This window comes from Paludibaculum fermentans, assembly GCF_051172195.1.
Taxonomy (GTDB): Bacteria; Acidobacteriota; Terriglobia; order Bryobacterales; family Bryobacteraceae; genus Paludibaculum; species Paludibaculum fermentans_A.
The window spans coordinates 3,160,172-3,275,514 of record NZ_JBPJAQ010000001.1; the positions used below are offsets into that span (position 1 = coordinate 3,160,172).

82 protein-coding genes and 1 pseudogene (2 of these 83 running past the window's edge) are annotated in these 115,343 nt (G+C 62.8%); 48 read left to right on the forward strand and 35 right to left on the reverse strand.

Features of this window, described 5'->3' with window-relative positions; translation table 11 throughout:
* On the forward strand, positions 1 to 799 hold the 3' end of the coding sequence (locus tag ACR9Y2_RS12870; RefSeq protein ID WP_435041711.1) for an efflux RND transporter permease subunit. It extends 2,273 nt beyond the left edge of the window; 799 of the gene's 3,072 nt are visible here — the last part of the coding sequence; the start codon falls outside the window, past its left edge; its stop codon occupies positions 797 to 799.
* A 3-nt stretch (positions 800 to 802) separates the two neighbouring features.
* On the opposite strand, the gene ACR9Y2_RS12875 is transcribed toward ACR9Y2_RS12870, so the two are convergent.
* The 3 genes from ACR9Y2_RS12875 to ACR9Y2_RS12885 form a co-directional block, all read right to left on the reverse strand.
* Positions 803 to 3,337 carry an ADOP family duplicated permease gene (locus ACR9Y2_RS12875; RefSeq protein WP_435041712.1) on the reverse strand — a complete coding sequence of 845 codons (2,535 nt, stop codon included), beginning with the start codon at positions 3,335 to 3,337 and terminating at the stop codon, positions 803 to 805.
* A gap of 6 nt (positions 3,338 to 3,343) precedes the next feature.
* Positions 3,344 to 3,676, reverse strand: coding sequence for a PadR family transcriptional regulator (locus ACR9Y2_RS12880; protein ID WP_435041713.1), 333 nt, complete (start codon positions 3,674 to 3,676; stop codon positions 3,344 to 3,346).
* Positions 3,677 to 3,781: 105 nt separating this feature from the next.
* Entirely contained in the window at positions 3,782 to 4,762 is a 981-nt protein-coding gene (locus ACR9Y2_RS12885; RefSeq protein ID WP_435041714.1) for an aldo/keto reductase, read from the reverse strand.
* Between the two features lie 112 nt (positions 4,763 to 4,874).
* Between ACR9Y2_RS12885 and ACR9Y2_RS12890 the strand changes: the two genes are divergently transcribed.
* Genes ACR9Y2_RS12890 through ACR9Y2_RS12900 form a run of 3 tightly spaced genes read left to right on the forward strand, consistent with a single transcriptional unit; the run spans position 4,875 to position 10,598 of the window.
* The gene (locus ACR9Y2_RS12890; RefSeq protein WP_435041715.1) at positions 4,875 to 7,208 is read left to right on the forward strand and encodes an LptF/LptG family permease; all 2,334 of its coding nucleotides are present in this window, start codon (positions 4,875 to 4,877) and stop codon (positions 7,206 to 7,208) included.
* 54 nt (positions 7,209 to 7,262) lie between these two features.
* Positions 7,263 to 7,919: a class I SAM-dependent methyltransferase gene (locus ACR9Y2_RS12895; protein ID WP_435041716.1), complete on the forward strand. Its 657-nt coding sequence runs from the start codon at positions 7,263 to 7,265 to the stop codon at positions 7,917 to 7,919.
* A 36-nt stretch (positions 7,920 to 7,955) separates the two neighbouring features.
* Entirely contained in the window at positions 7,956 to 10,598 is a 2,643-nt protein-coding gene (locus tag ACR9Y2_RS12900; RefSeq protein WP_435041718.1) for a PD-(D/E)XK nuclease family protein, read from the forward strand.
* Between the two features lie 100 nt (positions 10,599 to 10,698).
* Here ACR9Y2_RS12900 and ACR9Y2_RS12905 read toward each other — a convergent pair whose 3' ends face one another.
* On the reverse strand, positions 10,699 to 12,909 hold the full coding sequence (locus ACR9Y2_RS12905; RefSeq protein ID WP_435041719.1) for a nitric-oxide reductase large subunit: 2,211 nt from the start codon (positions 12,907 to 12,909) through the stop codon (positions 10,699 to 10,701).
* 181 nt (positions 12,910 to 13,090) lie between these two features.
* Here ACR9Y2_RS12905 and ACR9Y2_RS12910 point away from each other — a divergent pair.
* Positions 13,091 to 13,974 (forward strand): annotated as a pseudogene (locus ACR9Y2_RS12910) (SPFH domain-containing protein).
* A gap of 7 nt (positions 13,975 to 13,981) precedes the next feature.
* Entirely contained in the window at positions 13,982 to 14,176 is a 195-nt protein-coding gene (locus tag ACR9Y2_RS12915; protein ID WP_435041720.1) for a hypothetical protein, read from the forward strand.
* Here ACR9Y2_RS12915 and ACR9Y2_RS12920 read toward each other — a convergent pair.
* Positions 14,163 to 14,420, reverse strand: coding sequence for a hypothetical protein (locus tag ACR9Y2_RS12920; protein ID WP_435041722.1), 258 nt, complete (start codon positions 14,418 to 14,420; stop codon positions 14,163 to 14,165). The two genes, ACR9Y2_RS12915 and ACR9Y2_RS12920, sit on opposite strands and share 14 nt — an antisense overlap.
* Positions 14,421 to 14,526: 106 nt before the next feature.
* Here ACR9Y2_RS12920 and ACR9Y2_RS12925 point away from each other — a divergent pair, with 106 nt between their 5' ends.
* Positions 14,527 to 15,357, forward strand: coding sequence for a tetratricopeptide repeat protein (locus ACR9Y2_RS12925; RefSeq protein WP_435041723.1), 831 nt, complete (start codon positions 14,527 to 14,529; stop codon positions 15,355 to 15,357).
* 61 nt (positions 15,358 to 15,418) lie between these two features.
* Here the strand turns inward: ACR9Y2_RS12925 and ACR9Y2_RS12930 are convergent, their stop codons facing one another.
* The 4 genes from ACR9Y2_RS12930 to thrS form a co-directional block, all read right to left on the reverse strand.
* Positions 15,419 to 16,051 (reverse strand): response regulator transcription factor, encoded by a 633-nt coding sequence (locus ACR9Y2_RS12930; RefSeq protein ID WP_435041724.1) that lies wholly within the window; start codon positions 16,049 to 16,051, stop codon positions 15,419 to 15,421.
* Complete coding sequence (locus tag ACR9Y2_RS12935; protein WP_435041725.1) at positions 16,048 to 17,535, reverse strand: ATP-binding protein; 1,488 nt, start codon at positions 17,533 to 17,535, stop codon at positions 16,048 to 16,050. Before ACR9Y2_RS12935 ends, ACR9Y2_RS12930 begins: the two co-directional genes overlap by 4 nt.
* A 78-nt stretch (positions 17,536 to 17,613) precedes the next feature.
* Positions 17,614 to 18,777 carry a bacteriohopanetetrol glucosamine biosynthesis glycosyltransferase HpnI gene (gene hpnI, locus ACR9Y2_RS12940; RefSeq protein ID WP_435041726.1) on the reverse strand — a complete coding sequence of 388 codons (1,164 nt, stop codon included), beginning with the start codon at positions 18,775 to 18,777 and terminating at the stop codon, positions 17,614 to 17,616.
* Between the two features lie 22 nt (positions 18,778 to 18,799).
* Entirely contained in the window at positions 18,800 to 20,743 is a 1,944-nt protein-coding gene (gene thrS, locus ACR9Y2_RS12945; protein WP_435041727.1) for a threonine--tRNA ligase, read from the reverse strand.
* 85 nt (positions 20,744 to 20,828) lie between these two features.
* Here thrS and ACR9Y2_RS12950 point away from each other — a divergent pair, with 85 nt between their 5' ends.
* Positions 20,829 to 21,473 carry an RNA polymerase sigma factor gene (locus ACR9Y2_RS12950; RefSeq protein WP_194446686.1) on the forward strand — a complete coding sequence of 215 codons (645 nt, stop codon included), beginning with the start codon at positions 20,829 to 20,831 and terminating at the stop codon, positions 21,471 to 21,473.
* Positions 21,463 to 21,795, forward strand: a complete 333-nt coding sequence (locus ACR9Y2_RS12955; protein WP_435041728.1) for an anti-sigma factor family protein — start codon at positions 21,463 to 21,465, stop codon at positions 21,793 to 21,795. The genes ACR9Y2_RS12950 and ACR9Y2_RS12955 overlap by 11 nt, the downstream gene beginning before the upstream one ends.
* Here the strand turns inward: ACR9Y2_RS12955 and ACR9Y2_RS12960 are convergent.
* On the reverse strand, positions 21,747 to 24,833 hold the full coding sequence (locus tag ACR9Y2_RS12960; RefSeq protein WP_435041730.1) for a UvrD-helicase domain-containing protein: 3,087 nt from the start codon (positions 24,831 to 24,833) through the stop codon (positions 21,747 to 21,749). The two genes, ACR9Y2_RS12955 and ACR9Y2_RS12960, sit on opposite strands and share 49 nt — an antisense overlap.
* A 159-nt stretch (positions 24,834 to 24,992) precedes the next feature.
* Here ACR9Y2_RS12960 and ACR9Y2_RS12965 point away from each other — a divergent pair, with 159 nt between their 5' ends.
* Complete coding sequence (locus tag ACR9Y2_RS12965; protein WP_435041731.1) at positions 24,993 to 26,414, forward strand: hypothetical protein; 1,422 nt, start codon at positions 24,993 to 24,995, stop codon at positions 26,412 to 26,414.
* A 6-nt stretch (positions 26,415 to 26,420) separates the two neighbouring features.
* On the opposite strand, the gene ACR9Y2_RS12970 is transcribed toward ACR9Y2_RS12965, so the two are convergent.
* Entirely contained in the window at positions 26,421 to 27,323 is a 903-nt protein-coding gene (locus ACR9Y2_RS12970) for a hypothetical protein (RefSeq protein WP_435041732.1), read from the reverse strand.
* A gap of 99 nt (positions 27,324 to 27,422) precedes the next feature.
* Here ACR9Y2_RS12970 and ACR9Y2_RS12975 point away from each other — a divergent pair, with 99 nt between their 5' ends.
* From ACR9Y2_RS12975 to ACR9Y2_RS12985, 3 genes are all read left to right on the forward strand, one after another.
* Positions 27,423 to 27,785, forward strand: coding sequence for a hypothetical protein (locus tag ACR9Y2_RS12975; RefSeq protein WP_435041733.1), 363 nt, complete (start codon positions 27,423 to 27,425; stop codon positions 27,783 to 27,785).
* A gap of 93 nt (positions 27,786 to 27,878) precedes the next feature.
* Positions 27,879 to 28,232, forward strand: coding sequence for a PadR family transcriptional regulator (locus ACR9Y2_RS12980; RefSeq protein WP_435041734.1), 354 nt, complete (start codon positions 27,879 to 27,881; stop codon positions 28,230 to 28,232).
* A gap of 24 nt (positions 28,233 to 28,256) precedes the next feature.
* Positions 28,257 to 30,896, forward strand: a complete 2,640-nt coding sequence (locus ACR9Y2_RS12985; protein ID WP_435041735.1) for an ADOP family duplicated permease — start codon at positions 28,257 to 28,259, stop codon at positions 30,894 to 30,896.
* 29 nt (positions 30,897 to 30,925) lie between these two features.
* Here ACR9Y2_RS12985 and uvrA read toward each other — a convergent pair whose 3' ends face one another.
* A complete protein-coding gene (uvrA, locus tag ACR9Y2_RS12990) occupies positions 30,926 to 33,736 on the reverse strand; it encodes an excinuclease ABC subunit UvrA (RefSeq protein WP_435041736.1) in 2,811 nt (936 codons plus the stop codon).
* Between the two features lie 23 nt (positions 33,737 to 33,759).
* On the opposite strand from uvrA, the gene mutY reads away from it, so the two are divergent.
* The 4 genes from mutY to ACR9Y2_RS13010 all read left to right on the forward strand — a co-directional run bounded on the left by mutY (position 33,760) and on the right by ACR9Y2_RS13010 (position 40,066).
* A complete protein-coding gene (mutY, locus tag ACR9Y2_RS12995; protein ID WP_435041737.1) occupies positions 33,760 to 34,749 on the forward strand; it encodes an A/G-specific adenine glycosylase in 990 nt (329 codons plus the stop codon).
* A 74-nt stretch (positions 34,750 to 34,823) separates the two neighbouring features.
* A complete protein-coding gene (locus ACR9Y2_RS13000) occupies positions 34,824 to 35,663 on the forward strand; it encodes a hypothetical protein (RefSeq protein WP_435041738.1) in 840 nt (279 codons plus the stop codon).
* Positions 35,664 to 35,788: 125 nt separating this feature from the next.
* Complete coding sequence (locus ACR9Y2_RS13005) at positions 35,789 to 36,583, forward strand: hypothetical protein (RefSeq protein WP_435041739.1); 795 nt, start codon at positions 35,789 to 35,791, stop codon at positions 36,581 to 36,583.
* Between the two features lie 210 nt (positions 36,584 to 36,793).
* Positions 36,794 to 40,066 (forward strand): diguanylate cyclase domain-containing protein, encoded by a 3,273-nt coding sequence (locus ACR9Y2_RS13010; protein ID WP_435041740.1) that lies wholly within the window; start codon positions 36,794 to 36,796, stop codon positions 40,064 to 40,066.
* 82 nt (positions 40,067 to 40,148) lie between these two features.
* On the opposite strand, the gene ACR9Y2_RS13015 is transcribed toward ACR9Y2_RS13010, so the two are convergent.
* A complete protein-coding gene (locus ACR9Y2_RS13015) occupies positions 40,149 to 40,529 on the reverse strand; it encodes a response regulator (RefSeq protein WP_435044860.1) in 381 nt (126 codons plus the stop codon).
* Positions 40,530 to 40,601: 72 nt separating this feature from the next.
* Positions 40,602 to 43,310, reverse strand: coding sequence for a UPF0182 family protein (locus tag ACR9Y2_RS13020; protein WP_435041741.1), 2,709 nt, complete (start codon positions 43,308 to 43,310; stop codon positions 40,602 to 40,604).
* Between the two features lie 106 nt (positions 43,311 to 43,416).
* Between ACR9Y2_RS13020 and ACR9Y2_RS13025 the strand changes: the two genes are divergently transcribed.
* The 3 genes from ACR9Y2_RS13025 (at position 43,417) to ACR9Y2_RS13035 (ending at position 47,993) form a co-directional block, all read left to right on the forward strand.
* Positions 43,417 to 43,863, forward strand: a complete 447-nt coding sequence (locus ACR9Y2_RS13025; RefSeq protein WP_435041742.1) for a DinB family protein — start codon at positions 43,417 to 43,419, stop codon at positions 43,861 to 43,863.
* A 145-nt stretch (positions 43,864 to 44,008) separates the two neighbouring features.
* Positions 44,009 to 45,337: a sugar porter family MFS transporter gene (locus tag ACR9Y2_RS13030; RefSeq protein ID WP_435041744.1), complete on the forward strand. Its 1,329-nt coding sequence runs from the start codon at positions 44,009 to 44,011 to the stop codon at positions 45,335 to 45,337.
* A 46-nt stretch (positions 45,338 to 45,383) separates the two neighbouring features.
* Positions 45,384 to 47,993: a glycoside hydrolase family 2 gene (locus tag ACR9Y2_RS13035; protein ID WP_435041745.1), complete on the forward strand. Its 2,610-nt coding sequence runs from the start codon at positions 45,384 to 45,386 to the stop codon at positions 47,991 to 47,993.
* A gap of 26 nt (positions 47,994 to 48,019) precedes the next feature.
* On the opposite strand, the gene ACR9Y2_RS13040 is transcribed toward ACR9Y2_RS13035, so the two are convergent.
* Entirely contained in the window at positions 48,020 to 49,921 is a 1,902-nt protein-coding gene (locus ACR9Y2_RS13040) for a glycoside hydrolase family 127 protein (protein ID WP_435041746.1), read from the reverse strand.
* Between the two features lie 204 nt (positions 49,922 to 50,125).
* On the opposite strand from ACR9Y2_RS13040, the gene ACR9Y2_RS13045 reads away from it, so the two are divergent.
* The 6 genes from ACR9Y2_RS13045 (at position 50,126) to ACR9Y2_RS13070 (ending at position 59,482) form a co-directional block, all read left to right on the forward strand.
* Entirely contained in the window at positions 50,126 to 53,416 is a 3,291-nt protein-coding gene (locus tag ACR9Y2_RS13045; protein WP_435041747.1) for a carboxypeptidase regulatory-like domain-containing protein, read from the forward strand.
* Positions 53,417 to 53,625: 209 nt separating this feature from the next.
* Positions 53,626 to 55,989 (forward strand): glycoside hydrolase family 95 protein, encoded by a 2,364-nt coding sequence (locus ACR9Y2_RS13050; RefSeq protein WP_435041749.1) that lies wholly within the window; start codon positions 53,626 to 53,628, stop codon positions 55,987 to 55,989.
* A 120-nt stretch (positions 55,990 to 56,109) separates the two neighbouring features.
* Positions 56,110 to 56,388 (forward strand): type II toxin-antitoxin system RelE/ParE family toxin, encoded by a 279-nt coding sequence (locus ACR9Y2_RS13055; RefSeq protein ID WP_435041750.1) that lies wholly within the window; start codon positions 56,110 to 56,112, stop codon positions 56,386 to 56,388.
* 10 nt (positions 56,389 to 56,398) lie between these two features.
* A complete protein-coding gene (locus tag ACR9Y2_RS13060; RefSeq protein WP_435041751.1) occupies positions 56,399 to 56,701 on the forward strand; it encodes a HigA family addiction module antitoxin in 303 nt (100 codons plus the stop codon).
* Between the two features lie 180 nt (positions 56,702 to 56,881).
* Positions 56,882 to 58,903 (forward strand): glycoside hydrolase family 3 N-terminal domain-containing protein, encoded by a 2,022-nt coding sequence (locus ACR9Y2_RS13065; RefSeq protein WP_435041752.1) that lies wholly within the window; start codon positions 56,882 to 56,884, stop codon positions 58,901 to 58,903.
* Positions 58,904 to 59,152: 249 nt separating this feature from the next.
* Positions 59,153 to 59,482: a hypothetical protein gene (locus ACR9Y2_RS13070; RefSeq protein WP_435041753.1), complete on the forward strand. Its 330-nt coding sequence runs from the start codon at positions 59,153 to 59,155 to the stop codon at positions 59,480 to 59,482.
* Here the strand turns inward: ACR9Y2_RS13070 and ACR9Y2_RS13075 are convergent.
* From ACR9Y2_RS13075 to ACR9Y2_RS13085, 3 genes are all read right to left on the reverse strand, one after another.
* Entirely contained in the window at positions 59,470 to 59,616 is a 147-nt protein-coding gene (locus ACR9Y2_RS13075) for a hypothetical protein (RefSeq protein WP_435041754.1), read from the reverse strand. The two genes, ACR9Y2_RS13070 and ACR9Y2_RS13075, sit on opposite strands and share 13 nt — an antisense overlap.
* An 81-nt stretch (positions 59,617 to 59,697) precedes the next feature.
* Entirely contained in the window at positions 59,698 to 60,525 is an 828-nt protein-coding gene (locus tag ACR9Y2_RS13080) for a hypothetical protein (protein WP_435041756.1), read from the reverse strand.
* A 599-nt stretch (positions 60,526 to 61,124) separates the two neighbouring features.
* The gene (locus tag ACR9Y2_RS13085) at positions 61,125 to 64,706 is read right to left on the reverse strand and encodes an InlB B-repeat-containing protein (protein WP_435041757.1); all 3,582 of its coding nucleotides are present in this window, start codon (positions 64,704 to 64,706) and stop codon (positions 61,125 to 61,127) included.
* Positions 64,707 to 64,891: 185 nt separating this feature from the next.
* Here ACR9Y2_RS13085 and ACR9Y2_RS13090 point away from each other — a divergent pair, with 185 nt between their 5' ends.
* The gene (locus ACR9Y2_RS13090; protein WP_435041759.1) at positions 64,892 to 67,039 is read left to right on the forward strand and encodes a hypothetical protein; all 2,148 of its coding nucleotides are present in this window, start codon (positions 64,892 to 64,894) and stop codon (positions 67,037 to 67,039) included.
* A gap of 324 nt (positions 67,040 to 67,363) precedes the next feature.
* On the opposite strand, the gene ACR9Y2_RS13095 is transcribed toward ACR9Y2_RS13090, so the two are convergent.
* Complete coding sequence (locus ACR9Y2_RS13095; RefSeq protein ID WP_435041760.1) at positions 67,364 to 68,947, reverse strand: Gfo/Idh/MocA family oxidoreductase; 1,584 nt, start codon at positions 68,945 to 68,947, stop codon at positions 67,364 to 67,366.
* Between the two features lie 221 nt (positions 68,948 to 69,168).
* The gene (locus tag ACR9Y2_RS13100) at positions 69,169 to 71,436 is read right to left on the reverse strand and encodes a GH92 family glycosyl hydrolase (protein WP_435041761.1); all 2,268 of its coding nucleotides are present in this window, start codon (positions 71,434 to 71,436) and stop codon (positions 69,169 to 69,171) included.
* Between the two features lie 125 nt (positions 71,437 to 71,561).
* Here ACR9Y2_RS13100 and ACR9Y2_RS13105 point away from each other — a divergent pair, with 125 nt between their 5' ends.
* Complete coding sequence (locus ACR9Y2_RS13105) at positions 71,562 to 73,181, forward strand: DUF5597 domain-containing protein (RefSeq protein ID WP_435041762.1); 1,620 nt, start codon at positions 71,562 to 71,564, stop codon at positions 73,179 to 73,181.
* A gap of 3 nt (positions 73,182 to 73,184) precedes the next feature.
* Here ACR9Y2_RS13105 and ACR9Y2_RS13110 read toward each other — a convergent pair whose 3' ends face one another.
* Complete coding sequence (locus ACR9Y2_RS13110; protein ID WP_435041764.1) at positions 73,185 to 74,117, reverse strand: ankyrin repeat domain-containing protein; 933 nt, start codon at positions 74,115 to 74,117, stop codon at positions 73,185 to 73,187.
* A 7-nt stretch (positions 74,118 to 74,124) separates the two neighbouring features.
* Entirely contained in the window at positions 74,125 to 74,439 is a 315-nt protein-coding gene (locus ACR9Y2_RS13115) for a hypothetical protein (protein ID WP_435041765.1), read from the reverse strand.
* A gap of 26 nt (positions 74,440 to 74,465) precedes the next feature.
* On the opposite strand from ACR9Y2_RS13115, the gene ACR9Y2_RS13120 reads away from it, so the two are divergent.
* Genes ACR9Y2_RS13120 through ACR9Y2_RS13130 form a run of 3 tightly spaced genes read left to right on the forward strand, consistent with a single transcriptional unit; the run spans position 74,466 to position 76,920 of the window.
* On the forward strand, positions 74,466 to 75,089 hold the full coding sequence (locus ACR9Y2_RS13120) for a class I SAM-dependent methyltransferase (RefSeq protein WP_435041766.1): 624 nt from the start codon (positions 74,466 to 74,468) through the stop codon (positions 75,087 to 75,089).
* Positions 75,086 to 75,781, forward strand: coding sequence for an RNA ligase family protein (locus tag ACR9Y2_RS13125; protein WP_435041767.1), 696 nt, complete (start codon positions 75,086 to 75,088; stop codon positions 75,779 to 75,781). Before ACR9Y2_RS13120 ends, ACR9Y2_RS13125 begins: the two co-directional genes overlap by 4 nt.
* Positions 75,778 to 76,920 (forward strand): AAA family ATPase, encoded by a 1,143-nt coding sequence (locus ACR9Y2_RS13130; protein ID WP_435041768.1) that lies wholly within the window; start codon positions 75,778 to 75,780, stop codon positions 76,918 to 76,920. The genes ACR9Y2_RS13125 and ACR9Y2_RS13130 overlap by 4 nt, the downstream gene beginning before the upstream one ends.
* Here ACR9Y2_RS13130 and ACR9Y2_RS13135 read toward each other — a convergent pair.
* From ACR9Y2_RS13135 to ACR9Y2_RS13145, 3 genes are read right to left on the reverse strand one after another with little or no spacing between them, the layout of a single operon-like run.
* Complete coding sequence (locus ACR9Y2_RS13135) at positions 76,917 to 77,858, reverse strand: dihydrodipicolinate synthase family protein (protein ID WP_435041769.1); 942 nt, start codon at positions 77,856 to 77,858, stop codon at positions 76,917 to 76,919. The two genes, ACR9Y2_RS13130 and ACR9Y2_RS13135, sit on opposite strands and share 4 nt — an antisense overlap.
* A 4-nt stretch (positions 77,859 to 77,862) precedes the next feature.
* Positions 77,863 to 79,086, reverse strand: a complete 1,224-nt coding sequence (locus ACR9Y2_RS13140) for a mandelate racemase/muconate lactonizing enzyme family protein (protein ID WP_435041770.1) — start codon at positions 79,084 to 79,086, stop codon at positions 77,863 to 77,865.
* An 8-nt stretch (positions 79,087 to 79,094) separates the two neighbouring features.
* Positions 79,095 to 80,192 carry a PKD domain-containing protein gene (locus ACR9Y2_RS13145; protein WP_435041771.1) on the reverse strand — a complete coding sequence of 366 codons (1,098 nt, stop codon included), beginning with the start codon at positions 80,190 to 80,192 and terminating at the stop codon, positions 79,095 to 79,097.
* 76 nt (positions 80,193 to 80,268) lie between these two features.
* Here ACR9Y2_RS13145 and ACR9Y2_RS13150 point away from each other — a divergent pair, with 76 nt between their 5' ends.
* Positions 80,269 to 81,207: an ornithine cyclodeaminase family protein gene (locus ACR9Y2_RS13150; protein WP_435041773.1), complete on the forward strand. Its 939-nt coding sequence runs from the start codon at positions 80,269 to 80,271 to the stop codon at positions 81,205 to 81,207.
* 7 nt (positions 81,208 to 81,214) lie between these two features.
* Here the strand turns inward: ACR9Y2_RS13150 and ACR9Y2_RS13155 are convergent, their stop codons facing one another.
* The 4 genes from ACR9Y2_RS13155 to ACR9Y2_RS13170 form a co-directional block, all read right to left on the reverse strand.
* Positions 81,215 to 83,518, reverse strand: a complete 2,304-nt coding sequence (locus tag ACR9Y2_RS13155) for a molybdopterin cofactor-binding domain-containing protein (protein ID WP_435041774.1) — start codon at positions 83,516 to 83,518, stop codon at positions 81,215 to 81,217.
* Position 83,519: 1 nt separating this feature from the next.
* Positions 83,520 to 84,029: a (2Fe-2S)-binding protein gene (locus ACR9Y2_RS13160; RefSeq protein WP_435041775.1), complete on the reverse strand. Its 510-nt coding sequence runs from the start codon at positions 84,027 to 84,029 to the stop codon at positions 83,520 to 83,522.
* Positions 84,030 to 84,100: 71 nt separating this feature from the next.
* Complete coding sequence (locus ACR9Y2_RS13165; protein WP_435041776.1) at positions 84,101 to 84,802, reverse strand: hypothetical protein; 702 nt, start codon at positions 84,800 to 84,802, stop codon at positions 84,101 to 84,103.
* 30 nt (positions 84,803 to 84,832) lie between these two features.
* Positions 84,833 to 85,174: a PadR family transcriptional regulator gene (locus ACR9Y2_RS13170; RefSeq protein WP_435041777.1), complete on the reverse strand. Its 342-nt coding sequence runs from the start codon at positions 85,172 to 85,174 to the stop codon at positions 84,833 to 84,835.
* Positions 85,175 to 86,514: 1,340 nt separating this feature from the next.
* Here ACR9Y2_RS13170 and ACR9Y2_RS13175 point away from each other — a divergent pair.
* The 15 genes from ACR9Y2_RS13175 (at position 86,515) to ACR9Y2_RS13245 (ending at position 107,301) form a co-directional block, all read left to right on the forward strand.
* Positions 86,515 to 87,924, forward strand: coding sequence for an McrB family protein (locus ACR9Y2_RS13175; protein ID WP_435041779.1), 1,410 nt, complete (start codon positions 86,515 to 86,517; stop codon positions 87,922 to 87,924).
* Positions 87,925 to 88,016: 92 nt separating this feature from the next.
* On the forward strand, positions 88,017 to 89,417 hold the full coding sequence (locus ACR9Y2_RS13180; protein ID WP_435041780.1) for a 5-methylcytosine restriction system specificity protein McrC: 1,401 nt from the start codon (positions 88,017 to 88,019) through the stop codon (positions 89,415 to 89,417).
* A 336-nt stretch (positions 89,418 to 89,753) separates the two neighbouring features.
* Positions 89,754 to 90,395: a type II toxin-antitoxin system toxin DNA ADP-ribosyl transferase DarT gene (gene darT, locus ACR9Y2_RS13185; RefSeq protein WP_435041781.1), complete on the forward strand. Its 642-nt coding sequence runs from the start codon at positions 89,754 to 89,756 to the stop codon at positions 90,393 to 90,395.
* Between the two features lie 9 nt (positions 90,396 to 90,404).
* Positions 90,405 to 91,454 carry a type II toxin-antitoxin system antitoxin DNA ADP-ribosyl glycohydrolase DarG gene (gene darG / locus ACR9Y2_RS13190; RefSeq protein ID WP_435041782.1) on the forward strand — a complete coding sequence of 350 codons (1,050 nt, stop codon included), beginning with the start codon at positions 90,405 to 90,407 and terminating at the stop codon, positions 91,452 to 91,454.
* 288 nt (positions 91,455 to 91,742) lie between these two features.
* A complete protein-coding gene (locus ACR9Y2_RS13195) occupies positions 91,743 to 92,462 on the forward strand; it encodes an SIR2 family NAD-dependent protein deacylase (protein WP_435044861.1) in 720 nt (239 codons plus the stop codon).
* A 2-nt stretch (positions 92,463 to 92,464) separates the two neighbouring features.
* Positions 92,465 to 93,613: a nickel pincer cofactor biosynthesis protein LarC gene (gene larC, locus ACR9Y2_RS13200; RefSeq protein WP_435041783.1), complete on the forward strand. Its 1,149-nt coding sequence runs from the start codon at positions 92,465 to 92,467 to the stop codon at positions 93,611 to 93,613.
* Positions 93,614 to 93,616: 3 nt separating this feature from the next.
* The gene (gene metG / locus ACR9Y2_RS13205) at positions 93,617 to 95,653 is read left to right on the forward strand and encodes a methionine--tRNA ligase (protein ID WP_435041784.1); all 2,037 of its coding nucleotides are present in this window, start codon (positions 93,617 to 93,619) and stop codon (positions 95,651 to 95,653) included.
* Positions 95,653 to 96,447 carry a TatD family hydrolase gene (locus tag ACR9Y2_RS13210; protein WP_435041786.1) on the forward strand — a complete coding sequence of 265 codons (795 nt, stop codon included), beginning with the start codon at positions 95,653 to 95,655 and terminating at the stop codon, positions 96,445 to 96,447. The genes metG and ACR9Y2_RS13210 overlap by 1 nt, the downstream gene beginning before the upstream one ends.
* A 14-nt stretch (positions 96,448 to 96,461) precedes the next feature.
* Positions 96,462 to 97,463 (forward strand): polyprenyl synthetase family protein, encoded by a 1,002-nt coding sequence (locus tag ACR9Y2_RS13215; protein WP_435041787.1) that lies wholly within the window; start codon positions 96,462 to 96,464, stop codon positions 97,461 to 97,463.
* A 164-nt stretch (positions 97,464 to 97,627) separates the two neighbouring features.
* Positions 97,628 to 99,457, forward strand: a complete 1,830-nt coding sequence (locus ACR9Y2_RS13220) for a hypothetical protein (RefSeq protein WP_435041788.1) — start codon at positions 97,628 to 97,630, stop codon at positions 99,455 to 99,457.
* Positions 99,458 to 99,497: 40 nt separating this feature from the next.
* Positions 99,498 to 100,331, forward strand: a complete 834-nt coding sequence (locus ACR9Y2_RS13225; RefSeq protein ID WP_435041789.1) for a sugar phosphate isomerase/epimerase family protein — start codon at positions 99,498 to 99,500, stop codon at positions 100,329 to 100,331.
* Positions 100,332 to 100,596: 265 nt separating this feature from the next.
* On the forward strand, positions 100,597 to 101,106 hold the full coding sequence (locus ACR9Y2_RS13230; protein ID WP_194453349.1) for a CarD family transcriptional regulator: 510 nt from the start codon (positions 100,597 to 100,599) through the stop codon (positions 101,104 to 101,106).
* Between the two features lie 49 nt (positions 101,107 to 101,155).
* Positions 101,156 to 102,298: a mandelate racemase/muconate lactonizing enzyme family protein gene (locus ACR9Y2_RS13235; RefSeq protein WP_435041790.1), complete on the forward strand. Its 1,143-nt coding sequence runs from the start codon at positions 101,156 to 101,158 to the stop codon at positions 102,296 to 102,298.
* Between the two features lie 168 nt (positions 102,299 to 102,466).
* Entirely contained in the window at positions 102,467 to 105,676 is a 3,210-nt protein-coding gene (locus ACR9Y2_RS13240; RefSeq protein ID WP_435041792.1) for a hypothetical protein, read from the forward strand.
* The gene (locus ACR9Y2_RS13245) at positions 105,673 to 107,301 is read left to right on the forward strand and encodes a tetratricopeptide repeat protein (protein ID WP_435041793.1); all 1,629 of its coding nucleotides are present in this window, start codon (positions 105,673 to 105,675) and stop codon (positions 107,299 to 107,301) included. The genes ACR9Y2_RS13240 and ACR9Y2_RS13245 overlap by 4 nt, the downstream gene beginning before the upstream one ends.
* A gap of 107 nt (positions 107,302 to 107,408) precedes the next feature.
* On the opposite strand, the gene ACR9Y2_RS13250 is transcribed toward ACR9Y2_RS13245, so the two are convergent.
* From ACR9Y2_RS13250 to ACR9Y2_RS13275, 6 genes are all read right to left on the reverse strand, one after another.
* Positions 107,409 to 109,412 (reverse strand): glycoside hydrolase family 97 protein, encoded by a 2,004-nt coding sequence (locus ACR9Y2_RS13250; protein WP_435041794.1) that lies wholly within the window; start codon positions 109,410 to 109,412, stop codon positions 107,409 to 107,411.
* A 69-nt stretch (positions 109,413 to 109,481) separates the two neighbouring features.
* Positions 109,482 to 109,964, reverse strand: a complete 483-nt coding sequence (locus ACR9Y2_RS13255; RefSeq protein ID WP_435041796.1) for a Rid family hydrolase — start codon at positions 109,962 to 109,964, stop codon at positions 109,482 to 109,484.
* A gap of 109 nt (positions 109,965 to 110,073) precedes the next feature.
* A complete protein-coding gene (locus tag ACR9Y2_RS13260) occupies positions 110,074 to 111,708 on the reverse strand; it encodes a CRTAC1 family protein (RefSeq protein WP_435041797.1) in 1,635 nt (544 codons plus the stop codon).
* A complete protein-coding gene (locus tag ACR9Y2_RS13265) occupies positions 111,705 to 112,724 on the reverse strand; it encodes a tetratricopeptide repeat protein (RefSeq protein WP_435041798.1) in 1,020 nt (339 codons plus the stop codon). Before ACR9Y2_RS13265 ends, ACR9Y2_RS13260 begins: the two co-directional genes overlap by 4 nt.
* Positions 112,725 to 112,740: 16 nt before the next feature.
* Positions 112,741 to 112,998: a hypothetical protein gene (locus ACR9Y2_RS13270; RefSeq protein WP_435041799.1), complete on the reverse strand. Its 258-nt coding sequence runs from the start codon at positions 112,996 to 112,998 to the stop codon at positions 112,741 to 112,743.
* A 76-nt stretch (positions 112,999 to 113,074) separates the two neighbouring features.
* Positions 113,075 to 114,211 (reverse strand): tetratricopeptide repeat protein, encoded by a 1,137-nt coding sequence (locus ACR9Y2_RS13275; protein ID WP_435041800.1) that lies wholly within the window; start codon positions 114,209 to 114,211, stop codon positions 113,075 to 113,077.
* A 333-nt stretch (positions 114,212 to 114,544) separates the two neighbouring features.
* Between ACR9Y2_RS13275 and ACR9Y2_RS13280 the strand changes: the two genes are divergently transcribed.
* Positions 114,545 to 115,343, forward strand: partial view of a carboxypeptidase regulatory-like domain-containing protein gene (locus ACR9Y2_RS13280; protein WP_435041801.1) — the 5' portion only. The gene runs 2,651 nt beyond the window's last position; 799 of the gene's 3,450 nt are visible here — the first part of the coding sequence; it begins with the start codon at positions 114,545 to 114,547; the stop codon falls past the right edge of the window.

Sequence of the window (115,343 nt, forward strand, 5' to 3'; positions counted from 1 at the left end):
GATCCGTGTGCGGTATCCCCTGAAAGACCGGTCGTCGACAGAGAAACTGGAGGCGCTGCTGCTGACCTCGCCGACCGGGCAGACGGTGCCGTTGTCCTCCATCGCGCACATTGAAACCGAAGAGGCGACGTACGAGATCCTTCGAGAGAATCTGCGCAATCTGTCGGCGGTGACGGCGCGGCTGGAGGGCCGGGACCTGGGCTCGGCGATGGACGAGATTCAGCGGCGTTTGCCGAAGGAGATTGCGTTGCCGGCCGGGACCGATATCGAGTATGGCGGTCTATACAAGATCCAGCAGGAATCGTTCCTGGGGCTGAGCCAGGTGCTGCTGGCGTCGATCCTGCTGATCTTCATCATCCTGGTGTTCGAGTTCCGGTCATTCTCCCATCCCATCGCGATTCTGGCCGCTACGATTCTGTGCGGGTTTGGGGCAATGCTGGCGCTGTTCGTGACGAAGACTACATTGAACATCAGCTCGTTCATGGGCGCGATCATGGTCGTCGGCATCGTGCACAAGAACGGCATCCTGATGCTGGATGCGGAGCAGGAGTTCACGGCGCGCGGGTTCATTTTAAAGGATGCGATTTTCCACGCCGGGCGGCGGCGCTTGCGGCCGATTCTCATGACGGCCCTGGCGACGATCTTTGGGATGCTGCCCCTGGCGCTGGGTGTTGGCTCGGGGGCACAGATGCTGCAGCCCCTAGCGATTGCCGTGATCGGCGGTGTCACCGTGTCGATGGTGTTGTCCCTGCTGGTGACGCCGGTGCTGTTTTACCAACTACGCGGACGCGGGCTGTAGCGGTCACTCATAGCGGAGCGATGTTGCGGGGTCGATGTTGAGCGCACGGCGGACGGGCTCCAGGGTTGCGAGGAAACCAGTGAGGGTGAGGACCAGGACTACCGCGAGGTAGGTGAGCGGATCGTTGGGGTGGAGTCCCGGGACCAGAAACATGCTCAGGGGTTTGGTGACGAACAGGGCCACCGCGAGACCGGCGGCGGAGCCCCAGGCGATGAGCTTGATGGAGTCGCTGAGCAGCATGCCGGAGATGGCGCGCGGATTCGCGCCGATGGCGATGCGGATTCCAATCTCGCGTGTGCGCCGGGCGACAGTGAACGACATCACTCCGTAGAGTCCGACGGCCGCGAGCAGGAGACCAAGCAGGCCGACGGCGCCGAGGAGGCCCGCGCCCACCTGACTGGGGAGAAACGCGAGGCCGATGCTGGAGTAGAGGGTGGCGACCTCAATTCCGGAAGACGGTTCCAGGCGGTGCAGGATGTCGCGGACGGGTGCTAACCGGGTGGCGGGCGGGGTGGACGAGCGCAGGACAAACTGCAGGCGCGGCCTAGGGTTGGTGGACTGGGAAAGCGCCTCATAGAGCTGCGGCGCGGGCTCTTCCCCGATGGTGATGTTTTTGGTGTCGCCAACGACGCCGACAATACGATACTGCGCTTTCCCGTCGTGCCAGAGGAAGGCGGTGCCGACGGCTCCGCTGCCTGGGAAGTAGCGTTCCGCGAAGGTCTTGTTGACGATGACGACCTTCTCACCGGTGCGGTCGGCATCAGCGAAGGTGCGGCCTTGAAGCACCGGGATGCCCATGGCACGGAAATAGCCGGGCGAAACAGCGTTCCAGTGGAAGCTGATGTGTTTCTTCTCCCCAGTGCCTGTTACGCTGATCTCCGTGCCCATGCGGCTCATGTCGGTGAAGGGGACGATGCGTGCCGCGCCCACCGCCTCGATGCCTGGAATCGATTCCAGTTCACTGAGTGCGCGCTGGATGTAGAGAGCCTTGCGCTCGGTTGTTTCATAGGCGTCGGGTGGCAGGAAGACGTCGGCCCGCAAAGTCTGGCGGAGGTCGAATCCGGGGCTGATTGCGGTGGAACGCAGCAGGTTCCGGAGGAAGAGGAAGCCGGTGCTGAGGACGACTACGGAGATGGCCACCTGGGCGGCGACCAGGAGTCGCCTGAGGTGCAGGCGGCGTTCCCGGCGCACGTCCGACGCAATGGAATCCCGCACCGATTGCCAGGCCGGCAGCAGGCCGCAGACCACGGTGGCCACGGCGCCGAGGGCCAGGGAGTAGAAGGCGACCCGCCAGTCCGGCTCGATCTGCAGCCGGATGGGAAGGGGCAGCGGGAGCTGGATGCGGGCCAGCAGGCTGGCGGTGACCTGTGCCAGAAGGAGTCCCAGCAACGCGCCCAGGGTGGAAAGTACCAGGCTCTCCGCCAGCAACTGCTGCAGCAGGCGCGACCGCGATGCGCCCAGCGCGAGGCGGATGCCAATCTCCTGACGGCGAGCCGATGCGCGTGCCAGCAGGAGACTTGCCACATTCACACAGGCAATCAGCAGGACCAGTCCGACCACCACCAGCAGCATGGCGAAGAACAGGCCGATGGTCTGGAGTTGGCGTTCTTCCTGCAGCCGGGCGAAGCCGGCGATGGGAGCCGCTTCGGCGATATGAGCGAAGGGGAAAGGGTGCGGCACAGCCGAGTCCATCCGTACGGAGAGAGCATCGAGGCCGGCGCGGGCTTCACCCAGCGACATGCCGGGCTTCAAGCGGCCATAAGCGGCGAGCACCACGTCAGGTCGTGTGGCCGGCAGATAGACATCGGGGGCGAAGCCAAACCCCAGCAGGGTGCGATGGTTCTCGGGCAGAATGCCGACGACGGTGTAGGACTGCCCTTCGAGATTGATCGTCCGGCCCAGAATCGAGGGGTCGCTGTGGAAGCGGCTGCGCCAGAAATCATAGCGAAGGACGGTGACCCCGGGCGGATCGGTCTCGTTCCAGCCGCGCCCCATTGCCATGGGCACTCCGAGGGCGGTGAAGTAGTTGCGGCTGGTCAGCACCGCGAAGAGCCGGTGAGTTTCCGTGCCGTCATTCCAATTGATAAAGGTCTCTTCGTTCTCTCCGGCCACGGCTTGGAAGAGTCCGCTGTTCTGGAGGTATTCGAGGGTCTGGCGGTCGGCGTGGCTGTTGCCGCCCAGGCGGATGGAGACGAGGGATCGGGCGTCGGTGACAGACGGTTCACTGAACAGGAACTCGACCGCGAGGGAGAAGATGGCCGTGTTCACGCCGATGCCCAGGGCCAGGGAGAGCAGGGCACTGCAGACGAAGCCGGGGCTGCGGCGGAGGCCGCGCAGGGCGTAGACGAGATCGCGGCCAAGGTTCTCGAAGAACGTGAAGCGCCATTGGTCGAGGGCCTGCTCCTGGATGGTCTCGATGCGGCCCAGCGGGATCGGATTGGCATGGACCTGGCTCATCTCGCGATGAAAGGCGAGTTCGGCTTCGAGATCCTGGTGAAGCGTGCGGCGGCGCAGCAGTTTGAGGAAGAAACGGCGCATGGCAGGCTACCTCGCGAGTACTTTCTGAACGGCTTCGGACAGCCGGCTCCAGGTCTCCTGCTGCTCGGCCAGCAGCTTGGCGCCGCGCCTGGTAATGGAGTAATACTTCGCCTTGCGGTTGTTCTCCGAGAGCCCCCATTCGGCGCTGATGGAGCCGTCCAGTTCCAGGCGGTAGAGGGCGGGGTAGAGGGAGCCCTCTTCCACCTTCAGCACTTCGTCGGAAAGCAGGTGAATGGTTTGGGCAATGGCGTAGCCGTGCATGGCTCCGCGCTGGAGGGCATGGAGAATGAGCAGGTCGAGCGTGCCTTGGAGGAGTGTCGGAGTTGCGGATTTGGCCATGCGGCGTTCCCTTTGATGATCTAGGGGAAGTGTGCCGTCTTGCTCCCTAGATTGTCAAGGGGAGGCGGTGAAATGTTACTTTCCGCCTCCGCCGGGCAGGTGGGCTTAGAGGATCCAATCGTGGGGCTGGTAGGGTTCTTCCAGGGCGCTGATGTCCTCGGGGGTGAGTGCTACCTCGAGGGCGGCGATGGCGTCGGTCAGGTGGTGTGGTTTGGTGGCGCCCACGATGACGGAAGAGACGACGGGTTTGTGCAGCAGCCAGGCGAGCGCCACCTGGGCTTGGGGCAGGCCCTTCGCTGCGGAGACCTCGGTGAGGCGCTCGACCACGGCCTGATCGGCGGCCTCGGTGCGGCTGTACAGACGTTGCGAGATGGGATCCGACTGACCGCGTTTGGAGTCGCCGCGTTGCGCCCAGGGGCGGGCGAGACGGCCGCGGGCCAGCGGACTCCAGGGAATGACGCCGATACCGTCGGCGGTGCAGAGAGGGAGAAGTTCGCGCTCCTCTTCGCGGTAGACGAGGTTGACCTGCGGCTGCATGCTGACGAACCGGGTCCAGCCGCGCAGGTCAGCGGCATGAAGCGCCTTGGCGAACTGCCAGGTGCGCATAGTGGAGGCCCCGATGTAGCGGGCCTTGCCGGATTTGACGACGTCGTGGAGGGCTTCCATGGTCTCTTCGATGGGGGTTGTGTCATCCCAGCGGTGGATCTGGTAGAGATCGACGTAATCGGTGCCGAGGCGCTTCAGGCTGGCATCGATCTCAGCGAGGATTGCCTTGCGGGATAGGCCCTGGCCGTTGGGTTCGTCCCTCACTTTGCCGTGGACTTTGGTGGCGATGACCAGTTCATCACGGCGGGCGAAGTCTTTTACCGCGCGCCCCAGGAATTCTTCGCTGCTGCCAGCGGCGTAGACATTCGCGGTGTCGAAGAAGTTGATGCCGGCGTCCAGCGATTGCCGGATGAGCGCACGGCCCTCTTCCTCATTGACCACCCAGGAGTGCCAGCCTTTGCTTGCGTCGCCAAAGCTCATGCAGCCGAGGCAGATGCGGGAGACTTTGAGTCCGGTATTGCCGAGTCTGTTGTATTGCATGTCGGTGTCCTCTCCTGACTTTAGTATGCCTTCCCGCGGGAGCCGGCCGGCGGGTGCTTCCAGTGGAGCCGCCGTTCCAGCTAAGCTCAAATGGTAAGCGCCTTCGTCTGGCATGGGCATTCTCTCACGTACGATCTTTCGCGAAATAGCGTCCAGCGCCCTTTTGGGTGCCTTGATGTTCATATTCGTGCTGTTCCTGCAGAAGGCGGGGCAGCTCTTCACGATCCTTGTCTCCTCGACCACCTCGCCCGAGACTGTGGGCTATTTGTTCCTGCTGCTGCTGCCGGCCACCATGCCGCTCACCATTCCGCTGGGCGTGCTGGTGGGTACGCTGATCGGTCTTTCGCGGATGTCGAGCGACGGCGAGATCACCGCGCTCCGCGCGGCGGGCGTACCCGCCCGGCGGGTGACGCTGCCTGTGACTGCCTTTGCCCTGCTGGCGATGAGCTTCACCGGATATTGCTCGCTGCAATTAACGCCCTGGTGCCAGGCGGAGATGATCCGTGTCATCAATCAGATGGGCGCAGCGCAGTTGACGGCGGAGATCCAGCCACGTGTCTTCGATGAATCGTTCCCGAACAAAATCCTGTATGTCGGGGATGTGCTGACCGGGCAGCCGGTGCACTGGCGCAACCTGTTCATGGCGGATCTCACGCCCCCATCCGAACGCAAGAACAACAGCGGGCAGGAGCGGGGCGAAGGTCCGGTGCTGACGATCGCCTCCGAGGCGCTGGTGGTGCCGGACACGGTGGGCAACCGTCTGCAGCTCTCACTGCGCAATGGCTCCACCTATGAGGCGGCGAAAGACCCTCAGGATTACTACAAGGTTGGGTTCCCCACTGGAGAACAGGCCCTGGAGGCGCGCGAGCGGGGCGAGGTGAAGGCGAAGAACTACACGGCCACGCCGACGCTCGAACTGATGGGTGAGACGAAGAAGTCGCTGGAGGCGCGCATCGAGTTCCACCAGCGGCTGGCGCTGCCGCTGGCCTGTGTCCTGCTGGCGCTCACCGGCATCCCCCTGGGTGTGTCCTCGCGGAAGGGCGGTAAATCGGCCGCTTTCGTCATCACAGTCGTGTTCGCGTTCTTCTACTTCACCATGCTCGTCTCGCTGATCAGCCTGGCGCGGGAGGGGAAGATGCCCGCTGAAATTGCCGTCTGGACTCCCAATGCGCTGTTCGCTGTGGCCGCGCTGGTTCTGCTGTTGCGGCTGGAACTTCCGGGAGACCGGGACCTGTTCGATTCGATCCGCGGGTTTGTGGTGGACCGGTTCCAGGCACTGTCCTCGTTGCGGGAGGGTCCGGCGAAAGGGAATGGGCGATCGCGCCCGCGCTCCACCACCCGGCTATTCCTGCTGCCCCAGGTGATCGACACCTACGTCGTCACCAATTTCCTGTTTTACTTCGCGATGCTGCTCTTCTGCTTTGTGATGCTCACTGAGATCTTCAACTTCTTTGAGCTGCTGGGCGATGTGTTCAAGAACAACATCGCCATCGCGGAATTGTTCCGGTATCTGTTGTTCCTGGCGCCCAAGCTGATTTACGACGCGGCGCCGGTGAGCGTGCTATTCGCCGTTCTGGTCACGTTCGGCGTCATGGCCAAGGCCAACGAGATCACGGCCATGAAGGCCTGTGGTGTCAGCCTCTACCGCCTGGCGGCTCCCGTGCTGGTGGCCTGCCTGTCCCTGTCCGGTGTGCTGTTCGCTTTCGATCACTATGTGGTCACAAACGCCAACCTGATCCAGGACATGCTGCGGAATCACATCAAGGGCAAGCCTGTGCAGACGTACTTGAGCCCCAACCGCAAATGGATCTTCGGGCACGCGTCACGGATTTACTACTACAAGTATTTGAACGAGAACGAGCACGTCCTGGGCGGGGTCAGCGTATATGAACTGGACCCGGCTTCCTTCCGGCTGCGCCGCCACATCTACGCCGAGCGTGCCCTGTGGGAACCTTCACTCAACACGTGGATCTTTCAGAACGGCTGGGTGCGCGATGTGCGCCCTCGTGAGGACTCGTACCGCGACTTTCAGGGCGGCACCGCGACCTTCACTGAGCTGGACGAGTCGCCGGCATGGTTCCTGAAGGAAGTGAAGACCTACAAACAGATGAACTACAGGCAGCTCTCCAGCTATATCGCCGAGCTGCAGCAGTCCGGCTTTAACACCACCCCATTGCAGGTGCAGTACCACAAGAAGTTCAGTGTTCCGCTGTTCGCCCTGGTGATGGCGCTGCTGAGCGTGCCGTTCGCTTTCCTGACCGGCAATCGTGGAGCGATGACAGGGGTCGGCATCTCGATCGGTGTGGCCATCGCCTACTTCGCGATGTCCTACTTCTTTGAGCAACTGGGCAATGTCGGGCAGTTGCCCCCGGAGATTGCCGCGTGGTCCCCCGACGCTGGTTTTGCGCTGGCCGGGATCTATCTGATGACTCGCATGAAGACCTAGGCTGCCCTCGAATATCCGTGGAACACATGATTTCGGATCTGCGTATCTCGAATCATGCAAATAACACGCACAGGATTCCTGATGGGTCTGGCCGGCATCGGTGGCGCTGCCGCGCAGACACAGCCTCGCCCCAAGATGCACCGGTTCGAGCGACAGCCGCTGAAGGTGGCGGATTTCGACGCGGAGGGCTATGTTCTCGATATCGGCGGCGGCGGGGAGGGCATCATCGGCCGAATGAAGCCGAGCCAGGTGGTGGCGATCGACCTCTATAAGAACGAGCTGATGGAGTCGCCCGCCGGTCCTTTGAAGATCGTCATGGATGCCACCGAAATGAAGTTCCTGGATGGCCAGTTTGCCACGGCCACTGCCTTCTTCTCCCTGATGTACATGCAGCCGGAGGTGCAGCGTAAAGTGTTCGCTGAGACGGCGCGCGTGCTGAAGCCGGGCGGGCGCTGGATGGTGTGGGATGCGGTACTGCCCATGCTGGCCGATCCGGGCATGGAGCAGGGCACGAAGGGGCCGCTGTTCTATTTCGAATTTCACCTGCCACGAGAGGTGGTGAAGACCGGCTACGGCACCTTGTGGCCGCAGGTTCGCATGGACTTGCCCTACTACCGTTCGCTGGCTGAGGCCGCGGGGTTCCGGATCGCTTTGGCGGAGGAGACGGGCGGCCAGTTCCGGACATTCCGCATGGAGCTCAGGAAGGCGTAGGCGCGTGCAGGGGCGGCGGCGCGCTACGCTGTGACCATGCGGCTACTGCTCGGCGAACCGGGCTCGGGTAAAACAACGGCCATTCTGCGAGAGGTGCGGCGGCAGCTGCGTGCAGGCAGCGCCAACTTCCGGCTGATTGTTCCTACGGCCACCATGGCCGAACATCTGCGCAATTCGCTTGCGCGCGAGGGGCTGGTGGTGCGCGGCTCCACGATCACCACGATCGCCGGATTCGTGGACAGCATGCGGCCGGCGCACCGGCTGGCGCCTTCCACGGCGGTCACTCTGTTTCTAAGGCAGATTCTGGCGGAAGGGCAACCTCGCGCATTCGCCGCACTGGCTGGTAGCCCCGGCTTTGCCTCAGCGCTGGCGCGTGCGTTGGAGGATCTGGCCAACGCAGGCTGCGATTCGCTCCAGTGGGCGGCTCTGCGGGGGCTGGGGGTCCATTCAGGGCCATTCTCCGCCGGATTGCAGCAAGTGTATGAACAACTGGAAGAACGGCTGGGCGCGCAGTCGATGGTCTTTCGGGCGCAGCAGTTGGCCTCCATGGCGCGCGCCATCAGGGAACAGGGTGTGGGCTCTCTCCAAGCCCTCTACTTCGATGGATTCTTTTCGTTCACCCGCTCTGAGATCGAGCTTCTACGGGCGCTGAAATTGCATGCGGATCTGACGGTCGCCCTGCCCGAATGGCCTGGGGCTGCCGCCTCCCTGGACGCGCTGCGGCAAATGGGGCTGCGTGAGCAGCGGTTTTCGCCGGTCCGGACAAGCCCGGAGACCACCCTGGTGGCAGCATCGAGCCGCGAACGGGAGGTGGAGGAGATCGCGCTCCGCATGCTGGCGCTGCATGCCGGGGGACGGCCCTGGCGCGATATGGGTGTAGTGCTGCGGTCGGCCCATCCCTACCTGCCGTTGTTCGAGACGACACTCGCACGTTTGGGTGTTCCGGCGCGATCCTATTTTGTCAGGCCGCTGGCAGGGCATCCGGTGTGCCGGTATATCGCATCGTTGATCGATGCCTTGCAGAGCGGGTGGGAGTGGAAGCGGACCGCGCAGGCGCTGCGCTCCGCCGTGACGTTGTCGGGGCAGGAGCCGGCGGCCGATCTGTTGGAGCTGGAGGTCCGTGAGGCTCTACCCGGCGCAGGTCTGGCGGAGTTGGCTGGCCATGTTTCTCTGCCCGCCCGGTGGTTGACGGCACTCGAGGGGATGAGTTCCTGGAGCAGCGTTCCGGCTCCAGCTGCCGAGTGGGCGCAGCGAATAGCGGGACTCGCTTCGCTCATCGCACCCCCCGAACCGGGCGGGGATCCGGCAACCCTGCAGGTTTGGCGGACCAGGGCCGCGGCGCTGCGTCTGATGAGCTCTACGCTGATGGAACTGGCCGGCCTCCTCGGAGCCGAGCCAATGCTGTTGGAAGGATTCTGGCGGCAGGCCCAGGAGGCTCTCAAGGAAACGTCCCTGCGCGTGTCCGATCCACGGCGTGAGGCCATCCATCTGCTGGACGTGCATGAAGCGCGGCAATGGGAGCTGCCAGTCGTGTTTCTTTGCGGCCTGCTGGAGGGCGACTTCCCTCGCAAGGTGGCTCCGGATGCGGTGCTGTCGGAGGAGACACGATTCAAACTGCGGACCAACGGGGTGCCTGTGTCCAACCGGGCCGACAAGCAGGCGGAGGAAGCGTTTCTGTTTCGGTTCGCGCTCACACGCGCCTCCCAGTCGTTGGTGCTCTCGTGGCCCACCAAGGATCCTGAAGGCCGGCCTACGCTGCGTTCATTTGCACTCGATGAGATTCAACAGGAGCCGCGGGAAGCGCGAGGCTTGCGCGTGACGCCGAGCCTGGCTGTGCCACTGGCGCCGCTGCCCGCGCTGCAATCAGAGCCAGCATTGGCCTTTGTCCGGGCCAAGCACCGGCAGCACCGGCCCACGTCTCTCGAAAACTATCTGCAATGTCCCTTCCAGTTCTTTGCGGGCAGGACCCTGGAGCTTCAGCCCATGCCTGCATTGCCGCACGAACGCCTGGACTTCGTGACCCAGGGCATCGTCATCCACGCCGTGATCTCCGATTGGCACCGCGGACTGGGCTCCCTGGAGCAGTTGTTCGAACGGCATTGGGCCGCGATGCTGGCGCAGCGGCGCATCCCCGCGTCGCACCGGGTAGAACTGGCACGCCTACTGATCGAGCGCAGCCTGCGGTTCTATGAGCAGAACGCACGGGTTCTGCCTGGCTGGAAGGTGGAGACGGAACGTCCGTTGCGGCTGATGATTGAGGGTATGCCAGTGGCAGGCCGAGCCGATCGGGTGGATACGTCGGAGGCCGGCGAGTCGATCGTCTATGACTTCAAATACTCCGGGCAGTCTGGAATCAAGCGCCGCCTGGAGCAGTTGGAGGCGGGATTGACGGTGCAGGGCGGTCTGTATCTGGCGGCTGTGAAGGGAGAGGGGCTGGATCCTCTCGCCTTCGTCTATGTAGGCTTGCGCGGTGAGACGATCTATGAAGAGTTCACCCAGCGCGACCAGGTGGAGTCCCTCATGAATCAGGCGGTGCAGGCGGCGGGACAGAGCATTCTGCAGATTGCGTCAGGCCGCATCTCGGTCCAGCCGGCTGATGAAGCAGCTTGCCGGTACTGCAATTACCTGGATGCCTGCCGGGTGCAGTCCACTCAACAGACAGAAACCGCAACCGGGTGACCCCGAGTTGCTGGGCTTGGATCGAGACGCGCCATGGAGACGGAAGGTGCACGGCCCGGTGCCCGTCCCGGGCCGCTTCCAATCTTGGCGAAGAGCCGGATCAGGCGCTCGCGCTCTTTGCCCTGGTCTTCAGGACGAAGGCGACCAATGCGGCAGCACCCAGGGCGAACAGGGTGTCACCCGGAGCGCGCATCCAGCGCAAGGTCTGCATCATCGGCGTCTGCAGGAATTCCTGGCTTCTGGCGTACCAGTAGCCGTGATCCACAGAGGCCCAGGTCTGCATCAGGCCCACTGGAAGCAGGCTGCCCACGCACATGGCGAACAACCCGATGTTCATTGACCAGAATGCAAACTTCATCCAGCGATCGTTCCATTCGCCTTCCTGTCCCATGGCCCGCAGGCACACCAGCATCAGGCCGATGCCGAGCATGCCATAGACTCCAAACAACGCCGCATGGCCGTGCAGCGGGGTGGTGTTCAGGCCCTGCATGTAATAGAGGGCGATGGGCGGATTGATCATGAAGCCGAACAGTCCGGCGCCGACCATGTTCCAGAAGGCCACGGCCACGAAGTAATACACCGGCCACTTGTAGCGAAGCGCCCATTGCGTAGCCCGGCCGCGGCGCAGATCGTCGAGGGCGGCGTAGGCCACCAGCACCAGGGGAACCACTTCCAGGGCGCTGAAAACTGAGCCCCAGGCAATGGCGACAGTCGGCGTACCGGAGAAGTAGAGGTGATGGCAGGTGCCGATGATGCCGCCGGCCAGGTAGATAGTTGCTGAGAGCAATGCGCTCCTGGCCGCCAGGCCGGGCCGTACGAGCCCCAACCGTGTGAAGAAGAACGCAATGATGGTGGTCGCGAAGACCTCGAAGAAGCCTTCCACCCACAGGTGGACCACCCACCAGCGCCAGTATTCCACTATGGAAAGATTCGAGTGCTGGCCCCACGTGAGGCCGGCGCCATAGAACAGTCCGATGGCCGCGCTCGAGACCAGGAACAGCCACAGGAGATGCCTCTGGTCGCCGGCTACCTTCAGCGCCGGCCGCACGCTGCGCACCACCAGCGCAAGCCAGATCAGGAGTCCGGCGAAGAGTAGGATCTGCCAGCCTCGCCCCAGATCCACATACTCGTAGCCCTGGTGGCCCCACAGGAACGATTGCACGTCGGTGAGCCGGTTCTGGACACTCATCCATTCACCGGCCAGCGAGCCGGCCACAATCACCAGCAATGCTCCGAAAAGAACGTTTACTCCCAGGCGCTGGAATTTCGGCTCGACGCCGCTCACCAGCGGTCCGATGTAGAGGCCGGCGGCCAGCCATGCTGTGGCAATCCAGAAGATGCCCACCTGGACATGCCACGTACGGGTGACGCTGTAGGGCAGCCATTTCGACAGAGGGATCCCGTAGAATCCGTCGCCTTCCACACCGTAGTGGGCTGTGACCATGCCCATGATCATCTGCACGAGGATCAGGGCTGCAACCACCCAGAAATACTTGAGGGTAGCGACCTGGGAAGCGGTGGAGCGCCACCCGGCGAGCGGGTCGGTTTTCGGTGTCTCGCCGATCGGCTCCTCTTTCTGCGAGGCGTACCACCAGACCATGGCGCAGATTCCGGCCAGCAGCATGAGAATGCTGACTCCGGTCCACATCACACTCTCGCCCGTGGGCCGGTTGCCCACCAGCGGCTCGTGCGGCCAGTTGTGCGTATAGGTGATCGTGTCGTTTTTGCGATTGGTGGAGGCTGACCAGGCAGACCACCAGAAGAATGAGGCCATCTTCCGCGCGCGTTCAGGATCGGGCACCGCGCCCTTCGGGATCGCATAGGCGGTCTGCCCATTCGCAAACAGCGCGGTGTAATAGGCGACATTTGCCTGGATGGCGCGCGCCCGGACAGGCTCAATGACGATGGTCTCTCTCGCCGGATCAAAGGTGTTCCGGCGGTACATCTCCTCCAGGCGTCCGCGGAGGCCCGCCTGCTGCTCGGCGCCCAATTGGTCGTAGCCTTTGTTCCACTGGGCCTGCGCCCATTCATTGAGCACGAACACCAGTTCCCTGTGCAGCCAGTCGGCCGTCCAGTCAGGCGCCACATAGCTGCCATGTCCCCAGACGGAGCCAACCTCCATGCCACCCATCGACTGCCAGACATTCTGCCCGGCCGGGATATCGCCCTGACCGAAGACGGCTTGGCCTTCCGTCGTAACGACGCTCGCCGGAATCGGCGGCGCTTCCTGGTAGATTCGTGTTCCAATCCACCCCAATACCGAGAACGAAAGCACCAGCACCGCGCCGAATGCCATCCACAGCCTCTTCATTGACTCAACTCCTTGGCGAATCCAATACTGACGCTGTGAGTATGGTTTATTCGGCCCCGGGTTGATATGACTAAAGTCACATAAGGAGTCCAGAATCGATTTCTCTTGAATGACAGCTATCAATGTGATATCACTTTGGCAGCTCAACGGTCCAAATGTCGGAGTTCCTCATGGAGGAAGTATGTTCAAAGAGAAAGTGATTGCAGCCTGGCCCGGAATCCCGGTCCTGTTGCTTGCCTTGGCGTTCCTGGTCATTCCGGTCGCCGGAATCGTATTCGCTGTACGGGGCTCGGTCGAGTTCGAGAAGCCTGTTGGCGTGATCATTGCGTGGGTCGTGGTCTGGGTACTGGACGTCATCTGCCTGGGCGGCTTCTTCAGTGTCCAGCCCAACCAGCGCGTGGTGCTCACCCTATTCGGTAATTACATCGGGACAGTGGCGAGCCTGGCTTGAGGTTCGCCAATCCGTTCTACTCGAAAAAGCCCATCTCCTGCCGTGTCAGGAACTTCGAGACGTCAAAACTGAAGGTGAACGATCAGGACGGCAATCCCATCGAGATTGCGGCCGTAGTTGTCTGGAAGGTAGTGGACACCGCGGAAGCCTGTTTCCAGGTGGACAACTACGAGAACTATGTCCATGTCCAGAGTGAGGCGGCGGTACGCAATCTGGCCACGGCATTTCCCTACGACTCGCATGAGGAGCACACGGTATCGCTGCGTGGGCACACCTCGGAGGTCGCGGGCCGGCTGAAGAGCGAGATCCACGAGCGTCTGTCCGTTGCCGGCGTGGAGGTGATCGAAGCCCGGCTTTCCTACCTTTCCTATGCACAGGAAATTGCCGCCGCCATGCTGCGGCGCCAGCAGGCCTCGGCAGTCATCGCCGCTCGCCAGAAGATCGTGGAGGGCGCGGTGGGCATGGTCGAAATGGCGCTGGACGCGCTCGCTACCAAGAACGTGGTGCAACTGGACGGCGAGCAGCGGGCCGCCATGGTTCAGAACCTGCTGGTCGTGCTGTGCTCAGAAGCGGCTGCTCAACCTGTGTTGAACACGGGTACGCTGAGCCACTGATCCTGCCATGGCGGAGCGCAAGTCGTTTCTTCTACGAGTGGATGGCGAGGTTCTGGACGCCTTGCGGAAGTGGGCGGATGATGACTTGCGCTCGCTCAACGGGCAGATCGAGTTTCTGTTACGCAAGGCTCTGCGCGACCGGCGCCGCTACCAGGGACCGGCGGAGCCTCCTGAATCGAAGGACGGTCCTATCTCCTCGTGAACCAGTCGTTCCAGCCGGCCCGAAGCCGCTCCAGGAGGCCCGGATGCGGCTTCGCTGGTTCCGACTCCCTGGAGAGTCGCCAGCCATCCAGTTCCTGCCGGTAGGCGAACACTTGCGGTTTGCCCCCCACGAGCAACCGCCGGACAGGCAGGCCCGATTCCCGTTCCCAGCGCTGGATGGTGCGCACCGAGCGGCCCAGGTGTGCCGCCATTTCTTTCCATCCCTCCATGCGTTCCTGCGTCATCAGACCTCCGTTACCTGCTCAGTAGACGGATCACGACACTCCACGTCATGAAGCGACAGCGTTTTGTGACGCCTCTCTCAAATGAAACAGGATCGTATTGGCAGGCATGCGCTGGGCAATTTGTCTTCTCCTCACCGCGGCCGTCTCCGCTCAGGAGCCCGCCTCCAAAACTCTCCTGCAACAGGCCGCCGAGGCATACCGGACGGCGACGTCCCTTTGCGACGAGGGCCGCTTCCTGGAGGCGGAGCCCGTCTTCCAGCGCGCCTTGGCGGCGCATCGTTTGCTAGCGGAGGGGAATGAGAGCTACATCATGGCCGAACTGCACAACCTGGGCGTGATCGCCCGCAAGCGCGGCGACTTCCAGCAATCGCTCGACCTGCTGAACCAAAGCCTCGCTATCAACAGGAGGCAGAACGCACACCGTGCGAGCGCGAACACGCTGATCGAATTGGCCAATACCTATCGGGCTATGGATAAGCCGTACGACGCGGATCCCATGGTTCGGGAAGCCATCACTCTGAGTGAACAGCTGTCACCGCCGGATTATCAGGTTTATGCGGGCGCTTGTAACACATACGGCGCGCTGCACATGCGCCTCCAGGATATCGAAGGGGCCACCCGCTGGTTCCAGCGCGCCTTGGATGCGGCGCGGAAGCTGCCCTCGATCCAGCCCGACTTGGAAGCCTCCGTCATGGCCAATCTGGCGACAGCGGAGTTTGCCAGCGGGCACAGCGATCAGGCGCTGGAGCTCTTTCGCCAGTCCATTGCCATGCAGGAGAAGTACCTGGGGTCCAGCCACCCGAAACTGGGGGAGACGCTGGCTTCCTACTCCTCCGTCCTGCGCCGCCTGCGCATGAAAGACGAGGCGGCCGAGGCGAACCGGCGGGCGGTTCATATTCGAAACTCGCTGGTCGCCCCGAAGCCGTACATTCAATAACTGACGCCACATGGATCGTCGGGTCCCTGCGGCGTCGCGGAGTCAGGAGGCCGGGTTTTTATCAGAGTAACTCGCGCCGGTAATGTTCCAGCGCCACTCGCACCAGTTGGCTGCGGGTACGGACCCCGGTCTTGCTGAACAGTTGCTGCAGCGAGGCCTTGATGGCGCTCTCACTCACATGCAGCCGGTCCGCAATCTCCTTGTTCGCCAGGCCTTCGAATACGCCACGCAATACCATGCGGTCGCGTTCCGTGAAGCGTGCCCTGCGGGCGGCTTCCCCGGTGGTGGTCTCTCCGACATTGCTGCTGTACTTCGGATCCATCCAGGTTTCACCGCGCATGACGGTCTGGATGGCCTGCATCAGCAGGTCTGGCGAGTTGTTTTTCAGGAACACTCCGCTGACGCCGTGATTCATCAACTGGCGCAGTTCCGCCCGGGTAACCCCGACAGTGACCACGAGGACCTTTCCGGCATAGTTCTTCTGGCGGATGGCGGCGACGACCTCGTTGCCGCGCCGGTCTCCCAATTCGTAGTCGAGCAGAATCAGGTCGTACGCATTCGATTCCAGAATCTGCAGTGCCTCCTCGACGGTGGCGCATTGAGCCGCCACACGGACATCCGATTCAGCGGACAGCAGCCGCGCGAGACTCTCGCGAAACAGCGCGTGGTCGTCGACTAGCAAAATATTCGTCATGCCGTGATCTCCGTGTTCTGCAAATCACCAGCCTGGTCAGGAGTGAGGTGCGGTTTCAAACGCACGCACATGGTGCAACCTGACTCGGATGGTTCATGGTACAACTCCCCCTCGTTGGCCCGGACAATGGCCCTCGAAACGAAGAGACCCAGGCCCACTGCGTCCGCACCTTGCTGGAAAGCCTGGAACAATTTCTCAGGGTTTTTGACGCCGGGTCCGGAATCCCTGAATCGGACCTCCACTGTGTGGCTGGTCACCTGCACGTCGACCTTCATCCGGCGCACCTCGGAGCTTTCCATCGCCCGCACGCTGTTCCTCGAAAGGTTGAGAAACACCTGGAGCAGGCCGTGATGATCGCCCACCACCGGGGGAAGATTCTCCGGAATGTCGAGCTGCAACTCGATCTCTTCAGCATCCAGAGTGGGTTCGACCACAATCCGGAACTCCTCCAGCAGCGTCTCGAGGCTGGACGTGCTCAACTCCTGGTCGCCGGCGGAGTGCAACTCGACCGTAGCCAGCCGAGCCAGCCCCTGGGCCAATGTGCCGAGGGCTGTATAATCTTCACTCTTATCCACCCCGGGGATGCGGCCGAGGTTGGCATGGACGACGGAAATCGCGGCACAGACATTCCGGATCTCATGAGATACGGATCCCACCAGGACGCGGGTGCTGCGAAGGAGGTTCTGCAAGCTGGTCTCCTGCCAGTCTCGGAGATCGTCCGATGCATCCGTAATGATGGCGGCCAGACGTTTGCCGGCCCGTGTCGGGTAAGTGGCAAACCATACGCAGGCCAGGAAAGACTCGCCGTTCGCGCGGCGGCCCCGCGCGTTTGTCGCAGTACGGTAAGGCAGGTCGCCATCCGTGGCTTGCAGCAGATCGGCCATCACCGGCAGGTATTTGCGGATGCGTTCGCCATAGAGCGAACCCATGGGGACGACCAGTAGTTCATGCGCGGCCTGGTTTGCGAGATCCACCCGGCCTTCCGCATCCAGCGTGATGATCGCAGCGGGACTCGACTCGATCAGAGTCAGCATCTGGTTTTCAGCTTCTTTGCGGCGCTGGATCTGCTCCTGTAGTTCGCGGGAATATTGCAGGGCCATGCGGCGGCTGCGCACAACCTCGTTGGCAAAAAGCCCGGCCCCGGCGAAGCCGATGAAGGCATACCCGATACGCGCGACCGACTCCAATTCCCAGCCGAACGGCGACAGGTGCTCCTTCAACAGGGAGTAGACCAGAGCAAGGCACAGAATCTGAAACCGGCTGAGGATGAACGACACCAACAGCATCGGAATCAGGTACAGGATGCCGATCGAGACGTTCGTGTCGATCCAACCATCCAGCAGGATGATGAAGATCGACATCACCAGCGTCCAGAACATAATCGTCCGCCTCGGCGCCTCGAAGACGCGCGCGAGGCTGAATGAGGAGTTTCCTACCTCCTCCTGCATAGGGTTTTCGGTCTGGATCTGCGTTTCCCTGCTCATTACGAGTTACACACTTGCCGATCTTGTCTCATTTATATCTTATTGACAATACCCGTGATAAGGGATGTCCCCGCGGCCTTACCGGCGCGGGGCGTCCGTCGTGGGATAGCCAATTAGTTCGAAGCGTCCGTCGGAAAGCAGCCGATACTGCCGGTTGCGCCAGATTATGGTGTTGCCGAAGAAGCCTGCCACCCAGAAGACGCAGCTCAACAGGTCCTGCCACAGGATCAGGGGCCACCAGGTGCGACAGAGCGGATCGTGCAGAACCCCCTCTGAGATGGTGAACGCGGCGGCGGCGCGTAGTACACACGTGACTACAGCCGCCGGCCAGGCTTCCGGATGGAGAACCAGCAGCCCCAGGGCGATGGGCAGCGGGTTGGTGAAGATCTGGCCCACATAGCCGGCCGGACGCGACCTCCGGGTCGACCGGTTCCAACGCAGGCGGTGCGCAAAGTTGGCGCGCATTTCCTGGGTGCCGATCCGGTGTTCGATCACGTACGAGGAAAGAATGACGCCGTAGCCGGCCGCCGCCGCAAACTGGCCGAGCACGAAATCCTCTGCCAGGTACTGGCTCAGGCGCTCCCAGCCGCCCACGGCCTGGACAACAGCGCGGCGCGCCGCGATCGTCGGCCCGACTGCAAACTTGACGCCCCCCTCCACCATGCGGGCCGTGATCGCGCCGCCCCAAAACTCGGTGTTCATGCCGATCGCTTCCAGTACCGACCATAGACTTCCGCCAGGTACGGCCCGGTAGGGGCAAGTGGCCACCCCGAGGTTGGGATCCTGGAATTCGGCTGCGACCGTCCGCAGCATCGATTGCGTAACGCGGATGTCGCTATCGCTCATCACCAGCAGGTCGTGCGCCGCTTCGGCCAGCATGCGCTGCAGGCTATAGACCTTTGCATTCGGATAGGGCGGCTCCCCCGTGACGAAGACGCGCACTGGGACGTCGGGATAGTCCAACCGGAGCCGTTCCACCACTGCCAGCGCGGGATCGGATGCTTCTCTAGCGGCAAACAAGATTTCAAAGTCCGGATAATCCTGCGAGAAGAAAGTCCGCAGGTTGTCTTCGAGTCCCTCGTCCAGGCCGTGTAAAGGCTTCAGAATGGAGACGGGTTCGCAGGTGAGCAGGGAGGGCGGGTGGACACGCCGGTACCGGACTGCCGCGATGACGGTCAGAACGCAGAAAACCCACGACCCTAGCAGCAGACAGCCGAGTAGGATCGTGGGTATCCAGGACATCAAGACACCGGCGGGCGGCCGCCTATTCGGTCACGGCCTTCGATTCGACGAGCTGGGCGATTTCAGCGACTACTTCGTCTACAAGCTTGGCACCGAGATCGCCACCCTTCCGGGTGCGCACGGCCACCTTGCCATCGGCTGCTTCGCGGTCGCCCACCACTAGCATGAACGGGATCTTCTGAAGCTGGGCTTCGCGGATCTTGTAGTTCACTTTTTCGCTGCGGGCATCGACTTCCACTCGCAGGCCGGCAGCCTGGAGCTTGGCTTCCACTTGTTTGGCGTACTCGGCGTGACGGTCGGCAATCGGCAGGACTATCACCTGGACCGGCGCCAGCCAGATGGGGAACGCGCCGGCGTAGTGCTCCAGCAGGATGCCGAAGAACCGTTCCACGCTGCCGTAGAGGGCGCGGTGCACCATCAGGGGCTGGTGCTTGCCTCCATCTTCGCCGACATACTCGAGCTCAAAGCGTTCAGGCAGTGTGAAGTCGAACTGTACTGTGGAGAGCTGCCATGGGCGGTCGAGCGCATCCAGCAGCTTCACATCGATCTTCGGGCCATAGAATGCCGCTTCGTCCGGAATGACAGTCGCTTCCAGGCCGACGCGTTCCACAGCCACCTTGAGCGCATTCTCGGCGAGGGCCCACTGCTCCGGCGTGCCAACGTATTTGCCGCTGGTGCCGCCGTCCCAGGTGGAGATTTCCGCCTTGTAGCGGTCGAAACCATAGGTCTTCAACACGTCGAAGGCGAACTCCAGGCAGTTGACGATCTCTTCGACGATCTGGTCAGGCCGGCAGAAGATGTGGGCGTCGTCCTGCGTAAAGCCACGGACGCGGAACAGGCCGTGTAGGGTACCCGACCGTTCGTAGCGGTAGACGGTGCCCAGTTCGCCCAGCCGGATGGGCAGGTCGCGATAGCTGCGCTGCCTGTCCCTGTAAATCAGGATGTGGCCGGGGCAGTTCATCGGCTTCAGCCGGTAGCGCGCGTCGTCCAACTCCATGGCCGCATACATGTTGTCCACGTAGTGACCCAGGTGGCCGGAGGTCGCCCAGAGCTGCTCGCGCATCACGTGCGGTGTGTTGACGAGGGAATAGCCGCGCTTCAGATACTGCTCGCGCATCCAGTCTTCCAGCAGCTTGCGCACCAGCGCGCCCTTGGGGTGGAAGAAGATCAGGCCGGGGCCGGCCAGTTCCTGGATGGAGATGAGGTCAAGCTGCTTGCCCAGCAGGCGATGGTCGCGCTTCTTCGCCTCTTCCAGTTTGTGGAGGTGATCGTCGAGATCCTTCTGGGAGAACCAGGCCGTGCCATAGATGCGCTGGAGCTGTTGGCGCTTCTCGTCGCCCTTCCAGTAGGCGCCGGCGATCGACAAAAGTTTAAAAGCTTTAATGCGCTTGGTGGTCGGGACGTGCGGACCGCGGCAGAAGTCGATGAACTTCGGCCCCAAGGTGTACTCGCTGAAGATCTCTCCGGCGCGCTCCTCGATCAGCTCGCACTTCATTGGCTCGCCGAGTTCCTTGTATTTTGCCAAGCCCTCGGCTTTGGGTACGAGCTGGCGCTCGTAAGGCAGAGCGCGGTCGCGGATCTCCCGCATCTTCGCTTCAATCTTCTCCAAATCGTCAGGAGTAAAGGGCGAAGGCCGATCAAAGTCGTAGTAGAAGCCGTCCTTGATGGGCGGTCCTATGCCGAGCTTGGTCTCGGGGTACAGCTCCAATACCGCCGCGGCCAGCAGGTGGGCAGTGGAGTGGCGGTAGACCTCGAGCGCTTCTTCGTTCTTCGAAGTGAGAATCTCGAGGGTAGTATCTCCTTCCAGCGGCCGCGTCAGGTCCCACAGGGTCCCATCCACGCGAGCCACCACCGCGTCGTCGGCCAATCGCTGGCCGATCGAACGCGCCACATCCAACGGCGTCGTGCCCTGGGGCACCGCCTTTTGGCTGCCATCCGGCAACGTGATCGTAATGGTGCTGCTCATTGTCCTAAAGGGGTAAATTCCAGCCTATCATGACACAGCGCGAGTGCCGGTTCACTGCTATCCTTTAAGATTCGGAGCCCACACTATGGAAGGCGAACCTACCCAGTCCGCTGTAGTAAGTGATGCCATATCTGCCGAACAGCCCTTGGTGGACCGGGCTCGCCGCGGAGATGCCGCGGCATTCGGCGAGCTGATTTCCAAGTACGAGCGGCGCGTCTACCGCATGGCGCGCCAAATCACCCAAAACGATGAGGACGCGGAAGATGTCCTCCAGGAGACGTTTCTAAAGGCGTTCGAACATCTCGATTCTTTCCAGGGGCAGTCCAAATTCTATACCTGGTTGACCAGAATCGCCGTGAACGAGAGCCTGATGAAGCTCAGAAAGCGTAAAAGTGACCGAACCGTTTCGCTCGATGAAAACATCGAAACGGAAGAGGAACCGATCGTGCGGGAGATCGCGGTGTGGGACGACACGCCGGAGCAAAAATACAGCCAGGAAGAAATGCGCGAGATCCTGGACAAAGCAATCGATAGCCTCAAACCGATCTTCCGGACGGTTTTTATTCTTCGCGATGTCGAAGAACTCAGCACGGAGGAGACCGCTGAAGTACTCGGTCTGTCAATAGCAGCTGTGAAAAGCCGCCTGCTGCGCGCGCGCCTGCAGTTGCGCGAGAAACTCACCCGGATTTTCAAACGCAAAGGGGATCAGATCCTTGGCTATGCAAAATGAGGCAGCGCACACGGAAGCGCTTCGAAAAGAGATGGTCACCTGTCACGACTTCCTGAAGGAACTCAACGACTTTCTCGACGAGACCACTGACCCCGCGCTTCGGGCCGAACTCGAAAAGCACATCACTGAGTGCCCCAACTGCTGGGTGATTTGCGACACGACTCGCAAAACCATCAGTGTTTACAAGGGGATGGAGCCGCAACCGATACCGGCGTCGATTCACCAGAAGCTCATGGGCCTGATTCAGAAACGCTGCGGCTGCGGTTCAGAAACTCACTCTGACCAGGAGCCGCCGTCCGAAGGACAGGCCCCCTCAAAGTAAGGACACCACTGGCAACGGGGTGCTGCCCGCAAAGGGAAATCCCCCGTCGTCTCCGCCTCCATCAGCGCCCGCAATCCGGCGAGGCGTTCCTCCCTTCCTCCCAACTCAACAGGGTGGGCTGTGCCCTGGCGTAAGGAAAAGAGCCATGCTTCGTCCACCGGCCGGCCCAGCATTCTCTCCAGCGCCTCGGCATAGAGCCTGAGCTGGACCGAGTAGGCGCCCATCCTGACCTCATCCAGATTCCGGTCGGTCTTGTAGTCCACCACTACCAGCCGTCCTTCGTGCTCGAACCAGAGGTCGATCTGGCCGCGCAGCAGGACGCCTTCGAGTTCTACCAGGAAGTCGAACTCCCGCTCCACCCGGCCGGCCCGCTGAACCCGCCCTGCCAGCTCGCTCTGCAAGAAGACCTCGGCCAGTGCCTCCGCTTCCGGCGAAGCCTCTTCCAATACACCGCCGAGGAACTCGTGAACTTCCGTTCCAAGGGCTGCTCCGCCACCGGAGGCGCCTTCGATCATGGGCTGGGGCCAGCCCACCAGGGATTGCAGGAAGTAGCGCCGGGGGCAGTCTGCAAAGACCGCCAAGGCGGTGACAGGCAATTGCGCGCTGGCTTGGCGGGACTCCGTCAAAGCGGGCACTTCAAGAGGCTCCGGCGTTCCACCCTCCAGCACCGGGGCATCCAGCGTCTCTGGCGGCCCGCTACGCCTGGTGACCCGAAGTTCGCCGGTTTCCCTGACGGCATTGATTTCACTGGGCCAGTCAACTTGCAGTCCAGTTTCCACCTGCAGCACCCATGGCGGAGAGGTTCTGGCCGGTTGGGTCCATGAGAGGATCAGCCGCTCTTCCGCCCGTGTCATGGCGACATAAAGCAACCTGTCAGCCTCGGCCCGTTCCCGCTCGGACGTCAGGCTGGCACAGGCTGCCAGGGCGGGATCCGGCTCTGACGATTTGCCGTCCGTCATGCGCCATCGCAGGCCCAACCCCGCTTGCGGGGTCCACGCCAGGGGCTCGCTGAAGTTTTGGGTTCCTTTCTGCATCGCCGCCAGTACAACCACCGGAAACTCCAGCCCCTTCGCCGAGTGGATGGACATCACCTGCACCGCGTCGGAGAATTCCACCTCAGGCGCATTGGGCTCCTTACCGCGGGCCCGCAGGTCGTCGATCTGCTCCAGATGGCCCGCGAGGTCGCCGGGTGTGGCCGAGTCCAGGTCACGCACCAGTCGCAGAAACTTGTCGACATTCGCGCGGCCGCGGCGGGCGAGGGCATCGCGATAGCCTGTTTGGTCCATCAGCCGGGAAAGCAGGCGGTCCGCTGGAATCTCCTCACGGAACGCGCGTGCCTCCACTATCCGTTCCCAGGCTGCCGGGGGAGCGAGTCCGCCTTCAGCACGCGCCAGCAGGATCGACTCATCGCTCAAGCCGAAGAAGGGCGAACGCAGCAGGGCGAAGAGCGGGATTTCGCCGGCCGGATTCTCCAGCACCCGTAGCCAATTGGTAAGGTCCAGGATCTCCTGCTCTTCAAAGAAGTTCTTCCCCCGGTCGATCTGGCAGGGGATGCCGAACCGCTCGAACGCCGATTCCAGGGCATCGAACGGAGCCTTGGTGCGCGCCAGTACGGCCATATCGCGAAATCGAGACGGGTGGGGCGGATCTCCCACCGTCAGTTCGCCGTGCAGTTCCCGCAACCGCCTGGCGATCCACAGTGCTTCAATTTCGGCCTCGCCCTCCTCCATACGCTGGATCTCAACGAAGGGAGGGTCGTGTGGCGGATACACCCGCCGGCCAATCAGTTCATGTTTCGTCACGCCAACACTAGGTGTCGTTACCAGGGAGGCGGTCACCGCTGCCAGGATTTCGGGCCGGCTGCGATAATTGCTTTCCAGTCGGTCCACCGCGCCGCCCTGCGCCAGGACAGTCTCCTGGTAGGCCACGAACTGCTCAGGCACAGCATGGCGGAAACCGTAGATCGACTGGTTGATGTCGCCCACCGCGAAGAACCGGCCCTCGCGCCGCACCAGGTTCAGGATGCGCCACTGGACCGGGTTCGTATCCTGAAGTTCGTCCATCAGGATCGCGTCGAAACGATCCTGCGTCTCACTTCGGATTTCGGGATCGCTTTCCAGCAGGCGCAGGGTCTGCTCCTGCAAGTCTTCAAAGTCGAGGGCCGCCCGCGTGCGCTTGCGCCGCTGGAACTCCTGCTCGAATTCGACCAGGGCATCGCGCAGCACCGCACGCTCCTTCACATGCGACGCGCCCAGCAGGCAGCGCCTGGCCTGGTCCCGCAGCATTCTGACGCGATCGAGGCCGTCGTAGATGGGATGCCCGGCCTTGAGCCCCTTTTTGTCCATTTTGAACTCGGCCAGCCAGGACAGGGAGGGCTCCTGGCTGAGCCACGCGCGCCCTTCCGCGATGCGCCGCCGCTGCGGGTCAGTTGTCGGCGACGGCGACTCGTCCAGCATCTGGCGCACGGACCGCCGCAGTTCCTCAACCTCCGCTTCCGGGTGAAACTCGGGCAGCCGCTGGAGCGCGATCCGGGCTCCGCCGCCCATCCGCAAATCTTCGTAGACACCACGCAGGGCCAGCGCCATATCGTTGGCCGGCCAGGCTTCCGCCACGGCGACAAACTCGTCGCGCCGCTCCTCGGCCAGGCGGTCGAGCACCGCCTCCATGGCAGCCGCCTGCTCAGTGTCGGACTCCCGCTCGTCCAGCACGGCGAATTCCGGATCGAGTCCGGCGCGGATGGCGTGTTCCTGCAACAGGCCCATGCAGAACGCGTGGATCGTGGACACCTGCGCGCGCTCTACGCCGCGCCGTCGCTCCAGGTCCGTACTGAAGCGCTTCACGAGACGGGCTTTGATTTGGGTGGCCGCCTTCTCAGTGAAGGTAATGGCCAGGATTCGCCCTGGATCCATGCCCTGCTCCACCAGCCACGCAAACCGCTCCACCAATACGGTGGTTTTGCCCGAGCCGGGACCGGCCACGCAGCAGGCGTCCTGGCCGCTCCGCCGGACCGCATCGAGTTGCTCCTGCGATAAAGCCATTGCGGTTTCTATTGTCGCCTCTCCCCCTCGCTGCCTGCTGGCCGCCCTGTAACGCCCGTGGCGGGATTTTGTAACAAGTGTCTACCAGCCCGGCCGGGGTTCACGTCCTGAGAGGAGCACGCCCGCGCACATTTGGCACGGCACCGCTACCTCGGAATCATGCTTCCACTTCTCGAACAATCCCTTGCCGCCATGGGCGGCCGCTCCCGTCTGGAAGCGATCCAATCGCTTCATATTAAAGGATTTGGCCACTACTACCTAATAGAGCAATCCGAGCGCCCGGCCGGCCCCTGGATTGTCCGCTACGAACAAACCGAAGAGTGGCGTGACCTGGTAAACGGCCGCCGCCGCGTGGACAGGATTGAGCGCCCAGGTCAGGTGGATCGCCAGGCCACTATCTCCGGCGACGGATTGCAGGCCACCCTGATGACGGTGCAGGGCCGGGAATTCCCGCCCCGTGTCATGCCGGCCGACACCGAATGGCTCGACCTGAGTCCCCAGCGGGTTCTCCTCACCGCTCTCGCCGCTTCCGACCTGCGCACAGACGGATCGACGCTCTACCAGGAGGTGATGCACCACGCGGCGGCCTTTACCTGGCAGGGCTTCCCGGTGCGTATCCTGTTCAATGCCGACACCGCGCTGCCCACGGTGGTGGAACTCGTAAGGACTTATCCGCGCGATACCTTCTGGAACGTATGGGGCGACGTCACTACCCGTTGGATCTACTCCTACTGGTATCTGGAACAGGGTGGCCTGCATTATCCGCGCCAGGTGGACATCGAGAAGGGCGGCTACGCCTACCGCTCGTTCAGTATTGACGAGATGACGATCAACGCCGCGGTGCCCGCCGAACGCCTGGCATTGCCGCCGGATGCCGGGCAACTGGCCCTGAAGGCTCAGCCCGAGGTGGAGGCTCTCCCCCTGGGAAGGCCGGACCGGCCCGCCGTCGAACTTGCCCCCGGCTTCGTCAAAGTGCCGGGGAACTGGGACATCGCCTACATCCGGCAGGATGACGGCCTGCTGATTCTGGAGGCGCCCATCTCGGCTGGATACTCGCAGCGTGTCCTGGAAGAGGCCGCACGGCGGTTCCCGGATACACCCGTTAAGGCGGTGATCTCGACCTCCGATGCGTGGCCGCATTTTTCCGGCGTTCGGGAGTATGTCGCGCGCGGAATCCCGGTCTACCTGCTCGACCGGAATGAACCAATCGTCCGGCGCCTGCTGTCCGCCCCGCGGTCCCTCCGACCTGATGCCCTCGCGACCCGGCGCCGCGAACCGGATCTGCGCCTGGTAGCCAGCCGGACCCTGCTGGGCAGCGGCGCCAATCGGGTGGAACTCATCCCCCTTCGCACCGAGACCGGCGAACGGATGATGATGGCCTGGTTCCCTGAACACCGGATTCTCTATGCCAGCGACCTGGTCCAGGGCCCGATGCCGGATGGCAGCTTCTTCATGCCGCAGTACCTCAGCGAAGTGCGGGACGCAGCGGCACGCGAGAAAATCCAGCCGGAATCCGTCTTTGCGATGCACGCTCCCAAGACATCCTGGTCGAAGATCCTGGCCGCGATCGACGTTGTCTGAGTCCGCCTACGCCTTGGCCGCGAGGGTGATGTGAGCCGCCTGCGGAAACACGAAGTCGTAGCCGGGGTTGAGCTTCTGTTCGCCCACCAGTACTTCGTGGACGTCGTACGGATTGGTGGTGTGGTCCAGCACGGCATTCCGAATGACTTCGAAAGTGTGCTGCAGATACTGCGCCTCGTCAATGTCGACGTCCACCAGATAGTGGTCGCCGGTTTCACCCTGCCGGAAGAACGAGAGTTGCAGGTTGCCGTACTTATCGAATGTCTTGAAACTCTTCGCGGACTGGTACCCGTCCGGGGGATGATGCAGCGCGCCCGACACCTCGTGGAAGAGCCGCGAAGCATTCTGCGTCTCCTCAAACAAGGCGGCCGTGGTCCTGACGAAGAAGCGGTCCCTGCGCAGCTTCAGCAGGCCGCCCATATGGCTCAGGCAACTGGAACCGTCACCCAGTGTTGTGCCCGCTGCCTTCGCCGCGATGTTCAGCAGGCAGGCCTGGCGCTGCGCGTCCAGCGCATCATACAATGCCTGCCCCTGCTGGGCGGGCTGCGTGTCGATCGACGAAGTCTCGAGGATCGTCCTCAACTGGGGGGGCAATTTCGCATATGCCGGGGCATCAATGGCCGACACCTTGTCCGGATTCACCGGCAGGGTCACGGTCTGGCGTGTATTCTTGCCATCCTGCACCCTGAGGAAAAAGGAAGCCGGCCGGTATCTCATGGGCCACACGGTCACCTGATAGTCCTTTGCCGGTGACGCTTCGATCCCTCCAATCTGGACCGTCCCGCTGACCTGGACCGAGTTTTCGTAGTGTGTCGACCCGTCCCTCGCGACGATGTCCATGTGTATCTGGTCCTGGAGCTTGGCTCCTCCGACAGTCACGAAATCCAGTCGAATTGATCCTGTACCCATTTGTCCTCCTTTCAAGGAGCTTACTCCACCCTCCGCCCGGCCCCTAACGAAAAATCGCCCGTCTGATGACAGGCATCCAACTCGCGGCATAGTGGAGGGATGTCCTTCCCGCTGATCCTCCGCGAACCGGGGCCGCTGCTGACGCTGCTGCTGCTGGGCGCCGCGGCATTCCTGGAAGCTTTCGGCGATTCGTGTTTCCAGTCAGCCATCTATCGATCCACTGGCGTGGCCCGATTCCTCTCGGCTGGACTGGGTGTGCTCGCCCTTGCCGTTTACGGCTTTACCGTGAACCTGCCGCGCTGGGATTTCGGACGCCTGCTGGGCGTGTACGTAGTCTTCTTTTTTGTCTTTGCCCAGATTCTCGCCTGGTTCCGGTTCCAGCAGAAGCCTTCGCTACCGGTCTGCGCCGGGGGTGCGCTCATCATCGCCGGCGGCTGCGTCATCTCATTCTGGCGAGCCTGACCCCGGCATTCTTTCCTCCGGCTCTGTAACGTTTTGACATTCCGGCCGTACTCCATTTGACAGCCAAATGGAACGACGGTAGGTTGTATTAGATTGCCAAATAGAGAACCCGCTTCCCCCAAGGCCGGAGTGCTGCAGGGCACGCTCGACCTCATGATCCTCAAGGTCGTCGCAACTCTCGGCCCCGTGCACGGCTACGCCATTGCGGAACGCCTCTCGCAGGTCTCCGGCGGGGCGCTGCAGTTGAACATGGGCACCCTCTACCCCGGTCTCGTGCGCCTGGAGCAGCGTGGCCTGCTGCGGGCCGCGTGGGACCAGACTGAGTCGAACCGCCGTGCCCGTTTTTACAGCCTCACCCCGGCCGGCCGCCGCCGTTTGGAAGTCGAACGCCAGGAATGGTCCCGCATGACGGACATCATGCGGCGCCTGCTGGACGACGCTGTCTGATCGAAATCGAGTAAGGAGGCGCCCATGCGCTCAGTACTGGAGTTCTTCTCGAAGTTGCGCTCTCTGTTTGGAAAAGCAAATGCTGATCGAAGCCTCGCGGACGAGATTGAGTTTCATCTTCAGATGGAGACCGAGGCTGGCCTGCGGCGCGGACTGGATCCACTGGAAGCCCGCCGCCAGGCACGGCTCAAGTGCGGATACGAAGGCGTAAGCTCCGAGGCGATCCGCGATCAGCGCCTGCTGGGCTGGCTCGATGGCACTTTCGCCGACCTCCGGCAGGCGGTGGTCGCCCTACGCCGCCACCGCGGGTTCACCGCGATCGCATTGGCCGCCCTCGCGCTGTCGGTCGGCCTGAATACGCTCATCTTCACCATGTTGGACGGCGTCTTGTTGCGCCCGCTGCCCTACCCGCACCCCGACCGCCTGGTCCGCGTCTTCGAGTCGACGCCGCGCAATCCCAAATGGCCCGTCTCCATCGGCAATTTCTTCGACATCCGCCGCCTGAACAAATCGTTCGATGCCGTTGCCCTCTATACCGGTGACGACCTCCAACTCATGCATGGCGAGGTGCCGGAGCGTCTCAGGTCGATGCGGGTCTCTCACGATTTCTTCACCACCGTAGGCATCCTGCCCGCCATGGGCCGCAGCTTTGAACCGGCCGATTCCAAGGTGGAAAAGGCACGCGTCGTGATCCTCGGCAATCGCTTGTGGAAGACGCGCTTCCAAGCGGATCCGGCGATTGTAGGCAAAACCATCCGGCTGAACCGGGAGGCCTGGACCGTCGTGGGCGTCCTGCCGCCCGGCTTCCAGCATGTTGGCGGAAGTTACCGTTCTCCGCTGCAAGGCGAGACCGTGGATCTCTGGTGGCCTCTGCCGGTGGGGCCCGAGAGCCGCGGCTCCCACTTCACCAATTTCATCGGACGACTGAAGCCTGGCGTTTCCCTGGAGCAAGCGCGTCAGGATGTGCATGGCATCGCGAAAGAACTCACCCGCATCCTTCCTGGTCCCAATCGGGATCTCATCTTGCGCATCGAGCCGCTCACCAGCGAACTCGTCGGCCAATCGCGCGAAACGGTCTGGCTGCTCACCGCGGCCGGCGGGCTGGTTCTGCTCATCGCCTGCGCCAATGTCGCCGGACTTTGTATCGCCCGCAGCCTGGCGCGCCGCAAGGAGATCGCGGTCTGTCGCGCGCTGGGCGCCGGAACCTGGCGGCTGGTGCGGTCCGTCCTCTGCGAGAATCTGGTGCTCGGCTTGGCAGGCGGCGCCTTGGGCTTGGCGCTGGCTGCCTTGCTCTCTCCCGGATGGCGCGCATTGATCCCAGCTGATTTCCCGCGTGTCCACGAGGTCCAACTCACCTGGACCGCCGGTCTTTTTGCGCTCGCCTGTGCCTTGCTCACCAGCTCGCTGGCTGGCCTCGCTCCGGCCCTGCGCCAATCACGCGTCGATCCCGCCGCCAGCCTCACCCAGGAGTCTCGCGGGGCCTCGGCCGGCCGCGACGCGCATCGCCTGCGTGCCGTGCTCGTTGCCGGTGAGGTGGCCTTCGCCACGGTCCTCTGTGTCTCGGCGGCCCTGCTCGTCCAAAGCTCGCTCCGGTTGCGCGCCCGTGACAATGGTTTCGACCCCGCTGGCGTCCTGACGTTCCAACTGGAACTGCCGCGAGCCGGCTATGAAAAGCCAGAACAGGCCGCCCGGCTGTACGAACAGGTGGCGGCTCGCTGGCGGTCCCTGCCCGGTGTCCAGGCTGCCGCACTGGCCACCAATATTCCCTGGACCGGATACGACGAAAACAGCGGCTTCTCCATCCCCGGCGTGGCCGAGCGTCCGGATGATCCAACCCAGGCGCGCTACCAGATGGCCTCGCCCGGCTACTTCGAGGCCCTACATATCCCGCTCCGCGCCGGTCGCTACTTCGAGCAGCGCGACAACACGGCCGGGCCGCTGGTCGTCATCGTCAACGAAGCTCTGGTGCGCCGCTATATGCCGGGGCTCGACCCCGTCGGTCGAACCCTCAGCATCTGGGGCAAACCGCGGCAACTCGTTGGCGTTGTTGCCGATAACTTCGACCGCCCGGCCGACCTCAAGGCCGAGCCCGGTTTCTGGATGCCCCTGGCCCAGGTGCCGATGGGTGAAGTGAATGCCGTCCTTCGCACTGCCGGCGATCCCATGTCGTTGTTGGCTCCGGCCGTCACGGCTTTGCACGAGATCGACCGGGAACTCCCCGTGGCTGAGCCGCGGGCGATGACGACTATTACACGGGCCGCCCTGGCCGAGAGGAATCTTGCCAACTGGCTGCTGCAGGCGTTCGCGCTACTGGCCCTGATGCTCGCGGTGTTCGGCATCTATGGTCTTCTCGCCTACGTCGTCGAACAGCGCCACCGCGAGTTCGGTATCCGCGTAGCCATGGGCGCCACACGCCGCGACATCCTCTGGCTGGTGTTGAAAGGCGGACTCGCCCAAGCCCTCGCCGGTGGTGTGGTGGGAGCTCTTCTTGCGCCCTTGGCCGCCCGCTCCATGGCCAGTCTGTTGTATGGCGTGAAATTTGGCGACCCCGTGCCTCTCCTTTGGGCCCTGGCCTTCGTCATCTGCGCGGCGCTGCTCGCCAGCTTCACACCCGCGCTGGGAGCCGCCCGCGCCGATCCCTCTATCGCTTTGCGCAACGAGTGATCAATCCCGGGGCGGGGCAGGCGCCCCGGCTATTTCAGCGCCTTGAGAAACTGGCCCGTGTAGGATTCCGCGCATTGGGCCACCTGTTCCGGTGTGCCGGCCGTGACCACTCGTCCGCCGCCGGAGCCGCCCTCCGGCCCCAGGTCAATCACCCAATCCGCGTGGCGGATCACTTCCAGGTTGTGTTCGATGACCAGCAGGCTCGCGCCGTTGTGTACCAGTCGCTCGAAGGCATCCAGCAGCTTCGCGATGTCGTCGAAATGCAGTCCCGTCGTCGGCTCGTCGAACAGATACAACATGCCCTTCGAATCCGCCTGGGTCAGATGGGAAGCCAGCTTCACACGCTGCGCCTCGCCGCCCGAAAGAGTCGTCGCCGATTGGCCCAGCCTCAGGTAGCCCAAGCCCACATCCGACAACGGCTTGAGCCTGGACACCAGCTTCGGTTGATCCGCGAAAAACGCCAGCGCCTCGCGGATCGTCATCCCCAACACTTCGTGGATGTTCATCCCGCGGTACCGCACATCCAATACCGACGACTTATAGCGCGTGCCTTTGCAGTCCTCGCAGATCAGTTCTACATCCGCCAGGAACTGCATCTCCACCGTGACCGTGCCGTCCCCCTGGCAGGTCTCACACCGTCCGCCGGCAATGTTGAATGAGAAATGGCCGGCCGTGTAGCCGCGGCGATCCGCCTCGGGCGTCGAGGCAAACAACTCGCGGATCACATCGAAGGCCTTGCAGTACGTCACCGGATTCGAGCGTGGCGTGCGCCCAATCGGCGACTGGTCCACCATCACCATTTCACGGATCAGTTCCGCATTCTCCACCTTGCGGCAGGTTTGCTTCTCCGCCTTTTGGGCCAGGACCTCGTCCTCTTCCTTGGCGCCTTCTTTCGACAGGTCTCGCCGGTAGCGAGTCTCCAAGGTGCGGTGGATCACGTCGTGCACCAGCGACGACTTGCCCGAGCCCGAAACGCCCGTCACCACAGTCATCATGCCCAGCGGCACTTCGACATCAATGTTCTGCAGATTGTTGGCCCGGCAGCCGAAGAACTTCAGCAGCCGCTTCCTGTCAACCGGCCGGCGCTCCGTCTTCAACGAAGTGCTCAGGTCGCCCTTCAGGTATTTCGCCGTCAGCGAGGCGCTCTTCTTGCCGCTGGCGGAGAGCATCTTGGCCAGCGTGCCTTCAAAGGTCACCATGCCGCCTAACTCTCCGGCGCCCGGACCCATGTCGACGACATGGTCCGCCGCCCGCATCACGTCGGCGTCGTGCTCCACCACCAGGATCGTATTGCCCAGGTCGCGCAGTTCTTCCAGGATCTTAATCAGGCGCTCAGTATCGCGCGAATGCAGCCCGATCGAGGGCTCATCCAGGACATAGGTGGCGCCCACCAGGCGCGAACCCAGGCACGTGGCGAGCTGAATCCGCTGCGCCTCTCCGCCCGACAACGTGGCGGACAGCCGGTCGAGCGTCAAATACTGAAGGCCGACATCGTTCAGGAACTTCAGCCGCTGGCGGATCTCGACAAGCACTTTCTCCGCAATCGCCGCCTGCTCCGGCGCCTGCTGCAGTTCATCGAAGAAGTCCTTCGCCTCGGCGATATTGAATCGCACGACGTCGGCAATCGTTTTGCCGCCCACGCGCACGTTCAACGCCTCGGCCCGCAGTCGCGAACCGCCGCATGCCGGACACTGCGTGTAGCCGCGGTACCGGCTCAGGAACACCCTTACATGGACTTTGTACTTCTTGGTTTCCACCTCGAGGAAGAAGCGCCGGATCGCGTCCAGCACCACGCTCTTTTCCGCGGGCTTGAGATCGACATACGGTACAGTGGCTCGCACTTTGTTGCGCGACTTGCCGATGAACTCCTCGCGCATCCACTGGTATTGGGGCTTGTTCCACGGATCCACCGCGCCATCGGCGATCGAAAGCGACGGATCCGGAATCACCAGGTCCAGGTCGTAATCGATGGTGTTGCCGAAGCCCTGGCACTTGGGACATGCGCCATAGGGGTTGTTGAAACTGAACAGCGACGGTTCCGGAGTCAGGAACTCGACGTTGCAGGTCTTGCACGAGAACCGCTCGCTGAAGCGAATCTGCTTCGGCTCCGGTTCCCCAGCCTGCTCGAATACCACTTCGCCGGCTTCGCGATAACAAATCTCCACCGTATCCACGATGCGCTGCTTCTGGTCCGGCCGCACCACCAGCCGGTCGGCCAAGACGAAGACAGGCTTCGAGAAATCGACCTCCAGCAGGGACTCGGGCGTCGAGAACTCATACACCGTCGAGTTCTGGAACAGCCGGTTGAAGCCGCGTTTCCGCAGGTCGAACAGGTGGTCGCGCAACGCCGCTGCATCACCCGGCTTGAACATGACAATCGGGAACAGGGCGTACCAGCGCGAGCCGTCCGGCTGCGCCAGCATCTTGCGGGCCACCGGATCCACTGTGTCCCGTTCCACCAATTGGCCGCAAGTGGGGCAGTATGTCTCGCCGGTGCGCGCATACAGCAGCCGCACGAAGTCGTAGATCTCCGTCGAGGTGGCTACCGTCGAGCGGGGATTCCTGGTCGTATTCTTCTGCCGGATCGCAATCGGCGGCGAAATGCCTTGGATCTCATCGACATCCGGCTTTTCCATGCGGTCCAGGAACTGCCGGGCATACGCCGACAGGCTTTCCACATAGCGCCGCTGTCCTTCCGCATAGATCGTGTCGAAGACCAGCGATGACTTGCCGGACCCGGACACACCTGTCACCACCGTCAACTTGTTGTGCGGCAGGTCGACACTCAGGTTTTTGAGATTGTGAACCCGCGCCCCGCGGATCCTCAGGAGTTCGTCCACTGACTTACCATTGTATCAATCGGATGCTCATCCCCCCGCCCCGCAAAGCCAATCAGCTTCTGCTCGACTGGTATACCGCCGCCGGCCGCGATTTACCGTGGCGGCGCACTCGCGACCCGTGGAAGATCATGGTCTCCGAGATCATGCTGCAGCAGACCCGCGTCGCTGCGGTCATCCCGTATTACCAGCGCTTCCTCGAGCGCTATCCCGAACCGAAGGATCTCGCCCAGGCGCCGGAACAGGATTTTCTCGCCATCTGGTCGGGATTGGGCTACTACTCCCGGGCCCGCAACCTGCAGCGCGCCGCTATCCAGATCACCGCGGCCGGTGGCTTTCCCGAAACCTACGAGGAGATCCGGACCCTGCCCGGAGTCGGGGACTACACCGCGGCCGCCATCTCTTCCATCTGTTTCTCTCTCCCCTACGCCGTGCTCGACGGCAACGTCATGCGCGTGATCTCGCGCATGACCCTCGAGAAGGGCGACATCTCGAACTCTTCCGTCCGGGTTCGCCTCAAGGAGCACGCCCAGCGTCTGCTCGACCCCAAGCGCCCTGCCGATTTCAATCAGGCCATCATGGAACTCGGCGCCACGGTCTGCCTGCCCCGCAGCCCGCAATGTCTCCTTTGCCCATGGCGCGAACTCTGCCAGGCACGCGCTGCCGGCATCCAGGGCGAACTGCCCATCAAGTTGAAGAAACGCGATCCGGTCAAGTTGGCCATGGAGCTGTTTCTGGTAGAGAAGAACGGTAGCATCCTGCTGCGCCAGCGCGGTACCACCGAGTCCAAACTGGCTGGATTCTGGGAATTACCCGCGGCCCGTGACATGCCGGCTGCGGAACGCGGCGAATGCCTGGGTTCGTTCAAGCACTCCATCACCCACCACGATTATACGATCGAGGTCTACCGTGCTTCGGCCGCCAAAGCTCCTAAAGGCTTTCGTTGGTTCCAGATGGAAGAGCTGGAGAATGTGCCGGTCGCTACCATGACTCGCAAGGCACTGGCTTTGGCATAAGCGATCTACCCCTCTGAAGAAGTGGGGGTATGGACACGGCCGCCGACCGGGCGTAGAATCTGGATCGATCGCCCATGCGCCCAATCTGTTCGGCGCTGGCCCTCCTCTTGTGTGTCATCACGGCCAGGAGCGAAACGCAGAGGCAGGCGCCGTCCTACTCCGCGGACAGCATCGTTAACCTTGCCAGCGGCGAGATCGGCCGGCTGGCGCCCAACACGCTTGCCGCCATCTACGGCAAAGACCTGGCTCCCTACAGCCGGGCTCGCGTCGACAGCGACCTGCAGGGTGACACGCTGCCCACCTTGCTCTCAGGCACTGCCGTCGTTGTGAAGGTCAGTGGTCTCCTGGTGCCGTTGGAGTATATCTCTCCGGATGTTGTGACCTTCCTGGTTCCGTCTGAGCTTCGCCCCGGACCCGTAAATATAGTCCTCACCTACAAGAACCTGAGCGGTCCAACCATCCGGGTTCAACTCCTGCAGGCCGCGCCAGCCTGGTTCCTGATGGAAACAGGTTTTGTCCTGGGCCGTCATCTGGACTCGATGGAGTGGATTGACGCCGCCCATCCGGCTCGTCCCGGGGAGTCGGTTGTCCTCTATGCTGCCGGCCTGGGGGAGTCCCGGCCCATCCTCCCTTACCGCTCCATGCCCCGCGCCAAGGCGCCCCTGGCTCATCTCGATCAGTTTTGTCTTCTGTTTGACGGCGAGTGCGTGGTGCCTGAGCGGCTCGGATACGTCGGACTAAGTCCAGGATTCCCCGGGGTTTATGAGATCCATGTGCTACTTCCGGAGCAGCTGGCCGAAGACCCCGAAGTCACTCTCGACATCGCCGGCGCCGGCACGCAAGCCGGCAACCGGCTCAGATTCAAACCCAACCCGCCGCAACCGGATGCCCCACCTCTACGTTCAATCAAGTGAGCCCGGCCTCTGCGGGTGCTTCGCTGTCGCGCATGGGTGGACCCAGTGGATTCATGCGGTTTCAGTGTGGAAAAACCCATCCCAAACCTCAGCCTTGGGGTTAGTCTATGAGTAGGGAGCACATTGTGCACATCCGAGCTGTCTGCATCACCCCATTGTTTGCCTTCGCCCTGCTCGCCCAGCAGGCCGGACAATCCGGCTGGCCTGCTGCCCAGAACGCTCAGTCCGCAGGCGATCAGAGGGTCTATACCGTCGCGGCCGGCAGCAAGATTCCGCTCCAGTTGATCAATAGCATCAGTACTAAGTCCGCCGCCGTGGGTGATCGCGTCTACCTTCAGACCAACTTCCCCATCCTTTCAGATGGCCGCATTGTGATTCCCCCCGGCTCGTATGTCACCGGTACCGTCACTCAGGTGAAACGGGCAGGTAAGGTGAAAGGCCGGGCTGAACTCTATGTCCGGTTCGATTCCCTCACGCTCCCGAACGGCGTCACCCGCGACTTCCGCGCCTCGCTGGGCACCGTTGACGGCTCCAATCCGGGTAAGGTGGACCGTACGGAAGGCAAAGTGGAGGGGGACGGTTCGAAGGCTGCCGACGCCACCAAGGTGGGTGAAGCAGCCGGCTGGGGCACCATGATCGGTGGAGTTGCTACCCGCACCGGTACGGGCGCCGGAATCGGCGCGGCCGCCGGGGCAGCCGCCGGATTGGCCGGTATCCTTATGACACGCGGCCCCGACGCGATCATCGAACGCGGCTCGACCATCGAGATGGTCATCGATCGTAGTCTCAAGTTCTCCGACGAGGAATTGGCGGGCATTGCTCCGCCCCGGGTCGGCGGACCCCAGGTTACGCCGCCGCCCGCGCGGTCGTCTTCCTCCTCCTCCGGCGGGCTCTCCCGCCGACCGTATCCTGCGAATTGACCTGATCCCGTGGCCGGGAAATTCGCTGGTGAATAGAGCGGGAACACCTAGAGTACTAAGCTGTAAACCTTAGAACTATTAGGTATATCGACCCACTCGGCTAGTACGATTGCTCCCCCTAAGCCGAGCTAAGGTACCAGTGCCATTTGAGTCCCTAGTCCTATTTGCCTGACTACTGCCAACCCCTACAATCTTGCTTAGGGTATTTCCATGGGCGCAATTGAAATCCAGGTTTTCGTTAGCCTGGTAGTCATTCTCGGGGCCGCCTTCGTCGCGCTGATCTGTGATTTCCTGAAGGGCAGTAATGAGCAACTTCGGGAAGCCAACATCGTCATGCGTGTTCGTGAGGATGAGCGCGACAAGCGTGACGACCTTGTCGAGAAGGTTCAACAGCAGACGATTGAGGTAGTTGCCAAGGTGCAGGGAGCTCTGGTCGGCCGTCCGGCCGCCGCCCCGGTGCCGGTGGCACAGCCTGTCGCCCGGGCGCAGCAGACGCCTGCTCCGCAACCTGCCCCCCTCTCCACTCCAGTCACCGACGCCCGCGAGCTCTTCGAACGCGCTCAGTCGGAACGCTCCGCCCGCGGCCGCCGCGGTGGCCGCCGTTCAGAAGAAAGGCCCGTTCCTCCGCCCCGCCAGGAATCCGTCGCGAGCTGGGCGCAGGATATCGTCATCCGCAAGCATCAGGAAGTCGAACCGAAAGCGCCCGCCGTCGAGCCGGTTCACCCTGTCGAAACGGCCCCGGCCGCGGCCGCCCAGGTCTCCGTCGCGCCGGCTCCGATGCCCCTTGCGGTGCCGGTGGCTCAATCGACCAGGCACGAATTCGCCGCCCAGCCCGACCAGACCGGTATCCCGTCCGCCCAGCCGCTTCTGGCGCAGTCCGAAGCCAGGGTGCTCATGGCCCAGGCTCAACGCCTCGAGCAAGCTCCTGTAGCGGCGCCGGCCGCTCAGGCGGTGCCCGCCATTGCCAACCTCGAATCGCCTGACGCCCGCGAGATGTTTGCGGAACAGGCGCAATCGAAATCACAAACCGTTCACGCGCCGGCGCTGGTCGATGCACAGCAACCGCTCACCACTGCGCCCGTCGCGCCGCAAGTGGCCGCGGCTGCCGGTCAGCCAGAGCCCGCCGAAGTGGCAGCCGAGTCCATTCTGCCCTTCGCACAGCAGCCCGCTGCTGTGTGCCAATTGTCCCAAGCGACTGAACTCTCCCTGGTAATGTCTGCTCCCGCTATCCTCTCCGGTAGCGTGGCCAGCCTGCCCTCGGAGACGATTGTCGCCCGGACAGAGTCCTCTCTCCCAGCTCTCCAACTCCACACGGAAGTGCCGGAGTTCGAGATCGTTCCGCCCTCCATCGAGCAGTTTGCCCAGACGGTCGAGCCCTTGGCCACCTCAGAGGTGCCCAGCGCCGAGTCTCAGCCTCTCATGGTCGCCGCCGCGGAAGAAGTAACGCTGGAATCCGCCACGTTCGAAGCACCCCTCGTCGAATCGACGTTCGAAACACCGGTCGAAGTCGCCGAAGTGATGGAATCGCCGGTTCTGGAGCAGGTCGAACCCCTGGTTCCCGAAACTGTGGCCGCCGCCGCGATGGCAGAAGTACCGGAAACGGTCGAAGTCGCCGACGTGATGGAGTCGCCGGTTCTGGAGCAGGTCGAAAGCCTGGTTCCCGAAACGATTGCCGCCGCTGCGATGGCCGAAGTGCCGGAGACGGTCGAAGTCGTCGAAGTGATGGAATCGCCGGTTCTGGAGCAGGTCGAAAGCCTGGTTGCCGAAACGATGGCCACCGCTGCGATGGCCGAAGTGCCGGAGACGGTCGAAGTCGCCGAAGTGATGGAATCGCCGGTTCTGGAGCAGGTCGAAGCTCTTGCCCCCGAAACGGCGTTCGCCACCGCCATCGAGGAGCCCGCGTTTACCGCTGACTATTCTCTGATTGAGGATATGCCGGTTTATGCCGAGATCCCGACACTGGCGCGCATCGAACCCGAGTTGACACCGGTCGTTGAGCCGCTGGTGCTGGAGACCGCGGCCGCCGCGATCTTCGAGCCCACCATGTTCGAATCGGGCGCCGACGAAGAGATCCAGGTCGTGCGGATTCGGGTACTCCGGGACGACGATGTCCTGCCCGCTTCGGAGTTCACCGATACCTTCCTGTCTCTGGATCAGCTTTCCGGCTCCTCCTCGAGTCAGTCCACGTCGGAACCCGAGCCCGTATTCGCTCCGCTAGTTGCCGAATCTCCGTCCGAACCCATTGCAGTGCCTGAGCCCGTCGCAGCCGAAATGGCGGCGACCTGGCCCGAGGCGATCTCCGAACCGGAGCCCGTCGCAGCCGAAATGGCGGCGACCTGGCCCGAGGCAATCTCCGAACCGGAGCCCGTCGTAGCCGAAATGACCGCGGCAACTTGGCCCGAAGTGATCTCCGAACCGGAGCCTGTCGTAGCCGAAATGACCGCGGCAACCTGGCCCGAAGCGATCACCGAACCTGAGCCCGTCGTGGCCGAAATGACAGCGGCGGCTTGGTACACACCGGTTGCCGAAGCCGGGCCTGTCGTCCTCCCTGCGATGTCCGACGCTATGTGGGCTGAAGCGGTTGCGGAGGCTGATCATTCCGTGGCTCCAGCCTGGTACGAAGCGCTGGCAGACTCTCAGCCTGTTGGTGCCGGCATGACGCCCGAAACTTCGCAGCCTGCCGACGCGCCCTCCGAGCCCTCTATCTGGCTGACAGGCGCCGAGCCCTCCACCTGGAGCCTCGGGCCGGATGCAGCCCAGACTGAACCGTCCTTCACGGAACCTACGTTCGCCCAGGCGGAGCCTTCGTTCTCAGGAGCCGCTTCGCTTGATCCGGCCCCCTCCGATGATCCGTTCGCTTACAGGCCGGCTGTCCCGGAGCCGGTCGCCCAAGCTCCTGTCGTCGCGGCCCCGCAGAGCGAAATGCGTCCGAAGGTCGTGGAAATGCGCTCCGCCGCGCAAGCCCGGGCCGAACAGGAACCTCCGGCTCCGCCCACGTTGGTGCTGCCTGGCGGCTTCCACGAACCAACGGCATTGGCTCGCCTTCTTGAGGACGAAGCCCCATTCTCCGGCCTGGTAATCGCCGTCAGCGTGGTCGATTACGTCCGCCTCATGGCCGATCAGGGTAAGCCTGCCATCGAGCAGATCATGGCCTCCGTCACCCGTCTGGTCATGTCGCTCACCCGCGAACAGGACTTTGCCTGCCGCATCGCTGAAGACGAGTTCATCCTGATCTTCAGCCGCGAAAACGGCGCTTCCGCAAAGCGCCGCATCCAGTTGGTATCGGAACGCCTCTGGGATTACCAACTGCGCTCGCTCGGCTCCGTCTCCATCATCTTCAGTTGGGGTGCTTCCGAATCGCAACTCCAGCCCATCGTTCAGGCGGTCGAAAATGCCCGCGAACAGATGCTGGAAACCCGCCGCAACCGTCGCAACCTCACCGGCGTCTCCCGCCGCTTTGGCCGCCAGGTCGCCAACAGCTAATTGACTCCTAATACAAATCAGGCCCGCTTCCCTCTTCGTAGGGCAGCGGGCCTGATTTGTTTAGATCGAGCGACTAGAGGACCTAGAAGGCCAGCGCGTCCGACACGGCCTTCAGCACGGTCGACAACTGCAATGGCTTGGCGAGTGTTCCATGCGCTCCCAAATAGCCCGCTATCCGCAGGTAGTCGCCACCAAAAGCCCCTGACATTGCAATCACTCGCACGTCCGGATAGTCGCGCCTGATTACTTTGATGGTCTCGATGCCTTCCTGTTCAGGCATAACCAGATCCGTGATGATGACCCGGAACTGCTCACGCTGCAATGAAGTCAGCGCCTCCCGGCCATTCGCGGCCAGCGATACCGTATAGCCCGCGGTGCGAAGCATCGAGGCGACCACTTCGCGTACCGCCGCGTCATCGTCGACGACGAGAATTTTTGCCGAAGCGGGCATCGCGGAGTCCATCGTTTTCAAGTGTACATCTTATGGCCGAATAATTCGAGATGCCATTGTCCCAATATGGGTTTATATTGCTGGCTAGCGCTGCCTTGCCAATCGGTCCAGGGCCTCGATTTCTTTGCCGGCCTCGGCAAACTGACCCTGTGCCATCAATTCCTTATAACGCTTCAGATGTGCCTGTATTTCATCCTTCAGCCGATTCGCCGCATCCTGTGTGGCACTGCCCGGAGACGGCGGCGTTCCGCTCCCCGCTGAAACCGGCTGCCCCTTGCCCTGGGGAGCCGGGATTGGAGTCCCGGTGAGTTCGCTCAACGCCTGCTCATAGGTATCTGTATAGATAAGCCGGTTGCCCATCGCCACAACCACTTTCTTCAGTTGCGGCATTCGCGCCTCGGACGCCTGGATGTAGATCGGTTCAATGTAGAGCAGCGTGTTCTCCACCGGCAGGACTAACATCTGTCCTCTCAACACCTGGGAGCCCTGTTGGTTCCACAGCGTCAGGTCCTTCGAGATGTTCTGGTCCTGGCTGATCCGCGCCTCAATCTGCATCGGCCCAAAGATCAGTTCCTGTTTTGACAGCTGTAGAAATTGCAGTTCACCCAGCGCGGCACCGTCGCACCGCGCCACCATCACGCCGATCAGGTTGTCCTTGTTCCGCGGAGTGAACGTGGTCATGAGGAGGAATTCGGGTTCATCGCTGCCAGGCAGGGTGGCCACGACATACGTCGGAGCGACAGGTTCCGGCTTTCCAGATGGTCCGTTCAGGTTTCGTGCGATATCCCACTGGTCTTCCTTGTTGAAGAAGGCTTCGGGATTCGTCATGTGATAGGTCCGATATACCTCTGCCTGCAATCGAAAGATTAGCTCCGGGTATCTCGCATGCGCTTTGAGATCATCCGGCATGGCGGACCAGGGCTTAATCAGCTTGGGGAACAGCTTTTGATAGGCGGCCAACAGCGGATCGTGCTCGCCAAACGCGAAAAGGTTGACGCTGCCGTCGTAGGCATCCACGGTCGCTTTGACCGAGTTCCGGATGTAGTTGATCCGGCCGACGTCACCCAGATCGAACGCGCGTGAGTAAGGGTGTGCATCGCTCGTGGTGTAGCCATCCACCATCCACATCAGGCGCCCTTCCTTGGTGATCACCAGGTAGGGATCGGCATCCCAGACCACGAAGCCGGCCATAGCCGCCAGCCGGTCGCGCACCTTCCGCCGGATCATCATGCGGCTCTCCGGAGCCAAATATGAAGTCAGCAGGATGTTCCAGTCGCCGGTCGACAGTGCTGCTGCTAACCGCATGGGAATAGACGAGATCGGGAATCCGCCCTTGCCCTCGTAGCGGGTCTCCACATTGCCCGCTCCGGAGGGGTAATTGAATTCCGGCTGCTTCGTGTGGACGAACACCGGGTCGTGCGACACCTCTCCGTAATACAGTTCCGGCCGCGTCAGCTTCAGGGAAGGGGTCTTCACCACCGCCGGAGCGTCCTGCACTAGCAGCAGCGGCAGGCCCTCCTTGGTGATTCGGGCGGCCTCCGCCACCACCATCCCGTATCCGTGCGTGTAGATGAAGTGCGGGTTGATCCACCGCGCCCGGGCGTCTCCAGGCAGCTGCGCAACGTCGATTTCGCGCGGGGTCACCAGTACTTGCCGCAGTTGCCCATCCACCTGATAACGGTCCACATCGCTATCGTGGAAGACGTAATACGGCCGCAGTGCCTGGATCTGCGTCACAGTGTCATGGAACGCGCGCCAGTCCCAAAGCCGGACATTGTCCAGCAGTTGGCGGTGTTTGGAGAAGTCGATGGGCGCCTCCAGCTTGGCGGCATAATCGATTTCTTTCGTACGGGTGCCCAGGCCGTAGGCCGCCCGAGTCGCTTCAATGTGCCGCTTGATGTACGGTTTCTGGATCGTGATCTCACTGGGCCGGACATATACCGTCGTCACCACCATGGGTGCAGCCACCAGCAGCACATAGGTAGCCACCAGCAGGAGCAGCATCTTCGGTTTCCGCATCAGAATCCCGGCAGCGGCAATCAGCGCCGCGCCGATGTTGAGCCACAAGAGCGGCAAGGTGAGGTTCTCGGACACCCAGTCGACACCCACCAGCGAGCCGTGATCGTCCAGCAGCAGGTCATAGCGGTCCAGGTAGAACTTGCCCGCCCAGGCCGCCAGGAAGAATACCGCGATACCTCTCAGGAATCCGGAGTCCAGCGCGCCGTGCAGGCTGAAGCTGCCCATGTCGAGCTTTATGCCTTCCTGCGGATTCCAGTCCGGGAGTTGATCCTTCAGGCTCCAGCCGCGCGCCGTCAGCCAGTGCGCCAGCGCCGCCACCACCGACACCGTCAGCAAATACCGCAGAATCACGCCCAGAAACGGCAGGTCGAAGAAATAGAAGGAGAGAGGATGACCGAAGACCGGATCGCGCCAGGCGCCGGAATCCAGCCCGTGACCGCCAAACCAGCGCACCACAGTCCACGAATCCACGGTCGACACGGCCACCAGCGTAGCCAGCAGCAGCGCCACGAACGTAGCCAGCTTGGCATAGCCCGGATGCTCCCGCAATCCGGTGCCGGCATGCTTCATCCCACGCGCATGGGCTAACCAGAATGCCAGGAACGCCAGTAGTCCCGCACCGATTACGGGCACTGAACCGTAGCTCAACATCTGGATCCAGGTTTCCACCTGGCCCATCTCGTGCCACCACTCATACTCGATCGCAAACCCGGCCACCCACCGGCTGCCCATCAGCACCACCACAATCAGGGCCAATATCCAACCGCGTCCCATGGATTTTCCTCCACACCCAGTGTATGCTTCCCACCCCACGGCCATTCTGGAAAGATCTGCGGCATAATCGCAGCATCTGCCCCATTGCTTACAAGGAGCATAACGCTTGGCCTCTGATCTCTCTCTCCTGCTGGACGCCATCGACGAAGCCTTTGATCGCAAGTCGTGGCATGGGCCGAACCTCCGTGGTGCCTTGCGGGGCGTCACCGCGCAGGCCGCCGCTTGGCGTCCGGCGCCCGGCCGTCACAGCATCTGGGAGCTGACATTGCACTGCGCCTATTGGACTTACGTCGGCCGGCGCCGTCTCACGGGCGATAAACGCGGTTCGTTCCCCCTGAAGGGCTCGAACTTCTTTCCTGTGCCCGAGGATGCTTCGGCGATGGAATGGAAGAAGGCGATTCAGCTTCTGACGGCTCAACACAAGGAGTGGCGGGCCGCCGTGGCGCAGATGGCAAATCTCGACCGGAATAAGATCCACCTCATTCGCGGCGTGGCCGCGCACCACCTTTACCACGCCGGTCAGATTCAACTGCTCAAACGCATGCAGCCCTAGCGGGAACCGGCCCCGGCGGCTGCCGATCGTCCAACCCCTTCCAAGTCCTTCACATCCGAAACCGGCCCGTCCCCTGGCCGCTGTTTGTGATACATTCGCACCTTGCGCGCGACAAGCTCCGCCGCTATCGCGCAGGCCGCTATCTATGAAGCTCAACTCCTATCTGTTGAAGGCAACCATTGTGGCCGCCCTGGGTGGGCTGCTCTTTGGGTTCGATACCGCCGTCATCGCGGGTGCCACCCACGCCCTCACCACCGTCTACGCCCTCACGCCCAGCCTGCTCGGGTTCACTGTCGCCTCCGCCCTCTACGGCACGATTCTCGGTTCCATCTTCGCCGGCATTCCGGGTGATAAATACGGCCGCCGCGCCAGCCTGCGCGTCCTGGCCGTCTTTTACCTGCTCTCCGCTCTCGGCTGTGCCTTCGCCTGGGATTGGTATTCGTTTGTCACCGCCCGCTTCCTGGGAGGTTTGGCCATCGGCGGATCCTCGGTGCTCGGGCCCATGTATATCGCCGAAATTGCTCCGGCCCGCTGGCGTGGCCGCCTGGTGGGCATGTTCCAGTTCAATATCGTCTTCGGCATCCTGCTCGCTTACTTCTCTAACTTCATGGTTGGGCTGGCCGGTTTGGGCGACTCGGAGTGGCGTTGGAAACTCGGCGTAGCCGCGTTTCCCGCCGCGTTTTTCCTCGTGATGCTCTTCACCATTCCCGAGAGCCCGCGCTGGCTGGTCAAGATGCGCCGCGCACCCGAAGCCAGCGAGATTCTCCGGCTCAGCGGTGAACCCAATTACAAAGCAGAACTCACCGACATCGTTAAGTCCATTGATGCCGATCACGGCCATGCCAACGAGCCGTTGTTCTCCTGGAAATACCGCTTTCCCATCTTTCTCGCGGTCACCATCGGCATGTTCAACCAGTTGAGTGGCATCAATGCCATCCTTTACTACCTGAACGACATCTTCGCCCAGGCCGGGTTCTCCAAAGTCTCGGGCGACCTGCAGGCCGTGGCCATCGGTGCCACCAACCTGCTGGCGACCATGCTGGCCATGACCGTCATCGACAAAATCGGCCGCAAGACCATGCTGCTGGTCGGGTCAGTCGGCACCGCCATCTGCCTGGCCGGCGTCTCCTGGATCTTCTCCACCAAAGCCAATCAGCACCTGCTCGTCTGGCTCCTGGTCGGTTTCATCGCCTTCTTTGCCTTTTCCCAGGGCGCGGTCATCTGGGTCTACCTCAGCGAAGTCTTCCCCAATCGCGTTCGCGCCAAGGGGCAGTCACTCGGCAGCTTCACTCACTGGGCCGCCAACGCCGTCCTTTCCGGCATCTTCCCGGTGATTGCCGCCACCTCCGGCGCGGCGCCTTTCGTCTTCTTCGCGGTCATGATGGCTGTTCAGTTCTTCGTCGTGCTGCTGTGGTATCCGGAGACCAAGGGCCATTCCCTCGAAGAAATGCAGAAACGCCTGGGTATCGAATAATCCAGAGCGCGGCCGCCGTCGGAGATTCGGATATAGTAGTCCGTGAATGCGCCGACTTGTCTCTGTACTCCTTCTGGCTGCGGGCATCCTGCACGGTCAGGCCGCCCGTCTTGACCTCTCCGGTGAGTGGACGTTCGAAGGCGGCCGGATCTTCCTGCCCGGCAGCACCGACCAGGCGGGCTATGGCAAGAAGACCGAAGGCGCCGAGAAGGGCTGGCTCTCCCGTCCCGCCACCTTTGAAGGCGCTGTCCATTTCGAACGCTCCATCCTGATACCCGAGCCGTGGCGCGGCCACCACATCACCCTGTTCCTGGAGCGTGCCCATTGGCAGACAACCCTCGAAGTCGATGGCCAGGCGATCGGTACCCGCAACAGCCTCTCCACGCCCCACGTCTATGACGTCTCGCAGGCCCTCACCCCGGGGCTGCATAAGCTGCGCATCGAAGTAGACAACAGTTACAAGATTGATGTCGGCCGCGACGCGCACAGCGTCGGGGAACACACACAAACCAACTGGAACGGCATCATCGGCCGCATCGAACTGCGCGCCACGCCACCGGTTTGGATCGAAGATGCCCAGGTCTACTCCCAGGGCCGCGTCGAGGTCACCTTGCGCAATTCGACCGGACGCCCTGTCGATGCCGAACTTCGCGCTGGGAACTCTTTCCTCAAGGTCACGGCCCTCGACGCCGAGCGCAAAGTCGTTCTCACCCTGCCGCCCGATCCTGCCGCCAAGAAGTGGGACGAGTACGAAGGCAACCTGCAATCCCAGGAAGTCACCCTCATCGCGGGCGCCATCAATCAGCGCTACCAGCTCAACTACGGCCTCCGTGAGTTCACCACTGCCGGAGGGCAGTTCCGGCTCAACGGCCGGCCCCTGCTGCTCCGCGCCACGCTCGAGTGCAGCATCTTCCCCCTCACCGGCTATCCGCCCACCAGCGAAGCCGCCTGGGAGCGCCTGTATCGCATCGCCCGCGAGCACGGTCTCAACTCCTTCCGCTTTCATTCCTGGTGCCCGCCCGAGGCTGCCTTCGCCGCGGCCGACCGCGCCGGGTTCCTCCTCTACGTCGAGCTTCCTGTATGGAGCGGCAAGGCCGGCCTCGACGAGAAACTGGATGGTTTCATGCGCCAGGAGGGCTTCCGCATCCTTCGCGCCTATGGCAACCATCCCTCGTTCATCGCCATGGGACTGGGCAATGAACTGCGCGGCGATTTCAAGTTCATGGACAATCTGGTCGGCGAATTCATCCAGGCCGATCCGCGCCGCCTCTTCACGTTCTCGGCTGACTACGTGCGCCTCGTCCCGGGCGAGACCTCTGAGTTCTACATCGCCCAACGCACCAAAGGCGGCTACCTCCGCATCCACGGCGATCGCTGGGAGAAGACTTTCACAGGCACCGATATCGACTATGCCAAGCGCATGGAAGGCATCACCGTGCCACTCGTGGCCCACGAACTGGGCCAGTGGGTGACCTATCCCGACTACCGGGAAATTGCCAAATACACCGGCGTCCTCAAGCCCCGTAATCTGGAAGCCTTCCGCGCGAAGCTCGAGTCCCAGGGCATGCTCGATCAGGCCGAGGCTTTCCAGCAGGCCTCCGGACGCTTCGCGTGGCAACTCTACAAGGAGGACATCGAGTCCGTCCTGCGTACGCCCGGCATCGGGGGCTACCAGTTGCTGCAGCTCCAGGACTTCCCGGGACAGGGAGAGGCCCTCATCGGCTTGCTGGACTCGTTCTGGGACTCCAAGGGCCTCCTCACACCGCAGCAGATGAATAACTTCGCCGGCCCTGTCGTGCCGCTCGCACGCTTCTCCAAGTTTGTCTGGACCAACGACGAGACTTTCACCGCCAGAACGGAGATTGCCAATTACAGCAAACGGCCACTCGCCGGCGCCGCGCGCTGGACGCTCACCGATGAGTCCGGTCAGTCCATTGGTACAGGCACCCTCCCCTCAATCAAGGCTCCAGTGGGCGAACTCACGCCCCTCATGGAAATCCACGCCCCGCTGGCGGCCGTGCACCGGGCCGCCCGGCTCAAACTCACCGTCTCTCTCTCCGGCTTCCAGAACGATTGGGATATCTGGGTCTATCCGAAACAGCTCGAAACGGCCGCGTCCGCGGGCATCCTTGTCACCTCGTCATTCAACGAGGCCGCTCGCCGCGAACTTCAGCAGGGAGGCCGTGTCCTGCTGCTGGCGAAGTCCGCCGGGCTGCCCATGAGCTTCCAGCCTGTCTTCTGGTCGCTCAGCTGGTTCCCCAAACAGGACGGCACGATGGGCGTCCTGTGCGACCCCGCCCACCCGGCCCTGAAAGCCTTCCCCAACGAAGGCCACTCCAATTGGCAGTGGTGGGAGCTCACTCACCAGGCCAAGGCATTTCTCTTGGACGGCCAGCCCCTGGCCCTGCGGCCCGTGGTCCAGGTGATCGATGATTACCATCGCAACCACCGCCTGGGCGCGGTCGTGGAAGCCGCGGTGGGGAAGGGAAGGCTCCTCGCCGTTTCGCTCGACCTCGAGTCCGATCTCGACCACCGGCCCGTCGCCCGCCAGCTCTATCGCGCTCTGCTGGACTACATGGCAAGCCCCGCCTTTGCGCCAGCCGTCGAGCTCACTCCGGCGCAGGTGGAGCAGATTCTTAAGCCGGCGAAACCCTAACGCCGGCGCAGGCTCCGTCTGCATCCTCAGCGCGCTGGTTGATCTCTGGGTGTCTGGGGTACCTGCACCGCCGGCAGCCAAACCTGCATTCTCGCCGGACCCCTGTTGTGAAAGACGTAGTAAGGAACGAAGGTCAGCTCAGCCTGTTTGCCCGGCTTCAACTCCTTCGTCGAATAGAGCGGCGAGGACTCCAGCGGCGCGCCGAACGTCAGGCCCTTGTGATGCAGCACGGTGATCCCGCCCAGCAGCCCGGGCTTCTGCTCCGGCACCAACGCCGCAGGCAGTGAGACCGCCACATCGAAGACCGGCGTCCCCGCCTGGTCTTCCTGCTCCAGGCAGTACACCAGAGGGCCTCTCTGAACCGTCACCTTGCCGTAATCCTCCGGCACCCGCGGATTCGCCCTCAGCAGCCGCGGTTCCATGTCCAGGCCCACCCGCACCCGGTCGCCCGCCTTCCACTCGCGGCGCAAGGCCACATAGGTGTTGGGGCTGACCTTCTGACCTGCCGCCTTCCCATTGATCCAGATCACACTCTTCTCCGACCAGCCCGGGATCCTCACGTAGAGCGTAAAGGTCTCCGGCTTCTCCGGATTCACTGCAATCTCCACATCTCCGGCCCACGGTTGCCCGGTCTTCACCTCCGCCTGGATCCTCGTTCCCGACTCCAGTCGCCAGTCAAGTTTACTGTTGTCAAAAAAATGAACCCAGATCCCATCTTTTGAAGTGGAGTAAAAATATCCGCCCAGGGCCGCGAACGTCCGCTGCAGGTTCGGAGGGCAGCAGCAAGTGTCATACCAGGGATTTCGGATCTTTTCTCCGCCACTCGCCAGCGGATTCCGGTAGCAGTACAGCGTGCCGTCCAGCGACATCCCGGAATTGATCCCGTTGTACAGCGCCCGCTCCATCACATCCGTATACTTCGCGTCGCCCGTCGCCGCCAGCATCCGTTGGTTGAACAGGAAGCCCGCAATCGCCGCGCACGACTCCGTATATGCCTGCCGGTTTGGCAACTCATACGAGTCTCCAAACGACTCGCCCGATGCTCTCGAGCCCACTCCGCCCGTGACGAACATCTTGCTGTTTACCAGGTCCGCCCACAGCTTCTCCAGCGTCTTCCAGTAGGCCGGATCGCCGGTTTCCAGGTAGTAGTCTGCCGCGCCCGTCGCCGCATACAGCGCCCTTACCGCGTGCCCCTCGAATTGGGTCCGTTCAGTGAATGGACTGCCGCTGAACATGTATTCGAGTTGCGACGGCCGCAGCTTCAGCCGGTCCCGCTCCACACCACTCAGCAGATAGCCCGCAAGTTTCAGATACCGCTGGTCTCCCGTGGTTCTGTACAACTCCGCCAGGGCCAGTTCCAGTTCAGGATGCCCCGTGAGCAGCGGCTGCTTCCCCGGTCCCGTCTCCCGCAGCAGGTACTCTACAAATCGTATAGATCCGTCCAGTAACTTCCGCTTGCCTGTCACCCGGTAGTAGGCGATCGCCCCCTGGATCATGTGACCCAGGCAATACAGTTCATGTCCCGATGTCTGCTGCTGCCAGCGTTGCCCGGCGCGCTCCTCCACCCAATAGGTGTTCAGGTAGCCATCCGGCTGTTGCGCCGCCAGGATCACATCGACCAGTCTGTCGATCGTCCCTTCCAGCTTCGGATCCGGCCGCGCCGTCAACGACCATGCGGCTCCTTCTATCCACTTATACAGATCCGAGTCCGTGTACAGCGGACCCCGCCTCGGCGTATAGTCCGTCTTCGATCCCAGCCTCCGGAAGTTGTCCACCACGCCGTGTTCCTCCAGCAAGGTGAGCAGTGTCGGGATCGACCGCTCTACGGTGACTCTCTGCCTTTCCGTCCAGAACCCGCCGGTGAGTTGAACGGCTCTCACGGGCACCGGATGCAGCTTCGCCTGCGGGCTACGTGATAGCTCCAGCAAGCCTTCCTCGCGCCATGCCGGCTGGCCAAATATAGGAAAAACAAGGAGAAACAGCAGCGCGCAACATCTCATGCTTGAGTTGTACCAAATCAAAAACTGGCATGCCACATGAATTTAAGATGAAAACCAATCAGGCGTTTCAAAAAACTGGAATCCGGTTCACTTTGATGCTACACTCCATCTCGAATGCGTCTGGGAGTTCAAATGCACCATAGACTTCTTGCTTTGTTTTGCGTGTTGGGCATGTCTCTCTTTGCCCAGAACCGGGGCTCGATCTCGGGCGAGGTTCTGGATAGTACGGGAGCCCTCATCCCCAACGCGAAGGTGACTGTGTCGTCGCCAGCCATCGGCTTAACCCGCGACACGGTCAGTAATGAAAACGGATTCTTCACTGTCCCCACGCTGCAGGCCGGCAACTACGAAGTTAGGGTCGAAGCCAGTGGGTTCAAAGTGCTGACCCGTACGAGCATCAGGCTGGACGCGGATCTCGCGCTCAACCTCAAGCTCCAGATGGAAGTCGGCCAGGTTTCCGAGAGGGTGGAAGTCACCAGCGACGTCCCCATGGTGGAAACCTCCAACGGCGAAGTCTCGCGCACGCTCACCATGCAGCAGTTGCAGAACTTCGCTCTGCCGGGCCGCAATCCTTTCTACATGCTCGGCATCATGCCGGGCGTCATCTCCCGTTACGGCAACTTCATGACCGACTTCCGCGGCGGCAGCTACTCCATGGGCGGCCTCCAGGTGAACGGTCAGCGTAAGGACACCAATTTCATCGCGGTCGACGGCATCAACAATGGCCGCAACCGCGACGGCGTCCAGCAGAACAACATCCTTGGTGTCGATTTCGTGGAAGAAGTGAAGGTGGAAACCACCCACTACGCGGCTGAGTACGGCCGCTCCACCGGAGCCCAGATCAACTTCATCACGCGCCGCGGCATGCAGGACTACCACCTCTCGCTCTACGAGTTCTGGTTCAGCGACGGCTTCGCGGGCTGCCCGTTCCTGGTTCCTTGCAGCAGGAAGGGTAGAATTCGCTATCACAACTACGGCTACACGTTGGGTGGCCCCATCTACATCCCTGGCAAGTGGAACACCGAGAAGAACAAGCTTTTCTTCTTTGCCGGGTTGGAACGGCGCTATACCGCCGGGTTCAATTCCAAGACCTCTCAGGTCCCGACGACGCTCGAGCGGAATGGCGACTTCAGCGCCAGCACGATCAAACCAATCGATCCCCTCAGCGGCGCCGCCTTTCCGAACAGTATCATCCCCGTGTCCCGCATCAGCGGCCTAGGCAAAGCCCTGCAGAAGATCTATCCGGATCCGAATGCCTCACTTCCCGGGTCCAACTACTTTGCCAGCAACAGCCAGCCGACAGACAGCACTGACATGGTCTATCGTGTCGACTACAACATCAGGCCCAACTGGCAGCTGAATGTCCGCACTTTGCCGGGAACCCAGGACTTCACGTCCTACTTCGACAATACCGGCAACAACATCCCCCTGTTCCAGGTCCATCGCAAGCGATACGGCGACAACTGGGTGGCCAGCCTCAACACAGCTATCAACGCGACCACCATCAACGAGTTCAGCGTCGGCTACTCGGGCTATCGCGAAGGCTTTGACATCGTCGGCAACGGCGGCAAGCGAGCCACCTACGGTATCAGCTTCCCGTCGCTGTTCTCCATCAACAACCCGGACCGTATCCCGGCCGTCAACATCAGCACCTACACGGGGCTTGGTGGTGGACAGGCCAACTACGCTCGCACGCCCACGTTTATCGTGAGGGAGAACTTCACCAAGATCCTGGGAGCGCACACGATCAAAGCGGGCATCTACCTGGAAAACATGAACATGAACGAGGTGAACAATTCGAACGACAACGGTACGTTCAATTTCACGAGTTCATCATCCAACCCCGGGAACACCCTTAACCCATGGGCCAACGCACTCTTGGGCAACTTTGATTCCTACAGCGAGTCAGGTCCTGCGGTGCAGACGGTATACAAAGCATTCGACCGCGAATTCTACGTGCAGGACAACTGGCGTGTGAACCGCCGCCTTTCCGTTGAGCTTGGGCTGCGTTGGGCGCTCATCTCTCCCTGGGGCGCCAAACTCAATAACCTCGTGGCCTTCATGCCCCAGTTCTACGACGCCTCAAAGGCGCCGCAGTTGGCTGCGAATGGGGCAATCGTGGCCGGCACCGGCGACGCGTACAACGGCTTGGTGCTGCCTGGTTCTGGATTCCCGGATGCCGCGAAAGGGCGCCTGCCCCAGTATGGCGACGCCAGCATCACCCGCCTCTTCCGCGGTTTGCCTGACCAGTTCCACCCGCTTCGCAAGACCAATTTCCAGCCCCGCCTCAGTGTGGCATGGGACGTCTTCGGCAACGGCAAGCTCGCCGTCCGTACTGGCGCTGGCATCTTCCAGGGTGTTACCGGCATCGCTTACTCCGGCTGGTATCTTGGCGCGCGCTCTCCGCTCACTTTCAACACCACCGTGACCAACGGCAATGCCGACAATCCCGGAAGCGGCCTGGTTGGTTCAACCCAGTTCCCCATTGATGCGGGCGCACTGCCGATCGATTACAAGATGCCCACTATGTACAACTACAGCTTTGGCATCCAGACAATCCTTCCCTACAAAACCCAGTTGGATGTGAGCTACGTTGGCAACTCTGGCCGGCACCTCTCCTATCAGCGTCCGCTCAACTTCCTCACTCCGGACCAGCGCGCCGCCCATCCGACCGGCGACCTCCGTCCGTTCTATCCCTATCGCGGCCTGGGTGGCCTGAACATGGTGGAGCCTTCCGCCACGTCGAGCTATAACTCGATGCAGATGTCGGTCCGGCGCCGCACTGGCGCTCTCACCTACGCCCTTTCCTACACCCTCGGCAACATCATCGGCTACGGCAATGAAGGTGTCGCCGGTGGTCCCCAGGATCCGCTCAACGTCCGCGCGGAGAAATCCGAGTTGGAAGAAAGCCGCCGCCACTACGCCGTCATCAGCCACACCTACGAGACCCCCTGGTTCAAGAACCAACAGGGCATCCTGGGACGAGTCCTCGGTGGCTGGAGTGTCTCAGGCGTCTGGACGCTGAACAGCGGCCGCCTATTTGCCCCCTCCGTTGCCAGTTTCCCCGGCCTGATCGCGAATCGCCCTGATGTGGTCGGCAATCCCTTCCTGTCGGCCGATCAGCGCACCCTCACTAAGTACTTCAACACCGCCGCTTTCAAAGCCCCTGCTGCCTGGACCTACGGGAATTCCGGTAAGTGGGTCATCCGCGGACCCGGCTCCATCGACCTCAGCGCCTTCGCACTCAAGAATGTCCGTGTCGCCGAGAGAGTCAACCTGCAATTGCGTCTGGAAGCCTTCAACGCCCTGAATCACATGAACCTCGCCGGCTTCAATACTCAAGTCGGCAACAGCGCCTTCGGTGCGATCAACGACGTCGGCTCACCGCGCTACCTGCAGATCGGCGCCAAGCTGATGTTCTAGCCCAATCATCCAAGCCCATTCAAAGAACGCCCCGAGCCCAACCGGCCCGGGGCGTTCTCTTTTCCAAGCAAACGGAGCCGCGATCGTAAGAGAGCGGATAACCCGCGACCAAACCGCAACGACCCAATCCAGACGCAAACTCCACCAGCCCGCAAGCGCCGAACCCACCCCCATCCCGTCTCCAGTAAACTTGGATCGTCACCAACCCCATGCCACCGCAAGACCTCTCCCGCCGGGCCTTCTTCACCAGCACTCTAGCCACCCTCACCACCACGGCCACCCTGCGAGGCGAGGCCCCATCGCCAGCCTCCCCGCTCACCCTCTGGTACCGCCAGCCCGCCTCCACTTGGGTGGAAGCCCTCCCCGTCGGCAACGGCCGCCTCGGAGCCATGGTCTTCGGAGGCGTCGAGAAGGAACGCATCCAGCTCAATGAGGAGACCGTCTGGGCTGGCCACCCCCACGACGGCAACAATCCCATTGCCCTCCGCAACCTGCCCGACGTCCGCCGCCTCCTCTTCGAAGGCAAGGAGAAGGAAGCCACTGAACTCGCAGGCAACACGATGATGGGCGTCCCCAAAACCATCCAGAGCTACCAGACCCTCGGCGACCTCTGGATCGAACTCCCCGGCGCCACCCAAGTCACCGAATATCGCCGCGCCCTTGACCTCGACCAGGCCATCGCCGCCACCACCTTCCTCGTCAACGGAGCCCGCGTCACCCGCGAAGTCTTCGTCTCCGCCCCGGACCAGGTTCTCGTTGTCCGGCTCATCTCCGAGAAACCCATCCAGGCCCGCATACGCCTCGACCGCCCGGCCCAGTCCCAAACCACAGCCGACCCCGCCAACGCACGTCGCCTCTTCCTGCGCGGCCAGCTCGGCGAAGACGGCCTCCGCTTCGAAGCCCACCTCGACGCCACGGCCACCGGCGGCACCCTCAAGGCCGACGGCAATTCGCTACTCGTCGAAGGAGCCACGGAAGTCGTGCTCCGTCTCGCCGCCGCCACCAGCTACCACGACCAGCCCTGTGAGGTCATCCCCGCCAAGGCCCTGGCCAAAGCCCCCAAGACCTGGCAGGAGCTCAAAGCCCGCCACCTCGGCGACCACCAGGTCTACTTCCGCCGCGTCTCCCTCCAACTGCCCGCCAACCCGGCACTCTCGACCCTCCCCACCGACGAGCGCCTCAACAAGGTGAAAGCCGGCGAGCGCGACGAATCCCTGGCCGCCCTCTACTTCCAGTACGGCCGCTACCTCCTGCTGGGCAGTTCCCGCCCCGGCACCCTGCCAGCCAATCTCCAGGGCGTCTGGAACGAGCACCTGAAGGCCCCCTGGAACAGCGACTACCACACCAACATCAACCTCCAGATGAACTACTGGCCGGCCGAGGTGACCAACCTCTCCGAGTGCCACTTGCCGCTGTTCGACTACATGGACTCGCTCGTCCAGCCCGGCACGCGCACCGCCAAACTCCACTACAAGGCCAAAGGCTGGGTCGTCCATCACCTCTCCGATATCTTCGGCTTCACCCAACCCGCTGACGGCACGCAGGGCATCTGGCCCATGGGCGCCGCCTGGCTCGCCCAGCACCCCTGGGAGCACTACCGCTTCACGGAAGACCGCGACTTCCTCGCCAAACGCGCCTATCCCCTCATGAAGGGCGCAGCCGAGTTCATCCTCGACTTCCTGGTAGAAGCGCCGGCCGGCACGCCCGTCGCGGGCATGCTCGTCACCGCGCCCTCGCACTCGCCCGAGAACCGCTTCCGCAAGCCCGACGGCACGGTCTCGATGTTCACCTACGCCGCGACCATGGACAATTCCATCATTCGCGACTTGCTGGGCAACGTCATCGCCGCGTCCAGGATCCTGAACACCGACGCCGACTTCCGCGCCCGCTGCGAAGCGGCCATCGTCCGCCTGCCTCCGTTAAAGATCAGCGAGCGCACGGGCCGCCTGATGGAGTGGGTGGAGGACTACGACGAACCCGAGCCCCAGCACCGCCACGTCTCGCATCTCTTCGCGCTGCACCCCAGCGAGCAGATCAGCGTGCGCAAAACGCCCGAGCTCGCCGCCGCCGCCCGCAAGACCCTGGAAGTGCGAGGCGACAAATCCACCGGCTGGTCAACTGCCTGGAAGATGAACTTCTGGGCCCGCCTCCAGGACCCCGAGCGCGCCTACAAACTCTGGACGATGCTAATCACCACCTGCACCCTTCCGAACCTCTTCGACACGCACCCGCCATTCCAGATCGACGGCAACTTCGGAGGCACGGCCGGCATCGCCGAAATGCTGCTGCAGAGCCACAGTGGCGAGATCCATCTGTTACCGGCGCTACCGGCCGCCTGGGCAGACGGGAAGGTGACGGGCCTAAGGGCAAGAGGCTCAGTCGATGTAGACATGGAGTGGAAAGGCGGAAAGCTCAAGAGCGCGCAGCTCCGGTCGCGGGTGGCTCGGACTGTACGAGTCCGTTACGCAGGAGATCTGAAGGTGAGGTCCGGGAAGTCGGAAGCGAAGACCAGGATAGAGGACGGAGCTGTGGTTTTCGAGGCGGCGGTGAACCGCGGCTACACGATCTCGTGAACCGGTACGCAATCACGAACTACCCGCGCGTCCCAACGCCGCCCCCCCAGGACTCGCCGTGACGATCGCGTCCGGCTACCCGGTAGGCATAGTATGTGTCGCGTAGTACACTAAACATGTATGATTCGTTCGTTCCGCTGTGCCGAGGCCAAAACGATCCATGAGGGATTTGGCAGCCGGATGTTTCGCGGAATCGAACTACAGGCGCGTAAGCGGCTGCGCTGGCTGGATGCGGCAACGAGCTTGGCTGATCTTGGGGCCATTCGAGGCAACCACCTGGAAGCCCTGAAGGGGGACCGACTCGGCCAGTACAGCATCCGTATCAACGAGCGCTGGCGGATCTGCTTCGTGTGGCGGGACGGAAACGCGCACGATGTCGAGATAGTGGATTACCACTGAGTGGAGAATCATGGCACACCGAAAAAAGCTTCCCCCCATCCACCCGGGCGAACTACTGCGGGATGAACTGGACGAAATCGGAGTCAGTCTGAACGAACTGGGACGCGCTCTCCGAGTCCCCATGAACCGGATCAGTGCGATCGTCAACGGCAAAAGAGCGGTTACGGTGGACACCGCCATGCGCCTGGCGCGGTACTTCGGCACCTCTCCGCAGTATTGGTTGAACCTCCAGGTCGCTTACGACCTCGAGGTCGCCGAACAAGCGATTGGCGCCCGTGTCGAAAAGGAAGTGCTTCCTCGGACAGCCGCCTGACACCTGGGAAGGAATGCTCTCAGTCATATGGCACGCGGCAATCCCTCGCCGCCGGATGGAAGCCGCCACATTCCTACGATCGTCACCCGCGTCGTCGGGCATCCTCTCCACCACCAACGGGCGATCGCCGTCCATGCCCCCTTCCCCCGCCGCCCGCTCAGTAATACCATAAAAGTCCAAATGACCCGGAACTCCCGTCTACTCCTCCTGGCGCCCATCATCCTTGGTCTCACCCTACCCGCCGCCACGCCCCCCAAGCTCGCAGCGCGCAAGGCCCCCCTCCTCACCAAGGACAACCTCCAGTTCCGGGACCTCAACAAGAACGGCACCCTCGAGCCCTACGAAGACTGGCGCCTCCCCCTCGACAAACGCGTCGCCGACCTCGTCTCGCGCATGACTCCCGAAGAGAAAACCGGGCTCATGATCCACTCCTCCCTCTCCGGCTTCACCGGACCCAACGGCGAAGTCCTCGGCGTTCCGTCCACCCCCGGCCGTGGCGGTCCGCCCCGCGGAGCCGCGCCCGCGTCCAACGCCAATCGCGCCTTCCTCGGCCGCACCAACCAGAACAACGTCGAGCCCATGGGCAGCGCCAACCCCACCCAGTTGGTCGTCGAGCGCAACGTCCGCTACATCCTCGTCCGCCCCAATGCCGGGGAGCCGCCCGAGATCACTGCCAGGTTCCACAACGGCCTCCAGGAACTCGCCGAGGCCAGCCGCCTCGGCATCCCCATCGTCTTCAGCACCGACCCGCGCCACGGCATCGCCCGCCTCGGAGCCGGCAAGCCCGTCCTCTCCCAATGGCCCGACCAGCTCGGCCTCGCCGCCGCCCGTGATCCCGAACTCACTCGCCAGTTCGGTCAGATCGCCGCCCGCGAACTGCGCGCCATCGGCATCCAATGCCTCCTCGGACCCATGGCCGACATTGCCACCGAGCCCCGCTGGAACCGCATCAGCGGCACCTTCGGCGAAGACCCCAACCTGAACGCCATGCTCATCAAGGCGATCGTCGAAGGCTTCCAGGGCAAGCAACTCGGCCCCGAAAGTGTCATGACGGTGACCAAGCACTTCCCAGGAGACGGCCCCGTGAAGGACGGCTACGACGGCCACAACAACTACGGCAAGTGGACCATCTACCCCGGGAGCCAGTTCGACCTCCACCTCCTCCCGTTCCGTGCCGCCTTCGAAGCCGGCACTGGCGGCATCATGGGCGGCTACTTCATCCCGGTCGGCAAGGACACCGTCGCCATCAACTTCTCCAAAGTCATGATCAACGGCTTGCTGCGCGAGAGAATGGGCTTCCAGGGAATGGTCGTTACAGACTGGCTGCGCAACATGCCGTGGGGTGTTGAGAAGCTCTCTGAGAAAGAACGCCAGAAGATGATGGTGCTCGCGGGCATCGATCAGATCGGCGGAGATAACGACCCCTCCGTCATCCTCGCCAGCGTCAAGGACGGCGGCATCCCCACGGCTGTCCTCGACACCGCCGCGCGCCGCATCCTCCGGCCCATCTTCCAGCTCGGTCTCTTCGAAAACCCTTACGTCGATCCCGGCCAGGCCAAGGCGGCCGTAGCCAGCGACGCGAGCCTCGCCAAGGGCTACGAAGCGCAGGTGCGCTCCACGGTCCTCCTGAAGAACGCCGCCAACGCCCTGCCCGCCGCCACCGGCAAGCGCATCTATGTGGAAGGCATCGCCCCCGAAGCGGCCGCGCACTACGGCACCGTGGTCGATGATCCCAAGTCCGCTGACCTCGCCATCCTGCGAGTCGCCACTCCGGCCACCAACTATCCATACGGCGGAGCCTTCGCCATGGGCATGCCGCGCGGGAACGCAGCGCCTACACCGCCGCCGCCGGTGGCGAACTACGGCATCACCCTCGCTTACGGCAACGCGTCCAACTGGACCGTACTGGAAGGCATCCGCAAAGTGGCCGCCTCCGGCACACCCACCGTGGTGATCGTGAACCTGGACAAACCGGCCATCCTCACCGAGTTCATCGACAGCGTGGCCGGAGTCTTCGCCGCCTTCGGAGCCAGCGATGCCGCCGTCCTGGACATCGTCTTCGGCAAGGCCAAGCCGACCGGCAAGCTGCCCTTCGACATGCCCAGCGACATGCCCTCAGTAATGGCCCAGGCAGCCGACGTCCCCTTCGATGTGGATGACCCGCTGTTCAAGTTTGGATTTGGATTGACGTATGAGCACTGACCGGGCAACGGTCGCGCAAGGGACATAACCATCACAGTTGCAACCGGCCTCCGCATCCTGCTCCTACTCGCTCTGGCCTGCTGCTGGGAGCCATGTCCGGCTCATGCTGCAGAGGACTCCGCGCAGGAGATCCTCCAGAAGGTCGTCGAGCGATACGCCAGTGTCACGGACTATTCCCTGCGTGTCACCACCAAGTCCAGCCAAGGCTCTTCCGGCTTCACCCTCGCTGCGGTACGCCCGCATCAATTCATGCTCCGTCAGAAGTCGAGGACCAACGGCCCCTTCGAACTCCTGCTCATCGCCGACGCCACCACTGCCTGGGGCTACCAGCCCCAACGCAAGCTGTACACCAAATCCGGCCCGGAACCGGGCGAGGAGCGATCCGAGCTGGCCCGGGCTCACAACCAATACTTCGGCCGCTTTCAGCACCTCCACCGGTTGACCGCCGCGAAAGTGGTCGGCCACGGCTCAGTGCGGTCCTACGGGCAAACGGTCCGCTGCCTCCGGGTACGCATTGAGCCCTCTGCTGAAAGCGGCGCCGAAGAACTCTGGATCGACACCACACGTCATTCGTCCTGAAAACCGTCGCCCGTCACAAACGCCCGTTCCCGGAATCCGGCGACCTCGTGACCACTACCATCTGGCACGAATGCGATCTCGACCACCCCGTCGATCCCGGCCTCTTCACCTTCCAGCCGCCGCCAGGATCGCATCGCACCAATACTCTCGAGTACCGCCAAGCAGCCATCAGGGCCGGCTGGTCATTTGCCAGTCCGGCCCTCCTGATCACTGCCTTACCTGCGCCGCGTCACTTCCGCCGACCGCACTTGCCCGCTCGCCAGGTCGACCGAACAAGAGAACCGGAATTTGGTATTGCCCCGCCAGCCCTGCCGCCCCACAGCCCGGCCCGTCACAAAATCATTCCGGCCGGGATTGTTATCCGGAGCCACATCGCTGAACGAAACATTCCGGAATCCATCACTCTGCATCCGCCGCGCGACTTCGCTCTGGCAGACCCTGATCGCCTCGGCCGTACCGCCGGCGTTCCATCGCCCGTTCTCGTTGTAATACCGGCCGTCGCGGCGGCCGCCGCCATTGTCGATTTGCGCCGAAACACCAGGATCGCCCCGCCCATCGGGCCTCTGCTCGCCTCTCGCGGAATTGCCGCCCCGGCTATCGGGCCCCATCCAGCCGCGCGTGTCCTGGCTGTTCCATTGGCCATTAGCCGACCCCCGCCATTCCAGATCCACGGTATAGCCTTCCCGGCCCCCTTGCGGGTCTTCGATCCGGAACACGATCCGGCCTCCGTTCTGGCGCGGATCCTGCAAGAGTTGTACATTGCCTCGTCCGTCGATGCCACGGAATCGGAAATCGTGTGGATTCGCGGGCATCTGTCCGTCACAGACGAACCGGCGCCAAACGGCCGGCTGCCCGGATAGATTGCGCATGCGGCCTTCGCCACCCCGCACCTCCACCTCAGCGGCGCCGTCCACGTTCACTTCGATCGTGCATTTGCCGTCCACCGCATTGCCCGTCAGCTCGGCGCGCCGCGTCACCTGCTGGGCCCCTGCCGGGATCACCATCGACGACGCCGCGATCAGCACTAGATAAAACTGATTCATAGATTCTTCCTCTTGAGACAGGTCTTGAAGAACGTGACGGAGTGCGCAGGCCGGGACAATCAAGCCCGTCTGGATTCCGCGGTTTCCGTCCCCGGCGCGGCCAATCCCTCCGCCAGGCGGTGGCGTAGCTTCGGCCCGGGCAGTCGCGCCTGCCCGTCATGGCCGAATTGCTACGCCGCCGTCGGCAGCCTCCAGGAATTGCCTTGATCGCCGGTGACACCCGGCAGAAGTGCACGCCTTGGGCCAACCGGGCACTCCACCACTTCCCGCGGCGGCAAACCCTAGGCGCCAATGGCCGCTCGGCCCGTCGGACCCGGGCAAGCCCCGTCTCAAAGGCCCACCGGCGCCGTCTGCAATTGATCGTAGGAAGTCATCTGACCGCCCGCGGTCGCCTAACTGCGCAGGCCGGCGAAGCACTCTGATAGGCGAACGCCGGGAGTAGGGAACCGTGTGGCCGCATGGCGCCGCAAACAGCTTCGAGTCGGTGGCTACGTGAGTCAGCGGCGATCCATGTCACCGCACAACCGCGCGCCTCTCATCGAACCGGTCAAAACTACGAGCCCAGCTCCAAAACTCCGCCCATTTTGTTCTCCGCACCCCTACCTCAACACATAGAACGTGCTCTGCCCCGAATACGCCCCGCCATTCGCCGTGAACCGCACCGTGAATCCCACCCGCGTCGCCGCCACCGGCCACGGAAACGTCAGCGTCTGCGAGGCCGTCTGCCCCGGCGCAATCGTCCCAAACGAAACCGGCATACCGCCCACCGTCACCGTCCCGCTCCCGGCCACCACCTGGGCTGTAATCGAGGTGACACTCACCCCGTCCGCCGCACCCGCCCCGTTATTGTTCAGCACAAACGCCAGCCGCGAAGCCGCCGGATCACTCGTGTTCCTCGGCCCCGGCACCGCCGCCAGGCTCGGCGTGCCGGCGCGGAAGTTGCCCGTCACCGACGCCGGACCGTTCATCGCCACCGAAGCTGGGTTCGTACTCCCGCTCGCCGCCCCGCTGAACCCGTTGAAGAGGAATCCACTCGCCGCTGTGGACGTCACCCGAGCGGTCACACCAGCCCCATACCAGCCGCCTCCTGCCAGCGTGCCGCCCGTCGACGGCGCCGCCGTAACGCGCAGCAGATACTGCCGCTGATACGTCGCTACGTAGGACTTGACTGCCCCGGCGGTAACGGTCCGCGAAGCCGTGGCCACTCCGTCGGACCACTGCACAAACACCTCACGTACGCCCGCGGCTCCATCCACCACCGGGGTCACCCCAATCTGATGCTGCGATCCTTCCACCCACGGGAAACTCCCCGGTGCCGCATAGGTCCGGCCATCCACGGTGAGATTCACCTGTTCTCCCAGGCTCGTGCTCAACAGGTAGTTCCCGACCACTGAGAAGTTTGCAGTCACTGCCAGTGGCGCATCCATCGTCCAGACGAATTGCCCACCCGCCGGAGCAGGGGTCACCCCGCTGAACGATCCAAACGAATAGCCCTTCGCCGGGATGCCGGACACCGTCACCTGGCTGCCCGCCAGGTAGAATCCGTCCGCACTCGCCGGCGCCGCCAAGACCATTCCGCTACCCGCTGGAATCACCACCGAAGTCACCTTGTGATACCGGTTGTACTGCGCGGCATACTGCCCTCCAGTCACGGGCACCACGATCTCGTGATCCGCCGCGCCGCTATCTGACCACGATACAAACCGGTCCACCGTCGAGGCCGCCAGCGTCCTGTCCAGGGCCACAACCCGGTGCCGGTCCCCGGGATACCACTGGAACGTCTGCGGTGAAGGATACGTGGCCTTGTCTACCCCAATCGGAGCGCCCAGGCTCGAACTCACCACCACGGGCACGGCCGCCAGGTTCACCGTCACCTTCAAGTCCGAGTAGCCCGCAACCGTAGGGTGAATCACAATCGTCGAACTGCGCGAAAAGCTCGCCGCCACCGGATTCAACTTGATCGTCAGCTTGGCGGGTGTCGTGTTGCTGGAACTATTCACCGCCAGCCAGCTATCCTTCGCTGCGAGCGTGAACGGAATGGCCCGCCCCAGCAGCGTCGTCACATCCACCCTCTCGGTCTGGGCCGAACTCAAAGTCACCACTCCTGGCGTCACTGTCATGGAATCGGCGCCCAGCGAAACCACGCTCACATCACTGGCGGTGTAGACGGAAGCGCTCGCTGCCCGCACCGGAATCTGCACCGTCACCTCCTGGCCCGCGGTCAACGTCTCGAAGTCCAGCGTGGTGTATACCGGTCCCAGCGCGCAGGTCTCCTGAAACAACACGTTGTCCAGCGTGTCCCCGTGGATGTTCGTCACCTTCAGCGCGAACGGGCCCTTCACCGTGTTCGCCGTATTGTTCTTGATCTTCACGGTCTTGCCCGTCACCGATATCGTGAACGGTGCCGTGAGTGGCGGAGCGCCCGTCAGCCGGCGGCAGCCCTTGTCTCCGGTATTGAAGAAGTTCCGCGAGAAATAGGGGATTCCGATATCGACAATGTACGGACGTGCGAGGTTCTCCGTCTCATTCCATTCGAAGGGCACCACATCCATATACTTCTCCGTCAGGCGCACCGCGAAGAATTGACCATCTCCGCCAATCCCGCCGTTGCCGCCTGTGAAATTGTCCAGCCTTCGGCCGCACAGTTCCACTGGCTCTGAGGTGTACATGCCGGTCCGATGCTGATGGCCCGAGAAGATGCCCACCACGTTGTAAGGCTTGATGATGTTCAGGAAGGTTTGCCGATTGATCGGGCCCCACCAGAGTTCTCCATCAGAAGCGTGCAGTGAAAAGTCGTCCCAGCCGAAGTGCTGGAAGAAGATCACCGGACGCCCTGAGTTGCCCACCGAATTCGCCAGGTCTTGTCTCAGCCACTCGATTCCGTCGGGATGCGTAACTTTGAACTGGAATGCCGTATCGGTACCCAGCCGGATGTCCCCCACCCACTTGTTGAGTTGCACGAGATGGTACGGACCCCAGTCCCACGAGTAGCTGTGGCTCTCCGGATCCACATTCGCCGCGCACGACGCCGCGATGCCCACATAGTTGAACATGCGCCGCCCGCAGTTGGCCGCCTCGCACTCCCCGTCCAGGTCGTGGTTGCCCAGGCCCGGCAGCATCGGGTACTGCAGCGATTCCACCAGTTGCCCCCGTTCGTAGAGCATCCGGTACGCGCCCAGTTCCTCCTGGTGCCCGTAATTCGTAATGTCACCCGTGGCCACCACCGCCTGCGGCTTGGCGATCGCGATGGGATCCATGCCGCTGCCCGCCGCCGACCACTGGATGCCCAGCGACGGCAGCATATTCATGGCGGCGACGTGCTTCACATGCTGCGCGTCCGTAATGTCGTATCCCTTCCTCAGGTGTAGATCCGTGGCCACCAGGAAGGTCACGTCCAACGGGTTGCCCTGCGGCAGCTTGAAAGCGGTGCAGTAAGGACCGGCCATGTCGCAGTTGCTCTGCGCCGTAAACGGATCGACGCGGACCGCGTTCCCTTCAGGCAGGCTGCATTTCAGGTTGCTGCACACACGCAACCCCGGCTTGCCACACGCCCCAAACGTGTCGTTCCAGTTCTGTACCACGCCAAACTGCGCCATCACCGGCGCCGCCGTTGCGGCCAGCATCAGCACCCGTCTCCAATACCGGCGAAGCCGCCACAATCCCAACACTGCCAGGCCCGTCCCCATCAGCCAGCCCCCGCCGGGCTCAGGCGTATTCACAATCACCACTTCAAACGGGAGGTTCATGCTGAACTGCGCCGGAATACATTGGCAGATCGCCGGATCGGTCGCGTAGCTATCCCACACCGTCCGGATCAACCCCGAGGTGCTGTCGCCCACCGCCGCCGCCGGATCCACCTGGTAGGCCCCGAAGCCCATCATGGCAGCGAGGTCGAAGGTCTGGCTCCACACCGCGCCGGGCGCCAGGACGAAGTTCACCGGTCCGCCCTGCGGCCCAACGTAATCGTAGTAATAGCCCAGCGCCGGATTCGTCTCCCCGAACGTGTACGAAGACACAAAGGAGATCCACTCCGCACTGTTGTTCACAATCTCGAAGCCCCAGCCCTGCGTCGAACCGGCGGTGGCATAGATCACGCCGCCCGCCGGCTTCAGGTCGATCGTTGCGCCAGGCAGACTTCCTCCCAGCCCACCCAGCATCGCCAGCAGCAGCCACATCCGCATCTTGCCTCCCCCTCCATCTCCGGCGGACGGCGGCCCGCTCAGTGCAGACAGTCTGCGGTACCGCGATCCATGCCAAGGAGTAAGAGCGGGGAGCGCGGGAGTAGAATCCCGCCGTTCTACCTTCGTTAACACGACAGAAACGAAAAGATTTAGCTCGCGTCCGTGATATCCTGAGCCCTTACCGTGTGAACCCCGAGCCTGACCTCGCACCTCAAATCCTGGATGAGCTGGACCGCGTACTGCGCAGTCCGGAGTTTGCCAGCGCGGGCAAGGTCGGCCCCTTCCTCCGCTTCGCAGTCGAACGCACCCTCGCCGGCGACCGCGAAGCCCTCAAGGAATCGGTGATCGGCTCCCACGTCTTCGGCCGCGCGCCCGGCTACGACCCCAAAGTGGATCCCATCGTCCGCACCGAGGCCCGCCGCCTTCGTGCCCGGCTCGACGAATACGCAGCCCGCGTTCAGCCCTCTGTTCGCATCACCCTGCCGAAGGGCGGGTATGTCACCGCCTTCGAAATCCGCCCCGTCGCACCGCCCGCTCCCGCCGTCCCGGTCCCGGAGCCCCCCTCGCCGCCTGCGTCCAATCCCGCCTGGCGCCACCCAGTCACCGCCCTGGCCGCCGCCGCCGTTTTGGCCCTGGCCGCGCTCGCCTTCTATTACGTCCCCAAGACCGGAACCCGTTCGCCCCTCCCGGTTCTCACCACCATCACCAGCTATCCCGGCTTCCAGTTCCACCCCAGCCTCTCGCCCGACGGCAACCAGGTCGCCTTCATCTGGACCGGCGAGAACGGCGGCCCCGCCAACCTCTTCGTCGCTCCTCTCAATGGCGGGGAACCGCGGCGCCTCACCACCGGCGGACGCGGCGAAGCCTCCCCCGTCTGGTCGCCCGATGGCAGTCGCATCGCCTTCGTTCGGCGCGGCAAAGGTCTCATCATCATACCGGCGGGGGGTGGAGAAGAGCGCATCCTGGTCGATTCCGCCTACGCCTCGCAACTCGACTGGTCGCCCGACGGCCGCTCTCTCGCCTTTGCCGACTTTCCGCCCGGCTCTGACCAGCCGGCCCTCTTTCTCGCCGATTCGCTCACCGGCACCCGCCGCCTCCTGCCCAATACCAGCCGCGGCCTCTACCCCGCCTTCTCGCCCGATGCGGCCCTTCTCGCCTTCGCCCGCTGCGACATCGGCAATTGCGAACTCTACGTCATGCCGGCGACCGGCGGCGAACCGCGCCAGGTCACCCGCCAGCGCAGCACCATCCTCGGAGTCACCTGGAATCCAGCCGGCCAGGAGATCGTCTTCGCTTCCCGCCGCCTCGGCGCCTCCACCCTCTGGCGCGTCCCGGCCACCGGTTCCGGCACCCCCGAACTCATGCCCTCCGCCGGTGAAGAAGCTCGCTACCCCCGCTTCGGCGCCAAACGCTCCGCCAGTCCCCGGCTCGTCTATGAGCAGGGTATTTCCGACAGCAACATCTGGCGCCAATCGCTGGAACTGGGCAAGGATGGCCCGCTCAAGTTCACCGGTGAGCCGCACCGCCTCATTGCGTCCACCCGCGTCGACAGCAGTCCGCAGGTCTCCCCCGATGGCCGCCACATCGCCTTCATCTCCACCCGCTCCGGTTTCGAGGAACTCTGGACGGTGGACATCAACGGCGGTCATGCCGTGCAGGTCACACAGATGCGCGCCCAGGCCATGGGTTCACCCCGCTGGTCGCCCGACAGCAGTCGCCTGTCGTTCGACGCCGTCAGCCCGGAAGGCCGCTCCCTCTACATAGTTGATGCGGCCGGCGGGCATCCCCGCCAGTGGACCGCCCCCAACGTCGCCGGCCGCAGCAGTTGGTCGCATGACGGCCGCTGGCTCTACCTCGCCCAGTTCGACTCAAAGCACGTCGCTCAACTGGAACGCATCTCCACTACGGACCAGGCCCAGCGCTCCATCCTCACCTCCGACGGCGGCTTTGAATCCTTTGAGTCCGAAGATGCTTCCACCCTCTTCTACATCCGCGACCGCGAACTCCGTCGCATGCCCAGGGACGGAGGCCCTTCCACGGCAGTCCTCCCAGGTACGCTCATAGCTCACGGCTGGTGGGGCCTGGCGCCGGGAGGAATCGCCTATGTGGATCTGTGGGACCCGGCGCTCTACTCCGTCCCGCCAGTATCAAAGGGGAAGAAGAAGGTCACCTATCTGGACCTGAAGACCGGTCAGCGCCGCCAGTTGGGCACGATAGCCGGAGACCTGATAGGAGTCTTCCCCGACTTCTGCATCGCCCCCGGTGGCAGGCAAATCTACTATTCAGTTCTGGAAGTCTCCGTCTCCCAAATCCGCCTGATCGAAGGTTTCTAGCCGCCAAACCGCGCCGCAAACGGAGCCGCGACCGTCAGGGAGCGGAGGAATCCGCAAAGATCCCCAGCCACCCAAACTGAGCCGCAACCCTCAGGGAGTCTTCATGCCCCTCCGGGCCGCCAAACCAGACGAAGCCGCCCACCCGTCCGCAGTCCCGTCAGCCGCGTGCTCCCCTCCCCGTAGCCCCGAAACCAGCGACGCTCCCTCCGCAGCCGGAGAGCGTGCCGTTCGTCCATGCGCCGAAAAAAACAAAGGGGGCACGATCTCAATGATCGACGCCCCCCATTTCAGACGATATGGAACTCAGTCCAGCCAGTGCTGAACCTACACCTTCAAATCCCATCCCTTCCGCAGGAACGGCTGCAGATACTTGTTCCCTTCAGGGCTGTTCGTGAACCGGCCCTTCTCGCCGTCATAATTCAGCTTGCCCGGCACCCGCAGCGCGATCGCACCCAGCGCCAGCCACTCAATGTACTTCGCCGCCACCGGGAACTGCGACACACCCGGAGCGCCGCCTTTACAGGCGCGGATCCAATCCTGCTGGTGGTTGATGCCCCGCTGCAGCATCTGCGGCGGCAGTTTGTACTCCGCCCAACGCGACGCCGGCAACAGCCACACTCCCTCGCCGCGCGTCGTCGTCGCCATGTAGCCCTTCGACCCCACGAATACCGCTCCATTGCCCGGAGCCCGCATCTTCGCATCCGCCCCCTGCGGGCCGCCCGGCCCTCCAGGTCCGCCCGGTCCACCAGGTCCACCCGGTCGCGGACCCATGCCCGGCGGCCGCGGTCCACCCGGAGCAAACACACCCGGAGCCGGCTTCCCATCGATGCCCAACCGGTCGCCCACCATCATCGTCCCGTCGCCCGTACTCAGGAAGGGCCGCCCCTTCTCCGCCAGGTTGTTCATGGACGGGAACAGCCGTTCACCTTCGGCCATGCCGGCCGGATTCTCGAAATCGCCGCGCATGTTCTGGTATGCGTGGACAGTCACTGGTGGCATATTCGCCCGGGCAGGGAACTCAAACACCAGGTGCGCCCGCAGCGGCCACAGCCACTCACTCTTGCCCTCGACAAAGACACACTCCACGCTCGTTGGCGAAGCCTTGTCCAACTGCAGCGCCAGGTGCGCCGGTCCCAGGTTGTGCACCAGCCAGTCGCCCAGCGAGCCGCCGGTCGAGAAGTCCTGGAAAGCCCGCCACTGATTCGTCATCAGCGGATTGAAGTCGCGCGGCTTGGCCGGACCGAGCCACAGATCCCAATCGAGCGTCTCGGGGATCTCCGTCTTTTCCGGGCCCGTCTCAGGAATCTTCGGCTGCCCGCCATAAATGCCGCCCGTCCAGGCGTGCAGTTCCTTCACCTCGCCGATATCGCCGGACCAGAGAATCTCGCACGCGGTCTTCGTCGCCTCGTGGTTGAACCCCTGGTTCCCCATCTGCGTCGCCACTTTGTACTTCGCGGCCGCTTCCACCAGTAGGCGGGTCTCGTGCACCGTGCGCGTCAGCGGCTTCTCGCAGTACACATGCTTGCCGCTCTGCATTGCGGCCAGCGCGATGGGCGTATGCATGTGGTCCGGAGTGGCCACCATCACCGCGTCCACCGTCTTTTCCGTCTCCAGCAGTTTGCGGTAGTCCTTATACTTCGTCGCCTTCTCGTAGGTGGTGAAAGCCTTCCCGGCCCTCTTCTCATCGACGTCGCACAACGCGACAACATTCTCCGTCGGCGTCACGCCCAACAGGATCTCCGGACCCCTGATGCCCACGCCGATGGCGGCGATGTTCAACTTCTCGTTCGGAGATTTGTAGCCGGCGGCCCGAAGCGAAGCGACGCTTCCAAATCCGCCCGTCGGAATCGCGCCGGCCAGTAGAGAACCATAGAAAAAATAGCGTCTCGAAAATCCGCCGTCTGCCATCGTGGCCTCCTAGTCAATAGAAAATGCGGCTGCTGGGCCCTGACAGTTGTACCTGTCAGGAGGGTGCACCCGCCCGGCATCTCCTGACGCTGATAGGCGCGGCACTCATCCGCTCATTCCTGGTCGTTGATTCTATTGCGATTGCGCGCCGGGAGCAAGCCGCCGTGTCAGTCGGAGATATCCGCCTCACACGGCCGGCATGCACTCAACGGTCCCGGGTCCTACTTCGTCATCGACGGCGGAGCCGCCTCCACCGCCGCCGCAAACTGCATGTTCGGCTCGGCCCCCATGCGGAACACAATCTTCCCGCCATTCGCAATGGCCGAATGCGGGAACCACGCCTTCTCATACGGCTTGCCGTTCAACGTCACCGACTGGATGTACTTGTCCTCCGCTGACTTTCTCACCGCCTCCATCACCAGCTTCCGGCCTTCGCCCATTTCGATGGTTGCGCGGTCGAACAGCGGAGTCCCGAACACATAGTTCCCACTCGCCGGATCCACCGCATAGAAACCCAGCGCGCTGATCACATACCACGCCGACATCTGCCCGCAGTCTTCATTGCCCGACACGCCATCGTCCGGCGTGTTGCCGTAGAGATGGTCCAGCAGATACCGCACGCGCTCCTGCGTCTTGTAGGGCGCTCCGCCATAGGCATAAAGGTATGCAATGTGATGGCTCGGCTCGTTCCCGTGCGCATACTGCCCCACCAGGCCCGTCATGTCCGCCACCTGCTCGCCCACCGTCTCCGTCGTCTGTGTGAACAGCGCGTCCAGCTTGTCGATGAAGGCCTGCCGCCCGCCCAACAGGTTGATGTAGCCCTTCGGATCCTGCTGCGCGCCCCACGTCGCCTGCCACGAGTTCGCCTCTGTGAAGTCCCGCCACTTCTTCGAAACACCGGTCGTCTTGGGGTCGAACGGACCCGCCCATTCGCCATTCTCCAGACGTGGCCGCACAAAACCCGTCGACTTGTCCCAAAGGTTTCGGTAGTTCGCTGCCTGGCCCAGCAACTTCTCGTAGTCGCCCATCTTGCCGAGCTCTCGCGCAATTTGAGCCACCGCCCACGCGTCGTAGCTGTACTCCAGCGTCTTTGTGGCCGATTCCTCTTCCTTATCGCTCGGGATGTAACCCAGCTTCCGGTAGTACCCCAACCCGCGGTAATCGTCGACCATCGCCCTCTGGTACAGCTTCGTGTAAGCCCGTTCGTAATCGACGCCCTTGATGCCCTTCATCATGGCTTCCGCAATCACCGGCGCCGAATGGTAGCCCGTCATGCAGAACGTCTCCCGCCCCTGCAGCGGCCAGATCGGCACGCCCTCCGGGCTTTCCTCGCCCTGCCGGATCAGGCAGTTCATCAGCCCGGGCAGCCGGTCCTGCTGCATCAGCGTATACAGCGGATGCAAGGCCCGGTACGTATCCCACAACGAGAATGTGCTGTAGTTGTGCTCTCCTGCCTTCAGCGTGTGGACCGCATTGTCCATGCCGCGGTACTGCCCGTCGACATCGTCAAACAACGTCGGCGCCAGCATCGTGTGGTACAGCGCCGTGTAGAAGATCTGCTCCTTCTTCTCGTCCTTGGTTTCGATGGCTGCCCGCGAGAGCTCCTTCTTCCAGCTCTCCCGCGCCTTGGCCGCCACCTTCGCGAAATCCCAGTCCGGGATCTCCGTCTCCAGGTTCTTCAGTGCGCCTTCGACGCTCACCGCCGAAAGCCCCACCTTCACCTCGATCACTTCGCCCGCCGACGTTTTGAAGTGCACCAGCCCTTTGACGTTGCGCCCCTTGACTTCGCGCAGCGCGGCATCCAGCGTCTTGCCGTCGGCGATGATCTCGGACTTTCCGAAAGGCTTCGAGAACTTCATCGCGAAGTAGATATACCGGCCCTTGGCCCACGCATTCACGCGCCGCCCGCCCGTCACCGTCGAATCACCCACGAACCTCAGTTCCGCCTCGGTGACCCTCTGCGGACCGCCGTTGGCGTGCGACAGATCCACAATGAAATGGCTCGAATCGCTGGCCGGGAACGTATACTTGTGAAACCCCGCGCGCTCAGTCGCGGTCAACTCCGCCTTGATGTTGTAATCCTTCAGCAGCACCGAATAGTAGCCGGGTACCGCCGTCTCGTCCTGGTGCGAGAAGCGCGACCGGTAGCCCTGCTCCGGATTCTCCCGCGTGCCCGGCTCAGTCTTGGCCGGGCCAGTACCCGGCATCACCAGCACGTCCAGCAGGTCTCCGACTCCCGTACCGCTCAGGTGCGTGTGGCTGAATCCCATAATCGACGCATCCGAGTAGTGATAGCCCGAGCACCAGTCCCAGCCGCTGTTGAACGTGTCGGGACTCAGTTGCACCATCCCGTGCGGCAGCGTCGCCCCGGGATAAGTATGGCCGTGCCCGCCCGTGCCGATAAAGACGTTGACGTGGCGTGTGGGATCTCCCGCGGCGAAGAGTGAGACAGACGTAAGCAGTAAAACCGGTAGGAAACGATGAAACATAACTGCGTAAAACCTCACTTTGAGTGTATGCCCCTGCCACCCGCCATACTCCAGGGTCCCTTCCGCGCCGCAATCGCTGTAGAATAGCCCTCGGCCATCCCTGGCCGCGACGAGAGGATCTTTGTATGTCCCGACTGCTGAAGCCCGCCCTGCTGGCGGCCGCCCTGATCTGTTGCGCCGTTGCCGCGCCCATGCCGCAAATCGTCAAACAGGGGCGCAAGTTCACGCTCCTGGTCGATGGCAAGCCGTATATCGTTCTAGGCGGCCAGGTGAACAACTCCACCGGTTGGCCGTCGCGCATGCAGGAGATCTGGCCCGTCTACAAGGCGCTCCACGCCAACACGGCCGAGATCCCGGTCTATTGGGAAATCGTGGAACCCAAGCCCGGCGAGTTTCACTTCGAGGCCATCGATCAGATCATCCGCGACGCCCGCGCCCAGAACATGCGCCTCATCCTGCTCTGGTTCGCCACCTGGAAGAACGGCGTCATGGACTACGCGCCCGGGTGGGTGAAGGCAGACACGGTGAAGTACCCCCGGATGATCGACTCCGGCGGCAAGCCCGTGCGGGTCCTCTCCCCTCACAGCGAAGCCACCATGCATGCCGACCGCACCGCCTTCGCCGCCTTCATGCGCCACTTGAAGGAAGTCGACGGAGACGCCCACACCGTCATCATGGTGCAGGTGGAGAATGAACCCGGCTCCCTGTTTACCGATCGTGATCACTCACCCGCCTCCAACAAGCTCCTCGAAGGACCAGTGCCCGCCGCGCTCACCACCGCCCTCAAACGGCCCGCCGGCACGTGGGCCCAGGTCTTCGGCGCGGAGGCTGACGAAGCCTTCGCCGCCTGGCATGTTGCGAAGTATGTGAATGAAGTCGCCGCGGGCGGCCGGAAGGAGTACGGACTCCCTCTCTACGTCAATGTCTGGCTGCGCGAGCGCAAGAACTTCATGCGGCCCGGCGAGGCGTACCCCAGTGGCGGAGCCACCTCCAACGTCCTCGATATCTGGAAGGCGGCCACCCCCGCTGTCGACGTCATTGCTCCGGATATCTATGTGATGGACTATGCCGGCTACCGCGCTGTCTGCGAGAGCTACGGCCGGCCTGACAATGCGCTGCTCATCCCCGAAACAGGCGGCTTCGGAGCCTTTGCCCGCTACATGTTCTACGCCCTCGCCGACTACGACGCCCTGGGCTTCGCCCCCTTCGGCATCGATCGCATCGGTGCGGCCACCGTCCCGGATGGCGTGCCCGGAGTCAGCCCCGGCACCAGCCTCGCCGATCTCGTCCGCCCCATGATGGACAACTACCGCCTGCTGGGGCCCGCGCTCGACCAGATCGCCGCCTGGCAGGGCACCGGCAAACTCCATTCGGCCGTGGAGGAAGACCAGATCACAGAACGCCTGCTCACCTTCACTGACTACGAAGTCCTCGCCCAGTTCGGCCGTCCCGAAGTCAGCTACGGCGGCACCTTCGCTTCCGGCACGGCCCGCAAGACCGGCCGTTCGATGGTCGCCGAGCTCGCTCCGGACGAGTTCGTGATCATCGGCTTCGACACCACGGTTCGCTTCGAGCCGCGCCGCGGCTCCAAGCTCAAGAGTGCCCAATTCCTGTGGGTGGAAGAAGGCCGGTTCGAGAACGGCGAATGGAAGGCCGCCCGCCGGCTCAACGGCGATGAGACGTTCTTCCGCCTCACGCTCCCTGCCCAGGGGGCGATCCTACGAGCGAAGCTGATGTCCTACTGACCCTCAGTGCGCACGGACGAAAGCGATGACTTCCGCCAGGCCAGGCTCATCGCCGTAGACACGCAGATGCGAGTCCAGCATGTCCTTGTAGCCCATTCCATCGGGCGTGCGGTACTGTTTCCAGTCGGCGCCACGCTCCAATAACAGCAGCGCCGCCTTCCAGTTGGAACAGGTGGAGGCCGCGAACACCGCGCTGTTTCCCTGCGAGTCGCGCGCCTGGAGGTCCGCGCCGTGCTCCAGCACCGTCTTCAGGATCTCAATGGGGATCGTCCGGCCCGCCGCCGAGAAGAACACCGGCGTGCCGAAGGAGTTCTTTGCATTGGGCTTGGCGCCCGCTGCCAGCAGCATCGTCACCGGCTCAGGCCCCGTCTCCGAGCTGAGTTGAATCGCCAGGCTCAACGGCAGTTCGCCGCCTGAGCCGATGTTCGGATCGGCGCCGGCCTTCATCAGCGCGCGCAGCACCTCCAGGCGATCCGGAGTGACCCGCAGTTGGCGGAAGGCCAGCATCAGCAGCGTGATATCGGAGAAGCCTCGGCTGTTGATATCGACCTTCGGCGCCAGGGCGGCCACAGTCGCGGCATCATTCTGAGATATGGCCGTCGCCATGTCACGGGTAGGGCCGGACCGGAAGAAGGTCATGTTGCCCTTGGAGTCGCTGTTCAACCGCACCTCGGCCTCGGTGTAGCCCTTCAGCAGCACCAGGATCAGGACGGGAGACATCGCCAGCAGGAACCCGGTCCCGCGCAGCAAGCGCGACGAAGTCCCGTGAAACAGGAAGATCGAGAGGCCCAGAACCAGGCCGGGCACCACGAGCATGAAGCCCGCAACGCTCAGCGCGTTGGTCTTCGAGCTGGTGGCCGCAGCCAGGCCGAGCAGGAACATGAGGAAGATCCCGGCGAGGTCGCAGAGAACGATAATCCAAAACAGAAGCTTCATAGGTGCATCACCGCCACAGGGTCATTGCCACTCGGTAAATCGACCCCTGGTGTTCCGGGTCGGCCTGAATCACCGCATGAACGCTGGCCGGAACGAGTGCGGCGCCGTGGACATCCCGCAGTTCGAAGTCGCGCTCGCCCGGAACGATCTCGTAGCCAAACCACGCCCGCAGCAGCGGCGCCGTCTCCTCACGGTGGTCGGAACACAGCCGCAGAAAGTCGTAGTAGCTGATCTCGTAGCCGGTTTTCAAAGTGGAAGCCCCAGGGGTACTAGCGTTCCAGTATAAGCCCTCGCCGCCCGAGCGCAAGACGCTCGATCTCACGGCGCCGTTTATCCTGGAACTATTGTATGGAGCGTTACTATCACGATCTGGCCACCGCCTTTGTACGCGGCCGCGTCCGGGACCAGTTCGCCACGATTGAGGATGGGCTTCAGGCCGGATTGCGCCTGCACAAGTTCAAGGTCGGACCCCCGTTGCCTCGCATTCAAAAGGTTCTCGGCATCCTGAGAAGCCTCGCTCCGGTTGATCTGCTGGACGTTGGCAGCGGGCGCGGCGCCTTTCTCTGGCCGCTGCTGGCGGTGTTTCCCGGCCTGTCGGTCACGGCCATCGATTTCAACGAGCAGCGGGCCTCCGACCTCGGCGCTGTCCGTCGCGGCGGCTGCACCCGCCTCACGCCTGTGCGCATGGACGCCCAGCGTCTCGGCTTTGCGCCTCGCTCCTTTGACGCTGTCACCATGCTGGAAGTACTGGAACACATGCCGAACCCGCAGGCCGCACTCACCGCAGCGGTGGCAGTGGCGCGCCGCTGTGTGATCCTCAGCGTCCCTTCGGTGCCCGACGACAACCCGGAGCACCTCCACCTGTTCACTCCGGACCAACTCCAGCGCATGGCCGCCGAGGCCGGAGGCGCCCGCATCACGGTGGAACACGTGCTCAACCACCGCGTCGCCGTCATCCGCGTTGCATCATGAACCAGATCCTCAAATACCCCCGCACACCCCACATCACCGGGTCGAGAATCCAGCCGGGCGACGAGGACCTGCGCCCGGTGGCGCGGGAGACATTGGGCGGGCTCCACATCGTCGTGGAGGAAAAGCTGGATGGCTCCAACTGCGGCGTCAGCTTCGACGCCGAAGGGCGGCTCATTCTCCAGAGCCGCGGCCATGTGCTTTCCGGCGGTCCCCGGGAACGCCAGTTTGATCTGCTGAAGCGGTGGGCCAGCCACCATGTGACAGCGCTGGGCGGCATCCTGGGCCGCCGCTATGTGATGTACGGCGAATGGCTCTACGCGCGCCACACCATCCCCTACGACGAACTGCCGCACTACTTCCTCGAGTTCGACGTGCTCGATCGTGAATCCGGTGCGTTCCTCAGTACAGACCGCCGCCAGGCGCTGCTGCACGCCTCGCCCGTGGTCTCTGTGCCGGTTCTGGCCATGGGGCAGGTGGCGGACTTCGAATCGCTGCTGGGGCCCTCTACCTGTTCGGCCTCCGAGAAGATGGAAGGCCTCTACTTCAAACACGAGGAGCAAGGCCGTGTCGTGGGCCGCTTCAAGTATGTCCGGCCCTCCTTCCTCCAGGCCGTTGTGGACTCCGGCGAGCACTGGTCCGATCGTCCCATCGAGCCCAACCGGCTGCGCCGCGGAGTAGATCTGTTCCCATGAGCCTGCTTCCATGTCCTCACCCCGAACCGCCTGATTGGCAGGTGGACTGGCCCGCCATCACCCGCGAGTTCGACTGGATCCGCCGCATGCAGGGCTGTCCGCAGGACCCTGTACATCACGCCGAAGGCGACGTGTGGACTCATGTAGGCATGGTCTGCCGAGCCATGGCCGGGCTGGACGCGTGGCGAGCCCTTCCTGAATCCAACCGCGCCCTGCTCTTTGCGGCGGCGCTGCTCCACGACGTCTCGAAACCCGAGTGCACACGCCATGAGAATGGCCGCATCACTTCGCGCGGGCACTCTCACCGTGGTGCCGTCCGCGCCCGCGGCATCCTGTGGGAGCACGGGGCAAACCTGCTGCAGCGCGAGGAGGTCGCGGCGCTGATCAGCCATCACCAGGCTCCTTTCTATCTCATCGACCGGCCCGATGCGCAGCGCATGGCTTACCTGATCAGCCAAGCCGTCCACTGCGACCTGCTGGCGCTGCTTGCCACCACCGACGCGCTGGGCCGCCAGTGTGAGGACCAGGTCGGCATTCTCACACGGGTCGAGTTGTTCCGGGAGTTCTGCCTGGAATACCAGTGCCTCAACGGTCCCAGCGCCTTCCCGTCGACGCTCAGCCGTTTTGAGTACTTCCGCCATGAAGGCCGCGATCCCGGCTACCTGGCTCACGACAAGTCGAGTTGCGAGGTCATCCTCATGTCGGGCCTGCCTGGAGCCGGCAAGGATACCTGGGTCGCGACCCACGCTGCCCATCTGCCTTGCATCTCGCTGGACGAACTGAGGCAGCAGATGGGCGCCGCTCCGTCGGGGCATCAGGGCGCTGTGATCCAGGCCGCCAAGGAAGGGGCACGCACCCACCTGAGGCAGCGACAGGGCTTCGTCTGGAACGCCACCAATCTCAGCCGCGACATCCGCACCCAACTGGTCGATCTGTTCACCGCCTATCAGGCCCGGGTCAGGCTGGTCTACGTGGAGGCTCCGCGCGAGAGGTTGCTGAAGCAGAACAGGGAGAGAGCCAAGGCCGTGCCTCTCGCGGCCCTGGAGCACATGCTCGAGCGCTGGGATGTGCCCGGCCCCACCGAGGCGCCCCTTGTCGAGTGGTGGGAGAACACTGGCGCCTGGACCCGCCGCGCCTAGGCCCGCAGGAATGGCTTCGAGAACTCGACTGCCTCGCGCAGCGACTTCATGCCCGCCTCTGTGAGCTTGCCGCCGTCCTGGCGCGTCTTCCAGGTCTGGAAGACACCCCGCAGCACCAGTGGGTACTTCAACCCTTCCAGTCCATAGAGCCCCATGTCCGTCAACACCAGCAAGGTCCGGCCGTGCATCTCCATCGCCTCTTTGTGTTGTCCCGCTTGCCACAGGTCCCAGGTCTGGGCATAGAGGTCGGCGAACGCTGCGGCCGGCATGCTGCCCGAGAAGCCGCGCCGCATCTCCTCGATCAGCGTTCGGCCGTGCGAACCGGAGAACACCTTCAGGCGGCCTTCGCTCCCGGAGAGTAGCTGGCCGATGCGGTCCAGCGGCTGCCCGGCCTCGTCCTTCACATAGCGTAGCGTGGGGATGGTGCGGTACATGTCCAGCAACTGTTCAGGTGTAACCTTGCCTACTGCCTGGGCAAACAGCGGCAATTGTGTGGCGCTGCCCACCTGCTTGTAGTACTCGAGCACCGCCTTTGGATCTTCGGTCTTCGGTGGCAGCGAGATGATCGCGTCAGCGCCCAACCGCTCGGCCCGTTGCGCATAGAGAACAGCGGCCGCCGGATCCGGGCTCTGCACGCCCAGCACTACGGCCAGCTTCAGCTTCCTGCCCGTGGCCGCGATCGCTTCGGCGCCCTCCATGCGCTCGCGGTTGCTGAGTGTATCCCACTCGCTGGCCAGTTGAGGCCACACGGCCCCGTGCGCGCCGCAGCGGTCCAGGAATCGGATCTGCGCCGCCAGCGCTTCAAGGTCCAATGCCCCTTTGTCGTTGAACGGCGACTGCGCGATGGGGAAGATCCCCCGCAACGGCTTCTCTGTCGCTCCCGTGGCGAGGCTTCCGCAGAGCGCCAGGAAGTGCCTCCGTGAGATGCCCGCGTACATGGCGCTACCTCTCTATCGACTTCGTCAGGCGGTCGAGCACCGCACGATCGATCTCATACCCGAGACCCGGCTTCACTGGCGCATCGACATAGCCGTCTTTGGCAATGCGGATCCTGTCCTTGATATACGGCCGGTCGCCGACGCCTTGCGGCACCGTCATCTCGAACCAGACGTTGTTCGGCATGGCCAGTTCACAGTGGAAGTGGACGGCATGGTCGAAGGTCTCGCCCCAGTTGTGCGGCGCGCACTCCATGCCGAAGCACTCCGCCAGGCGCGCGATCTTCATGCCGCCCGTGATGCCGCCGACGTTGTCCGTGATGAAGCGAACCACGTCCATGGCGCCGCGCCGGATGTAGTCGGCGTAGTTGTAGGGCGAGAAGAGGAACTCGCCGATGTGCACAGGGATGTCCAGCGCCTGGCACAACTGCACCAGGCCTTCGATGTCGGTGGTCGGAATGGGATCCTCGAACGCCACGTAGTTGAGCTTCTCCAGCAGGCGGCCGACGATCATCGCCTGCTCGCGGGTGTAGACGCCCACTGGATCCATCAGGAGAATGAAGTCGTCTCCTGCCGCGGCTCGTACGGCCTTGCAGACTTCGAGGTCGAGCTTCAGGTCGGAGCCGCCGTCCGGCATGCTGGGCGGGTGGATCTTATACGCCTTGAACCCGTCGGCCTTGCACTGCCGCACCTCGTTCACGAACTCTTCCACGGTCTTGTGGTGTTGCGAGCTGGCGTAGGCCATCACGCGGTTCCGGTAGGCTCCCAGGATCCGGTAAATGGGTAGCCCCACCGCCTTGCCCAGGATGTCCCACAGACAGGCATCGATCGCCGACGCATAGGACGACTGCCCCAGTCGGCGCTTCGGCGGTTCGTACTGCGAGGTCAGCGCGGGTAGGTCGAGCACGCTCCTGCCGACTAGGGTGCGTTTGGCGAAGTCCAGCCAGCCTTCGTTGCTCCAGTTGGGATGCCAGTAGCGGCGGGCTAGCGTGTAGTTGCCTTCCAGGCCGCTGTTGGTCACGACCGCCGCGATGCGGGCGTAGCCGGCGTTCGTCACCGCCGTGCCCGGTTGTCCCGGATCGACGACGTAGACCTTCACCTCTTTGACGGTGAGATCGGGCAGGTCGCCTGCCTTTACACCGACGGCCTGGGCGGCCGCAGTTCCCGGATTCAACAGGGCGCCCGCGCCCATGGCGAGCATGTTCCGGCGGCGGATGGAGTCTGGATTCATGACGCCTCCTACTTCACCGTCACGTCCCACACCTTGGCCCGGCGGGACTTGCCGGCCGGTCCTTCGACGTACAGGGTTGCGACGTACTGGCCGGCCTTCTCATAGGCGTGGACCGGGTGCTGTTCCGTCGATTCCTTACCGTCGCCGAAGTCCCATTTCCAGGACGTCACCTGGCCTACAGTCCGGTCTGTGAAGGCGATGGTGCGGCGGTCCATGTCCGTTACTACGAAGGACCATTGGGCTTCGAGCCTCCTGCGCAGGCTCGGCTCCAGCGGCATCAGGCGGAAGGCGACCAGGTCGGATGCGTTGCCGTACATCGTCTGCTTGTGGGAGAGGTTCCAGAAGCCGGTGTGCGTCTTGGCGTTGACGTCGTCGTAGTCGAGGATCGACCAGGAGAGGCCGATGATCTTGTTCTCCCAGAGCCTCGATTCGACGGAGCGGTCGGGGCCGTCGCAGCTGGCGTAGTCGAACGGGGTGATCCAGAACTCCAGCGTCAGGCGGCCGGACTCGCCCGGCTTGAAGTTGTACTTGTAGGCCGCGTTCATATAGGGCAGCTCTTTGATCCACGGCTGGCAGCCCCATGCCAGGGCCCAGTCCTTGCCTTCGGCCGGAGTGAAGATGTGATAGTTCTGCGCATGGACGCCGTGCATGGAAAAGTGGGCATCCCAGCGGGGGATGTCTTTGTTGGGGTGCATCTGGGCGATGAGCGGTCCGCCGCTGAGGTCGCCGTCCACCACCACTTCGAAGATGTCGTTGTGGAGGTCGTTGCGGGCGAAGTCCCAGTAGTTGTCGTAGGCCTCATAGAGGAAGTAGAGGCGGTTCATGCCCTTCACCCAGCCGACCTTCACTCGGACATCGAGGTCCTTGCGATCGATGTTCGTGCCGCGGCCGTGGACGGTGTCCATCAACTGGTCTGTGCCGATCATGTAGCTCTCCGGCACCATGGCCCAGTCGTCCGTGTTGCCGTCCACGCGGGGGATCTGGTCCGCCGGGAACTGGAAGATCTGGAAGGTGACGCCAGGACGGGCCAGCGACTGCGGTTGCGCATGCAGCAGCGCGGCCAGCATGGGCAGCAGCAGCAGGCGGAGGGCGAGATGGGGACTCATGACACTCCATCTAATGCGAATGCGCGCTGCTCGGCAAGCCCCTCGTGCTACTTTGAATCCCTGAAGGACTCACCCCATGCGATTCATTGACCGCGAGGAAGTTGCCCGGCGCCTCACTTATCCGCTCTGCATCCCCATTGTTCGGGAGGCGATGATTGCGTTCTCGAGGGGTGAGACCATCCAGCACCTGCGCTCCATTCTTACTCTCTCGCCGGGCCGCCTGTTCGGGATCATGCCCGGGGCGATGGGCGCCGATGCCGCGTTCGGCGCCAAGCTGATCAGCGTCTTCCATGGCAACGCCGCGCTGGGCCGGCAGTCGCACCAGGGTGTCGTAGTGCTGTTCGACCCCGTCACCGGCGCGCCCGTCTGTGTGGTGCATGCCGGCGAGCTGACCGCGATCCGCACGGCTGCCGCTAGTGCCGTTGCGACCGATGCTTTGGCCCGGCCCGATGCCTGCCGGCTCGCCATCCTGGGGACTGGTGAACAGGCCGGGACGCATATCCGAGCCATTGCCGAAGTCCGGATGCTGGAGTCGATCCGCATCTGGGGGCGCTCCCTGGAGCGGGCTACCGCACTGGCGGAACGGACTGAGGCCGCGTGCCCGGTGCTGCCGGCCGCCTCTGTGGAAGAGGCCGTTGCTGACGCGGACATCGTCTGCACCGTCACCTCTTCGGCCGAGCCTATCCTGCTGGGCCGGTGGCTGCGGCCGGGCACTCACGTGAACGTCGTGGGCTCCAGCCATGCGGGTCCAGTGGAGGTCGACAACGACCTGGTGGTGCGGTCGCGGTTCATCGCGGACAGCCGTGAGGGGGTTCTGCAACAGGGCGCCGAGTTCCTGCAAGCGAAGCGGGCCGGCCTGATCGGCGACGAGCACGTGGTGGGCGAGATCGGCCAGGTGCTGGCCGGCACGCTCCCCGGGCGCCAGTCGGCCGACAAGGTCACGGTCTACAAATCGCTTGGCCACGTAGTGCAGGACCTGGCCACGGCCTGGGCGCTGTACACGCAGTCTGAGTAACACCGCATCACCCCTTGAGCAACTTCGTGACGTAGGCCGGGGTCAACGGGATGCGGCGCGGGTGAACTCCGGTGGCGTCGAAGAAGGCGGCGGCTATGGCTGGCGCGCAGATGCCGTTGGCGGCCTCCCCTCCTGTGCCGAAGCCCTGGTCGTCGCGGGAGATCTGCACGGTGCGGATCTCGGGCATCTCGGCCATGGTGAGGATTTTGTAGGTGCTCCAGTCCGTGCTGGTGACGCGTTCCTTGTCGAAGGTGACCTCCTCTTTGAGGGTCTCGCTGAGCCCCATGACGAGCCCGCTCTTCATGCAGCGGTCGAGCTGGCGGGGGTTGATGATCTTGCCGCACTCCAGGCCGAGGGTGAACTTCGTGACCTGGACAACCCCGGTCTCGGGCGTTACGGTGATCTCGGCGATGCCTGCCCAATAGGCGTTGGAGCGCTTCATGATATTGACTCCGCGGCCGGTGAGGGTGCCCTGTCCGGACTTGCGTGCGCCCGGCTTGGGGGAGTGGCGCGGCTCCCAGTTGGCCTCCTTGGCGGTGGCCTTCAGCACGTCGATGAGGCGTTGATCGGTGGTGTGGTCGAGGCGGTATTGGATGGGGTCGGCGCCGGCTGAGGCGGCTGCTTCGTTGATGAGACCTTCCAGGACGAAGTTCTGCTGGCGCTGGCCGGGGGTGCGCATGATGTTGCCGCGCAGGCCGCCGGCGGGTGTTTCGGCGGCCAGGTTGGTCATGCCGAAGCCGCGCTGACAGACGGTGGGGATGCGGTCGTAGACCCACTCCAGCGCGAGGAAGTTGGAGGGCTTCGAGGTGCTGCAGGGCAGGCCGGCGAGGATCGCGCCGAGCAGACGCGCGTCCATCTGCTTGGGCATGTAGGAGTCGTTCTGCAGGACGACGATGCGGCCATTGGCGTCGAGGCCGGCCTGGATGTCGGCGACCCAACCGGGGGAGACGGTGGACCAGGCGAGGTCCTCCTGCAGGGCCCACTGGACGCGGACGGGCTTGCCGGTGAGCTGCGAGAGGATGACGGCATCGGCCTCGGCTCCATCGCCACCGAAGGTGGTGCGGCCATATTGGCCGGCCTGGTCGAGCCAGCGGACGACGACCTGATCGACAGGGACGCTGAGGGCATGGGCGAGCTGCGCGCGCAGGCCCTGGGAGTGCGACGAATGGGTCCAGACGGTGACCGCGCCATCGGGCTTCACGTCGGCCACGGCGACGTAGGGACCCATGGGCGCATGGCGGACATAGGGCTGTTCGTAGGAGGCGGAGATGGTGCGGGCCGCTCCGGCCAGCGCGGTGGCGACGGTGGCAACGTTGCCGTGGGTGTCGCAGGGTGCGCCCCAGTTGACGGCGCGCAGGGCGGCGGTCAGGTTGTCACTGCCGGGCAGGCCGGCCCAGGCGGTCCACCTGGTGGTGTTGGCGACGGCGCGGGCGGCGCTGATGGCCTCCCACTCGTCGGGCGAGACGACGGCGACGAGGTTGTTCTTGCGGACGACCTGGGCGGTGGGGAAGCGCTGCTTGTCGAGGGTGCCCAGGGAGATCAGCGTGGAGCCGAGGGTGGCGGGCCGGATCATGCGGGCGTGCAGCATGCCGGGCAGTTTGACGTCGCAGCTCCACTGGGTGCGGCCGGTCACTTTAGCCGGGATGCCGGGCATGGGGTAAGACTGGCCCACGACGCGGTACTGGCCGATGGGCTTCATGGGCGGATCGCCGGTGACGACGTAGCCATCGAGCCCGGCCAGGCCGTTGCCGGACGTGGCATCGACGCGGGCGGGCGTGCCGGAGATGGGGATCTTCAGGTCGAGGTGCTGGCCCTGGACGAGCTGGCCATAGCTGAGCTGCCTGCCGCCGCCGGAGACGATGCCGTCGGCGACTGTCAGCTCGGTCACAGGAACCGCGAGTTGGGCGGAGGCCAAGGAGAGCAGGGCCTGGTAGGTGTAGGCGCCGACTTTGCGGAGGTTGAGGGCTCCGGTGAGGAAGCCGGCCGAGTAGCCGCCGTCGGGGGTGCGGTCCGTATCGCCGAGGATCAGGGTGATGGATTCGGGGCGGACGTTGAGCTCCTCGGCGAGGGTCTGGGCGTAGAAAGCGCTCATGCCGGTGCCGGTCTCGGTGCGGCCGGTGCGGGCGGTGATGGTGTTGTCGGCGCGGATCTCGAGCCACGAAGGGAGCTGCGTGGGGTCGACTGAATTGGCGGCGGGCGCCTGGGCCTGCTGGGCCGGGAGGGCGAGCGAGACGAAGAGGGCGCCTCCGGCGCGGACGAAGCCGCGGCGTGTGAGTGTCGAGGGGAAGGGGGCTTCGGTAGGGGTCCGCATATCAGCCGGCCTTCCGTGTGGACATGGTCTTGGCGGCGAGCATGACAGCGTCGACGATGGCGGAGTAGGTGCCGCAGCGGCAGAGGTGCGGGGAGGGCGGCGTGTTGGTGAACGCGTCCCTGACCTGGGCGGCGGTGGGGTTGGGGTTCTTTGATAGCAGGTCGACGGCGGCGATCATCATGCCGCTCTGGCAGTAGCCGCACTGGGGGACCTGTTCGTCGATCCAGGCCTGCTGGACGGGGTGCAGGGTGGCGCCGGCGGCCCAGAGGGCGGGCAGGCCTTCGATGGTGGTGATGCGTTTGCCGTTGACGGAGCCGGCGGGGGTGACGCAGGAGCGCACTTCGCGGCCGTCGACGAGGACAGCGCAGGCGCCGCACTGGGCCACGCCGCAGCCGAAGCGGGGTCCGGTGAGGTTGAGTTCATTGCGCAACACGTAGAGCAATGGGGTTTGCGGCGGAGCGGCGATCGCCCGGGGCGCGCCGTTCACGGTGAACGCGAGTTTCGTAGCCAAGCACGGTCCTCCTTTAGAGACACGGGTGGTGTGTTGAGTGCGGTTGATGAGATGTGGGCCGCGGCGCGAGCTCAGCCGGTGATCCGGTGGGAGCGGAGGGCGGCGGCCACCAGGTACCACGCGGGCCAGCTGAGCGCCCAATTGGGGAGCCAGGGTCCGTTGGCGGTCCAGGTTGGAATTGTCAGCGCCGTGACAGTGACGGCGAGGATGACGGCCGGCAGGGGCCGGATGCGTTTGAGCCGCAGGCCCTGGCTGACGCCCCAGATGGCGGGGATCAGGAAGAGCAGCAGGCAGAACCTCGACAGCGATTCGATATCGAACCGGGCGAAGCAGAAGAGGCAGGGCAGGCCGCTGAGGGCCGCGCTGACCCAGATGGTGCGGCGCGAGAGGGAACCGACGGCGAAGCCGCAGGTCCAGGACCAGCCGGCGAGGAGCAGCACCTGCCAGCAGAGCAGGGACAGGCCGGGCGGGAGGGACCAGCCGATGCCGCGGAAGAGGGCGGCGTCGAGGGTCTGGAGCCAGGTCCGGCTGACGGTGAGCGAGAAGCCCATGAGCAGCAGGGTGCAGGGCCAGGCGAGGCCGAAGGCGGCGAGCCAGGGGCGCCAGTTCCGCCAGAGGAGCAAGTGGCGGCGGAGGGCGAGGCCGGCGACCTCGAAGAGCATGCGCGAGTGGCTTTCGCCAGCTTCGAGGAGGTCGCCGAGGACGGCCTCGCGCTCGTGGTGTTCGAGGAATTGGGATACCGCGTCGACCAGGGTCCAGCCGATGGTTCTCATAACCAAATCTCCGTCATGCCAGCGTCTCGGTCAGGCGAGCGAGTGGGCTCGGGTTTCGGCCCAGGAGACTCCGATGGTCAAGCGGATGACGGCATCGTAGAAGTCTTTGGCGGCGGCGACGCCCATGGGGGTGACGCGCACCATGCGTTTGGCGCGGCCTCCGCGGAGTGCGGTGGCCTCGCCCATCCAGGTTTCGACGAGGCCTTTGGACTCGAGGCGATCGACGGTAGTGTAGAGGGCGCCGAGGGAGCAGCGGCGACCGGTGGTGGATTCGATCTCTTCGCGCATGGCGGCTCCGTAGGCGTTGTTGCCGAGGCGGGCCGCAGCGGTGATGAGAAGGTATTCAAACTCGCCCAGCATGATTTGAATCACATTGTGCTACTAATGCCGGGTGGTGTCAAGAGGGGGCGGCCTCGGGAACGCGGTTGGGGACTGGTCGCGGTGTGTGGGGTTGGGTTTGATCGCTCGTGGGCGTGGGATTTTGGGGGAGTGGCCGTGGGGCGGATGGGGTTGAGGGGTTGGTGAATTTGGTTGTGTTTCTGTGTGGGGCGGCAGTGGCGGGGCTCGATGCGGAGTTGGGCACGGGTTGCCGCGAATGGGTTTGTTCGCTCATTTCTGGAGGATTCGGGGGAATTGGCCGTTGGGGGGATGGGGTCGAGTGGGCCGAGTTGGGGTGAAGAGGTTGGTTGGTTTGGTTGTGATTCTGTGTGGGGCCGCACCGGCGGGGGTACGGTGCGGAGCTCGGAAGGGGTCGGCGCGAATGGGTTTGTTCGCTCATTTTCGGAGGATTCTCGGAGGTCCGCTGCGGAGCGGCCGTGGTTGAGGGGGCCGGCTTCAGTCAAGAGATCGAAGTTTGGCTTCGTCTGGACAGAGGCGACCGGGGGGTGTCTGCGGATTTGGAGGGTGGCCGCCCCAAAGGGTTGGGGCTGTGACTCTGCAATTGGGTTTGTTGCCTCCTGTATGGAGGATTCGTAGGAACTGGGCGTTGGCCGGATGGGGTCGAGGCTGCGCCGCCGAAGTTCGTGGATGAGTTCGGCTGCGATGGTTTGGGCGAGCCTGTGTTCGACGAGGGCGTGGGGGTGGGATTGGCTGATGAGGGTGGGGAGGAGGCCGTGGAAGTCAGCACGGTCCTTGGGCGTAGCTCCGATGGGGTTGGTGCCGTTCGACGCCTGCAACCGCCCATGGGCGGTCTGGGCTGAGCGAGCGACTTGGCGGCGGGTCGCGGTGAGCGCCTCCCTCCGAGTCGAATCCTTTGCAGGCATAGTGCCTCCTTTCGCTTCGGAGTGTAGACCGCGTGGAAGCGAAGAAAAGGAGATGATCTCTGCAAGCGGTTGAAAAGAGGACGTCGATTTAGTTGGAAGTGCAGTGAATGAATGTCGCCTAATGCAAAAAGACGGAGGTTCCTGCTTGGCCCGCCAAATTGTGTCCCAAGGCACGTCTGGAGGCAGTAATCGTGCGCACGTCTGCTGGGCGTCGTAACGACCGCCCAGCGGCGGCCCCCCTTGTTGGCCTTACCCAAGAACCGAATGGCTCCGCTGATTCGTGCAGTGATTAGTCGTTCGGGATCTTGAGGTTCTGAACCTGGTATTGTTCCTATTTCGGCGAAGAAACACGCTACTGATATGTCCTCCAATACAAACCCGCTAGCTCCGCTTGTTGATCTCATCCATTCCGGGACTTTGGACAACTGGAAAGCTCGAAACGAAGCCGCTTTGGCAGAGTTGTTCGGGCGCAGATACCCGAAGAAGGCTAAAGACTCGGTAGCTTTGCGGGCTCCGGAGATGAAGGGGAATGACACCAATGTTCCCTATGCGGCGTACATCCATCCTTCGAACGCCGACTCCGGCGCCTATGGAGGAATGAGCTTCGTCGTCTTTCCGGTTGAAGAGGGACCTTGCCTGGTTGGCTTGGTGATTGGGACTCAGGGGTTGGCGCCTGATGAGGGGATTCTGGGGCGGCCCGGGCACGCTCGGAAGCTCAATGCGATTGCCAAATGGTTGAATCACGAGTTTGGCGGTGGCAACCAAGTGGCCTGGGCCAAGCAGGATCCAACACGGGTGGATATCGATGTGCCGGAATCAATCCGGCAGGGTTGGTCCAGCTACAGTCGCGTCTTCGGGCGATATGGGAGAGTCCTGTACGCGCTGTACAAGCCCTCCGCGGATCGTCAAGCGACCACCTCTGCTGTGGCCGCCCTGCTCGATCTGATGTTTGAGGAGCGGGGCCACTCTCCTATGAAGGAGTTCGAGGCCGAGTCGGATGGCATACAGTCAGCCTGGTTTTCGCAGTTGATGCCGAAGACGGACGAGAACCAGGTGGTTGACCTGTTGAACAACCGCCGGTTTGTGGTGTTGCAGGGTCCGCCGGGTACGGGCAAGACGCGGATGGCCCGGCAGATTCTGGCTGGACGCTATGCCGGGTTTGGCCGCTCCATTCAGTTTCATCCTGGCACCACCTACGAGAACTTCATTGGAGGGTTGGCCCCGGTCCATGGGGCCGAGGACGGGGGCGGCGCGCTGGGATTCCGATTTGCGCCGAAGCCCGGTTTTCTGATCGAAGCTGCGGCGCAGGCGGCGCAGGCGGCGGAGAAGAACGCTCCTTATCTACTGCATATCGATGAGATCAACCGGGCGGACCTGGGGAAGATTCTGGGAGAAGCGATTTATCTGTTCGAGTCGAAGCAGGAGTCGCGCCGGGAGATCGATCTGCCGTACGATTTTGGCGCGCCTTTCCACGGGCGGTTGCATCTGCCAGAGAACCTGCATGTTCTGGGCACGATGAACAGTTCCGATCGGAGTATCGCGATCCTGGATGTTGCGGTGCGCCGACGATTCGCGTTCCTGTCGCTGTGGCCGAGCCTGTCGGTTGTGGAGGAGCATGGCTGTGCCCTGACGCAACACGCGTACAAGGACCTGGTTTCGATTTTTGTGGAGCACGCTCCGGATGAGGCGCTGGCGCTCGTGCCCGGTCATTCGTATTTCCTGGATAAAGACGAGGCACAAGCGCGCGTAAGTCTGCGAACCAGCCTCGCCCCGTTGCTTGATGAGTACCTGGCGCAGGGTTACGTGAGTGGGTTTGCCGAGTCGATTCGGGGGTACATGCAGTGGCTGGAAAGCCTGTAGCGGCCGCCCTGCGCGCAGGCTCGCGTCGACCTCGGCGGGCTGTCGTCTCACCGCTGAACGGTATCAAGCCGACCCGGGATATCTGCCTCGAGTTGCAGGACCATAGCCGGGTGACCAAGTCGGCCATCGAGTTATTTGGGAGCAAGAACTCAGCCGATCCGCAGGCGCAGGCAGCGCGGCTTTCGGAGTTGTTCATCCGCCAGAATCTACCGATCTTCCAATTGCTGCAGGTGGACGTGCAGAGGGACTTCGATGGATCAGACGTTCTGCTGAAGATCGAATCGCATAGCGCGGTAGGGGCCGTTCCGCTGCGATCTCCGCTGACCTCGAAGAATGATTTTGGCCTAGTGGTCCAGCCGCGATTTCCCTGGGCGGGCATTGGGCCGATGTTGGCCGAGATGGGGTGGCTGATCAGCCCAACTCCACTGAAGCTGCCGCTGCTGAAGCGGTCAGAGCGACGGGTGCCGCTTTGGGTCCTCTCGTACATGGTGCTGACCAGGTTCAAGGCGCTGTTGGACAAACTGGAGCGCCGGTTTGAGGTGACGAAGGAGACCCGATCGAGTCCGAGGGGCCGGATCGAGTGGTCCGAGTACGTGACGCGTGAGATGCCTCGGGGCCGCTTTCTGGCGGTTCCGTGCACTTTCCCTGATCTTCGAGATGACCGGCTTCTGAAGGGCGCCATCCGGTTCGCGGTGGAGAAGCAACTCCGCTCGCTGGAGACGCAATCGGGGCAAGGGGCGTTTGTGCACCGGTTGATTGCTTTCGCGGAAGCTCTGCTGCAGCGGGTTCGAGATGTGGCGGGCCGCCGGCCCGGCGTCGGAGAAGTCCAGAACTGGTTGCGACGGCCGCTGCGGGCGGATGCCTTTCTGGAGGGGCTGCAGGCGGTCGACTGGACGATTGACGAACGAGGACTGGCAGGAAGCAGTGATCTGGAGGGCATTCCGTGGACCATGCCGATGGAGCAGTTCTTCGAGGCGTGGGTGGAGACGATTGTCCGTTCGGTGGCCCAGCGAACTGGGGGCGTCCTTCGCACAGGCCGCAAAAGGGAGACGGTGTCTCCGATTGCCTGGGATCCGCCCTATGTGGGTTCGCAGCGATCACTGGTGCCGGATCTGATCCTGGAGACTGAGGACACCGCGATCATCGTCGATGCCAAGTACAAGCGGCATTGGGAGGAGATGCAGGTAGGCGACTGGCGGGGCCAGTCCGAGGAGCTGCGAGAAGAGCACCGAGCGGACGTTTTGCAGGTGCTGGCTTATGCCAATATGGTGAGCGCTCGGGAGGTTGTCTGTTGTCTGGTGTATCCGTGTGCGATGACGACCTGGGCGTCGCTGGTGAGACGAGGACGTCTCTTTCACCAATCGGAGCTGCCAAATCGCGGGCGGAGAGTAAGACTCTGGTTGACAGCGGTACCGATGTCGGGGGTGGCTGAGGAGGTTGGTGCGAAGCTGGCGGAGCAAATCCGAGATGTGAAGCCGATGATGTTGGTCTAGGCCGGCGGGAACAACGTCGGGGGTATTTCAACGTGGGTGGAATCAGAGCTGCTTGGACGTTCTGTGTATAGATCTCAGTCTAGGTACAGGAGCGCAGTGTCGGGCTATGTATAAACAAGGCGCTTGGAATCAGCGGTTTGGTGGCACCGCGACACGGCTCTGTGCATAGAATCGCCTCGATTCGCTTGCTTCCAATGGTGATTCAGAAAGGCTGGTTCCCCACCAATTCGTGAGAAGTGTGTCGGAGTGGTCCAAGTTGAGGAAATCCGAGGTCGCCTAGCAGTCAGGCCATCAAGCCCTCCAGCCGAGCAACTGAAGCACTAGAATGGAGGATCCGTGGCCCCCGCGAACCCCAAGATCTACCACATCACTCATCTGGAGAATCTTCCCCGGATTGCAGATGGTGTCCTTTGGTCCGACGCGGAGCGACTGCGGCAGCAGTTGGATTGCACGGTGGTCGGAATGACTGAGATCAAGCGGAGGCGACTCGAAGAGTTGAAGGTGGATTGTCACCCGGGCACCAAAGTGGGAGATTACGTGCCGTTCTACTTCTGCCCCCGCTCCGTCATGCTGTACTTGCTGTGCCAGAGCAACCACCCGGATTTGGCCTATCGAGGAGGGCAGCGACCGATTGTTCACTTGGAAGCCGACCTTCGAATGGTTGTCGACTGGGCTGATTCCGAGGGGCGACGCTGGGCGATGTGCAAAGGCAATGCCGGCGCGTTTTACACGGTGTTCTCCAGCCATTTGAAGATGTTGGACGAGTTGGACTGGAGCGCGATCCAAGCAGTGGATTGGAGGGACCCGATCGTGAAGGACAGGAAGCAAGCCGAGTTTCTTGTGCACGAATCCTTCCCGTGGCACCTTGTTGAACGGATCGGTGTGCTCGACAGTCAGATCGGAGCGGAGGTTGCAGGAGCGGTTCAGAACGCGCGCCACCAGCCGATCGTCACGATTGAGCGAAACTGGTACTACTAGAGAGGGCCTATGATCGAACTCACGCACGGAGACATTTTGCGCGCGAACGCAGAGGCACTCGTCAATACAGTCAACTGTGTCGGAGTGATGGGGCGTGGAATCGCACTGCAGTTCCGCAAGGCTTACCCGGATAACTTCAAAGTGTACGAGGCCGCCTGCCAGAAGGGTGAAGTTCAGCCCGGGAAGATGCTGGTCTTTGAAACCCAGCTCCTCACGGGTCCTCGCTATATCATCAACTTCCCCACGAAGCGCCATTGGAAGGGGCAGAGTCGGATGGAAGATATCGACTCTGGGTTGAATGCACTTGTCCGTGAGATCCAGGACCGCGGTATCCGATCCATCGCCGTGCCCCCACTAGGCTGTGGGCTTGGGGGGCTTGATTGGCGCAAAGTGCGGCCGAAGATCACCTCCGCGCTGGAGGCACTTCCCGAGGTCGAGGTTTTGCTGTTTGAGCCTGGCGGCGCCCCAGCAGCGGAAGCGATGGTGACGGCGAAGCAGGCGCCGGAGATGACGCCGGGCCGGGCTGTGCTCATTGAACTGATGTCGCGGTATCTGGCGGCGGTGATGGACCCTTTTGTCACACTCCTCGAGATCCACAAGCTGATGTACTTTTTGCAGGAGGCGGGCGAGAATCTCAGATTGCGGTATGAGAAAGGCACCTATGGCCCGTACGCCACAAATCTCCGCCATGTATTGAACCTCGTCGAAGGTCATTTCCTCAGCGGCTATGGGGACGCCGAGGATGATCCGCAGCGCCCTATCGAACTCCTGCCCGGCGCTTCGAAAGCTGCTGCCGGATATGTCGAAGGACATCCGGAGACACGAGCGCGCTTTGAGCGAGTGGTGAAGCTGATTCATGGATTCGAGACACCGTACGGATTGGAACTGCTCGCCACCGTGCACTGGGTATGCCAGCAGGAGGGCGCTCGATCCGAAGATGAGGCAGTAGAAGGAGTCCACGGCTGGAACGAGCGCAAGAAAGGCTTTGACCGGAAACAGATCAGCCTTGCTCGCAGGGTGCTGATGCAGCAGGGCTGGATTGAGGAACTCGTCGCATAGTTCTCCCTCAGCTTGATCTGGCGGTGCGACTTCACCACCTAAAAGTCCGGCTTGCCGAACTCGGAACTGACTGGAAGTTCCTGCCAGTTGAACTGTCAAAGTTTCTTCGACAGTCTCCTGCCAAGTCGAATTGCGATATTGGCATGAACCACCGTGCGATTTAAGGCGGGCTCTGTTGGCTCCAAGCGCCGGCGGTCAGGGAGCAACCTGAGTGCAGTTATCCGCGTTCCGGCGCGGCCCCGGCCCATCGGGCGATAATGGGGGTTGATCCAGACTTCTCAGTTGTCGGTGGCTCGGGATTGGCTGCGCTCGGCGTCTCGCGTTGCTGTGCTTACCGGGGCTGGGATCTCGGCCGAAAGCGGGGTTCCTACGTTTCGATCGTCGGAGGGGCTTTGGCGGAACTTTCGGGCTGAGGAACTGGCTACGGCCGAGGCGTTTCATCGGGATCCGGGCCTTGTTTGGGCCTGGTACAACTGGCGGCGGGAGACTATCGCCGCTTGCCGGCCTAACCTGGGGCATTACGCTTTGGCTGAGCTCGAGAAACAGAAACCCGGGTTGACGCTGGTTACCCAGAATGTCGACGGGCTCCATAACCGGGCCGGGAGCCAGCGGGTGCTCAAGATCCATGGGGATATCTGGTGGGTCTTGTGCCTGGCTTGTAACCGGATCACTACGGATCTGCGGGTGCCGCTGCCGGAGATTCCTCCGCATTGCTCGTGCGGGGGGCTGCTGCGGCCCGGGGTGGTGTGGTTCGGGGAGTCGCTGCCTACCGCGACCTGGGCGCAGGCCGAGGCCGCTGTTTCGGAGTGTGAACTGCTGGTGGTGGCCGGGACCAGTTCAGTGGTGTATCCGGCCGCGAGCCTGGCTCCGCTGGCCCGGAGCCGCGGGGTGCGGGTGATTGAGATCAATACGGAGGAGACGCCGCTGAGCGGCGCGGCTGCTATTTCGCTGCGGGGGCCTTCCGGCGAATTGCTGCCGCTGCTGATCGAGTCGGCTTCCAAAGAGTAACCATGAGACTTGCCTACATTGATGCGTTTGCCGGGATTGCCGGCGATATGACGGTCGGCGCGCTGATCGATGCCGGGGCCGATACGGCCGCGTTGTTTGCGGGGCTGAATTCGCTGGGGACGGCGGCCAAGTTCCGCTTCGAGAAGACGAAGCGGCAGGGGATCGCGGCCACCAAGTTCGATATTGAGTTCGAGGACCAGAAGAAGCACAGGCACCTGCCGCATATCGTGAAGATGATCGAGGCGGCTATGCTGCCGGACGCGGTGAAGGCGAACGCGATCCGGGTGTTCCAGGTGCTGGGCGAGGCGGAAGCGCAGGTCCACGGGACGCCGATCGAGAAGGTCCACTTCCACGAGGTGGGCGCGGTGGATTCGATCTGCGACATTGTGGGGGCGTGCCTGGGGTTCCACCTGCTGGGGGTGGAGTCGGTGCACTGCTCGGCCATCAATACGGGCAGCGGAACGATTACGGCGGATCACGGGGTGATGCCGGTGCCGACTCCGGCGACGGCGCTGCTGCTGCGCGGGAAGCCTGCGTATGCGCGGGGTCCGGAGACGGAATTGACGACGCCCACGGGCGCGGCGATTGTTGCGGCGCTGGGGCAGAGTTTCGGGCCGATGCCGGCGATGACGATTGAGCGCGGCGGGTTTGGCGCGGGCACGAAGGATTTCCCGGGGATGGCGAATGTGGTGCGGATCCTGATCGGGTCGAACCACACGGCCAGCGAGGCTACGGTGATTTCGGTGATTGAGGCGAATATTGACGACTCGTCGCCGGAGGTGCTGGGTTACGCGATGGACCGACTGTTCTGCGCCGGCGCGCTGGATGTGACGCTGCAGCCGGTGTTCATGAAGAAGCAAAGGCCGGGGACGCTGATGCAGGTGTTGGCGCTGCCGGCGGACCAGGAACGGTTGGCGGCCCTGATTCTGGAAGAGACGTCGACCTTTGGGTTGAGGATTACGCAGGCGGAGCGGCGGGTGGAACCGCGCACGCTGGTGCAGGTGGAAACGCCGTTCGGGAAGGTGCGGGTGAAGGTGGCCGGGAACGGTACGGCTTCGCCCGAGTTTGAAGATTGCCGCGAGCTGGCCCAGGCTACGGGACAGCCGTTGAAGACGATTTACGCGGCCGCGATCGCGGCTTACAGGAATTAGCGCATGTCCGGGAAATACTATCTCACTACGCCCATCTATTACGTGAATTCGGCGCCCCACCTGGGCACGACGTACGCGACCATGGCGGCGGACACGATCCGCCGTTACCAGGGGATGCTCGGGAAGGAGACGCTGCTGGTGACGGGCAGCGACGAGCACAGCCAGAACGTGGAGCGGGCGGCCCGGAAGAAGGGCCTGTCGCCGTTCGACTTCTCGACGGAGCTGTCGAACGAGTTCAAGGCGCAGTGGGACAAGTTCGAGATCCCTTACCGGTTCATCCGCACGTCGGATCCGCAGCACCAGAAGACGGTGCAGTGGCTGTTTGAGCGGTGCCGGGCGAACGGGTATATCTATCCGAGCACGTACACGGGGCAGTATTGCGTCAATGACGAGCTGTATGTGAACGATGCGCAGCCGGGCGATCCGTGTCCGGATTGCGGGCGTCCGACGGAGACGGTGACGGAGGAGAACTACTTCTTCAAACTGTCGGCGTTCCAGGACCGGCTGCTGGCGTTGTATGAAGAGCAGCCCGACTGGGTGGAGCCGGAGTACCGGAAGAACGAGATTGTGTCGTTTGTGAAGGGTGGGCTGCGGGATCTGTCGATCACGCGGACGAATATCGCCTGGGGCATTCCAGTGCCGGTGGACGGGAACCACGTTTTCTATGTATGGTTCGATGCGCTGATCAGCTACCTGTCGGCGGTTAAGGACGAGGGGCTGTGGCCGGCGGACCTACACCTGATTGGCAAGGACATCCTGCGGTTTCATGCGATCTACTGGCCGGCGTTTTTGATGGCGGCGGACCTGCCGCTGCCGAAGAAGATCCTGGCGCATGGGTGGATTCTCAAAGATTCGATCAAGATGTCGAAGTCACGGGGGAATGTGGTGCGGCCGGAGCCGCTGCGGCAGGTGATTGGGCCGGATCCGCTGCGGTATTTCCTGCTGCGCGAGATTCCGTTCGGGCAGGACGGGAACTTCAGCTACGACGTGCTGATTACGCGGATCAATGCGGATTTGGCGAACGGGTTAGGGAACCTGGCGAGCCGGACGCTGACGATGATCCGGCAGTACTTCAACAGCGAGATTCCGGCGAGTGCCGGCGATGCCGAGTTCAATACTTTGGCTGAGCAGACGCGCGATCAGTATCTGGAGTCGTTCAACCGCTTTGAGTTCAACCGGGCGCTGGAGAATCTGTGGTCGATGATCAGCCGGTTGGATAAGCACATTGTGGAGCGGGCTCCGTGGGTGCTGGCGAAGAAGCAGGATGCGGAGAGCCGGGCGGTGCTGGCGGCCACCTTGTATAACGTGGCGGAGGCGCTGCGGTTCATCTGTGTGCTGGTGCATCCGGTGATGCCGGATGCGACGCAGAAGCTGTGGAGCCAGTTGGGGATGACGACGGAGCTGGCGACGACGAATCCGACCACGCTGGCGTGGGGCGATCTGCCGGCCGGGCAGAAGATCCAGCCGGCGGAGGGGATTTTCCCGCGGATTGACGCCAAGACGGCTATCGACAGAATTCAGGAAATCGACGATATGGAAGCTGATCGGATCAATATGTTGTTAGGGAAGACGGACGCTCCGGCGGCGGAGGCGGCTGCGCCTGTTGCTCCGGTTGCTGCTCCGGTTGCGGCTGAACCCGCTGCTGCGGCTGCCGCGGAAGCCGCGCCTGCTGGGGGTTGGACGCCGCCGGCGGGAGTGCCGCCGCTGGCTCCGGTGATCACGATTGACGACTTCGTGAAGGTGGATCTGCGCGTGGCGCAGGTATTGACGGCCGAGAAGGTGAAGGGTGCGGACAAGCTGCTGCATTTGACGCTGGATGTGGCGGAAGAGAAGCCGCGGACGATTGTGGCGGGGATTGCGAAGGCGTATGAGCCGGAGCAGTTGGTGGGGCGGAAGGTGGTGATTGTGGCGAACCTGGCTCCGCGGAAGCTGCGTGGGATCGAGTCGAATGGAATGATTGTGGCGGCTTCGCTGGAAGACGGGTCGCCGGTGCTGGCGGCATTTTTGGAGTCCGTGCCGGTGGGCGCGCGGCTGAAGTGATGGCGAGCCTGATCGACAGCCACTGCCATCTGGATGGGGAGCGGTTCGCGGAGGACCGCTCCGCCGTGATTGAGCGTGCCCGGGCGGCCGGGGTCGAGTTGATGGTGGCGATTGGGACGGGCGAGGGTCCGCCGGATCTGGAGGCGGGCATCCGTCTGGCGGAGGAATATCCCTTTATCTACGCGACGGTGGGGGTGCACCCGCACGAAGCCGCGAAGGTGACGGAGGAGACGTGGCCGGCACTGATCGCGCTGACCGGGCATGCGAAGTGTGTGGCGGTGGGGGAGATCGGGTTGGACTACCACTACGATTTCTCGCCGCGGGCGGTGCAGCAGCAGGTGTTTGTGCGGCAGATGGAGATTGCGCGGGCGGCCGGGCAGCCGATCATCATTCATACGCGAGAGGCCTGGGCGGATACGGTGGCGCTGATCCGCGAGCATTGGGCTCCCGAGCTGGGCGGGATCTTCCATTGTTTTTCGGGTGGTCCGGCGGAGGCTCAGGAGGCGTTGGACCTGGGGTTCCACGTGAGTTTTTCGGGGATCGTGACGTTCCCGAAGGCGACCGATATTCATGAGGCGGCGCGGATGGTGCCGGCGGACCGGATCCTGGTGGAGACGGATGCGCCCTATCTTGCGCCTATTCCGTATCGCGGAAAGCGCAACGAGCCGGCGTATGTGGTGGAGACGGCGAAACGGGTTGCGGAGCTGCGCGGGGTCCCCTTTGAGGTCCTGGCGGAGCAAACGTCGGAGAATTGGCGGCGTCTGTGTTTGCAGGCAGGCAGGCGCAACGGATAAACTTGGTTCAGTCGATGGCAACCGGCAAGCTGGGTCTCGCACTCACTACTCGTGAAATTCTAAGCCTCGTCTCGAAAGATCTCGAGAAGGTGGAGCAGGAGTTTCGCCTGGAGTCGGTGGCCTCGGTGGAAGCGGTCTCGCAGATCGCGCAGTATCTGCAAGGCAATGGCGGGAAACGGCTTCGGCCGATCATGCTGCTGGTGTCGTGCCGGTTGTTCCGCGAGCCGTCACCGGAAGCGATCCGCCTGGCGGCCGTGGTGGAGTTGATCCACACCGCGACGCTGGTGCACGACGACATCATTGATGACGCGAAGACGCGGCGCGGCAAACCCTCGGCTAATGTTCTGTGGGGGAACCATACTTCGGTCCTGGCCGGCGACTGGCTGTACATGCAGGCATTCCAAATTGCCCTCCGCATGCGCAGTTTTGAAGTGCTGGACCTGCTGATTACGCTGACGCAGCAGATGGTGGACGGCGAGTTGCTGCAGTTGGAGCGGATCGGCCGCATCGATATTACGGAAGCGGATTCGATGGAGCTGATGGACCGCAAGACGGCCACGCTGTTTTCGGCGTGTACGCGGCTGGGGGCCATTGCGGCGGGCGCCACGGAGTCGCAGCAGACGGTGTTGGGCGAGTTTGGGTGGAACCTGGGGATGGCGTTCCAACTGGTGGACGACATTCTGGACTTCACGTCGCGGGAGTCGATACTGGGCAAGCCGGTGGGGAATGATTTGCGGGAAGGCAAAGTGACCTTGCCGCTGATTTATGCCTTGCAGGATGCGAGTCCGGCGGACCGGGTGAAGGTGGAGACCGTGCTGAAGGAAGGGAACTACGAGAAGGTTGCCTTCGAGGAGATCCGAGGGATTCTCGATAAGCATCGCGGGGTGGAACGGGCCCGGGTGCGCGCGCATGAGTTTACGGCTAAGGCTCGTACGCTGCTGCAGACGTTTGATGAGTGTCCGGCGCGGACGGCGTTGTTCGCGGCTACGGATTTGGTGGCGGATCGGGATCGGTAGAGGGGCGGCGGCTGCAGAGTTAGACTCCCTTTTGGATTGGTTGGGGACTTTTCGTTATTCCCCCGCTCCCTGACGGTCGCGGCTCCGTTTGCGGGCGGCTCCGTTTGCGCGGAGCTCGGGTTGGACCGGCGGGACTCCTAAACACTTACACTGGTGACGGCACCATGAACCGCCGGGAATTCGCTGCTACTCCTTTGCTGCTCACCGCCTGCGGCCGCGCCCAGCCTGAAACCGGCTGGCCGGCGAAGTGGGACCGCGAGCTGATCCTCAAATCCGCACAGATTGCCGATGAAAAGTTCGATCCGGAACACAAGATGATCTCTGTGATTCTGGGGCCGGAGTATCGCTATCACACGAAGATGCGGGAGTGCCGGGCGCACCCGACGAGGGACTCGCTGGCGTATGCGTTGTTCCTGCTCGAAGAGGGTTCGAAGGAGCGGGTGGAGCGGGCTAAGGAGATTCTGGATCGCGTCCTGAATTTGCAGGTGGTGGATCCGGAGTCGAAGTGGTATGGCATCTGGGGCTGGTATATGGAGGAGCCTCCGGACAAGATGGCTCCGGCGGACTGGAACTGGGCGGACTTCAACGGATCGCTGCTGCTGGTGATCGAGTTCCGGAACGGGAGCAAGCTGGGGGCGGAGCTGCGGGCGCGGGTGCGGGCGTCGATCGGGCATGCGGCGCATTCCGTGAAGCGGCGGAACGTGTCGATGTCGTATACGAACATCGCGATGAAGGGCACGTTTGTGACGCAGGCGGCGGCGGAGCTTCTGAACGACGAAGAGCTGCGCGCCTATGCGAAAGACCGCATGGTGCGGCTGTGCCAGGCGATTGACGAGACCGGGAGTTTTGCGGAGTACAACTCGCCGACGTATGCGCTGGTGAGTCTGACGGCGCTGACGCGGATCCGGATGTTTGTGAAGGATGCGGAGGCGAAGCGGCGGGCGGCGCTGCTGGAGCGGCGGTTGTGGCTGCATATGGCGGCGCATTGGGATGCGGCGCGGAAGCAGTTCGCGGGTCCGATGAGCCGGTGTTACCGGAACGACATAGGGTATCCGGCGTGGCTGGAGAAGGCGCTGGGCGGGCGGCTGAAGCTGGTGACTCCGCAGAACCGGACGGACGACGGGGATACGGGGATCCACGATTACCGGTGTCCGGTGGATCTGGCGGACCGGTTCCTGAAGGCGGAGCCGGAGCGGGAGCAGCGGGAACTGTTCGTGACCAAGCCTGAGACCGCCGGGACGACCTATTTCTCGAAGGACTTCTCAATTGGGACGGCGAATCGAGGGGACTTCTGGGTGCAGCGGCGGCCGCTGATTGGATTCTTTGGTGATGATTCCAGGCCGGCGCGGACGGTGCAGCTGCGGGTGGTGAAGGACGGGTACGATTTCTCGTCGGCACTGTTCTTTAGCGCGCAGCGGGGTCCGCGGGTGTTGGGCATGATCAACTTCCGCAGTCCGGGGGGCGACAAACACATCTCGCTGGATCCTATTAAGGATGGGGCGTTCGACTGCGGGCGGCTGTTCGTGGAGTTTGACGTCGAGGGGTTGGACGCGTTCACGACGGAGCAGATTGAGAACACGGTGTTTGTGAAGTCGAAGAGCCTGCAACTGCGGTTTCGCGTGCTGGATGCGCGATGGGGGGCGCTGCGGCCGGAGTTGAAGGTGTCGAAGACGACACAGAGTGTGACGGTGACTTTGGATCTCAAGCCGGCCACGGCTCCGAAGCGGGTGCGGTGGAGCGAGGTGCCGGCGGCCTATGCGGCGTTTGCGCTGGAACTGGCGGACGGCGACGGGACTTTCCCCGATTCGATGCCTGTTTCGAAACTAGAGGGATCGCTGCTGCATGCGGAGTGGGGTGAGCTGAAGCTGGCGGCCTCGACGCGGGTGCAGCCGGTGGAGCGGCACCAGTTGGATTTCCAGGGGGATGGGCGGCCGGTGCCCAGGCTGGAAAACCGGCTGTTGGCGGGGATTGCGCCGGGCATTCGGGTGGGGTAAGCTGCTGTTTGGCTCAACACTATCGAAAGGTGTGTATTCCATGCTGAACCGCCGGCAGTTCCTGATTTCCTCGGCCGCTGTCTCGACGTCTGTTCTGAGCGGGGCCCAAAGCAAGCTCAAGATTGGGGTTACGGACTGGAATCTGCGGATGACCGGTCAGGTGGAGGCGGTGGCGACGGCGGCGAAGCTCGGCTTTGACGGTGTTGAGGTGAGCCTGGGCCGGAAGCCGGTGGATGGGAAGCTGCCCCTGGACGATGACTCGGTGATTGCGAAGTATCTGGCAGCGGCCCGGGAGCAGAAGATCGCCCTGGCCGGGACCTGCCTGGACATTTTGCACGTCAACTACTTGAAAAATGACAAGTTGGGGCAGAAGTGGGTGGGGGATTCGATCCCGATCACGAAGAAGCTCAACGCCAAGGTGGTGCTGCTGCCGTTTTTCGGGAAGGGCGCGTTGGAGACGCGGGCGGAGCAGGAGTATGTAGGGGACGCGTTGAAGGAGTACGCCAAGGAGGCGGAGAAGGCGGGGATCCTACTCGGACTGGAAGATACGATTTCGGCCGAGGACAATGTGAGGATTCTGGAGCGGGTGGCGAGCAAGAACCTGAAAGTCTACTACGACGTAGGGAATTCGACGAATAACGGGTTCGATGTATTGAAGGAGATCCCGTGGCTGGGGGCTTCGAGAGTGTGCCAGTTCCACCTGAAGGACAAGGGTTACCTGGGCGAGGGGAGCATTAACTTCCCCGAGGTGATGAAACGAATCATGGCCCTGGGCTTTGTGGGGTTTGCGAATTTAGAGACAGGTTCGCCATCGAACGTGATCGCTAACGACATGAAGCGCAATCTTGACTTCGTCAGGAAGTTGGCAGTGTGAAGGGGTTGAGTTCCGTAACCCCTTACAAAGTCACAGCGAAGGTAACACTCGCGGGGTGTGGTATCTTTGTATACAGAGGACCTGGTGGTCTTAAATGTAACGTCGGCAGCTGCAATGCCAGAATGGATTAACTGGTGTAAATGCCAGCGAATGAGGGCTTTGCCACTCTTTCCCATTGACATTCGGATGCGGTCAGTTTACAGTTGGGTTCTACCGTAATGTAGATTTATCTACAACCTCAGGATAGTGGCAGCGAGGTCCGTGCATGACCTTTCAAGTCGGTGAGAAGGTGGTCTACCCGAACCATGGAGTAGGCACAATCGAGAACATCAGTTCTCGTTCCTTCGGCATTCAATCCGAGAAGTTTTATCTCCTCCGTCTCTCCTATAACAGTCTTACCGTTATGGTTCCGTTCTCGCATGTTGACGTGGTTGGCCTGCGGAAAGTGACTAAGAACGGTGAGATCACCAAGGTCCTGAACTATCTGGCAACGGGCGAAAGCAAGAGTTGCCAGGACTGGAAAGATCGATTCAAGGAAAATTCCGCCAAGATGCAGAGCGGTAGTCTGCTCGAAGTGGCGGAAGTCCTGAAGTGCCTGGTAAGGCTTCAGTCCGCGAAACCGCTTTCTTTCCGTGAGAAGAAGATGCTCGACCGAGCGCGGATCATGCTGGTGACCGAACTGGCGACGTCGAGGGCTATGAAAGAGCCCGAGGCGGCAGATGTACTAGGACGTGCGCTTTCCAAGTCTAATTTGAAGTTCCCAGAGCCCCTGTAACCCTCCCCAGGCCAGCTTTGGTAGCGAGTCCGCCCAGAATCCTTCACGGATGAAGATTACACTAGTCGAAACGGTGCGCCTGCGGCGCGGTTTGACCGTGCACGCAGGCCCCATCGGCTGGTTGTGGGTTCGAATTCATACCGATGAAGGATTGATTGGTTTAGGAGAGACCTACCCCCATCCGCCCAGTGAACAGGCCGTCATTCTTGACCGCCTGGCTCCCCTTTTGATCGGCCGCGACCCCCTTGCCATTGAGAAGATCTGGGGAGACCTGTTTCTGGAGGTCGCCTATAGCGGTTGGGCGGGCGCCGAGATGCGGGCGATGAGTGCGATCGACATTGCACTTTGGGATCTGGCGGGCCAGGCGGCGGGGCAACCTATCTATAGGATGTTAGGCGGACCGTGCCGCGACCGGATCAGGATCTACAACACCTGCTATGACCATTTCGACTTTCTGACGCAGCCTGTGGAACTGGCGAGGTCGTTGAGGGAGATGGGTGTCCGGGCGATGAAGATCTGGCCCTTTGACCCGATTGCGAAGGAGACGGGCGGCCAGTGGATTACGGCGGAGCAGATGCGGCGCGGGCTGGCCGGCCTGGAGGCGATCCGGGCGGAGTTTGGGGACAGCATGGACGTGGCGATGGAGTTCCACGGCTATTGGAATCTGCCTTGCGCGATCGAGATTGCGAAGGCGCTGGAACCGCTCAAGCCCATGTGGCTGGAGGAGATGCTGCCGCAGGACAATATGGCGGCCTACCGGGAATTGGCCTTAGCTACGAGCCTGCCATTGTGCCTGAGCGAGCGGCTGATGACGATCTGGCAGTTCCGGGAGCTATTGGAGCTAAGGGCAGCCCGGGTGGTAATGCCCGACTTGGCGTGGTGCGGGGGCTTCACGCAGGGCCGCAAGATCGCGGTGCTGGCCGAGGCGCAATACCTTCCGGTGGCTCCACATAACTGCGGGGGGCCGGTGCTGCACTGGGCCAGCGCGCACTATGCGGCAGCGGTGCCGAATCTGCGCATTTGCGAGACGGTGCGGCGTCACTATCTGGATGAATATAAAGGCCTTATGGATGCGGAACTGGTGCCGGTCGAAGGCTGGCTGCCGTTGCCCCAGGGCACGGGGCTGGGCGTCCGTCTGAACGAAGACCGGATGAAGCGGGATGATGTGGAGATCCGCCGGTATCCGGCCTGAGGCGGATCATCTAGGTGATCGTACCTAGTACTTGCCTCGCACCTTAGTCTACCTACCCCAAAACTAAGCGCTATCGCGCATAGTCTTCACTTTAAAGCGTGCCGATTATTGTGATGGAAGGGTACGGATCGACGCATGCGTTGTCTGCACTGCGGCAAGCGATTATCCTTGCTGCGAAAATTCTCGGACGGCGAGTTCTGCACGGCTGAACACCGGCAGGTCTTCCAACAGCAACAGAGCGATCTGGCGCTGGCCCGTCTGATTGAATCGCAGAACAGGATAGAGCGGCCCGCGATGCCAAAACCGGCTCCGATGCCCGCAATGCGCACCAAGGCTGTTGTGGCCGAGGTGGAGCATGCGGTACCGGAGGCGCGCCCGATTGCCGAGTGGTTCAAGCCCACAGGCCGCAAGATACTTTTTGTACCGCGTGCCACTCCATTCGACCCAAAGGTGAGCAGCTCAAACCCCGGCTGTATCCTGGCGTTGCAGCAGCAGGGATTCGACGCGCCGGAGGGCATGGCCCTGGGCCTGGAGCTTTCTCCGCTGGCACGCACTTCCCGGCAGGTTGTGCTCAACCCATTGTTCCGGCTGGGCATACGGTTGCCCAACGGCGCCAAGCCGATGGCGCCCGGGTTGGAACTGGCGGCATCCGGCCTGCAGCCGTTGCCGGTGGAGAAGAGTCTGACTGGCGGCGCCGCGATCCTGGAGACGCCGGCGGAGAGTGTGAGTTTTGCCGGGGCAGCCTGTATACCGGTTCTTTTTTGCGGGACGGTGGCTCCCGACCGACAGGATGCCCTGGCGCCAGAACCGATGGGGTTGGCGGATACCCTGATGCCGCTGGCCTGTCCGATTGTCGGACCGGTGCCGGTGCGAACGGTGACGGAAGTGGAGCTGAATACGGCCCATCCTCCGCAGCGCTGGGCGGTATTGCCTGCGATTGCAGCGGACCGGGCGGCGGAGCCGGATGGTCCTCCTCTCCCCATTTCCGAGACGCTGCTGCCGGTATCGCTGCCGGAGTTGGAGCGAGGTTCCGTCCTGGCGATGGCCCAGCCGGATCTCGCTGCACAGCTGGCGGTGGAGGGCTGGAGGATCGAAGAGGATCCAGGGCTGCCGGCCAGTCCGAGGTACAGCCTGGCCGCAGAGCTCCGTACGGAAACCGAGATGGCCGGGATTGCGAGCCCTCGCGCCTTGTCCATTGCGAGCACAGTGGTTGAGCCTGAAGTGGCCGCAGAGGCTGCGCTGCTGGCACCGGCTATGCCGTTCGGGTGCAGTGTGCTGCCCGAGGCGGCGATGGCGACTTCCCACCGAACGGCCCGGATGAAGATGAAGGCCATGGTTGCCGCGGCGGGTTACGGCCAGCTAGCGGTGGAGGCGTTGTCCTGCGAGCGAGCCCCGGGCAAGCCGGGCGGGCTGGTGCCGCAGGGTGGGACTGACCTGGCCCAGGATTGTACGCTGCATGGGATTGAAGTCCGGGGTGCGCTGGATGCCGCCCGCCCGTTCGCGGTGGAAGCGCCCGGCGTTGAGGCTCTGGTCGCGGCGAGTGCTCCGCGCCTTCCGATAAGTTTGTTCCGGACTGAGCCACCCGAGCCCGTGGTGACCGTGCCTGAGTTCGAGGACGTGCCTACTGCGCTGCCGGCGGAAGAGTTTGGCGAACCCGTGTTTGTGCGTGTGGTGCGGCCCCTGATTGATGACGAAGCGCCGGCCGCGCTGTCCGGCATGGACGCCGAGGAATTCGCTCCGGAGTTCGCGGTGCGGATGATGGGGAGTGAGTTGGCGGAAACGCCGGCCGCGGAAGCGATGCTTGCCGAGATCCCAGTTTCTGTTGCAGAGTCCGAGCTGACCGAGGCGCCTGCTGTTGTTGCCGCTGAGGTGGAGAGCGCTCCCCTGGCGGCGCAGGAAGCCGCGGCGCAGGAGATGCCACTGGTTGCTGAGGCTGAGCCGCAGACGGTGGAAACCCTGGCGCTGATGAGTTCCGTGGAGCCCGAGACGGTCGCGGAGGAAGCCGCGGTGTTGGCGCACATGGAAGCGTCGACCCCGGAACCCGAGCCAGAGGCGGTGCTGGCCGCAATGACGGCGTTGCCGCCGGAGCCGGGTGCGGCGGAGGATGAAGCAGAAGCCAGTCCGCTGACGATGCCGGCCGAGCGGGTGAGCCTGGAGGGCGAGACGGCTGTCTACCCCGCCGTGCCGGCCCTCGAACAGGAGAGCGTGGGTGTCCTGGCTGCAATGTCCGAGGTGACGGCTGAACTGGAAAAGGCGCCTGTTGAGGCAACCGGCGAGCCTGCCGGACTGGCAGCCGCGGAGGCCGTGCAACCGGCGGCCGTTGAGCTGACCGGACCGCCTGAGTGCGATCAGATCAGGATTTTTGCGGGGCGCGGCGAGACCGGACAACCGACGAAACCACGCTTTAGCCGGGCGGACGACCATGGCATGTGGCCGGAGGCGCTGTCGACCGAGCCGATGCGGCCGAAGTCGCGCCTGATGATCGACCAGGCGGATGGGTCGGGCCCGCGACGGGCCAACGGGGACCGGACGACGAAGAGCTCTGCCGGGCTGCTGCGGTTTGATACGAGGAAGCTGCCTGGGCGCCGGTTCTGGGCGCACGCACCTTCCGATTTGAAGTGGGTTGCGGTGGGCCTGCCCCTGATTCTCGCGTTGATAGTCTACAGCTTTAAGGCCTCTCCGCCGAAGTCTGAAACAGGGCGGCCTGTCGCGGACGGCAGAACGCACTCGGTCATCGGCGGCGAATTGAACTCGATCCAGAAGGTGATTCTGGACCGGGCGGCGATCAAGCTGTATGACGATTTCCGTGGGGGCCTCGGGTCGTGGCATGGATCCGACGGCTGGGCGAAGACCTGGAAGTATGGCGAAGCCTCCTTCCTGGAGCCGGGACAGCTGGCGTTGTACGCGCCGACGGTCAATATGAGGGACTACACGATGCAGTTCCTCGGTCAGATCGAGCGGCGCAGCCTGAACTGGGTGTTCCGGGCGACCGACAACAAGAATTATTACGCGATGCGGATTGTCATCACGAAGGCCGGACCGCTTCCCCAAGCCAGCGTGGTGCGATACGCAGTGATTAATGGGAAGGAAGTGGGACTGAAAACGTTGCCTCTTCCATTTCCGGTTCATAGTGACACGTTGTACCTGGTGAAGATGGAGGTCAGAGGAGATTCGTTCACGACCTACATCCAGAGCCAGGTGGTGGATAACTTCAGCGATTCGCGCCTGGAGGGCGGGGGCATAGGCTTCTTCAGTCCCAAAGGCGACAAGAGCTATCTCCGATGGGTGGAAGTGACTCATCAGTACGACGTTCTGGGGCGTCTGTGTGCGTTCCTGGCGCCATACAACGTGCAGGCCGAGGGGAGGAAGACGGAATGAGCGGAAAGCGCGAAAAGGCGGATTCTATGCGGGACTCGAACAAAACTAAAGATATTCAGGCGACCATCGACGGCGGAACCGCGTTGGCGAGGGCCGTGGCGCTGCACCTGGAAGGCAAAGGCAAGGAAGCACTGCGAGAGCTGGACCGGGCCGTGGAATCCGGTGATCCGCCGCGCGAGGTATATTCCGCCAAGGGCCACATCCAGTTTGAGCTGGAGCTGTACGACGAGGCTGTGAAGAGCTACGAGTCACTGATCGGGCTGGATCCGAACTCGACGTCCGCGTACTTCAATCTTGCCGTGTGCCAGGAGAAGCTGGGCCGGTGGAACGAGGCGGCGAGCAATTTCCAGCGCGCCCTTTCGAGCGACCCCAAGCGCATGGACGCGAAGCTGGGCCTGGGCATTTGCCTGCTGCACACGCGCAGCGCGGAGAAGGCACTGGAGTGCTTCGATGCGTGCCTGGGCAAAACGCCCAACGAAGAGACGCCGCTGTTTGGCAAGGCTGTGGCGCTGGAACTGTTGGGCCGTTACGACGAATCGCTGGAGCTGTACCGGCAGATCATTGAGGCGAACGCCAATGCCGAAGAGCCGATGGCGAACATCGTGCACATTGGCATGCGCAAGGGCGACACCTCCCTGGTCCGCGACATGAGCGAGAAGCTGCTGACGTTGCGTCCGTTCTCACAGGCGGCGCTGGAAGGCCTGGCCTGGTGCGCATTCGCGGCGGAAGACTACGAAGCGGCTTCGAAGTACTGCGCCAAGCTGGTGGAGCTGACGCCGGAGCACTTTGAGCGCTGGTACAACCTGGGCGTGGCTTATCAGAAGCTGAGCAAGCACGACCAGGCGGAGAAGGCGTATGTGGAGGCGGCGCGGCTGAAGCCGGAGCATCCGCAGACCTGGGCCAACCTGGGTGTGGTGCGGCAGAACCTGGGCAACCCGAAGGGCGCCCGCGAATCTTATGAGGCTGCGCTGCGGCTGAAGTCGGACACGCCGGAAGTTCTGTCGAACCTGGCGGGTTTGCTCGAGGAGCAGGGCCAGACCGCGGATGCGGAAGAGATGTACGGCCGGCTGCTGCACAAGAATCCGGAATGGGATGATGCCTGGTTCCGCCTGGGCTACCTGCAATTGACGCGGGGCGACGCGATGAACGCCATCCAGGCGTTTGAGCGCTGCATTTCGAAGCGGAAAGACTGGCTGGAAGCGCTGATCAACCTGGGCCTCGGCTACAAGCAGATCGGCGAGAACGAGAAGTCGATCCGCAGCTTTGAAGCGGCGCTGGCGGTGAAGGCGGATAGCGTCGAAGCGATGCGCGGCCTGGCTGCCCTGGCCATTGAGCGCCAGGACCATCCGAAGGCGCTGGACCTGCAGGGCAAACTGATCGACCTGGGCGAGCGTACACCTGAGCTGTTCTACAACACGGGTCTGCTGCTGCAGAAGCAGGGCCAGGTGGACGATGCGGTATCGCTGTACCGGGAAGCGCTGGGCCTGCGCCCGAACTTCCCCGAGGCGCTGCTGAACCTGGGCCATGCACTCAAGCTGCAGGGCAGGGCCGAAGAAGCGCGCTCCTGCTGGCGCCAGGCTCTGGAAATGAAACCCGAACTGGCGCAAGGCTATTTCGGCGACTAGTCCGATCTTCCGGCGGGCTTGAGGAGGCTTACCGGATCCTGCGAGTGAAGGGCGGTTGGGGCAACCCAGCCGCCCTTCCGTTTTTCGGCAGGCGCCGGCACACAATGTCAGGGCTTGGCAGGAGCCAACCGGGCGGCATAACCGCCGCCGGGCGCCAGGAGGAGTTTCAAGGTCCTGGCGCGGTCGACAGATTGGTTGCCGATCGACACGTTTTTGGGAGAGGTTGCGGCATCCGGAGCATCGGCATAGGTTACGGCGTTGAACGAGCCTGCCGGCAGGAACGACAGGGGGATCTCGATCTCGCGTTGTGTCCAATTGGTCATGGCGCCGAGGAACCACTCATTGCCGTGGCGGCGGGCCATGACGATGAACTCTCCGGGCAGTCCGGCCAGAACCTTGCTTTCGTCCCAGGCGGCGGGGACGCTTTTGATGAACTCGAAAGACGGCTGGCCGAGGTAGGTGGCGGGGCTGTCGGCCACCATCTGGACGGGCGCGTCGAAGATGGCGTACATGGCGAGATGGTGGGCGCGGGTGCCCATCACCATGGGCGCACGGCCGCGCGGGACGAAGCCGGCCTTGGTGGCGTTCTCGAAGCCGCCGGGGGTGTAGTCCATCAGGCCAGTGAGCATGCGTGTGAACGGGAGTGTGACGTGGTTGTCGGGGTTGTCACGGGCGCCGGCTTTGGACTGTTCCATGCCGAGTACGGCCTCATAACCCATGACGTTCGGCCAGGTGCGCTCCATACCGGTGGGTTTGGTGGAGCCGTGGAAGTCGACCATCAGGTGGTGGCGGGCGGCGCATTCCGCGACTTTGTAATAGAAGTCGATGCCGGCCTGGTCATCGCGTTCGATGAAGTCGATCTTCATGCCGGCGACGCCCCACTTCTCATAGATGGAGAAGGCCTCTTCCATCTGCTTGACGACGCCCCGATAGTGCAGCCAGATCCAGATCTTGACGTTCTTCGGCGCGGCGTATTTGACGAGTTCCGGGACGTCGACGCGGCCGTTGATCTTGGTGATGTTGTCGAGGCTGCTCCAGCCGGCATCGACGAGCATGTAGGGGAAGCCGGACTGGGCGGAGAAGTCGACGTAGTACTTCATTGTCTCGGTGGTGAAGGCGGACTTGCCATCGCGACCCTGGCTGCCGTTCCACCAATCCCAGGAAGCCTTGCCTGGATGGATCCAGGAGATATCCGTGATGGCGGGCGGCGGATTCAGATTCGTGATGACGGTGGATTCGACCAGCCGGCCCGGTTCGGCGCCGGCCATGATGATGCGCCAGGGCGAGTTGTGCGGCAGGGTGGCGCGCACGGCGACGGTGGGGTCTTCCACCTGCGGAGCGAGGCGCGATTCGAAGTAGTGGCCGGCCCAGCTGCCTGAAGGGTTCTCGAGGTACATGGCGGCATTGCCGCGCATATCGGCTTCAGTGATGGCGGCCCAGGCGACCCCGGGGACTTCCATGAGCAACGGCAGGCCGATGAGCGAGGAACTCTTGACACCGCCCTGGTTGGAGAAGGCGCTGGCCGGCAGCTTCAGGAATTCGCTCTCGTACATGGAACGGTAGTTGGGCAGGACCAGGGCATAGGTGATGGGATCCTTCGCGATACGGAATTCAGTGGTTTCGCGGGTGAGGACGAATTCGCTGAGCGCAGGCTGAGCGGGTACCAGATAGCGGAAAGCGATGGCATCGTTATAGGCGCGGGCTTCGACGATGAACTTACGCGAGGGCGCGGCGGTTTCCTCCAGTTCGAGGCGGAGCACCTGGCATTGGTTGCGGGCGGTACTGGTTTTCCCGTGCGGCAGGCGGTAGGTCTCGTCGATGGTGGAAGTGGAGGCGTTGGCGATGCGGACAGCGGCGCCGAGGGGCGGCTGATCCTTCAGTTCCAGCCGCAGTGCAGATGGCTCCACCAGTTCTTTCCCCTGGAAGGTCACCCGATAGACGAGCTGCCCTTGTGGGGAAGGCTGGAGTTCCGCCGGGGGCTGGCCGGGCGTGGCCGCGGGCCGGGTAACGGTCTGGAAGGTGACGGCGAGCTGGCCGGCGGGCGACGTGATGGTCTGGGCGGCGGCGGTGCCAACTACCAGCAGGACAGAGAGGAAGCTAAAGAGGCGCATTTGTCCGAATGAATCCTTGCAGGAATCATATAGCTTCCCCTGGCAGGGGTGGTAGCCGGCGGCGGACGATCAGGCGGATCTCAGGAAGACGGCCATGGCTTCGATCTCGATGAGGAGATCGGAGCGGCAGAGGATGGCCTGGATGCCGACTGAGGCGGGTAGCGGATCCAGACCCTGCTGCTGAAAGAAGCGGGTGCGTTCTTCGTTGAAGGCTGCGTAATCGCGTTCGATGTCGCGCAGGTAGCAGGTGGTCTTGACGATGTCCTTCCAGGTGGCTCCTTCGGCGGCCAGTAGTCCCGTGATGTTGTGATAGGTGCGGGCCAGTTGGGCGCGGAAGTCCCCGACGTGGACGGTTTGGCCGTTCTCGTCGATGCTGGCGGTGCCGGAGATCAACAGAACCACAACGTTCCCGAACTCAAGCCGCAGGCCGCGCGAAAAGGAGCTGGGTTTCGAATAGTCGTAGGCCTCGTTGAGAACAGCCGGATTGGTGATCTTCGACTTGGCGATGGAAGTGGCGCTGGAGAGCGCCTGGATGATTTCGTTCTGAGTCATTGTATGATGCCGATTTAGTGGCGACCCGATGCCGGCGGGCTGCCGGCTGCGACTGCGGCCCCTTTGATCCCCAGCTTACCGGCCCGGCGAGGGTCTGACAACCTGGCCACTAGGGAGCCTCCACGATGGAGACGGAGCGGTTCACTTGTTCCACCACGGCTTGCTGGACTTTGCCGGAGGGCCAGCGGATTTCGAGCTCCGCCCGGGCGGCGGCGCCGAGGCCGAAGTGGAGGCGCAGGTCGCTTTGCGAAATATAGCCGCCTCCGCTGCGCACCTCGTCGACCTGGGTGATTCCGCCGGCGGTGAGGCGGACGCGGGCTCCGATGGCGCTGCGGTTTGATTTGACGCCTGTTAGCTGGACGGAAAGCCAGTTGCCGGCCGGTTTGGCGGCCAGCTTCAGCAGGGATGGGCGTTCGCCCTGATTGTTGATGAGAAGCTCAGGAACCCCATCGTTATCGATATCGGCGACGGCGACACCGCGCGAGGAATGGAGGTCAGTGATGCCGCTGCCCCCGCGCTCCGAGATGTCGTCGAACTTGCCGTCGCGGCGGTTGCGGTAGAGGATGCGGCGTTCGCGGAACCGGATGTCGGTCTGCTTGCGGTCGATCTCGGGGAAAACGTGGCCGTTGACGAGGAAGAGATCCTTCCAGCCGTCGTTGTCGAAGTCGAGGAAGGCGGGACCCCAGCCGACGAAGCGGGTGTTGTGGGCAAGGCCGGAGGAGATGGTGATGTCCTCGAATTCGCCCTGACCGCGATTGCGGTAGAGGGTTTCGCGTTCGTCGGAGAAATTGGACCGGAAGATACTCAACCAGCCGGAATGGTCGTAGTCGGCGGGCACGGCGCCCATGCCGGACATTGCCTTGCCATTGTCATCGAAGGCGGCGCCGCGCAGGACGGCCTCTTCCGCAAAGGTCCCGTCGTGCTGGTTCATGAAGAGCAGGGAAGGCGTCTGGTCGCAGGCGACGAAGACGTCGGGCCAGCCGTCACCATCGAAATCCGCGGTAACCACCGAGAGGGCATAGTGTTGGCCGGGTTGGGCTATCCCGCTTTTGACCGAAACATCGGTGAAGGTTCCGTCTGCGTTGGCATGGTAAAGGAGATTGCGATCGAAGGGCAGACCGCGGGGACCGCAGTTGACTGGAAGGCCCAGATACCAGCAGTAAGGATTGGCGCCCGGCTTGGGCGTCTCCTCGAAGCTGAATTTGAGGTAGTTGGCGACGAGGAGATCGAGGCGTCCGTCGCGATCGTAGTCGAAGAAGGCGCAGCCGGTGTTGTAGCGGACACGGTCCTGTTGGAGTCCGGCGGCTTTGGTCACGTCCCGGAACTGTTTTCCGCCTTCGTTATGGTAGAGCGAGTTCTGTCCCCAGTACGTGACGAAAAGGTCAATGTACCCGTCATTGTCGTAATCGCCGGCGCAGGCACCCTGGCCCCAGCCCTTGCGGGTGAGACCCATCTTTTCGGTCGCGTCGGTGAATCGGCCGGCGCCCTCATTGTGATAGAGTCGGCTGAGGGCGCCATCGCCGCTGATGACGAAGGCGTCCGGCAAGCCATCGTTGTCGTAGTCGAGAAAAGCGACGCCGCTGCCGGTGGTCTCGATGATGAATTCCTTGGTCTGCATGCCGCCGTTGGGGAAGATGTGCGTCAACCCGGCCGCTTCGGCGACATCGCGGAAATCGGGCAGGGGTAAATCGGCCGGGGGAGCGGGCGCGAGGGCCGCGGCGAATAGCAGGAAGAGCGCTCTCATTGGCCGGGCGGTTTCTCTCCCAGCTTCTTGAGGAATTCCGTGAATTCCCCCTCGGGCGCCTTCTGGAGTTGATCGAGTTCGGCTTTTTCGCGGCGGGCATCGGCCATCTTCCCGGCGTTACGGTAGGCCATCATCAGGCTGTAGTGGGCGGATTCGCTGCGCGGCGACAACTTGACGGCTCGCTGCAGCAGAGAGATGGCCTCATCGTTCTTCTTCTCCTCGGTACGAATTTTGCCGAGCGCGATCAAGGCTTCAGGGAAGTCCTTGTTGAGACTCAATGCCTGCTGGAGTTTCTCGATGGCGGCCGGGATCTGTTGGCGATTCTGGAAGATCTGCGCGACCTGGTAGAGGACGACTGAGTCGGAAGGATTCAGCGCCAGTTCGGCCTGAAACTCCTGGAGGGCGGCCTCGAGCACTTCCGGGGAATGGGTGCTCATCAACAGTGCGCGTCCGAGGCGGAAGTGGAGATTCAGAGCCTTGGGATTCTTGGCGATGGCCTTGCGGTATTCGGCGGCTGCTTCGTTGAACTGGCCCTGGGTTTCGAGCACCTCGCCGGAGAGTTGATTCACCCGGAACGAGGACGGCGCCTTCTGGTAGAGCTGGTAGATCGTGTCGTTCCAGGCGCGCATGTAGAGGCGGGCCGACTGATAGAGGACGTCGGCGTCGGCGGGGTATTTCGCCTGGAGGCCATTGATCACGGCGGCGGCGTCTTCGATGGAAGCGGCGGCCAACCGGCATTGGACGAAGGCGAGGCCAGCCAGGCGGGCTATCTCGGGGTTTGATCCCTTATACGCCAGTTGCAGAGCGGGGACCGCTTCCTCGCAACGGCCGGTGGCGGCCAGGGTGAGGGCGAGAAAGGCAGAGGCGCGTGGGTCGTTCCCTTTGGCGGCGGAGCGAAGAAAGCGTTCGGCGGCAGGCATGTCGCCCTTATGGAAAGCCTCGAGCCCGCTGATGAGCGGATCGCTCTGGGCGCAGGCGAGGGTGACGAAGATGAAGGGCAGTGTGGCTCGAATCAAGCAGCGCCTCGAATTCCTAGTGGCCGGCATCGTCGAGCATGAGGTCGAGTTTGCCGAAACGGTGGCGGTCGGCCCCGGCGAAATAGCGGAAGCGAATCATGGGGGGAGCGCCGGGAGCGATGGTCTTGCGTGGATCGGCCAGACGGGCTGCGGGCTGGGCGTCGAGGAGAATGCGGCCGGATTCGGCGATCTGGGCTGTCAGTTGACGGATGCGCTCTTCGCGAGCGGCCTGGTCCGGCTGGCCAAGCAGGAGATAGAGGAGGAGCGTGGACATCGCGGTTCAAACCCTCGGAGCCCGTGCCGGCCTGGAGCCGGTGCGAACAATCCAAGTTGATGATAGCAGGGGCGGCTCATCTTGCAAGCCCTTTCATATCGGGTGTCTGGGCGGCTCCACTTTCCTGGCTGAGCTTCTCGTGGAGGGCGCGCTCGCGCAGGGCGTCCTCCTTGCGTCCAAGACGGTCATAGATGCGGGCCAATCGAAAGTGCGGAACAGGGTCAATGGGATTAAGGGCTGCGCTCCGTTTGAATTCTCCGGCCGCACCTTCCATGTTTTTCTGGCGCTCAAAAACCATACCTAACAAAAGATGGGTGTCTGCCTGATCCTCCTTGATAATTAACGCTTTTTTCAAAAGGGATTCGGCCAGGGCATCATCGGCGGCCGGGTCTTCGGGCGACGGCCGAAGGAGAATTGCGCGGGCGTGCAGCACATAGCCGAGAGGACTTTGCGGATGTGCTTTTTCGAATTGCTCAGCACGGGTCAACACCTCTGGAATCCGATTGGCGGCGTGTTCCAGAACCCGTCCCACAAAGTAATAGGGTTGAGGAATATCCGGGGCTAACTGCATCACACGAAGGAACCGGTCGACCGCATCGGGGAAGCGCCGCTGGCCGTAATACGCGACGCCCAGGGCGAGTTCCAGTTGGGGACTTTTGTCGAAGGTTCTGCGGCCATCTTCCAGCGTGGAGATGGCGGCAGGGAAGTCCTGGACCTGCATCTGGGCCTGCGCCAGCCGAAAGATCGCCTCCTCGCTATAGGGGGCGAGCCGGCGGGCCTGGGTGTACTGAAGGATGGCGTTCTTCCAATCCTTTTTGGCCTCAAACGCGCGGCCCAGAAGATCCCGAACATCGGAGGAGTCTTCCAGGACGAGCGCCTGTTGGCCTATCGAAAGAGAGACGTCCAGGCGGCCAGCCTCCAGATTGAAGAGGGCGAGGTTGTAGAGCAGCGAGGGATCTTTGCCGGCGAAGCGAGCGGCCTTGTCGGCGGAGAGGAGGGCTGCCTTCATGTTGTTCTGGCGAGCCTGGGCCTGCGCCATCAGGAACCAGACCGGGGCACTGGAAGGTTCGAGTTGAATGACGGCTTGAAGGCTTCGTTCAGCCGCTGCTGGTTCATTTCTTTGAAGGGCGGACATTGCCTCCTGGACGCGCGTCTGAATTAGTTTCGAATCAGGCTGAAGTAAAAGAGACGCGATTAAGAGAAGCCGCCACATCGGACAACAGTATAGCTTGGCTATCGTTAGATAACCACTGTAATTAACAAATTTGACCTAGGACAAAGGAACCCCATGGGTGCGATTCAACGGCCGTAGTTCCCCCCTCGGGTCTAGTGCAAAAAGACTAATGAAAGCGCTTGACTCGGTATCGGACTGTCATTAAGCTGATTGAGAATCGAAACCGGCGGAAGCGTTTACATTCCGTACCCGACAACTGTGCCGAAGAGCACTGTTCGACTTTGCGGGATAGCTTCCGGTGGTCTGGTTGTTGTGTAAAGCAACAGGGGTTCGAGAATTGGCCCCGACAGGGGTCAAGAAGTGAGGTAGTCTATGCTCCATGTGAGAGTCACGCGACTGCTCATCGTAGGGTTGCTCTTCGCGTTCTGCCTGATGGCACAGCGCGACTTAGGGACAATCGTTGGTACGGTGACAGACCCCCAGGGTGGGGTGATTCCCAATGCCAAGGTCACAATCAAAGAAGAGGCCACTGGGCTCGTCTACGATGTGACAACTAATTCTTCGGGCGAGTTTGTCAGACCCGCCCTGAAACCCGGTAACTACACAGTCACAGGCGAAGCGACGGGTTTCCGCCGCGTTGCCCAGCAGAACATCATTCTGGTGGGTGGTGACCGTGTTGGTGTGCCGCTTTCCCTGCCAGTCGGCAACGTCTCCGAGTCGGTGGAAGTGACGGCCCAGGCGCCGCTGCTGCAAACTGAATCGACGACTTTGGGCGCTGATCTGGGCAAGAAGGTTGTCAGTGAGTTGCCGCTCGGCGGCCAGCGCACGTTTGCGTATCTCGCCCGCCTTTCGCCTGGCGTTTTGCAGGCGGAGAACGGTGCGCGCGATGCAACCGGCGGCGGCTTCTCCGCCAACGGTGTACGTTCGAACGGGCAGAACAACTTCCTGTTGAACGGTGTCGACAACAACGTCAACGTCATCGACTTCCTGAATCAGACCGCCTTCGTGGTTGGTCCCTCCGTGGAAGCCATCGGCGAAATGCGTGTGTTGACGAATGGCTACAACGCTGAGTACGGCCGTGGCGCCGGCGGCGTGGTGAACGTGAACCTGAAGCAGGGCACGAACGAACTGCACGGCGTGCTGTTCGAGATTCTGCAGAACGACAAGATCA

Excerpts from the sequence above, each read along its gene's own strand:
- ACR9Y2_RS13210 (WP_435041786.1), top strand. The coding sequence starts at position 95,653 with ATGGCGAGCCTGATCGACAGCCACTGCCATCTGGATGGGGAGCGGTTC.
- ACR9Y2_RS12935 (WP_435041725.1), bottom strand. The coding sequence starts at position 17,535 with ATGAGCAGGGAAACGCAGATCCAGACCGAAAACCCTATGCAGGAGGAG.
- ACR9Y2_RS13065 (WP_435041752.1), top strand. The coding sequence starts at position 56,882 with ATGACCCGGAACTCCCGTCTACTCCTCCTGGCGCCCATCATCCTTGGT.
- ACR9Y2_RS13260 (WP_435041797.1), bottom strand. The coding sequence starts at position 111,708 with ATGAGAGCGCTCTTCCTGCTATTCGCCGCGGCCCTCGCGCCCGCTCCC.
- ACR9Y2_RS13000 (WP_435041738.1), top strand. The coding sequence starts at position 34,824 with ATGCGCCCAATCTGTTCGGCGCTGGCCCTCCTCTTGTGTGTCATCACG.
- ACR9Y2_RS13120 (WP_435041766.1), top strand. The coding sequence starts at position 74,466 with ATGGAGCGTTACTATCACGATCTGGCCACCGCCTTTGTACGCGGCCGC.
- mutY (WP_435041737.1), top strand. The coding sequence starts at position 33,760 with ATGCTCATCCCCCCGCCCCGCAAAGCCAATCAGCTTCTGCTCGACTGG.
- ACR9Y2_RS12905 (WP_435041719.1), bottom strand. The coding sequence starts at position 12,909 with ATGAAGAGGCTGTGGATGGCATTCGGCGCGGTGCTGGTGCTTTCGTTC.
- ACR9Y2_RS13135 (WP_435041769.1), bottom strand. The coding sequence starts at position 77,858 with ATGTACGCGGGCATCTCACGGAGGCACTTCCTGGCGCTCTGCGGAAGC.
- ACR9Y2_RS12880 (WP_435041713.1), bottom strand. The coding sequence starts at position 3,676 with ATGGCCAAATCCGCAACTCCGACACTCCTCCAAGGCACGCTCGACCTG.
- ACR9Y2_RS13270 (WP_435041799.1), bottom strand. The coding sequence starts at position 112,998 with ATGTCCACGCTCCTCCTCTATCTCCTGCTTGGCCAGCCGGACCAGGCC.
- ACR9Y2_RS13010 (WP_435041740.1), top strand. The coding sequence starts at position 36,794 with ATGGGCGCAATTGAAATCCAGGTTTTCGTTAGCCTGGTAGTCATTCTC.
- ACR9Y2_RS13145 (WP_435041771.1), bottom strand. The coding sequence starts at position 80,192 with ATGAGTCCCCATCTCGCCCTCCGCCTGCTGCTGCTGCCCATGCTGGCC.
- ACR9Y2_RS13020 (WP_435041741.1), bottom strand. The coding sequence starts at position 43,310 with ATGGGACGCGGTTGGATATTGGCCCTGATTGTGGTGGTGCTGATGGGC.
- ACR9Y2_RS13100 (WP_435041761.1), bottom strand. The coding sequence starts at position 71,436 with ATGTTTCATCGTTTCCTACCGGTTTTACTGCTTACGTCTGTCTCACTC.
- ACR9Y2_RS12985 (WP_435041735.1), top strand. The coding sequence starts at position 28,257 with ATGCGCTCAGTACTGGAGTTCTTCTCGAAGTTGCGCTCTCTGTTTGGA.
- ACR9Y2_RS13225 (WP_435041789.1), top strand. The coding sequence starts at position 99,498 with ATGCTGAACCGCCGGCAGTTCCTGATTTCCTCGGCCGCTGTCTCGACG.
- ACR9Y2_RS13125 (WP_435041767.1), top strand. The coding sequence starts at position 75,086 with ATGAACCAGATCCTCAAATACCCCCGCACACCCCACATCACCGGGTCG.
- ACR9Y2_RS13095 (WP_435041760.1), bottom strand. The coding sequence starts at position 68,947 with ATGGCAGACGGCGGATTTTCGAGACGCTATTTTTTCTATGGTTCTCTA.
- ACR9Y2_RS13235 (WP_435041790.1), top strand. The coding sequence starts at position 101,156 with ATGAAGATTACACTAGTCGAAACGGTGCGCCTGCGGCGCGGTTTGACC.
- ACR9Y2_RS12875 (WP_435041712.1), bottom strand. The coding sequence starts at position 3,337 with ATGCGCCGTTTCTTCCTCAAACTGCTGCGCCGCCGCACGCTTCACCAG.
- ACR9Y2_RS13085 (WP_435041757.1), bottom strand. The coding sequence starts at position 64,706 with ATGCGGATGTGGCTGCTGCTGGCGATGCTGGGTGGGCTGGGAGGAAGT.
- ACR9Y2_RS12955 (WP_435041728.1), top strand. The coding sequence starts at position 21,463 with ATGCAAAATGAGGCAGCGCACACGGAAGCGCTTCGAAAAGAGATGGTC.
- ACR9Y2_RS13155 (WP_435041774.1), bottom strand. The coding sequence starts at position 83,518 with ATGCGGACCCCTACCGAAGCCCCCTTCCCCTCGACACTCACACGCCGC.
- ACR9Y2_RS12970 (WP_435041732.1), bottom strand. The coding sequence starts at position 27,323 with ATGGGTACAGGATCAATTCGACTGGATTTCGTGACTGTCGGAGGAGCC.
- ACR9Y2_RS12915 (WP_435041720.1), top strand. The coding sequence starts at position 13,982 with ATGGCGGAGCGCAAGTCGTTTCTTCTACGAGTGGATGGCGAGGTTCTG.
- ACR9Y2_RS13105 (WP_435041762.1), top strand. The coding sequence starts at position 71,562 with ATGTCCCGACTGCTGAAGCCCGCCCTGCTGGCGGCCGCCCTGATCTGT.
- ACR9Y2_RS12890 (WP_435041715.1), top strand. The coding sequence starts at position 4,875 with ATGGGCATTCTCTCACGTACGATCTTTCGCGAAATAGCGTCCAGCGCC.
- ACR9Y2_RS13150 (WP_435041773.1), top strand. The coding sequence starts at position 80,269 with ATGCGATTCATTGACCGCGAGGAAGTTGCCCGGCGCCTCACTTATCCG.
- ACR9Y2_RS12895 (WP_435041716.1), top strand. The coding sequence starts at position 7,263 with ATGCAAATAACACGCACAGGATTCCTGATGGGTCTGGCCGGCATCGGT.
- ACR9Y2_RS12925 (WP_435041723.1), top strand. The coding sequence starts at position 14,527 with ATGCGCTGGGCAATTTGTCTTCTCCTCACCGCGGCCGTCTCCGCTCAG.
- ACR9Y2_RS13220 (WP_435041788.1), top strand. The coding sequence starts at position 97,628 with ATGAACCGCCGGGAATTCGCTGCTACTCCTTTGCTGCTCACCGCCTGC.
- ACR9Y2_RS13030 (WP_435041744.1), top strand. The coding sequence starts at position 44,009 with ATGAAGCTCAACTCCTATCTGTTGAAGGCAACCATTGTGGCCGCCCTG.
- metG (WP_435041784.1), top strand. The coding sequence starts at position 93,617 with ATGTCCGGGAAATACTATCTCACTACGCCCATCTATTACGTGAATTCG.
- ACR9Y2_RS13130 (WP_435041768.1), top strand. The coding sequence starts at position 75,778 with ATGAGCCTGCTTCCATGTCCTCACCCCGAACCGCCTGATTGGCAGGTG.
- ACR9Y2_RS13230 (WP_194453349.1), top strand. The coding sequence starts at position 100,597 with ATGACCTTTCAAGTCGGTGAGAAGGTGGTCTACCCGAACCATGGAGTA.
- ACR9Y2_RS13250 (WP_435041794.1), bottom strand. The coding sequence starts at position 109,412 with ATGCGCCTCTTTAGCTTCCTCTCTGTCCTGCTGGTAGTTGGCACCGCC.
- ACR9Y2_RS13245 (WP_435041793.1), top strand. The coding sequence starts at position 105,673 with ATGAGCGGAAAGCGCGAAAAGGCGGATTCTATGCGGGACTCGAACAAA.
- ACR9Y2_RS13255 (WP_435041796.1), bottom strand. The coding sequence starts at position 109,964 with ATGACTCAGAACGAAATCATCCAGGCGCTCTCCAGCGCCACTTCCATC.
- ACR9Y2_RS13015 (WP_435044860.1), bottom strand. The coding sequence starts at position 40,529 with ATGGACTCCGCGATGCCCGCTTCGGCAAAAATTCTCGTCGTCGACGAT.
- ACR9Y2_RS13215 (WP_435041787.1), top strand. The coding sequence starts at position 96,462 with ATGGCAACCGGCAAGCTGGGTCTCGCACTCACTACTCGTGAAATTCTA.
- ACR9Y2_RS13165 (WP_435041776.1), bottom strand. The coding sequence starts at position 84,802 with ATGAGAACCATCGGCTGGACCCTGGTCGACGCGGTATCCCAATTCCTC.
- ACR9Y2_RS12965 (WP_435041731.1), top strand. The coding sequence starts at position 24,993 with ATGCTTCCACTTCTCGAACAATCCCTTGCCGCCATGGGCGGCCGCTCC.
- ACR9Y2_RS12960 (WP_435041730.1), bottom strand. The coding sequence starts at position 24,833 with ATGGCTTTATCGCAGGAGCAACTCGATGCGGTCCGGCGGAGCGGCCAG.
- ACR9Y2_RS13050 (WP_435041749.1), top strand. The coding sequence starts at position 53,626 with ATGCCACCGCAAGACCTCTCCCGCCGGGCCTTCTTCACCAGCACTCTA.
- ACR9Y2_RS13070 (WP_435041753.1), top strand. The coding sequence starts at position 59,153 with ATGCTCCGTCAGAAGTCGAGGACCAACGGCCCCTTCGAACTCCTGCTC.
- ACR9Y2_RS13060 (WP_435041751.1), top strand. The coding sequence starts at position 56,399 with ATGGCACACCGAAAAAAGCTTCCCCCCATCCACCCGGGCGAACTACTG.
- ACR9Y2_RS13140 (WP_435041770.1), bottom strand. The coding sequence starts at position 79,086 with ATGAATCCAGACTCCATCCGCCGCCGGAACATGCTCGCCATGGGCGCG.
- ACR9Y2_RS13035 (WP_435041745.1), top strand. The coding sequence starts at position 45,384 with ATGCGCCGACTTGTCTCTGTACTCCTTCTGGCTGCGGGCATCCTGCAC.
- ACR9Y2_RS12950 (WP_194446686.1), top strand. The coding sequence starts at position 20,829 with ATGGAAGGCGAACCTACCCAGTCCGCTGTAGTAAGTGATGCCATATCT.
- ACR9Y2_RS13110 (WP_435041764.1), bottom strand. The coding sequence starts at position 74,117 with ATGAAGCTTCTGTTTTGGATTATCGTTCTCTGCGACCTCGCCGGGATC.
- darG (WP_435041782.1), top strand. The coding sequence starts at position 90,405 with ATGATCGAACTCACGCACGGAGACATTTTGCGCGCGAACGCAGAGGCA.
- larC (WP_435041783.1), top strand. The coding sequence starts at position 92,465 with ATGAGACTTGCCTACATTGATGCGTTTGCCGGGATTGCCGGCGATATG.
- ACR9Y2_RS12975 (WP_435041733.1), top strand. The coding sequence starts at position 27,423 with ATGTCCTTCCCGCTGATCCTCCGCGAACCGGGGCCGCTGCTGACGCTG.
- hpnI (WP_435041726.1), bottom strand. The coding sequence starts at position 18,777 with ATGTCCTGGATACCCACGATCCTACTCGGCTGTCTGCTGCTAGGGTCG.
- ACR9Y2_RS13275 (WP_435041800.1), bottom strand. The coding sequence starts at position 114,211 with ATGTGGCGGCTTCTCTTAATCGCGTCTCTTTTACTTCAGCCTGATTCG.
- ACR9Y2_RS12930 (WP_435041724.1), bottom strand. The coding sequence starts at position 16,051 with ATGACGAATATTTTGCTAGTCGACGACCACGCGCTGTTTCGCGAGAGT.
- thrS (WP_435041727.1), bottom strand. The coding sequence starts at position 20,743 with ATGAGCAGCACCATTACGATCACGTTGCCGGATGGCAGCCAAAAGGCG.
- ACR9Y2_RS12885 (WP_435041714.1), bottom strand. The coding sequence starts at position 4,762 with ATGCAATACAACAGACTCGGCAATACCGGACTCAAAGTCTCCCGCATC.
- ACR9Y2_RS13075 (WP_435041754.1), bottom strand. The coding sequence starts at position 59,616 with ATGCGATCCTGGCGGCGGCTGGAAGGTGAAGAGGCCGGGATCGACGGG.
- ACR9Y2_RS13055 (WP_435041750.1), top strand. The coding sequence starts at position 56,110 with ATGATTCGTTCGTTCCGCTGTGCCGAGGCCAAAACGATCCATGAGGGA.
- ACR9Y2_RS12920 (WP_435041722.1), bottom strand. The coding sequence starts at position 14,420 with ATGACGCAGGAACGCATGGAGGGATGGAAAGAAATGGCGGCACACCTG.
- ACR9Y2_RS13045 (WP_435041747.1), top strand. The coding sequence starts at position 50,126 with ATGCACCATAGACTTCTTGCTTTGTTTTGCGTGTTGGGCATGTCTCTC.
- ACR9Y2_RS12900 (WP_435041718.1), top strand. The coding sequence starts at position 7,956 with ATGCGGCTACTGCTCGGCGAACCGGGCTCGGGTAAAACAACGGCCATT.
- ACR9Y2_RS13080 (WP_435041756.1), bottom strand. The coding sequence starts at position 60,525 with ATGAATCAGTTTTATCTAGTGCTGATCGCGGCGTCGTCGATGGTGATC.